Source organism: Parafrankia sp. EUN1f, from assembly GCF_000177675.1.
Lineage (GTDB): Bacteria > Actinomycetota > Actinomycetes > Frankiales > Frankiaceae > Parafrankia.
Map to the genome: position 1 here is coordinate 1 of NZ_ADGX01000003.1, position 114,151 is coordinate 114,151.

General features: G+C 72.1%; 94 protein-coding genes and 2 pseudogenes. 55 read left to right on the top strand and 41 right to left on the bottom strand.

Going from position 1 to position 114,151, the window contains the following annotated elements; all coding sequences use genetic code 11:
- Positions 1 to 1,152, bottom strand: a 1,152-nt coding sequence (locus FREUN1FDRAFT_RS01120; RefSeq protein WP_006538072.1) for a serine/threonine-protein kinase, incomplete at its 3' end; no start/stop codon positions are given.
- Between the two features lie 418 nt (positions 1,153 to 1,570).
- Between FREUN1FDRAFT_RS01120 and lat the strand changes: the two genes are divergently transcribed.
- Both lat and FREUN1FDRAFT_RS01130 read left to right on the top strand, forming a co-directional pair.
- Positions 1,571 to 2,998: an L-lysine 6-transaminase gene (lat, locus tag FREUN1FDRAFT_RS01125; protein ID WP_006538073.1), complete on the top strand. Its 1,428-nt coding sequence runs from the start codon at positions 1,571 to 1,573 to the stop codon at positions 2,996 to 2,998.
- Entirely contained in the window at positions 2,995 to 4,596 is a 1,602-nt protein-coding gene (locus FREUN1FDRAFT_RS01130; protein ID WP_006538074.1) for an aldehyde dehydrogenase family protein, read from the top strand. The genes lat and FREUN1FDRAFT_RS01130 overlap by 4 nt, the downstream gene beginning before the upstream one ends.
- 39 nt (positions 4,597 to 4,635) lie before the next feature.
- On the opposite strand, the gene FREUN1FDRAFT_RS01135 is transcribed toward FREUN1FDRAFT_RS01130, so the two are convergent.
- Positions 4,636 to 6,072 carry a cyclopropane-fatty-acyl-phospholipid synthase family protein gene (locus FREUN1FDRAFT_RS01135; RefSeq protein ID WP_006538075.1) on the bottom strand — a complete coding sequence of 479 codons (1,437 nt, stop codon included), beginning with the start codon at positions 6,070 to 6,072 and terminating at the stop codon, positions 4,636 to 4,638.
- A gap of 683 nt (positions 6,073 to 6,755) precedes the next feature.
- Here FREUN1FDRAFT_RS01135 and FREUN1FDRAFT_RS01140 point away from each other — a divergent pair.
- The 3 genes and pseudogenes from FREUN1FDRAFT_RS01140 (at position 6,756) to FREUN1FDRAFT_RS01150 (ending at position 11,190) form a co-directional block, all read left to right on the top strand.
- Positions 6,756 to 7,454: a PadR family transcriptional regulator gene (locus FREUN1FDRAFT_RS01140; protein ID WP_006538076.1), complete on the top strand. Its 699-nt coding sequence runs from the start codon at positions 6,756 to 6,758 to the stop codon at positions 7,452 to 7,454.
- Positions 7,451 to 8,200, top strand: a pseudogene (locus FREUN1FDRAFT_RS01145) (ABC transporter ATP-binding protein); the annotation flags it as partial. The gene FREUN1FDRAFT_RS01140 and the pseudogene FREUN1FDRAFT_RS01145, both read left to right, overlap by 4 nt.
- A gap of 197 nt (positions 8,201 to 8,397) precedes the next feature.
- Complete coding sequence (locus FREUN1FDRAFT_RS01150; protein WP_006538078.1) at positions 8,398 to 11,190, top strand: ABC transporter permease; 2,793 nt, start codon at positions 8,398 to 8,400, stop codon at positions 11,188 to 11,190.
- A 172-nt stretch (positions 11,191 to 11,362) separates the two neighbouring features.
- Here FREUN1FDRAFT_RS01150 and FREUN1FDRAFT_RS01155 read toward each other — a convergent pair whose 3' ends face one another.
- From FREUN1FDRAFT_RS01155 to FREUN1FDRAFT_RS01180, 6 genes are all read right to left on the bottom strand, one after another.
- The gene (locus FREUN1FDRAFT_RS01155; protein WP_006538079.1) at positions 11,363 to 11,776 is read right to left on the bottom strand and encodes a VOC family protein; all 414 of its coding nucleotides are present in this window, start codon (positions 11,774 to 11,776) and stop codon (positions 11,363 to 11,365) included.
- Between the two features lie 77 nt (positions 11,777 to 11,853).
- A complete protein-coding gene (locus FREUN1FDRAFT_RS01160) occupies positions 11,854 to 12,789 on the bottom strand; it encodes a 2-hydroxyacid dehydrogenase (RefSeq protein ID WP_006538080.1) in 936 nt (311 codons plus the stop codon).
- A 48-nt stretch (positions 12,790 to 12,837) separates the two neighbouring features.
- Positions 12,838 to 13,269 (bottom strand): PPOX class F420-dependent oxidoreductase, encoded by a 432-nt coding sequence (locus FREUN1FDRAFT_RS01165; protein WP_006538081.1) that lies wholly within the window; start codon positions 13,267 to 13,269, stop codon positions 12,838 to 12,840.
- A 60-nt stretch (positions 13,270 to 13,329) separates the two neighbouring features.
- Positions 13,330 to 14,136 (bottom strand): class I SAM-dependent methyltransferase, encoded by an 807-nt coding sequence (locus FREUN1FDRAFT_RS01170; protein WP_006538082.1) that lies wholly within the window; start codon positions 14,134 to 14,136, stop codon positions 13,330 to 13,332.
- Between the two features lie 48 nt (positions 14,137 to 14,184).
- Positions 14,185 to 17,721, bottom strand: coding sequence for a DNA polymerase III subunit alpha (dnaE, locus tag FREUN1FDRAFT_RS01175; protein ID WP_006538083.1), 3,537 nt, complete (start codon positions 17,719 to 17,721; stop codon positions 14,185 to 14,187).
- Positions 17,722 to 18,064: 343 nt separating this feature from the next.
- On the bottom strand, positions 18,065 to 19,483 hold the full coding sequence (locus FREUN1FDRAFT_RS01180; protein ID WP_006538084.1) for a pyridoxal-dependent decarboxylase: 1,419 nt from the start codon (positions 19,481 to 19,483) through the stop codon (positions 18,065 to 18,067).
- A 212-nt stretch (positions 19,484 to 19,695) separates the two neighbouring features.
- Between FREUN1FDRAFT_RS01180 and FREUN1FDRAFT_RS43320 the strand changes: the two genes are divergently transcribed.
- Positions 19,696 to 19,872 (top strand): hypothetical protein, encoded by a 177-nt coding sequence (locus FREUN1FDRAFT_RS43320; protein WP_006538085.1) that lies wholly within the window; start codon positions 19,696 to 19,698, stop codon positions 19,870 to 19,872.
- 127 nt (positions 19,873 to 19,999) lie between these two features.
- Here the strand turns inward: FREUN1FDRAFT_RS43320 and FREUN1FDRAFT_RS01185 are convergent, their stop codons facing one another.
- The 5 genes from FREUN1FDRAFT_RS01185 to FREUN1FDRAFT_RS01205 form a co-directional block, all read right to left on the bottom strand.
- Entirely contained in the window at positions 20,000 to 21,439 is a 1,440-nt protein-coding gene (locus FREUN1FDRAFT_RS01185; protein WP_006538086.1) for a DEAD/DEAH box helicase, read from the bottom strand.
- 665 nt (positions 21,440 to 22,104) lie between these two features.
- Positions 22,105 to 23,634 (bottom strand): glycosyltransferase family 87 protein, encoded by a 1,530-nt coding sequence (locus FREUN1FDRAFT_RS01190; RefSeq protein ID WP_006538087.1) that lies wholly within the window; start codon positions 23,632 to 23,634, stop codon positions 22,105 to 22,107.
- Positions 23,635 to 23,847: 213 nt separating this feature from the next.
- Positions 23,848 to 25,206 carry a DUF445 domain-containing protein gene (locus FREUN1FDRAFT_RS01195; protein ID WP_006538088.1) on the bottom strand — a complete coding sequence of 453 codons (1,359 nt, stop codon included), beginning with the start codon at positions 25,204 to 25,206 and terminating at the stop codon, positions 23,848 to 23,850.
- Positions 25,207 to 25,298: 92 nt separating this feature from the next.
- A complete protein-coding gene (locus FREUN1FDRAFT_RS01200; RefSeq protein WP_006538089.1) occupies positions 25,299 to 25,676 on the bottom strand; it encodes a DUF6343 family protein in 378 nt (125 codons plus the stop codon).
- A 297-nt stretch (positions 25,677 to 25,973) separates the two neighbouring features.
- Positions 25,974 to 27,020: a hypothetical protein gene (locus FREUN1FDRAFT_RS01205; protein WP_035948582.1), complete on the bottom strand. Its 1,047-nt coding sequence runs from the start codon at positions 27,018 to 27,020 to the stop codon at positions 25,974 to 25,976.
- 1,591 nt (positions 27,021 to 28,611) lie between these two features.
- On the opposite strand from FREUN1FDRAFT_RS01205, the gene FREUN1FDRAFT_RS01210 reads away from it, so the two are divergent.
- The 14 genes from FREUN1FDRAFT_RS01210 to FREUN1FDRAFT_RS01275 all read left to right on the top strand — a co-directional run bounded on the left by FREUN1FDRAFT_RS01210 (position 28,612) and on the right by FREUN1FDRAFT_RS01275 (position 41,247).
- Positions 28,612 to 31,932 carry a nitrate- and nitrite sensing domain-containing protein gene (locus tag FREUN1FDRAFT_RS01210; RefSeq protein ID WP_006538092.1) on the top strand — a complete coding sequence of 1,107 codons (3,321 nt, stop codon included), beginning with the start codon at positions 28,612 to 28,614 and terminating at the stop codon, positions 31,930 to 31,932.
- Positions 31,932 to 32,351: a roadblock/LC7 domain-containing protein gene (locus FREUN1FDRAFT_RS01215; protein ID WP_006538093.1), complete on the top strand. Its 420-nt coding sequence runs from the start codon at positions 31,932 to 31,934 to the stop codon at positions 32,349 to 32,351. Before FREUN1FDRAFT_RS01210 ends, FREUN1FDRAFT_RS01215 begins: the two co-directional genes overlap by 1 nt.
- Positions 32,352 to 32,610: 259 nt before the next feature.
- Positions 32,611 to 32,982: a DUF742 domain-containing protein gene (locus FREUN1FDRAFT_RS01220; RefSeq protein WP_006538094.1), complete on the top strand. Its 372-nt coding sequence runs from the start codon at positions 32,611 to 32,613 to the stop codon at positions 32,980 to 32,982.
- Complete coding sequence (locus FREUN1FDRAFT_RS01225) at positions 32,963 to 33,586, top strand: ATP/GTP-binding protein (protein WP_006538095.1); 624 nt, start codon at positions 32,963 to 32,965, stop codon at positions 33,584 to 33,586. Before FREUN1FDRAFT_RS01220 ends, FREUN1FDRAFT_RS01225 begins: the two co-directional genes overlap by 20 nt.
- Before the next feature lie 63 nt (positions 33,587 to 33,649).
- On the top strand, positions 33,650 to 34,648 hold the full coding sequence (locus tag FREUN1FDRAFT_RS01230) for a LuxR family transcriptional regulator (protein ID WP_035948542.1): 999 nt from the start codon (positions 33,650 to 33,652) through the stop codon (positions 34,646 to 34,648).
- A gap of 321 nt (positions 34,649 to 34,969) precedes the next feature.
- The gene (locus FREUN1FDRAFT_RS01235) at positions 34,970 to 35,347 is read left to right on the top strand and encodes a TcmI family type II polyketide cyclase (protein ID WP_006538097.1); all 378 of its coding nucleotides are present in this window, start codon (positions 34,970 to 34,972) and stop codon (positions 35,345 to 35,347) included.
- A gap of 491 nt (positions 35,348 to 35,838) precedes the next feature.
- Positions 35,839 to 36,096 (top strand): acyl carrier protein, encoded by a 258-nt coding sequence (locus FREUN1FDRAFT_RS01240; protein ID WP_006538098.1) that lies wholly within the window; start codon positions 35,839 to 35,841, stop codon positions 36,094 to 36,096.
- Positions 36,097 to 36,139: 43 nt separating this feature from the next.
- Complete coding sequence (locus tag FREUN1FDRAFT_RS01245; RefSeq protein WP_006538099.1) at positions 36,140 to 36,628, top strand: SRPBCC family protein; 489 nt, start codon at positions 36,140 to 36,142, stop codon at positions 36,626 to 36,628.
- Between the two features lie 11 nt (positions 36,629 to 36,639).
- Complete coding sequence (locus FREUN1FDRAFT_RS01250) at positions 36,640 to 37,071, top strand: cupin domain-containing protein (RefSeq protein ID WP_006538100.1); 432 nt, start codon at positions 36,640 to 36,642, stop codon at positions 37,069 to 37,071.
- 77 nt (positions 37,072 to 37,148) lie between these two features.
- Positions 37,149 to 38,414: a beta-ketoacyl synthase gene (locus FREUN1FDRAFT_RS01255; protein ID WP_035948586.1), complete on the top strand. Its 1,266-nt coding sequence runs from the start codon at positions 37,149 to 37,151 to the stop codon at positions 38,412 to 38,414.
- The gene (locus FREUN1FDRAFT_RS01260; RefSeq protein WP_006538102.1) at positions 38,411 to 39,730 is read left to right on the top strand and encodes a beta-ketoacyl synthase N-terminal-like domain-containing protein; all 1,320 of its coding nucleotides are present in this window, start codon (positions 38,411 to 38,413) and stop codon (positions 39,728 to 39,730) included. Before FREUN1FDRAFT_RS01255 ends, FREUN1FDRAFT_RS01260 begins: the two co-directional genes overlap by 4 nt.
- A 106-nt stretch (positions 39,731 to 39,836) precedes the next feature.
- Positions 39,837 to 40,574, top strand: coding sequence for an SDR family NAD(P)-dependent oxidoreductase (locus FREUN1FDRAFT_RS01265; RefSeq protein WP_006538103.1), 738 nt, complete (start codon positions 39,837 to 39,839; stop codon positions 40,572 to 40,574).
- On the top strand, positions 40,574 to 40,897 hold the full coding sequence (locus FREUN1FDRAFT_RS01270) for an antibiotic biosynthesis monooxygenase (protein WP_006538104.1): 324 nt from the start codon (positions 40,574 to 40,576) through the stop codon (positions 40,895 to 40,897). The genes FREUN1FDRAFT_RS01265 and FREUN1FDRAFT_RS01270 overlap by 1 nt, the downstream gene beginning before the upstream one ends.
- On the top strand, positions 40,894 to 41,247 hold the full coding sequence (locus FREUN1FDRAFT_RS01275; protein ID WP_006538105.1) for an antibiotic biosynthesis monooxygenase: 354 nt from the start codon (positions 40,894 to 40,896) through the stop codon (positions 41,245 to 41,247). The genes FREUN1FDRAFT_RS01270 and FREUN1FDRAFT_RS01275 overlap by 4 nt, the downstream gene beginning before the upstream one ends.
- An 86-nt stretch (positions 41,248 to 41,333) precedes the next feature.
- Here FREUN1FDRAFT_RS01275 and ligD read toward each other — a convergent pair whose 3' ends face one another.
- Complete coding sequence (gene ligD, locus FREUN1FDRAFT_RS01280) at positions 41,334 to 42,323, bottom strand: non-homologous end-joining DNA ligase (RefSeq protein ID WP_035948544.1); 990 nt, start codon at positions 42,321 to 42,323, stop codon at positions 41,334 to 41,336.
- Positions 42,324 to 42,402: 79 nt separating this feature from the next.
- Entirely contained in the window at positions 42,403 to 45,861 is a 3,459-nt protein-coding gene (locus FREUN1FDRAFT_RS39335) for a CHAT domain-containing protein (RefSeq protein WP_157474186.1), read from the bottom strand.
- Positions 45,862 to 45,924: 63 nt separating this feature from the next.
- Between FREUN1FDRAFT_RS39335 and FREUN1FDRAFT_RS01290 the strand changes: the two genes are divergently transcribed.
- Positions 45,925 to 46,467 carry a hypothetical protein gene (locus FREUN1FDRAFT_RS01290; RefSeq protein WP_035948546.1) on the top strand — a complete coding sequence of 181 codons (543 nt, stop codon included), beginning with the start codon at positions 45,925 to 45,927 and terminating at the stop codon, positions 46,465 to 46,467.
- Positions 46,468 to 46,529: 62 nt separating this feature from the next.
- Here FREUN1FDRAFT_RS01290 and FREUN1FDRAFT_RS01295 read toward each other — a convergent pair whose 3' ends face one another.
- The 3 genes from FREUN1FDRAFT_RS01295 to FREUN1FDRAFT_RS01305 all read right to left on the bottom strand — a co-directional run bounded on the left by FREUN1FDRAFT_RS01295 (position 46,530) and on the right by FREUN1FDRAFT_RS01305 (position 49,132).
- On the bottom strand, positions 46,530 to 46,712 hold the full coding sequence (locus tag FREUN1FDRAFT_RS01295; protein ID WP_006538109.1) for a hypothetical protein: 183 nt from the start codon (positions 46,710 to 46,712) through the stop codon (positions 46,530 to 46,532).
- Entirely contained in the window at positions 46,681 to 47,382 is a 702-nt protein-coding gene (locus FREUN1FDRAFT_RS01300; protein ID WP_006538110.1) for a DUF6338 family protein, read from the bottom strand. The genes FREUN1FDRAFT_RS01295 and FREUN1FDRAFT_RS01300 overlap by 32 nt, the downstream gene beginning before the upstream one ends.
- A 241-nt stretch (positions 47,383 to 47,623) precedes the next feature.
- On the bottom strand, positions 47,624 to 49,132 hold the full coding sequence (locus FREUN1FDRAFT_RS01305; protein WP_035948549.1) for an amidohydrolase family protein: 1,509 nt from the start codon (positions 49,130 to 49,132) through the stop codon (positions 47,624 to 47,626).
- Between the two features lie 156 nt (positions 49,133 to 49,288).
- Here FREUN1FDRAFT_RS01305 and FREUN1FDRAFT_RS01310 point away from each other — a divergent pair, with 156 nt between their 5' ends.
- Both FREUN1FDRAFT_RS01310 and FREUN1FDRAFT_RS39340 read left to right on the top strand, forming a co-directional pair.
- Entirely contained in the window at positions 49,289 to 50,431 is a 1,143-nt protein-coding gene (locus tag FREUN1FDRAFT_RS01310) for an enoyl-CoA hydratase/isomerase family protein (protein WP_006538112.1), read from the top strand.
- Positions 50,432 to 50,629: 198 nt separating this feature from the next.
- Positions 50,630 to 51,046 carry a hypothetical protein gene (locus tag FREUN1FDRAFT_RS39340; protein ID WP_006538113.1) on the top strand — a complete coding sequence of 139 codons (417 nt, stop codon included), beginning with the start codon at positions 50,630 to 50,632 and terminating at the stop codon, positions 51,044 to 51,046.
- Between the two features lie 187 nt (positions 51,047 to 51,233).
- Here FREUN1FDRAFT_RS39340 and FREUN1FDRAFT_RS01325 read toward each other — a convergent pair whose 3' ends face one another.
- Both FREUN1FDRAFT_RS01325 and FREUN1FDRAFT_RS01330 read right to left on the bottom strand, forming a co-directional pair.
- Entirely contained in the window at positions 51,234 to 55,811 is a 4,578-nt protein-coding gene (locus FREUN1FDRAFT_RS01325) for an AAA domain-containing protein (protein ID WP_006538114.1), read from the bottom strand.
- 204 nt (positions 55,812 to 56,015) lie between these two features.
- Positions 56,016 to 56,441: a DUF6011 domain-containing protein gene (locus FREUN1FDRAFT_RS01330; RefSeq protein WP_006538115.1), complete on the bottom strand. Its 426-nt coding sequence runs from the start codon at positions 56,439 to 56,441 to the stop codon at positions 56,016 to 56,018.
- Between the two features lie 630 nt (positions 56,442 to 57,071).
- Between FREUN1FDRAFT_RS01330 and FREUN1FDRAFT_RS01335 the strand changes: the two genes are divergently transcribed.
- Together FREUN1FDRAFT_RS01335 and FREUN1FDRAFT_RS01340 are read left to right on the top strand one after the other, a co-directional pair.
- On the top strand, positions 57,072 to 58,181 hold the full coding sequence (locus FREUN1FDRAFT_RS01335; RefSeq protein WP_006538116.1) for a phosphotransferase enzyme family protein: 1,110 nt from the start codon (positions 57,072 to 57,074) through the stop codon (positions 58,179 to 58,181).
- A gap of 422 nt (positions 58,182 to 58,603) precedes the next feature.
- Positions 58,604 to 59,941 carry an ATP-dependent 6-phosphofructokinase gene (locus FREUN1FDRAFT_RS01340; RefSeq protein WP_035948554.1) on the top strand — a complete coding sequence of 446 codons (1,338 nt, stop codon included), beginning with the start codon at positions 58,604 to 58,606 and terminating at the stop codon, positions 59,939 to 59,941.
- Here FREUN1FDRAFT_RS01340 and FREUN1FDRAFT_RS01345 read toward each other — a convergent pair.
- Complete coding sequence (locus tag FREUN1FDRAFT_RS01345; RefSeq protein WP_006538118.1) at positions 59,926 to 61,824, bottom strand: alkaline phosphatase D family protein; 1,899 nt, start codon at positions 61,822 to 61,824, stop codon at positions 59,926 to 59,928. The genes FREUN1FDRAFT_RS01340 and FREUN1FDRAFT_RS01345 overlap by 16 nt on opposite strands.
- Before the next feature lie 184 nt (positions 61,825 to 62,008).
- On the opposite strand from FREUN1FDRAFT_RS01345, the gene FREUN1FDRAFT_RS01350 reads away from it, so the two are divergent.
- The 6 genes from FREUN1FDRAFT_RS01350 to FREUN1FDRAFT_RS01375 all read left to right on the top strand — a co-directional run bounded on the left by FREUN1FDRAFT_RS01350 (position 62,009) and on the right by FREUN1FDRAFT_RS01375 (position 67,492).
- Positions 62,009 to 62,803: a hypothetical protein gene (locus FREUN1FDRAFT_RS01350; RefSeq protein ID WP_006538119.1), complete on the top strand. Its 795-nt coding sequence runs from the start codon at positions 62,009 to 62,011 to the stop codon at positions 62,801 to 62,803.
- Positions 62,804 to 62,989: 186 nt separating this feature from the next.
- Positions 62,990 to 63,961 (top strand): TerB family tellurite resistance protein, encoded by a 972-nt coding sequence (locus tag FREUN1FDRAFT_RS01355; RefSeq protein ID WP_006538120.1) that lies wholly within the window; start codon positions 62,990 to 62,992, stop codon positions 63,959 to 63,961.
- A gap of 81 nt (positions 63,962 to 64,042) precedes the next feature.
- Positions 64,043 to 64,480: an NUDIX domain-containing protein gene (locus FREUN1FDRAFT_RS01360; RefSeq protein WP_006538121.1), complete on the top strand. Its 438-nt coding sequence runs from the start codon at positions 64,043 to 64,045 to the stop codon at positions 64,478 to 64,480.
- Between the two features lie 118 nt (positions 64,481 to 64,598).
- Positions 64,599 to 65,309: a bifunctional 2-polyprenyl-6-hydroxyphenol methylase/3-demethylubiquinol 3-O-methyltransferase UbiG gene (locus FREUN1FDRAFT_RS01365; RefSeq protein WP_006538122.1), complete on the top strand. Its 711-nt coding sequence runs from the start codon at positions 64,599 to 64,601 to the stop codon at positions 65,307 to 65,309.
- 64 nt (positions 65,310 to 65,373) lie between these two features.
- Positions 65,374 to 66,063 carry an AIM24 family protein gene (locus FREUN1FDRAFT_RS01370; RefSeq protein ID WP_006538123.1) on the top strand — a complete coding sequence of 230 codons (690 nt, stop codon included), beginning with the start codon at positions 65,374 to 65,376 and terminating at the stop codon, positions 66,061 to 66,063.
- Between the two features lie 28 nt (positions 66,064 to 66,091).
- Positions 66,092 to 67,492 (top strand): CoA transferase, encoded by a 1,401-nt coding sequence (locus tag FREUN1FDRAFT_RS01375; RefSeq protein ID WP_006538124.1) that lies wholly within the window; start codon positions 66,092 to 66,094, stop codon positions 67,490 to 67,492.
- Between the two features lie 297 nt (positions 67,493 to 67,789).
- Here FREUN1FDRAFT_RS01375 and FREUN1FDRAFT_RS01380 read toward each other — a convergent pair whose 3' ends face one another.
- Positions 67,790 to 69,157, bottom strand: a complete 1,368-nt coding sequence (locus FREUN1FDRAFT_RS01380) for a hypothetical protein (RefSeq protein ID WP_006538125.1) — start codon at positions 69,155 to 69,157, stop codon at positions 67,790 to 67,792.
- Between the two features lie 589 nt (positions 69,158 to 69,746).
- Here FREUN1FDRAFT_RS01380 and bfr point away from each other — a divergent pair.
- The 6 genes from bfr to FREUN1FDRAFT_RS01410 all read left to right on the top strand — a co-directional run bounded on the left by bfr (position 69,747) and on the right by FREUN1FDRAFT_RS01410 (position 75,092).
- Positions 69,747 to 70,229, top strand: a complete 483-nt coding sequence (gene bfr, locus FREUN1FDRAFT_RS01385) for a bacterioferritin (RefSeq protein ID WP_006538126.1) — start codon at positions 69,747 to 69,749, stop codon at positions 70,227 to 70,229.
- 334 nt (positions 70,230 to 70,563) lie between these two features.
- The gene (locus FREUN1FDRAFT_RS01390; RefSeq protein WP_006538127.1) at positions 70,564 to 71,178 is read left to right on the top strand and encodes an alpha/beta hydrolase; all 615 of its coding nucleotides are present in this window, start codon (positions 70,564 to 70,566) and stop codon (positions 71,176 to 71,178) included.
- A 133-nt stretch (positions 71,179 to 71,311) separates the two neighbouring features.
- Entirely contained in the window at positions 71,312 to 71,752 is a 441-nt protein-coding gene (locus FREUN1FDRAFT_RS01395) for a helix-turn-helix transcriptional regulator (protein ID WP_006538128.1), read from the top strand.
- A complete protein-coding gene (locus FREUN1FDRAFT_RS01400; RefSeq protein ID WP_006538129.1) occupies positions 71,749 to 72,990 on the top strand; it encodes a cation diffusion facilitator family transporter in 1,242 nt (413 codons plus the stop codon). The genes FREUN1FDRAFT_RS01395 and FREUN1FDRAFT_RS01400 overlap by 4 nt, the downstream gene beginning before the upstream one ends.
- A 101-nt stretch (positions 72,991 to 73,091) precedes the next feature.
- Positions 73,092 to 74,546 carry an AAA family ATPase gene (locus tag FREUN1FDRAFT_RS01405; protein ID WP_006538130.1) on the top strand — a complete coding sequence of 485 codons (1,455 nt, stop codon included), beginning with the start codon at positions 73,092 to 73,094 and terminating at the stop codon, positions 74,544 to 74,546.
- A 114-nt stretch (positions 74,547 to 74,660) separates the two neighbouring features.
- Positions 74,661 to 75,092 carry a CBS domain-containing protein gene (locus tag FREUN1FDRAFT_RS01410; RefSeq protein WP_006538131.1) on the top strand — a complete coding sequence of 144 codons (432 nt, stop codon included), beginning with the start codon at positions 74,661 to 74,663 and terminating at the stop codon, positions 75,090 to 75,092.
- Positions 75,093 to 75,116: 24 nt separating this feature from the next.
- On the opposite strand, the gene FREUN1FDRAFT_RS01415 is transcribed toward FREUN1FDRAFT_RS01410, so the two are convergent.
- The 4 genes from FREUN1FDRAFT_RS01415 to FREUN1FDRAFT_RS01430 form a co-directional block, all read right to left on the bottom strand.
- Positions 75,117 to 75,374 (bottom strand): hypothetical protein, encoded by a 258-nt coding sequence (locus FREUN1FDRAFT_RS01415; RefSeq protein ID WP_035948607.1) that lies wholly within the window; start codon positions 75,372 to 75,374, stop codon positions 75,117 to 75,119.
- 112 nt (positions 75,375 to 75,486) lie between these two features.
- Positions 75,487 to 76,122, bottom strand: coding sequence for a response regulator transcription factor (locus FREUN1FDRAFT_RS01420; RefSeq protein ID WP_006538133.1), 636 nt, complete (start codon positions 76,120 to 76,122; stop codon positions 75,487 to 75,489).
- Positions 76,123 to 76,318: 196 nt separating this feature from the next.
- Positions 76,319 to 77,557 (bottom strand): DUF2889 domain-containing protein, encoded by a 1,239-nt coding sequence (locus tag FREUN1FDRAFT_RS01425; protein ID WP_232294988.1) that lies wholly within the window; start codon positions 77,555 to 77,557, stop codon positions 76,319 to 76,321.
- Between the two features lie 554 nt (positions 77,558 to 78,111).
- Complete coding sequence (locus FREUN1FDRAFT_RS01430) at positions 78,112 to 78,804, bottom strand: hypothetical protein (protein ID WP_232294989.1); 693 nt, start codon at positions 78,802 to 78,804, stop codon at positions 78,112 to 78,114.
- Positions 78,805 to 79,658: 854 nt separating this feature from the next.
- Between FREUN1FDRAFT_RS01430 and FREUN1FDRAFT_RS39345 the strand changes: the two genes are divergently transcribed.
- The 3 genes from FREUN1FDRAFT_RS39345 to FREUN1FDRAFT_RS01445 all read left to right on the top strand — a co-directional run bounded on the left by FREUN1FDRAFT_RS39345 (position 79,659) and on the right by FREUN1FDRAFT_RS01445 (position 83,829).
- Positions 79,659 to 81,839, top strand: coding sequence for a tetratricopeptide repeat protein (locus FREUN1FDRAFT_RS39345; protein ID WP_157474188.1), 2,181 nt, complete (start codon positions 79,659 to 79,661; stop codon positions 81,837 to 81,839).
- Positions 81,840 to 82,108: 269 nt separating this feature from the next.
- The gene (locus FREUN1FDRAFT_RS01440; protein WP_035948556.1) at positions 82,109 to 83,146 is read left to right on the top strand and encodes an MBL fold metallo-hydrolase; all 1,038 of its coding nucleotides are present in this window, start codon (positions 82,109 to 82,111) and stop codon (positions 83,144 to 83,146) included.
- Positions 83,147 to 83,460: 314 nt separating this feature from the next.
- On the top strand, positions 83,461 to 83,829 hold the full coding sequence (locus FREUN1FDRAFT_RS01445) for a hypothetical protein (RefSeq protein WP_232294990.1): 369 nt from the start codon (positions 83,461 to 83,463) through the stop codon (positions 83,827 to 83,829).
- 311 nt (positions 83,830 to 84,140) lie between these two features.
- Here FREUN1FDRAFT_RS01445 and FREUN1FDRAFT_RS01450 read toward each other — a convergent pair whose 3' ends face one another.
- Positions 84,141 to 85,304 carry a hypothetical protein gene (locus FREUN1FDRAFT_RS01450; protein WP_006538139.1) on the bottom strand — a complete coding sequence of 388 codons (1,164 nt, stop codon included), beginning with the start codon at positions 85,302 to 85,304 and terminating at the stop codon, positions 84,141 to 84,143.
- Positions 85,305 to 85,341: 37 nt separating this feature from the next.
- On the opposite strand from FREUN1FDRAFT_RS01450, the gene FREUN1FDRAFT_RS01455 reads away from it, so the two are divergent.
- A complete protein-coding gene (locus FREUN1FDRAFT_RS01455) occupies positions 85,342 to 85,611 on the top strand; it encodes a hypothetical protein (RefSeq protein ID WP_232294991.1) in 270 nt (89 codons plus the stop codon).
- Positions 85,612 to 85,638: 27 nt separating this feature from the next.
- Positions 85,639 to 86,526: an undecaprenyl-diphosphate phosphatase gene (locus FREUN1FDRAFT_RS01460; RefSeq protein ID WP_006538141.1), complete on the top strand. Its 888-nt coding sequence runs from the start codon at positions 85,639 to 85,641 to the stop codon at positions 86,524 to 86,526.
- A gap of 26 nt (positions 86,527 to 86,552) precedes the next feature.
- Here the strand turns inward: FREUN1FDRAFT_RS01460 and FREUN1FDRAFT_RS01465 are convergent, their stop codons facing one another.
- A complete protein-coding gene (locus tag FREUN1FDRAFT_RS01465) occupies positions 86,553 to 86,828 on the bottom strand; it encodes a hypothetical protein (RefSeq protein WP_035948612.1) in 276 nt (91 codons plus the stop codon).
- Between the two features lie 141 nt (positions 86,829 to 86,969).
- On the opposite strand from FREUN1FDRAFT_RS01465, the gene FREUN1FDRAFT_RS01470 reads away from it, so the two are divergent.
- Positions 86,970 to 89,648 carry a cation-translocating P-type ATPase gene (locus FREUN1FDRAFT_RS01470; RefSeq protein ID WP_006538143.1) on the top strand — a complete coding sequence of 893 codons (2,679 nt, stop codon included), beginning with the start codon at positions 86,970 to 86,972 and terminating at the stop codon, positions 89,646 to 89,648.
- 219 nt (positions 89,649 to 89,867) lie between these two features.
- Here FREUN1FDRAFT_RS01470 and FREUN1FDRAFT_RS01475 read toward each other — a convergent pair whose 3' ends face one another.
- The gene (locus FREUN1FDRAFT_RS01475; RefSeq protein WP_369809764.1) at positions 89,868 to 91,436 is read right to left on the bottom strand and encodes an NAD(P)/FAD-dependent oxidoreductase; all 1,569 of its coding nucleotides are present in this window, start codon (positions 91,434 to 91,436) and stop codon (positions 89,868 to 89,870) included.
- Positions 91,437 to 91,467: 31 nt separating this feature from the next.
- On the opposite strand from FREUN1FDRAFT_RS01475, the gene FREUN1FDRAFT_RS01480 reads away from it, so the two are divergent.
- The 8 genes and pseudogenes from FREUN1FDRAFT_RS01480 (at position 91,468) to FREUN1FDRAFT_RS45760 (ending at position 99,577) form a co-directional block, all read left to right on the top strand.
- Complete coding sequence (locus tag FREUN1FDRAFT_RS01480; protein WP_232294992.1) at positions 91,468 to 93,279, top strand: bis-aminopropyl spermidine synthase family protein; 1,812 nt, start codon at positions 91,468 to 91,470, stop codon at positions 93,277 to 93,279.
- Between the two features lie 86 nt (positions 93,280 to 93,365).
- The gene (locus FREUN1FDRAFT_RS01485; protein WP_063745252.1) at positions 93,366 to 93,998 is read left to right on the top strand and encodes a copper resistance CopC family protein; all 633 of its coding nucleotides are present in this window, start codon (positions 93,366 to 93,368) and stop codon (positions 93,996 to 93,998) included.
- A 4-nt stretch (positions 93,999 to 94,002) separates the two neighbouring features.
- Positions 94,003 to 96,204: a cytochrome c oxidase assembly protein gene (locus FREUN1FDRAFT_RS01490; protein WP_006538147.1), complete on the top strand. Its 2,202-nt coding sequence runs from the start codon at positions 94,003 to 94,005 to the stop codon at positions 96,202 to 96,204.
- Between the two features lie 107 nt (positions 96,205 to 96,311).
- Positions 96,312 to 96,727, top strand: a pseudogene (locus tag FREUN1FDRAFT_RS45745) (glycoside hydrolase family 1 protein); the annotation flags it as partial.
- Positions 96,728 to 96,866: 139 nt separating this feature from the next.
- The gene (locus FREUN1FDRAFT_RS01500; protein WP_006538148.1) at positions 96,867 to 97,337 is read left to right on the top strand and encodes a MarR family transcriptional regulator; all 471 of its coding nucleotides are present in this window, start codon (positions 96,867 to 96,869) and stop codon (positions 97,335 to 97,337) included.
- 127 nt (positions 97,338 to 97,464) lie between these two features.
- Positions 97,465 to 97,974 (top strand): galactose-1-phosphate uridyl transferase, encoded by a 510-nt coding sequence (locus FREUN1FDRAFT_RS47840; RefSeq protein ID WP_006538149.1) that lies wholly within the window; start codon positions 97,465 to 97,467, stop codon positions 97,972 to 97,974.
- Positions 97,971 to 99,233 (top strand): galactokinase, encoded by a 1,263-nt coding sequence (galK, locus tag FREUN1FDRAFT_RS01510; RefSeq protein ID WP_006538150.1) that lies wholly within the window; start codon positions 97,971 to 97,973, stop codon positions 99,231 to 99,233. The genes FREUN1FDRAFT_RS47840 and galK overlap by 4 nt, the downstream gene beginning before the upstream one ends.
- A 35-nt stretch (positions 99,234 to 99,268) precedes the next feature.
- A complete protein-coding gene (locus FREUN1FDRAFT_RS45760; protein WP_232294993.1) occupies positions 99,269 to 99,577 on the top strand; it encodes a hypothetical protein in 309 nt (102 codons plus the stop codon).
- A gap of 101 nt (positions 99,578 to 99,678) precedes the next feature.
- Here the strand turns inward: FREUN1FDRAFT_RS45760 and FREUN1FDRAFT_RS01520 are convergent, their stop codons facing one another.
- Together FREUN1FDRAFT_RS01520 and FREUN1FDRAFT_RS01525 are read right to left on the bottom strand one after the other, a co-directional pair.
- Positions 99,679 to 100,617, bottom strand: coding sequence for a ribose-phosphate pyrophosphokinase (locus tag FREUN1FDRAFT_RS01520; protein ID WP_006538152.1), 939 nt, complete (start codon positions 100,615 to 100,617; stop codon positions 99,679 to 99,681).
- 162 nt (positions 100,618 to 100,779) lie between these two features.
- Positions 100,780 to 101,349 carry a response regulator transcription factor gene (locus tag FREUN1FDRAFT_RS01525; RefSeq protein ID WP_006538153.1) on the bottom strand — a complete coding sequence of 190 codons (570 nt, stop codon included), beginning with the start codon at positions 101,347 to 101,349 and terminating at the stop codon, positions 100,780 to 100,782.
- Between the two features lie 94 nt (positions 101,350 to 101,443).
- On the opposite strand from FREUN1FDRAFT_RS01525, the gene FREUN1FDRAFT_RS40875 reads away from it, so the two are divergent.
- The 4 genes from FREUN1FDRAFT_RS40875 to FREUN1FDRAFT_RS01545 all read left to right on the top strand — a co-directional run bounded on the left by FREUN1FDRAFT_RS40875 (position 101,444) and on the right by FREUN1FDRAFT_RS01545 (position 106,476).
- Entirely contained in the window at positions 101,444 to 101,707 is a 264-nt protein-coding gene (locus tag FREUN1FDRAFT_RS40875) for a hypothetical protein (protein ID WP_006538154.1), read from the top strand.
- Entirely contained in the window at positions 101,700 to 102,005 is a 306-nt protein-coding gene (locus tag FREUN1FDRAFT_RS01535) for a hypothetical protein (protein WP_035948564.1), read from the top strand. The genes FREUN1FDRAFT_RS40875 and FREUN1FDRAFT_RS01535 overlap by 8 nt, the downstream gene beginning before the upstream one ends.
- A gap of 205 nt (positions 102,006 to 102,210) precedes the next feature.
- Positions 102,211 to 103,815, top strand: coding sequence for a YhjD/YihY/BrkB family envelope integrity protein (locus tag FREUN1FDRAFT_RS01540; RefSeq protein ID WP_006538156.1), 1,605 nt, complete (start codon positions 102,211 to 102,213; stop codon positions 103,813 to 103,815).
- 138 nt (positions 103,816 to 103,953) lie between these two features.
- On the top strand, positions 103,954 to 106,476 hold the full coding sequence (locus tag FREUN1FDRAFT_RS01545) for a carbamoyltransferase HypF (RefSeq protein ID WP_006538157.1): 2,523 nt from the start codon (positions 103,954 to 103,956) through the stop codon (positions 106,474 to 106,476).
- Here FREUN1FDRAFT_RS01545 and hypB read toward each other — a convergent pair.
- The 10 genes from hypB to FREUN1FDRAFT_RS01590 form a co-directional block, all read right to left on the bottom strand.
- Positions 106,374 to 107,162: a hydrogenase nickel incorporation protein HypB gene (gene hypB / locus FREUN1FDRAFT_RS40880; RefSeq protein ID WP_006538158.1), complete on the bottom strand. Its 789-nt coding sequence runs from the start codon at positions 107,160 to 107,162 to the stop codon at positions 106,374 to 106,376. The genes FREUN1FDRAFT_RS01545 and hypB overlap by 103 nt on opposite strands.
- Positions 107,163 to 107,218: 56 nt before the next feature.
- Positions 107,219 to 107,563 (bottom strand): hydrogenase maturation nickel metallochaperone HypA, encoded by a 345-nt coding sequence (locus FREUN1FDRAFT_RS01550; RefSeq protein ID WP_006538159.1) that lies wholly within the window; start codon positions 107,561 to 107,563, stop codon positions 107,219 to 107,221.
- A 15-nt stretch (positions 107,564 to 107,578) separates the two neighbouring features.
- Entirely contained in the window at positions 107,579 to 108,730 is a 1,152-nt protein-coding gene (gene hypE, locus FREUN1FDRAFT_RS01555) for a hydrogenase expression/formation protein HypE (RefSeq protein WP_006538160.1), read from the bottom strand.
- Complete coding sequence (gene hypD, locus FREUN1FDRAFT_RS01560; RefSeq protein WP_006538161.1) at positions 108,727 to 109,944, bottom strand: hydrogenase formation protein HypD; 1,218 nt, start codon at positions 109,942 to 109,944, stop codon at positions 108,727 to 108,729. Before hypD ends, hypE begins: the two co-directional genes overlap by 4 nt.
- A gap of 54 nt (positions 109,945 to 109,998) precedes the next feature.
- The gene (locus FREUN1FDRAFT_RS01565) at positions 109,999 to 110,271 is read right to left on the bottom strand and encodes a HypC/HybG/HupF family hydrogenase formation chaperone (protein ID WP_006538162.1); all 273 of its coding nucleotides are present in this window, start codon (positions 110,269 to 110,271) and stop codon (positions 109,999 to 110,001) included.
- Positions 110,272 to 110,384: 113 nt separating this feature from the next.
- Entirely contained in the window at positions 110,385 to 110,912 is a 528-nt protein-coding gene (locus tag FREUN1FDRAFT_RS01570; RefSeq protein ID WP_006538164.1) for a hydrogenase maturation protease, read from the bottom strand.
- Positions 110,909 to 112,180, bottom strand: a complete 1,272-nt coding sequence (locus tag FREUN1FDRAFT_RS01575) for a hypothetical protein (protein ID WP_006538165.1) — start codon at positions 112,178 to 112,180, stop codon at positions 110,909 to 110,911. The genes FREUN1FDRAFT_RS01570 and FREUN1FDRAFT_RS01575 overlap by 4 nt, the downstream gene beginning before the upstream one ends.
- Positions 112,177 to 112,794, bottom strand: coding sequence for a DUF6084 family protein (locus FREUN1FDRAFT_RS01580; protein ID WP_035948567.1), 618 nt, complete (start codon positions 112,792 to 112,794; stop codon positions 112,177 to 112,179). Before FREUN1FDRAFT_RS01580 ends, FREUN1FDRAFT_RS01575 begins: the two co-directional genes overlap by 4 nt.
- Complete coding sequence (locus tag FREUN1FDRAFT_RS01585) at positions 112,794 to 113,534, bottom strand: DUF5947 family protein (RefSeq protein WP_006538167.1); 741 nt, start codon at positions 113,532 to 113,534, stop codon at positions 112,794 to 112,796. The genes FREUN1FDRAFT_RS01580 and FREUN1FDRAFT_RS01585 overlap by 1 nt, the downstream gene beginning before the upstream one ends.
- Positions 113,531 to 114,109, bottom strand: a complete 579-nt coding sequence (locus FREUN1FDRAFT_RS01590) for a hypothetical protein (protein WP_006538168.1) — start codon at positions 114,107 to 114,109, stop codon at positions 113,531 to 113,533. Before FREUN1FDRAFT_RS01590 ends, FREUN1FDRAFT_RS01585 begins: the two co-directional genes overlap by 4 nt.
- Positions 114,110 to 114,151 lie beyond the last annotated feature (42 nt).

Consider the following 114,151-nt stretch of genomic DNA (forward strand, 5'->3'; position numbering starts at 1 on the left):
GGGCAGCGCCCGGCGCCGCGCCCGGGGCGCGGGCTGCCCGTCCCGCGGGCGTGCCGGCTGCCCACCACGAGGATGAGGGGGCTGTCTGTTCCCCGGACGTGCCGGCTGCCCGTCGCGCGGGTGTGGGTGCTGTCCGTCCCGGGGATGCGCGGGTGCCCGCATCGGTGGGGGTGCCTGCGGACGCGGCGCCCGTGCGGGCCCCGGCCCCGGCATGGGCGTATGCGTGGGCCGAGGCCGAGGCCGAGGTCGAGGCGGGGGTGGATGCGGGGCCTGCTCGGTCCCGGGTGGCGGACTCCACCAGCTCCGCATCAGCCGGCCGGTCTCGGCCGGGTCGGTCGGGGCGTCCGCCGGCCGACCCAGCAGGTTCGCCAGGATCTCCGCGGCGCCCGGACGGGTCTGCGGGTTCTTGCGTAACGCGGCGTGGACCTGCGGTGCCACCAGCGGCGGCAGGTTCTCCAGGACCGGCGCGCCGTTGAGAATCGCGAGCGCCACAGCCTGCGGCTGCTCGCCGCGGAAGGCAGGCCGCCCCGCCGCCGCGAACGCCACGCAGGCTCCCCAGGCGAAGATGTCCGCGGCCGGGCCGGCGCGTTCGCCGCGCAGCTGCTCGGGCGCCATCCAGGCCATCGTGCCGACGAGGCTGCCGGTCCGGGTGAGCGAGGTGGTGGCGTCGTCCCGGGCGACACCGAAGTCGATGACGCGCGGACCGTCCCAGGCGAGCAGGATGTTCGCCGGCTTCAGGTCACGGTGGACGACCCCGGCCGCGTGGATGGACACCAGCGCGTCGGCCAGCCCGACGGCGACCGCGGTCACGAGGCGCTCGTCGAACGGGCCGCGTGCCAGCACCGCCTCGGAGAGGCTGCGCCCCTCCACGTACTCGGTCGCCAGCCACGGTCGCGGCCCGGTCGCGTCGGAGTCGAGGACGGCGGCGACCGCCCGGCCGCGGACCCGGCTCGCGGCCGCGACCTCCTGGCGGAAGCGGGAGCGGAACTTCGGGTCGTCCACGAGTGTCGTGGCGGGAACCTTGACCGCGGCGGCCCGGCCGTCGTCGGTGAAGCCGAGATAGACGACGCCCATTCCACCCGCGCCGATGCGGTTGGTGAGCTGGTAGGGCCCGATCTGTTGCGGATCGTCCGTGGTCAGGGGGGTCAGCACCGCGTCCTGGGCCTCGTCTCCTGTCTCGTGCCGTTTGGTCCCAGATGTCGATGTTCTCACCCGCGGTGGTCGACAGGCAGCGCGGGCTGCGCAAGGCCGTCCGCGAGGTACCGGAGGTTGATCGGATCGCGGTTCCGCTCGGTAACCGCGACCCTGGGATGGTGGCGCCCGGCGGTCCCGGTGGAGGCGTGGTGGTGACGTTGAGCACCGAAAGCGACGGGCCCGGACGTGCAGGCTCCGAACGGGATACATCGAACAGACCAGGGTGGGAAACGAGACGGCGCGACGAACAGATCACGACGAACAGGGCGTGACGAACAGATCACGACGAACAGATCACGACGAACAGATCACGACGAACAGATCACGACGAACAAAGCGCGACCTACCGAGTCAGACGCGAGCGAGGAGGCGGGCTGTGGCGGTCGGGCACTTCCAGATCGGTACCTCGGCGGGCGGCGGGAACCACCTCGGCCCCGCCGACGTGATCCCCGTGTTGGCCAGGCATGTGCTCGTCGACGGGTACGACATCGTCTGCGATCTGGAGGCCAGCTCCGGCAGCACGATCGTCGACGCCCGCACCGGGACGCGGTATCTGGACCTGTACAGCTTCTTCGCGTCGGCGCCGCTCGGGGTCAGCCCGCCGGCCCTCGTGAACGATCCGGCCTTCCTCGCCGAGCTCGCCCGCGCCGCCGTCAACAAGCCCGCGAATCCGGACATCGCCACCGTCGCGTTCGCCCGCTTCGTCGAGACCTTCACCCGGGTCCTGGGCGATCCTGAACTGCCCCACCTGTTCTTCGTCGAAGGCGGATCGCCCGCGGTCGAGAACGCGCTGAAATGCGCCTTCGACTGGAAGAGCCGCCACAACGAGGCACACGGACGTCCCGCCGAGCTCGGGCGGCGGGTCCTGCACCTGCGCTCGGCCTTCCACGGCCGCGGCGGCTACACGCTCTCGGTCACCAACACCGACCCGGTCAAGACGGAGCGTTTCCCCGTCTTCGACTGGCCGCGCATCGACTGCCCGGCGATGACCTTCCCCTGCACCGGGCCGGCGCTCGACGCGGTCGTCGCCGCCGAGCGGCGCGCCCTCGCGCAGGCCGAGGCCGCGTTCGCCCGCCACCCCCACGACATCGCCTGCTTCCTCGCCGAACCGATCCAGGGGGAGGGCGGCGACAACCATCTGCGCGGCGAGTTCCTGCGCGCGATGGCGGCACTGTGCGAACGCCACGACGCGCTGTTCATCGCCGACGAGGTGCAGACCGGCGTCGGCCTCACCGGCACGGCGTGGGCGCACACCCAGCTCGGGCTACGCCCCGACATCGTCGTCTTCGGCAAGAAGGTGCAGCTCGGCGGCCTGATGGCCGGGCGGCGGGTGGACGAGATCCCCGACAACGTCTTCCGGGTGCCGGGGCGGATCAGCTCCACCTGGGGCGGCGGGCTCGTCGACATGGTCCGCTCCCGGCGCATGTTGGAGATCATGGATGCCGAGCGGCTCTTCGACCGCGCGGCGGCGCTCGGCACCGATCTGCTCGCCGGGCTGCGGGACGTCGTCGAGCGCCACCCCCGGCTGCTCGGCAACGCACGCGGCCGGGGGCTCATGTGCGCCGTGGACGTGGCGGACAGCGCGTTGCGGGACGAGGCCGTCCGCCGGCTGCGCGAGGACGAGCGGGTGCTGCTGCTGCCCGCGGGGGAGCGCGCGGTGCGGTTCCGGCCGGCGCTCACCATCAGCGCCGACGAGCTCGAACGCGGGGTGCGGGCACTGGACCGCGTCGCCACCGCGCTGGGACGTCGCCGGATCAGAAGTGTGGATCTCGGCTCGTCGACACAGGAGAAGGGACAGCGATGACTCTCGTTCATCCCCGCCGGGTGGCCGCGGTGATCGGTGGACGTCAGCACGACCTGTACGCCACAGCCGGCCCGTCCGGCATCGCGCCGGAAGGCACCCAGGTGATCACCTCGACGAACCCGGCCCGCCTCGACGAGGTCGTCGCCGAGGTCGTCCTCGACGGCGCGGAGTCCATCGTCGCCGCCGCGGCGGCCGCCCGGGCCGCCCAGCGGGAATGGGCGCAGGTCCCGGCACCCGTGCGCGGGGAGGTCATCGGCGCCTTCGGGCGGCTCGTCGAGGATAACGCCGAGGCACTGGCACGCCTGGTCACCCGGGAGGTCGGCAAGCCGCTCGCCGAGGCACGCGGCGAGGTCCGCGAGATCGTCGACACCTGCACCCTGTTCCGCGCCGAGGGCCGGCGCCCCCACGGCCAGACGGTGGACTCCGAGATGCCCGACCGGGAGCTGTTCACCTACCGGGAGCCGCTCGGCGTCGCCATGGTGATCACCGCCGGGAACTTCCCGGTGGCGGTCCCGTCCTGGTACCTGGTCCCGGCGCTGCTCACCGGCAACGCCGTCGTCTGGAAACCCGCCGAGTACGCTGCCGCGTGCGCCGCGGCGCTGATGGACCTGATGACCGCCGCCGGCGTGCCCGCCGGAGTCGCCAACCTCGTCCTCGCCGACGGGCCGACCACCTCCGTCGGCCTGGAACGTGCCCTGGAAGCCGGCCTCGTCGACAAGGTCGGCTTCACCGGGTCGACGTCGGTCGGCCGGTTCATCGGCGCGCTGTGCGGGCGGCACCTGCAGGCCCCCTGCCTGGAGCTCGGCGGCAAGAACCCGATGGTGCTCGCCCCGGACGCCGATCTCGACGCCGCCGTCGCCGCCGCGCTGTTCGCCGGCTTCGGCACCGCCGGCCAGCGCTGCACCTCACTGGGCACGGTGATCGCCCACGAGTCGGTGCACGGCGCGTTCCGCCGCCGGATGACCGCCGCGCTGGCCGCCGCGTCCATCGGCGACCCGACCCGCGACGTGCTGTACGGACCGCTGCTCGACGCGCGGTTCGCCGCCGGGTTCGAGGACCACCTGGCGCACATCCGCGACCACCACCAGCCGTTCGGCTCCACCGCACTCGGCCGGATCGGCCCGTCCAGCCCGCGCCAGGGCTTCCTCGGCAACCCCGAGACCGGCCTTTACTACCACCCGGTGATGGTCGACGGCGTGCGCCCCGACGACGACCTGTTCACCGAGGAGACCTTCGGCCCCATCGTCGGCCTGACCACCTACCGCAACCTGGAGGAGGCCATCGAGCTCGCCAACCTGCCCGGCTACGGCCTGTCCTCGTCGATCTTCACCGGTGACCCGGTGACGGTACGGCGCTTCCGCCGCGGCATCCGCGCCGGCATGGTCAGCGTCAACACGTCGACCTCCGGCGCGGAGGCGCACCTGCCGTTCGGCGGCAACGGGCGGTCCGGCAACGGTGCCCGCCAGTCCGGCCAGTGGGTCCTCGACCAGATGACCCGCTGGCAGTCGCTGACCTGGGAGCTGTCCGGTCGCCTCCAGAAAGCCCAGATGGACGTCACCGTCCCCGCGGCCGACCTCAGCTTCCGCCTGCGGGGCTGACGCCGCTCTCAGCCCGGCGCGCCCCGTGCCGCGCCGGGCTCAGTACGAGGGGCGCAGTGGCTGGTGTGCGTCGCCGCCGTCGGGGCGCACACCCAGCACCTGGTGGATCTGCGAGAAGCCACCTTCGAAGCTGAGCGCCGACCCGGCCATGTACAGCCGCCACACCCGGGCCCGGCCGGCGCCGACCATGGCGACGGCCTCGTCCCACCGCTGCTCCAGGTTGGTGACCCATGCCCGCAGGGTCAGGGCATAGTGCTCACGCAGGTTCTCGACGTGGCGCACCTCGAACCCGCCGCCCTGCATCAGGGTGACCAGCGCGCCGATCTCGTGCAGCTCGCCGTCCGGGAAGACGTAGCGGTGCAGGAAGTCGGCGCTCTCGGGCAGCGGAACCGGCCCGATCCGGGGGCGCCGGCGGGCGGCACCGGCCGGGTCGCCGGGGAACGAGATCCCGTGGTTGAGCAGCCGACCGCCCGGGCGCAGCAGGCGGAACAGGTTCTCGAAGTACGTCGGCAGCTTGGCCCGGCCGACATGCTCGACCATGCCCACCGAGCTGATCGCGTCGAACGGGCCGTCTGTGATCTCCCGGTAGTCCTGCAGCCGGATCTCGACCCGGTCGGCCAGCCCGGCCTCGGCCACCCGCCGGCGAGCCAGGGCAGCCTGCTGCTCGGAGATCGTGATGCCCACGCCCTGAACCCCGTGATGGCGGGCCGCGTGCAGCAGCATGCTGCCCCAGCCGCAGCCGACGTCCAGCAGCCGCTCACCCGGCCGCAGCCCGAGCTTGCGGCAGATCAGCTCGTGCTTCGCCGCCTGCGCCCCGGCGAGCCCGGCCGGCAGCGGGCCCTGCGCGGCCGGGGAATCCCACACCGCGCACGAGTAGGTCATCGACTCGCCCAGAACGAGCCGATAGAACTCGTTCGAGACGTCGTAGTGGTGCGAGATCGCCGCCGCGTCCCTGGTGCGGCTGTGTAGACGTCCCCGCAGGCGGGCCTCCTCGGGCGGCGGCTCCGGCGGGCGCAGCCCGAACTGCCTGACCAGTGCAACGGCCGCCCGCAGCACCGCCGCCGACGGGCGCACGCTCGCGATCCGCTCGCGCAGCGCGAGCGCCTCGAAGATGTCGCCCTCAACCTCTAGATCACCGGCCACGAAGGCGCGGGCGAACCCGAGCTCGCCAGGGTGGGACAATGCCCGGCGCAGCGCGTGCGGGTTGCGCACCAGAACCCGCGTCGACGTCCGCGGCCCCAGCGCGAAACCGTCCCACATCTCGACCCGGACCGCGGGATCCGTCCCGAAAAGGTCGACGAGAAGATCGCGGGAAGCCTTTTCGACCTCCGGCGGCCAGTCGCGCCCCGGCGGACGCGGGTCGCCCGGCGCCCATTCACGCGCACCTTCCGCCCTGCTCGGCGCGGCGTCAGCCTGGCGCGTTTCCCGCGGCGTTGACGTGGTTGCTTCCGACCTGACGGGGTGATCGACCGTCACGTTTTCCTCCGGTCCCTGCGGGCGCCGGGGCCTGTGGTCACCACGGAACCGCCAGATCGCCCGCGCGGCGACCACACGACACGGGTAATGCGGCGGGCGGCCGCGGAGGAGCACCGGCCCTGCCTGCTCAGTCTGTGCCAGGGCGGCGTCAGCTGGAGCAGGGCGACGCGGGCCCTTCCTGACCGCATAGTCCCCCAACAAATGGGTGGTGCAAACAACCCGAGTGCCGTGCCGCGGGTGTTTCCTGCCTCACAGCGTCTTGGCGGCCTGTTCTGACCGCGCCGGCCTAGTCCGGCCCAACCGTTTGGGACATTGCCCGTGCACGAGGAGTGTCATTCTTTGCTTCGGTCAGAGATTTCGCCGAGTTCAACGAGGCAGAAGTGATGCCTGATGTCGAGCGCGCCGCAGTAACGTGGCCCCGGGTCGGAGTTGGTGGCGCAGACGCGTGTCGAGGTCTCGCCTTACCCGGAGTCGGCGATGTTGGCGATGCCCGGGTTCGCCGACTTGTTGACCGCAGTGCGGCGAGTCCGGTGAGGAAGACGGGGTCGTCCAGGTCGCCGTGCGGACCCGCGAGCCCGCTCCATGGCGCGGCCCCCGCTCGCGAGCCCACGGAAGCATCCCTCGATTGCATACCGGGTATTGTCCGCCATGCATACTCGGTATGTAGAGGAGGGAGGCCCGGCATGTCGGTCCGGAACGGGCTGCTCGCGCTGCTGGCGGAGCGCCCGATGTACGGCTATCAGCTGCGGGCGGAGTTCGAGGCCAGGACAGGATCGACCTGGCCGCTGAACATCGGGCAGGTCTACACGACGCTGCGCCGCCTGGAGCGGGACGGCCTCGTGACAGGCGAGCGCGCTACCAGCCCAGGGGACGCCGCCGCCCCGGACGCTCCGGCCACGGAAAGGCCGACCACGAGCGCCACAGCCAAGGCCACGTCGGTCACCGGCACTCCGACGGCCAGGGCCGCGGTCGTGAACCCGGAGCACGGCGACGGCGACGGCGGCGACGGCCGAGGGATCGTCTACCGGCTCACCGCCGCCGGCGAGGCGGAAGCGCGGCGCTGGTGGGTGACCCCGGTGAGCCGGCGGATGGCGGGCCGCGACGAGCTCGCCATCAAGCTCGCGCTCGCCGTCACGCTCCCAGAGGTGGACGTCCGATCGCTGCTCCAGCGGCAGCGGGTGGAGACGCTCCGGGCGATGCAGGAATACACCCGGCTGCGTCACCTGGCCGACGACAGCGCCGACCTCGCCTGGCTCCTCGTCCTGGAAAACCTGATCTTCACCGCGGAGGCGGAGATCCGCTGGCTCGACCATGTGGAGTCGCGCCTGATCCGCCGCGGCTCCGGCGTTCCCACCGGAACCGACCGTGAGGACACCCGATGACAACGGCACTGACCAGCCCGGACGCCCAGGTGGTGGTCGGACGGGCACCCGCCCTGGAACTCCGCGGCGTGCACCGGGAGCACGGCCGGGGCGCGAACAGGGTGCAGGCGCTGCGCGGGGTGGATCTCACGGTGTGCGCCGGTGAGCTGGTGGCGGTGATGGGCCCGTCCGGGTCGGGTAAGTCGACCCTGCTCGCCCTCGCCGGTGGTCTGGACACCCCCACCTCGGGTGAGGTCCTCGTCGCGGGCGTGACGCTGAGCGGCCAGTCGCCGAAGGCGCTGGCCGCGCTGCGGCGGCGGGCGCTCGGCTATGTCTTCCAGAACCTCAATCTGATTCCGGCGTTGACCGCGGTCGAGAACGTCATGCTTCCCCGCGAGCTGGACGGAATCTCCGCCCGGGCGGCCCGGCGGGAGGCGCAGGCGGCCCTGGCCGAGGTCGGTGTCGCCGACCTCGCCGACCGGTTCCCCGACGACATGTCCGGCGGCCAGCAGCAGCGGGTGGCCATCGCCCGCGCGCTGGTCGGCCCGCGCGGCCTGGTCCTGGCGGACGAACCGACCGGCGCGCTGGACTCGAACACCGGCGAGGCGGTTCTGCGGGTACTGCGGGCCCGCTGCGACGCCGGCTCCGCGGGGCTGCTCGTCACGCACGAGGCCCGGCACGCGGCCTGGGCCGACCGTGTGATCTTCCTGCGGGACGGCCTGGTCGTGGATTCGACCGGTACGCCCGCGACCCCGGAGTCCCTGCTGGGCGCCCCGGTCCCCTTCCCCGCGGACGGTTCGAGGGCCGGCGCGGCGGCGATCCCGGCGCCGGACGGGCCGAACCCGGCACGGGACGGTACCGGCGGTTCCCACGGTTTTGACGAGTTCGATGAGTTCCGTGAGTCCGACGAGTCCGACGAGTCCGACGAGTCCGGCGAGTTCGACGGGTTTGAGGGGGGCCGGCGGTGACGGCTGGCCGGCTGCGGGCCTGGCGGGCGGCGCTGCGCCTCGCTCGGCGCGACGCTCTGCGTGCCCGCGGGCGCACCGCGCTCGTCCTCGCGATGATCGCGGTGCCGGTGCTGCTCGTGTCGGCGGTCGACGTCATCGCGCGGTCCAGCCAGGACGGCCTGGCCCAGATCGCTCACCGCCATCTGGGCAAGGACCCGTCCGTGCAGGCTGAGGTCTTGTTCTTCGGGCCGGACAGTCCGTTGGCCCAGAGTCCCGATGGCAGCGACATACGGACCGAGGACCTCCCCACGCCTCCGCCAGGCGCCGTCGACGCCGCGCCAGATCCCGCCGACGCGCGGCGGCAGGCGCTGGCGGCCCTGCCCGCCGGGAACACGGCCGTCACCGAGCTGCGCGGCTACCTGAGGTTTCGGATCAGCGACGGGTCGGAACACGACCGGGCCGTGGGCGCGAACGTGCGGGAGACCGACTGGAGCCGTCCTCAGCTCGCGGCGTTGGCAACGGTCCGATCCGGCCGGCTGCCCACCACCGTGGGCGAGGCCGCGGTCAGCCGGGCACTCGCGCGCCACGCCGGCCTCGGGGTCGGCGACACGCTCACGGCGGCAGCGCTCGCCGCGGACGAGGCCTCGGGCCGGGCCCCGGGTTCCGGGCCCGTGCTGACGATCGTCGGGGTCGTCGAGGAAACCCGGGGGCCTCAGGAGAGGACGGTGCTGCTCCCACCCGGCACGCTGGCTCCGGTGGCCTCGGAGGTCACCCAATCGCTGTATGTGGTCGGTCCGCATCCCATCGACTGGTCGCGGGTACGTGCCGCCAACGCGGTGGGTGCGGTGGTGGTGAGCCGGGCGGTGCTCGCGGACCCGCCCCCCGAGGCCCAGATACCGGTGGCCCTCTCGACCGGCCCCGCGGCCGACATGGTCGCCGCGACAGTGCTCGCCGCGGGCCTGGCACTGCTGGTGGTGGCGCTGCTCGCCGGGCCCGCGTTCGCGATCGGCTCCCGGCGCAGCCGCCGCCAGCTCGCGCTGATCGCGGCCGGCGGCGGGGCACCCGCGCACCTGCGCGACATCGTGCTGGCCGGCGGTGTGGTCATCGGCCTGACCGCGTCGCTGCTCGGGGCGGCCGTCGGCACCGGGCTCGGAGTGGCGCTCATCCCGACTCTGGTGGACCACGGCCGGGCCGACATCGTGCGCACCGACGTCCGAATCCTGGATCTGCTGGCGATCGTGGCGGTCGGCACGCTCACCGCGATCGCCGCCGCGGCCGCCCCGGCGATCTCCGCGAGCCGGCTGGACGTGGTCGCCGCGCTGAACGGGCACGGCAGTCCGGCCCGGATGCGGCGCCGCGTCCCGGTCGCCGGGACCGTCCTGGCCGGCACCGGAACGGCCGTGGCGCTCCTCGGCGCCGGCGGCCGCAGCGGGCTGCTGATTCTCGCCGGGACGACGCTGGCGATGCTCGGCCTGATCGCCGTCGGCGGCGTCCTCGTGGGCCTGGTCGCCCGCCTCGCCGGGACCCTGCCCGTCGCCGGTCGGCTGGCCCTGCGCGACGCCTCGCGTCAGCGTGGCCGCACCACCCCGGCGATCGGCGCGGTGATGGCGGCGGTGTCGGCCTCGGTCGCCGTCTCCCTGTTCGTCGCCGCCATGGATGATCACGATCGTCGTGCCTACCAGCCCATGCTGGGCGACGGCGTGGCACTGATCAGCCTCGTCGACGACTCGCGGGACCAGGCCGACGTGGCGCGGGAGCTGGCCGGTGCGGAGCGGGTGCTGCGGGAGCACCTGCCCACCCGGGCGGTGCACGTGGTCGAGACGCCCGTCGACGCCTCCGGCAGGAGCCTGCCGATGACGCTGTCGCCACCCCTGCCAGCAGGCTGTTCATCGCCGGCTGGGGGGCCGCCCGCGGACGACCCGCGGTGTCAGGAGGTCTTCGGTGGCTGGGACAGCACCGGCCCCTACCCCGTCACCCTCGGCGGCAGCGATGTGGTGGTCGACGACGGGACGGGTCTCGAGGTGGCACTCGGCCGCACCGAACCAGCCCTGCGCCGGGTGCTGGCGGGAGGCGGTGCGGCGGTGTTCGACGACCGGCTGCGCTGGCCGGACGGAACAGTGCACATCGTCGTCACCGTCGACGCCGACGACGCGGGCGGGGGCACCCTGCGGGAGATCGTGGTACCCGCCACGCGGGTCCCGACGTCGGCGCCCTCCTCCGACCTCACCTTCGGCGGCCTGCTCCTTTCCCCCGGGGCCGCCCGCGACCTGGGCCTGCGCAGCGGCCCGGCCCAGATCGTCGCCGCCACGGACCGCACGCCGACCCAGACCGAGGTGGAGCGCCTCAGCGCGGCGGCGGAGGACCTCGGGCTCAGCTCCCCGGTAGTGGAACGCGGCTACGTCAGTGAGTTCGGTATCGGCCTGCTGGCACTGGCCGCCGGCGCTGGCCTGATCACCCTGAGCGCCACCGTGATCACGGTCGGGCTGGCGGCCGCGGACGGCCGTGCGGACCTCGCCACCCTGGCCGCGATCGGCGCCAGCCCCGGCCTGCGCCGGCGGCTCGCGGCGAGCCAGGCCGGCGTGGTGGCCGGGCTGGGCACCGTCCTCGGCGGCATCGCCGGCTTCCTCCCCGGCGCAGCCACGGTCCTGATGATGCGGCAGGGCGAAGACGTGGGCGGCCTGCCCTGGCGGCTGGTCATCCCCTGGGAGACGCTGCTGATCGTCATCGTCGCCGTACCGCTGCTCGCGGTCGCCGCCGGCTGGCTGTTCACCCGGTCACGGCTCCCCATGACGGGGCGCGCCATCCCCTAACGCCAACGGTCGCGATGGCGGGCTCCGTGGGGCGTGCCGCGACGATATGGTCACCCGGCGGCGCTGTTTCGGAACCTCCGGCACCCCCGAAAACCCCGGCAATGCGTGGTGGAGCGCGGCGCGGACCTACAAGTGGCACCGACGGCTTGCGGCCTTCCCAGCACCAGCGGCGCTACGACACCGGGTCGGGTGAGATGAACTCGATCCGGTTGCCGACCGGGTCGGGGCTGTAGAAGTGGCGGTGGCCCGGAAGGTCGTGCGACCAGGTCACCGCGATGCCCGCGGTCGCCAGGCGTTCAGCCAGCGCGTCGATGTCGTCGACGAGGATGGCCGGATGCCCCTTGGCGGCCGGAGTGAACGCGGGGTCCACACCGACATGCAGCTCGAATCCGGTTCCGCGGAACCACGCACCGCCCCGAGCCGCCATCGGCGGCGGCTTCGGCACCTCGGTGAGGCCGAGCAGGCCACACCAGAACGCCCGGCAGGCATCTTCGGCGCCGGCCGGGATCGCCAGCTGAAGATGATGAAGCCCGAGAACGCCGGTGAACGGCTCGCTGACGACGTTGTTCGTGCCGACGCTGGTCATTGAGGATGCCTCCCGAACGCCCGGTGTCCCGGGCTCAGGGTAACCGCAGGCGACCCGCGCCCGCGTCCCGCGCGGCCTCAGGCCCGGGCCGGGATGACCACGTTGTGCGGGGGATGGCCCGCGGACAGGGCGGCGATCTGGCGGCGCACCAATGCGACGACCCGCGGCAGCATCGCGGCGCTGTGCCCGCCGACATGGGGGGTGAGCAGGACGCCGTCGAGGCGCCACAGGGGGTGCTCCGGCGGCAGCGGTTCGGGGTCGACGACGTCGAGCGCGGCGCGGACGTGGCCGGCCCGGACCGCCTCGACGAGGTCGGCGGTGACGACGACCTTGCCTCGTGCGACGTTCACGAGCAGGGCGCCCGGCTTCATCAGGGCCAGCAGGTCTCGGTCGACCATGCCCTCCGTGGTGGTGTTCAGCGGGACGGCGAGTGCGACGATGTCCGCGTCGGGCAGCAGCTTGGGCAGCTCGTCGACCGACCGGACGATGCCCTCGGCGTCCTGGCGATGCGTCGCGGCTACCCGGGTGATGTCGACCTCGAACGGCCGCAGGCGGCTGATGATCGCCCGCCCGACGCCGCCCTGCCCGGCCACGATGACTCTGGAGTCCGCCAGCGACAGGGACGCGGTGTGCGCCCAGCGCTGATCGAGCTGGGCCTGGACCAGCGCTGGCAGCCGGCGCTGGCTGGCGATCATCAGACCGATCGCCAGTTCGGCGGTGGACGCCTCGTGCACGCCGGCGGCGTTGCTGAAGGTGAGGCCGGCGGGAAGGGCGGCGGCGACCCGGTCGTAGCCGATGGACTGGCTCTGCACGAGCCGGGGCCGCAGCCCGTCGAGTGCGCCGAGCACGGACGGATCGGACATGTAGGGCACCACGACGATGTCGGGGTCCCGCCGTGGCGGCGCGCCCGACAGGTCCCAGACGATCACCTCGGCTTCGGGTGCGGAGGCGAGCGCCTCGCGGAGCTCCTCGGTGGGCACGGTCACGACCAGTGACCGGTGGTGCTGCGACAACAGGGTTCCCTCCCGATCGATTCCTGGGCGCATGTCAGCGGGGTGCCGTCAGCGGAGCCTGGCGCCGTACACGTGGTCGACCGTCATGGTCATGAGGACCCGGCGGTCCGACACCATCGTCGAGCGGTACTCGTCCCAGTCGGGATGGTCGCCCGCGGCGAGGCGGTAGTAGTCCACCAGTGCCTCGACCTCGGGACCGTGCGGGTCGGTGCCTGGGCCGACGAGGGTCACCGTGCCCTCGGCGGTGGCCCAGGCCCAGCCGTCGGGACTGGTGACCTCCAGGGCGGCGCGCGGGTCCCGGCGCAGGTTCGCCGTCTTGGCGCGGCCCTCGGTCATGGACACGTAGAGGACACCAGCCGGCCGATCGTAGAAGGGCAGGACGGGGGAGAGTTGCGGGAGCCCGTCCGCCTTGATGGTGGCGAGCACCCCGAGTCGGCTTTCCGCGAGCAACGTGTGCGGGTCGAACGGCGTGGTGGTCATGTGTTCGTCCTCCTGTTGCGGGGCTGCGGGGCTGCGGGACTGGGGCTGGCGGTGGGCTGGTCAGTGGTGGGTCGGTGAGAGGCCGGCCGGGGTCGCGGTGACGGCGACGGTGGTGATGCCGATGAGAATCTGGCCGTCCTGCTCGGTCGGGGCGAAGCCGGTGGTCGGGCCCCCGGCCAGTTCGGCCCGCAGGGCGGCGAACACCGCCTCGCGGTCGGCCACCGGGGTCAGGATCCGGTCGATGGGCAGCGTGGATCGTCGGCGGGCCGGGTCGCCGGTCAGGGGGCCCACTGTGGCACGCAGCAGTGCGGTGATCTCGGTGTCGAGGAGGGTGGCCGCGTGCGAGGGGTCGATCCTGCGGTGCAGGTCGTCGAACGGGCCGCGCAGGCGCGGGCTCGGGGCGACCATGTCGGAGACCACCACCCGGCCGCCGGGGCGGCAGACCCGGGCCATCTCGGCGACGTACGGCCGCGGATCCGGGAAGTGGTGCAGAGCCGCCTGGCAGTAGACCAGGTCGAAGGACGCGTCGAGGAACGGCAGCCGGGCGGCGTCGCCCTCCTGGAGGAGCACGTTGGCCACACCGGCGTCCCGCAGACGCGTGGAGGCGATCCGTAACAGCTCGGTGGTGACGTCGAGGCCTACGACCTGGCGGACGCGCGGCGCCGCGAGTTCGGCGATGTGGCCCGCGCCGCAGGCCACATCGAGGATGATCATGTCGGGGTGCAGTGGCTCGAGCCAGGGGACGGCCGGCTCGCGGGCGGCGAAGACCGCGTCACGGTCGGTGAAGAGGCGGGTCTGGCGGCTGAAGGACTGACGTACCGTCCGTGCGTGGTCACTCGCATCCATGATCTGATTTGTAGACGCCATGGGTGGTGGCCGTCTCCGCACGATCGGCCACGATCCAGCCGATCGCGGTCAGGCCACGGCGGAGGCGCCGAGCAGTGCCTTGAGGTCGCCCATCAGCGCGGGTGTCCGCTGGACCTTGAAGGCGTCGTCGAGGCGGAGCAGGGTGACCCGGCTCGACGACTGCAGGCGCAGGTGTACCTCGGTGGTGCCGGGGTGGTCGCCGAGCACCTCACGCAGCCGGTCGACGGTCGGCGGGTTGACCCTTGAGGCCGGCAGCGTGATGACCACGGGCGGGCTGAGCGCATGGTCGCTCAGGTCGGGGACGGTCAGGTCGGAGGCGACGAGTCGGGGGGTGTCCTCCCGCTTGTCGATGCGCCCCTTGACGATGACGACGGCGTCCTCGGCGAGCTGGGTCGAGCACGTCTCGTAGGTCGCCGGGAAGAACATCACCTCCAGGCCGCCGCCCATGTCCTCCACGGTGGCGAGCGCCCAGAGCTTGCCCTGCTTGGTGACCTTCCGCTGCAGGCCGGAGATGATGCCGCCGATCGTGACGACCGAGCCGTCCGGATACTCGCCGCCGTTGAGCGCGGCGATGCTGCAGTCGGCCTTGGCCGCGAGGATGTGCTCGACGCCGAGCAGCGGGTGGTCGGAGACGTACAGGCCGAGCATCTCCCGCTCGAGGGAGAGTAGCAGGGACTTGTCCCACTCCTGGTCGGAGAACTCCTGGACGCCGAAGATCGGGGCGGCGTCCTCCTCGCCGCCCTCGCCGTCGAAGGCGAACAGGTCGAACTGGCCCTCGGCGTTCTTCTTCTTCACGCCCATGACGGCGTCGACGGCCTGCTCGTGCTTCTCGGCGAGGCCGCGCCGGGTGTGCCCGAGCGAGTCGAACGCGCCGGCCTTGATGAGCGATTCCACGGTCCGCTTGTTGCAGACGACGGCGTCGACCTTGTCCAGGAAGTCGGGGAAGGAGGCGAAGCGGGTCTTCGCCTTCCGGTTACGGACGATCGATTCGACGACGTTGACGCCGACGTTGCGGATGGCGGCGAGGCCCACCCTGATCTCGTTGTCGCCGTGCGCGGTGTAGTCGGCGTCGGAGGTGTTCACGTCCGGGGGCAACACCCGGATGCCCATCCGCCGGCACTCGTTCAGGTAGATCGCGCTCTTGTCCTTGTCGTCGCGGACGGAGGTGAGCAGCGCGGCCATGTACTCGGCGGGGAAGTTGGCCTTGAGGTAGGCCGTCCAGTAGGAGACCAGCCCGTAGCCGGCGGTGTGTGCCTTGTTGAAGGCGTAGTCGGAGAAGGGGACCAGGATGTCCCACAGCATCTTGATCGCCTCGGCGGAGAAGCCGTTGGCCTTCATACCGTCGGAGAACGGCACGAACTCCTTGTCGAGGATCTCCTTCTTCTTCTTGCCCATCGCCCGGCGCAGCAGGTCGGCCTGGCCGAGGGTGTAGCCGGCGACCCGCTGCGCGATGGCCATGACCTGCTCCTGGTACACGATCAGGCCGTAGGTGGTGTCCAGGATGTCGGCCAGCGGCTCGGCGAGCTGCGGGTGGATCGGGGTGATCTCCTGCTGGCCGTTCTTGCGCAGCGCGTAGTTGATGTGCGAGTTCGCGCCCATCGGCCCGGGCCGGTAGAGCGCGAGCACGGCGGAGATGTCCTCGAAGTTGTCGGGGCGCATCATGCGCAGCAGAGAGCGCATCGGCCCGCCGTCGAGCTGGAACACGCCCAGGGTGTCGCCGCGGGCGAGCAGCTCGTAGGAGGGCGGGTCGTTGAGCTCCAGGCCCATCAGGTCGACCTTGAGGCCGCGGTTGGACTCGACGTTGCGCACCGCGTCGTCCATGACGGTGAGGTTGCGCAGGCCCAGGAAGTCCATCTTCAGCAGGCCGAGGGTCTCGCAGGTCGGGTAGTCGAACTGCGTGATGATCGCGCCGTCGGCGTCGCGGCGCCACACCGGGATGTGGTCGATGATCGGCTCGGCGGACATGATCACGCCGGCGGCGTGCACGCCGGCCTGGCGGATCAGCCCCTCCAGGCCCTTGGCGGTGTCGATGACCTTGCGGACGTCCGCGTCGGACTCGTAGAGGCTGCGGATCTCACCGGCCTCGCTGTAGCGGGCGTGCTTGGGGTCGAAGATCCCGGACAGCGGGATGTCCTTGCCCATGACGGCCGGGGGCATCGCCTTGGTGATGCGGTCGCCGACCGCGTACGGGTAGCCGAGGACCCGGGAGGAGTCCTTGATGGCGGCCTTCGCCTTGATCGTGCCGTAGGTGACGATCTGGGCGATGCGGTCCTCGCCCCACTTGTCCGTCACGTAGCGGATCACGTCACCGCGCCGACGTTCGTCGAAGTCGATGTCGATGTCCGGCATCGAAACGCGGTCGGGGTTGAGGAACCGCTCGAACAGCAGGCTGTGCGGGATGGGGTCGAGGTCGGTGATGCCGAGCGCGAAGGCGACCATCGAGCCCGCGGCGCTGCCACGGCCCGGGCCGACCGGGATGCCCTGGTTCTTCGCCCACATGATGAAGTCGGCGACGACCAGGAAGTAGGACGGGAAGCCCATCGAGAGGATGACGCCGAGCTCGTACTCGACCCGGGTGCGGTGCTCCTCGTCGAACCCGTCCGGGAACCGCCGGTCCATGCCCGCCCAGGTCTCCTTGCGGAACCAGGACTCCTCGGTCTCGCCGTCGGGGACGGGGAAGCGGGGCATCAGGTTGCGCTTGGTGAACATGCCGGCCGGCTCGACCCGCTCGGCGATCATCAGCGTGGTCTCGCACCCCTGCTGCCAGGCGTCGGAGGTGTCGATCGCGTACATCTGCTCGGCGCTCTTGAGGTAGTAGCCCGAGCCCTCGAACTGGAAGGTGGGGTTCGCGATCGTCGACGCCGTCTGGACGCACAGCAGAGCGGAGTGGGTGGCCCGCTCCGACTCGTAGGTGTAGTGCGAGTCGTTGGTGACCACGAAGCGCATGTCCAGCGCGCGGGCGATGTCGATCAGCCCGTCCCGCACCCTGCGCTCGATCTCGATGCCATGATCCATGATCTCGCAGAAGAAGTTCTCGCGGCCGAAGATCTCCTGGTATTTCGCGGCGGCCTTGAGTGCCTCGTCGTAATGCCCCAGGCGAAGCCGCGTCTGTACTTCCCCGGACGGGCACCCGGTTGTCGCCATCAGCCCTTCGGCATGCTCGGCGATGATTTCGGAGTCCATGCGTGGCCATTTGATGTAGTGGCCTTCGATGGACGCACGGGAATTGAGTCGGAACAGGTTGTGCAGCCCGGTCTCGTTCCGTGCCCACATCGTCATGTGGGTGTAGGAGCCACCACCGGAGACGTCGTCGCTCTTCTGGTTCGGGTCACCCCACCGCACCCGCTGCTTGAGCAGGCGCGACTCCGGTGCGACGTAGGCCTCGCACCCGATGATCGGCTTCACCCCGGCCGCCGTGGCCTGCCTGTAGAAGTCGTACGCGCCGTACATGTAGCCGTGGTCGGTGATCGCGACGGCTGGCATCCCCTGCCGGGAGACCTCCGAGAACATGTCCTTGAGCCGGGCCGCCCCGTCGAGCATCGAGTACTCGGTGTGGACGTGAAGGTGGACGAAGGAGTTCGGCATGTCGTCGGGACCTTCCCGCGCGCGGAGGGCACGCCGGTCGATGCGGGGCGGGGGCAGGGGCGGGGCGATATGGGCCGGGCTACAGGGGTGGCGCGATACGGGTGCGGGCAGACCGGAAAGAAAGCCGGCCGAAAAATCCGCCGACTTACTCGCTTATTGTTCCGGGCTACTTCAGGTTGTTAGTGTGGCTTCACTGTGTCTCTCGGTGAAGGATTGTGGTCTCTCGGTGGTGGTGAAGGCGGTCGACGGCTGACGCGCGGCGGGTCCGGCGGCATTGACGCAGCCTAGCGCTGCCCGCCGACAGGCCCGACGAGAACATGCCGGCCGCGCACCACCGGGCCACTCACGCGTGACAACGGCCACGTGCGTCGGCTATGGCGGCCGCGATCGCCGCGACGGCCCGGTCGACGTCCGCCTCGGTCGTCATCCAGTTGCAGACCGACAGCCGCATCGCCACCGCTCGATGCCACACGGTGCCGGAGACGAGCGCCTCGCCGCCGGTGACGACGAGCTCGATGACCGCCGCCGTGGTCGCGTCGTCGTCGTCGATCCGGACCAGGACCTGGTTGAGCTCGACGTCGTTGAGCACCGCGACCCCGTCGAGCGCGCCCAGCGCGTCGGCCAGCCGCCGGGCGTGCGCGCAGCAGCGGTCCACCAGGTCGGTCAGGCCCGCCCGGCCCAGCGAACGCAGCGCGGCGTAGAGCGCGAAGCCGCGGGCCCGCCGGCTGAACTCGGGTGTCCACTCCAACGGGTCGTGCTCGTCGGCGGCCGGGGGCGGGATGTAGGGGGCGCGGGTCGACATCGCGGCCCGGTGCGCCCGCTCGTCGGCGACGATCGCGATGCCGCAGTCGTAGGCCAGGTTCAGCCACTTGTGCCCGTCCGTGGCCCAGGAGTCGGCCTGGTCGATCCCGGCGACCAGCGCGCGTCGCCGGGCGGAGGCGGACACGGCCGCCCACAGCCCGAACGCGCCGTCGACATGGACCCAGGCGCCGTGCTCGTGGCTGATCGCGCAGATCTGCCCCATCGCGTCGAACGCACCGGTGTTGATCTCGCCGGCCTGCGCGACGACGATCGCCGGGCCGGTGCCGGCCGCGACCGCGGCCCGCAGTGCCTGCGGCCGCATCCGGCCGGCGTCGTCCGTGTCGACCACGGTCAGGCGGCGGGAGCCGAACCCCAGCAGGCGCAGCGCGGCGTCCACGGTCGTGTGGCGGGCGGCTCCGACGAACACCCGTACCGGCGGCGCGCCGTGCAGGCCTTCGGCCTCGACGTCCCACCCGTACCGGGCCAGGGCGCGGTGCCGGGCGGCTCCCAGCGCGGTGACATGGGCCATCTGGGTGCCGGTGGTGATGCCGACCGAGGCGGTGGCGGGCAGGCCCAGCAGCTCCTTGATCCACACACCGGCGACCGCCTCGGCGGCCGCGGCGGCGGGGGAGAGACTGGCGAGGCCGGCGTTCTGGTCCCAGGCGACCGCCATCAGATCGGCGGCCAGGGCGGCCGGGACGGTTCCGCCGATGACGTAGCCGAAGAACCGCGGTGATCCGGTGGCGGCGAGCCCGGGTTCGGCGGCCGCGGCGAGCTCGTCGACGATCTCGAGAGGATCGGTGCTGCCGGCGGGCAGCGGGACGCTCAGCCGGGCATGGATCTTCGCGTAGCCCTCGGCCGCGCTGACCGGCCGCTCCGGCAGGCCGGCCAGGTAGTCCGTGATGTGGGCGAAGGCCCGCTCCGCAGCGGTGCCGGCCTCCCACCGCGGACGTGACGCCATCGTGCTCCTTCCCGGCCGCTCCCCGTCGTTACCCGTCGTCTGTACGCCGTTCGGGTGTGGTTCGGCGGTGGTTCGGGTGCAGTTCGGGTGCGGTTCGATGTGTGGACGTACCTCACTGTGACCGCCGACACCTCCCGTACTGGCCGACGCGCCCACTGGATACCGTTTTGGTATTCAGTGCCGATTCGATAACTCTTCGAAAGGTGTCGCGCATGGATCAGGACGAGTCGGTCGTTCCCCAGGCGGGGTCTGCGCCGCACGGCCAGCGGGAGACGGTCCCTGGCACGGTGGACGGCGGCGAGCTCGCGGAGCAGAGCACCGACGGGCTGTCCTTCGGGTCGCTGGCGAACCCGAAGCGGCTGCGACTGGGCGTATCGCGCTCGTTGTGACCACCGGTGGCCCCGACCACCGGTAAACGGCTCAGTGCCCCGGAACGCCGAAGCGTTCCGGGGCACTGTCGCGTGTGGGCCCGCAGCGTCGCGGTCGCCTACCGCGGTCCTACCCGGCTGGCCGGGCTCAGCTGCCGGAGGCCGGCGCGGCCTCGACCCGCGGGGTGCGGTTCAGTCCACGGCTGGTCCGGGCCGGCCGGTGGCCGTCGAAGCGGGGGCGCGAACCGCCGTCACGGTCGCCGCCCTCACGCCCGGAGCCGCTGGCCCCCGAGCCCGCCTGGCCGGCACCCGGACCGCCACGCCGGTAACCGCCCTCACGCCCGGCACCGTCACGCCGGCCGCCGTCGCGGAAACCGCCCTCGCGGAAACCGCCCTCACGACGCCCGCCCTCCCGGCGCCCCCCGTCCCGCCGACGGCGGGCCTGGATGGTGGCCGGGTCGACCGGCGGCGCCGGCGGGCCGGCGAGCTCGGTGACGATCGGGTCGTCGGGCAGGGTGGGCACCGGCTGGGCCGGCACACCGACGGCCCGCAGCAGCGAGCGGGCCTTCCCGCGCTCGGCCGGCACGGTGACGAGGACGTCGGCGCCGTCGGCGCCGGCCCGCGCGGTGCGGCCACCACGGTGCTGGTAGGTCTTCGGGTCGTCGGGCGGACCGAGGTGCAGCACCAGGCTGATGCCGTCGACGTGGATGCCGCGGGCGGCGACGTCGGTGGCGACCAGCACCCGGTAGAAGCCGTCGGTGAAGCCGGCCAGCGCCCGGGTGCGCGCACCCTGGGGCATCCCGCCGTGCAGCGGCTCGGCCGGCACCCCGGCCTCGGTGAGCGCCTGCGCGACGCGGTCGGCGTCCCGCTGGGTGCGCACGAAGACCAGTGTGCGCCCGGCGCCACCGGCCAGCGCCGTCACCAGACGGAGCTGGGCCGCGCGGTCCACGGACTCCAGCGCGTGCCGCGCCAGCGTCGAGACCTGCGAGACCTCCGGGTCGATCGCGACGAGGACCGGCTCGGGCAGGTAGCTGCGGACCAGGACCTCGACCTCGCGGTCGAGCGTGGCGCTGAACAGCAGCCGCTGGCTGCCCGACGGGGTCATGTCCAGCAGCGCCTTCACCGCCGGCAGGAACCCGAGGTCGCACATGAAGTCGGCCTCGTCCAGCACGGTGATCTCGATCTCGTCCAGCAGGCAGGCGTCCCGCTCGATGAGGTCGGTGAGCCGGCCGGGGGTCGCCACGACCAGGTGCACACCGCGGCGCATCGCCGAGATCTGCCGGCTGATGGACGTACCGCCGTAGACCGGGGTCATCCACAGCCCCAGCGCCCGGGTGAGCGGCGCCAGCACGTCGTTGACCTGCTGGGCGAGCTCCCGGGTCGGGACGAGGATCAGCCCACGGGGCTGGCGCGGCCGGGCGGGGCCGGTCGCGGAGAGCCGGGCGAGCAGCGGAAGGCCGAACGCCAGGGTCTTGCCCGAGCCGGTGCGGGCCCGGCCGAGCACGTTCTCGCCCGCCAGCACGTCAGGCAGTGTGGCGGCCTGCACGGGGAACGGCGCGAGGATCTTGCGGTCGGCCAGGGCCGCCACAAGCTTCGGGGGGAGCCCGGCCGCCGCGAACGACTCGGCGGGCGGACGGGGTGAGCGGGTGGCCAGCGCCGGACGCGCGACCGGCCGCTCGCCAGCTCTGAACGGGGCAGGACGGGCCCCGCCGCGACCGTGTCCGCTGGGGCGGGGACGGCTGCCCCGGGCGGGGCGGGCCGAACGGTGGGCGGGGGTGGGCTGGGTGCTGCGGGGCTGAGTCAGGGGATCCGCCGATCAGGTCAGGGCCGACAGAACACACGCCACATCGGTTCCACGCGCCATGCGGCGTGGTTCACGAACGCGGAAAGTGTCATCCGGCGGCCGGGGGGCGGCCGGTTTCACGCGACCGGACCCAACCGCGGTTTCGGACCGCCATGGCGCTCGCACCGACCTTGGACATCCGACCTGGCTGGTCGGATGTCCCGAGATCTTGTCGCCGCCTCGTGGGCTCGTTGCCCTCGGTGACGCCGACAGGAAGACGTTACCTCCTACCCGGGCGTGATCGGGGGCCGTGCGGTGTGTGCTTAACCATCAGGGGAGGACGTTCTACGTCACATCTGCCCCGGTGAACCGCCGAACAGCGGTTCGCAGTCGTCCGGACGACACTTCCTTCTCGGATGACCATGGCGACGTGGCCACACGCCGGAATGCCCATGCCTGGCATGCATCTGTTACTGGGGGTGCATCCGGCCCGTTCGGGTGCGCGATGCACCCGCGGTCGGCGCGGGAACCGCCGCTGGAACCGGGCCCGAGGCCGCGGCCGGGCCCGGAACAGAAGCGGGAGCCAGGTCGGAGGGCGGGCCGTCCCCGATGGGGAGGCAGGCGCGGACGGCCCAGGCCACCAACACGATCGTTCCCACGAGCGTGCCGTAGGCACCGATCACCCGATGGTCATCGCCGTGCACGCGTGCCACAGCCCACAGCGCCGCTCCCAGGGCACCGACGAGCCCCGCGGCGAGGGCGGCCCGGGCCGCCGTGCGGGGGAGCCCGGCCAGACCCGCCGGATGCCCCGGGCCCCTCGGCCGTCCCTCGCCCGGTGGGTGCGGCGCGCGCAGCGGACGCAGGAACGGGACGGTGACCAGTGGTACGAGGACGACGGACGCGACCAGCAGGTCCATCGGGGTGCTCAGGTGGGGGGTCACAAGCAGCCAGCTACCGGCGGTGAACAGCGCCAGCGGGCGGTTGGGATCACCCGCGCCGGCGCCCGCCCGTGGCCCGGGGACGCCACGGGTGATCGCGAGCAGCGGAGCGACGAGGAGAAGGAGATAGTGGCTCCATACGATGGGCGATGCCACCAGCGCCGCCGCGATCACGCCGGCGAACAGCAGACCGTCCGCCTCCGCGCGGCCGGACCGCCGCGCATACCACACGCATCCGGCGAGCAGGGCTGCGGCGGTGATCCGCGCCACCCAGGTGGCGGTGCCCGTGCCCAGCCCGGTGTTCATCAGCAGGCCGGTCAGGCTCAGGCCGTCCGGGGCCTCCTCGCGGGCCAGCACCCCCAGCATGTCCGCGTAGGTGCGGGCCTCGACCGGGCTGTACACCTCCCCGACGGCGGCCAGCGCGGCCAGCGCGGCCAGCGCGTGCGCCGCCGCGCGCCACCGGCGGGTCAGCACCAGCCACAGCACGACCGGAAAGAGGAAGAGCTTGCTGTACACCAGGAGCGCGGCCAGCACCCCGGCCGCCACGGGGGTGTCCCGCAGCCGCCACAGGGCGACCAGCCCGCAGAACAGCAGCGCGTTGAGGGTGCCCATCTGCAGGCCGGTGATGGTGCAGGAGGCACCGAGCACCAGTGCGGACGTCCACCAGCCAGCCCGGGCGAGCCGGCAGGCCACGAACAGGGCCACAACCGACAGTGCGATGAACAGGTCGTCGGCTCGCGGCAGGCCGGAGAGCGGGACGAATGGCAGGGACATCAGGTACGGGTAGACGAACGAGAACCCGGAGTAGACCTCGGGGGTGCCCGGCACGGGATAGGGATCCCGCCCGTCGCCGACAGCCGCGCCGGCCCGCAGGAAGACGTCCACGTCGAAGTGGGCGATCGGGGCCACGAAGCCGACCCAGACCAGGGCGATGATGCCCACGAGGACGAGTGGGCCCGCCGCGTTCGCGACGGTCGCGCCGACGAGGCCGGCCGGACCGGCCGGCTGGCGTCGCGTGGCCGGGCGGGTGCTCCCGGCCGGTCGGCCCGGGGCCGTCGTCACGACGCCCGCTTCGGTCTGCGCTCCACCCAGTCTCCCGGTTCCTCGGCTCGCGGCCGTTCGGCGCCTGCTACGGCCATGTTCCCACCTCACTGGTGCGCTCGGTGACGCAGCCGGCCGCCTACGTCACACGACGTGGACCGGGCGGGTGCGGTGACGGTGGCACGGGGCCCGGACCGGGCGGTGAGCCGCCCCGGATCAGGGCAGGACCTCGGATCAAAGCAGGACCTCGGTGACAAGACGGATGAGCAGACCGGCGAGCGCACCCACGACGGTGCCGTTGATGCGGATGAACTGCAGGTCGCGCCCGACGTGCAGCTCGATCCGCCGGGAGGTCTCGTCCGGCTCCCAGCGGGCCACGGTGTCGCCGATCACGGCGGCGATCTCCGCCCGGTACCGCCGGACGGCGCGGGTGGCGACGTCGGCGGCGGCCCGGTTCACGGTGGCCGCGAGATCGGGTTCGCTCACCAGCCGGGCCCCGAAGGCGGCCAGGGCCTCGGTGGCCCGGGTGCGGGCGGCGCCGGCCGGGTCGGTGGTGAGGTCCAGCAGCACGCCGCGGGCGGTCACCCAGATCGCTGTCACCGCCCGGTCGGCCTCGGGGTGGGCGACGATCCGGCGCTTGAGCGCCTCGACCTTGTCGCCGAGCTCGGGATCGGTGCGCAGCCGCTCGGCGAAGGTGAGCAGAAAGCTGTCGAGGGCGCGGCGCAGCCGGTGCCCGCGGTCGGTCCGCAGATCCGCGGCGAAGCGCAGCGCCTCGGCGTAGGCCCGCGCGGCGACCGCCTCGTCGAGCCACCTCGGTGTCCAGGCGGGCGCCTGCTCACGCACCAGGCGCAGGACCGTCTCCGGGTTGGCGGCCAGCCAGTCGGCGAGCTGATCGACCAGCAGGTCGATCAGATGATGGTGTGTGCCCTCGGAGACCACCCGGTCGAGGGCGAGCCCCAGGGCGCCGGCCCAGCGTCGCTCCAGCAGCCGGGGCAGGACGGACTTCTCGACGAGCTCGCGGACGAGGTCGTCCTCGATGCCGGAGATCATCGCGGCGGCCCGGGTGGAGATCTCGGTGGTGACCCGTTCGGCGTTCGCCGGCCGCGCCAGCCACCCGCCGGCCCGGGTCGCCACCCCGAGCTGGTCGACCTTCTCGCGGACCACCTCCTCGGAGAGGAAGTGGGTGCCGACGAAGTTCTGCAGCCCGCGGCCCAGCGCGTCCTTGCGGCGCGGGATGATCGCGGTGTGCGGGATCGGCAGCCCCAGCGGGTGCCGGAACAGGGCGGTGACCGCGAACCAGTCCGCGAGCGCGCCGACGGTGCCGGCCTCCGCGGCGGCGGCGACGTAGCTGACCCAGTCGGGTGCGCCGGAGGCGTCCCACCGCCAGGTGAGGACGTAGACGGTGACCATGAAGGCGAGCAGCGTGGTGGCGATCGCGCGCATCCGGCGCAGCCCACCCCGCATCCGGGACTCCGCGTCGGCGTCGCCGCCGGGAAGACCTCCGCCGGACAGCCCTCCGGACATCGCGGCGCCGGGTGGCACACCCACACCCATGCCCGCAGCCGGCTCCGTGCGCGCCGCGTCACGTGCCATCCGTGCCGGCCCACCCTCCCCGTGGTCCCGCCGGCAGGTGCCCGGCGCGATCAGGAGCGAGCGTGCCGCGCCGGCGGGGATCTCCGAACAGCCTACGGGCGTGGGCTCCCGCTCCGTCGTTGCGTGACCATCCGGCGATGGATCACGATCAGATCGATGAGCGCCGTGGCCCCGATCACCATGAGGGCAACCGCTGGCGCGGTGTGATCCGCGACCGCGAAGAGGCCGCTCACGACGCCACAGAAGACCACACCGAACAGCGCCAGCGCGCGCCGGAGACCAAGCGCGCTGGCGGCCGGTGGGGCGCCGGTACGGCGGTCCCCCCAGGTGCCCGGCGAGCGCCACCACGGCTGCTGCCGCGGTGTGCGTCCGGTGCGCTGTCTGGGTACCTGACGGGTCACGTCCTGCGGTGTGCCCTCGTCCGCACCGATGAACCACCTCACGCCGGCGTGGGCGATTGTTCCCCGCAACCGCGGCGCACCTGGACCGGGTTCCGCGTCAGCGCCTCCCGTCAACAGGGAGAAAATGACCTGGCATGAAGTTGTCACGCGGATGTTTGGTGATGGAGGCATGCATTGCGTGTGGTAAAAGCCTCGTCCGGAGTATGGGCATCAAGTAGTGGGAGCGGTGGAACGCTCGGCGCGGGAGTGTCAGGCCATGGCGGAAGAAGCCAATTCGGGAGGTATCCCTGATTTCGTGACGGGTCGGTCGGCCGCCCGGGGGACCGGTGGCGGAACCCCCGGGCTGGCCGCAGAATATTTCGCGAGTCACTGCTGCGACCTGAGTTTTGCCTGATGTTTGCCCGCATCTACGGAATCCTTCGCACTCAGGGCGTCCTCCGTGTCGTCGGTGAGTGCGTCGACGAGCAGCTTTGTGCTGGTGAAATCCACCGGGACCTCGATCACCCGGACGCCGTGCCCCCGCAGCGCCGCTCGCAGCCGCTGCCGATGGTCGGCCGCGCGGCGCAGGCCGCCTCGCTGTCCCCACACCTCCACAACGAGGTCGACGTCCAGCGCGGACGCGAGATGCAGCAGTGTCGCCGCCGGCCCCACGGGCGGGTCCTCGACCACCGCCACGCCGATGTCGCCGTGCAGGCCGGCCAGCAGCGCGCCGGCCAGCGCGACCGGGCCGCCAGCTCGCAGGACTCGTACCCGGCCGTGGGCCGGTCGCATGGCGTGCTCGATCCAGAGCCCGGCCGGGCCGGCCTCCGCCACGACGAACCCGCTGGTGGGCAGCGTCTCGGCCAGATCGGCGGCGGCACGGGCGGGGGTGAGCGGTGCCTCGTCCTGCGCCGCCAGCGTGCCGACGATCTCGGCCAGCCGTCTGGAGATCGGGTTGTCGGCAGCGTTGTCAGCATTGTCAGCGGTGACACCTGGCGTGGCCGTGACGTGGGTGACGGGTGCGGGGAACGTGGTGTCCTGGAGTGGTACGGCGTCCGGGAGGGGCGTGTCCAGGGGGAAGGTGGGGCGCAGCCGGATCTCGTGGGTGCCGGCGGATCGAGCGGCGCTGACCGCGCGAAGGAGCTCCGCCGGCGTCGCCACCTCCTCCACCGGCCCGCCTGGGCCGGGCACCGCGGGGTCCCGTGGCGCGTCGGTGGGAAACAGCAGAGTGAGTACCGCGCCGTCCCAGCAGGCACCCGGTCCCTGGTCGAGCTCCGCGGCCGCCAGGGCGATGAGACGCGCGCAGATCTCGTCCGGGGCCGGGACCAGCCGGGGCGAGGTTGATCCCGCGGCCAGCGTCCGCGCCGCGCGGGAACCGGGCAGGGCGACCAGATGACCGGTTCCGACCGAGATGAGCAACTCTCCGAAAGTCATCGCCACGAACGCTCCTCTTCCTCATCGACCGGGGGAGCGGGCGTCGGATCCGGCGTCGGATCCGGTCCGGCCGTTGGCACGCCCTTGTGTCCTCCTCGTCCACGTTGGCGCGCCAAGCCGGGAGACGAAAGCGTTGTGACGCAGATCCGCCCAGGTCAGCGGCGGCAGGGTCCTCGAACGGGACGTCCGCGATCTCGCGGGACCACCACCGCCGGTCCGGGCCGAGCCCCTGGACGCAGGCGAGCCGGGTGAGTCGCAACGGGTCGACGGTGAACACGACGGGGCCGCGCCCGCCACCCGCGATCGCGAAGGTCGTACCTGGTCCGTCGGTGACAATCCTTGACTGGCCGGTCGTTCCGGTGGCGAGGCGGGCGAGGTCCGTGGCGCCGCCCGGACCAGGTGCGGACCACACGACGGCGGAACGTCGTCCGCGAGGGTGCCGGCCGCGGCCTGTGCCGAGCCGAGGTCGGCGCCCACGAGATGTCCGAGCCCGTCGGCGGTGGCCCAGCCGACCCAGGCCCCGTCGGGCCTGATCGCCACGGCCAGGGCACCCTGCGCGCCGAGGTCGAGGGGCGCCGGGAGCACCGGTGCCGTCGGTGGGGACGGTGCCGTCGGTGGAGACGGTGCCGTCGGTGGAGATGATGCGGTTGGCGACGACGGCACGATCGCGGACGCCGGTGTGCCGCTGTCACGGTCGCCGCTTCACGCACGGAATGCCGTTTTTGACACCTTGCGTTGTTATCGGATGATCCCGGCGAGTTCGTGTCGTGGCACCGACACGTGGTTGTGCTGCCGTGTCGGCACGTGTTGGCTTGTTCCCGCCATGGGCAGGTCGACGCCGGTTGTCCGCGCAAGGAGCCGGGGCTCGGTGAGTGCGGGCCCCGGCGCGAACTGAAGACGAATGCCTCACGTTCGGCGGCCGGCTGCCCGGGCCGGTTCGCTCCGGACCGCGAACTCACACCCGACCTGAACACAACAGGCGCCGGAGTTGCTCACCCGCGGCGCTCCGGAGCCTGTGAAGCCGGCAGATTCGGACCGTGGGTCGCCGCATGTGGCGTAGGTCGCATCGTGTGGTTGGGTGCGGGCGGCCTGTGCCGCGCCGGCGGGCTGCCCGGTGCCGCAGGACTTGTCACGGGCGGCCGCGCTTCTTTGCGTCTGCGCAGGTAGAACGTCTGCGCAGCGGCATCCGGGACAGTGTTCGGACCTACTCAATGTGAGATGCCTCACCGTTACTGCGAGCATTCCGTTATATCAACAGCCCCCAGGTAATAGGGGTGGTCGATGCGGTGAGTGCTTACAGCCTGTGATTATTTGATTCCTGCTGGGAATACGGCTTCCACGGGTAGCGGTTGACAATGCCGGCGGCCGTGGCCCGTGTCATCGGTGTGCGAGCGGGACATGTTGAAGGGCTTGTCAGCTCGGTCGCTAGAGTTGTCCGGCGTCGGAGGCTTTCAGCCGAGCGCGGACCGGGCGGCAATCATGCGCGGGCCGTTCTTGTCGCGCGCCGTCCGTCGCGGATCAGGCATCGAATGAGCGATTCGCTCACCCCGCACACGAGGCGCCCAGGCGGGGCGTCGGACGAGAGGACCGGATGCTTCGAAATTGGCCCATCCGCTCGAAGCTGGTGGTGATTCTCCTCGTCCCACTGGCCGCGCTGGCCGTGTTGAGCGCGATACAGGTGCGCGGGGACGTCAACAACGTCCGGGAAGCGGACCGCATCGAGGCGCTCGCCAACTTCTCGATCAAGGCGAGCGACCTGGTCGACGCGCTGCAGAACGAACGGTACGCGACCAACGCCTTCGCCGGCTCGAACTTCAACGCCCTGGCCGCGCCGCTGGCCAAGGCGGTCGAGACGACTCGCGGGCCCGTGGACGAGGCGCTCGCGGTGTACCGGACGGGCGAGCAGGGGCTACCCGCCTCGGCCCGTGAACAGCTCGCTGTGACGCTGTCCGCAATCAGTGAGCATCTCAACCAGCTGCCCGAGCATCGCAAGCAGTTCGACGCCCGCAAGCTCCAGGTCACCACGAACATCGCCTTCTACGACGCCGCGGTGAAGGACCTGATGCTGCTCAACGCCCGGGTCGCCTCGGGTAGCTCCGACGCCAGCCTGGTCAACGGCGCCACCACCCTCGCGGGGATCTCGCAGGCCAAGGAACAGGCGTCCCAGCAGCGTGGTGCGATCGCGAAGATCCTCTTCCAGAAGGGCGCGGATTGGCCGACAGTTCTCGCGCTGCAGGCGACAGCGGGTTCCGAGGACGCCTGGATCGAGCAGTTCCGCACCACCGCGACCGCCGGCCAGCAGGATTTCTTCAACACCACGGTCGGCCGATCGAAGACCACCGTCGACCAGACGCGTGACCGCATCATCTCCACGCTGACCGGTTCAGGGGCACTCACCATGGCCCCGGCGGAATGGGTCGAGCTCGCCAACGCGAAGATCGCGCAGATGCGGGAGGTCGAGCGCCGGGTCGCCTCCGACCTCGGGTCCACCAGCGCCAGGATCTCGAAGGACGCCTCGCGGGGCGCCCTGCTCGGAAGTATCGGCGTGGCGGCGATTCTGATCGTGTCAATCATCATCTCGCTGCTTGTCGCCAGCCCCATGATCAGCCAGCTGCGGCGGCTGCGAGGCGGTGCCCTCGAGGTCGCGTCCGAGCGGCTGCCGGCCGTCGTCGACCGGCTGCACCGGGGTGAGCCGGTGGACATCGACGCCGAGGCCTTTCCCATCCCCGCGACCAGCAAGGACGAGATCGGGCAGCTCGCGGACGCGTTCGCGACCGTGCACGAGGTGGCGGTGCGCACCGCCGTCGAGCAGGCCGCGATGCGCAAGAGCATCGGGGACACCTTCCTCAACCTGGCGCGCCGCAGCCAGGCCCTGATCCACCGTCAGCTCAAGATCATTGACGCGCTGGAGCGCAAGGAGACCGACCCGGACGAGCTCGAGGAGCTGTTCCGCCTCGACCACCTGGCGACCCGTATGCGACGCCACGCCGAGGACCTCATCGTCCTCTCCGGCTCCAAGCCCGCCCGTGGCTGGCGCCGCCCGGTTCCGATCAAGGACGTCGTGCGAGGTGCCGTCGCCGAGGTCGAGGACTACACCCGGGTCAAGGTCCTGCCCATCACCGGTGGGTCGGTCAGCGGCCACGCCGTCGGTGACGTGATCCACATGTTTGCCGAGCTCATCGAGAACGCCACATCCTTCTCGCCGCCGCACACGCCGGTGCAGGTCTCCGGGCATCCGGTCTCCAACGGTTTCGTCGTCGAGATCGAGGACCGCGGTCTGGGGATGAGCCAGGAGGAGATCGACGCCCTCAACCACCGGCTGGCGAACCCGCCGCCGTTCGACCTGTCCACCAGCGAGCGGCTCGGGCTGTTCGTCGTCGGCCGGCTGGCCGAGCGGCACACCATTCAGGTGCAGCTGCGTTCCTCGCCCTACGGCGGAACGCTCGCGATCGTGCTGCTGCCCGAGGCCCTGCTGCGCGCCTCGGACGACAAGGCGGAGGACAGCGGCCCCCGTGAGTTCGCCGCGGTGGGGGCGGTGAACGCCGGTGCGCTCAACGGCAGCGTCGCGCCTCTCAACGCCGAAACCGAGATTCCCGCGGACCTCTCCGAGCTCGCCGAGCTGGGCCCGGCCGCTTCGACGAGCAACGGCCGGTGGCACGGCGACCTCGGCGGTGACTCCGTCGACGGGGCCGGTGCCCAGGCGAAGATCGCGGGCACGCCGACCGCCGGCCCGACCGCGGACGAGACCCTGATCGACGATCTTCCCGTCTTCGCGACCGCGCGGTCGAGCTGGTTCGTCGCGGACCGGCCCCGTGGCGGACGGCCTCTGGACGAGGACGCGCCGCTGCCACCGAACGGCACCGGTGACTGGACGAGCCCGATGCCGCTGTCGGAGGTCACCGACCCCGACGACGAGGCCGCCGGTGACCCGCAGGCCACGGACGATCCCTCCGACGGCTGGCCGCACGGCGGGTACGGCCGCCAGGAGCAGGAGCCCTCCGACGGGCGTTACCGGCCGCCGTCCTCGCTGTTCAGCCCGCCCGCGACCGACTCGCTGTTCAACGCCCCCCCGGACACCGGCCAGTTCCCCGGCTTCGGACCGGGCGGCTTCGACAACGGTGCCGGTGCCGGTAGTGACGGTGGACGCGGCGCCAACGGGGCGGGTCCCGGTGGGTTCGGCAACACCGACTACCCGACCACGGAGACCGGCCGCGGCGGATTCGGCCTGGGCGCGGGCTTCACGGGCGACAGTTCCGGGTTCCGGCCAGGTGGTGGCGATGGATTCGGTGCGCCCGACGACGCTCTACCACTGCGCCGGCGCGGGACACCCCGCGGCAACGGCAGTGGCAACGGCAGTGGCAATGGCAATGGCTCGGCGTCCGGGTTCCACGGAGGCGCCGACGCCGGAACCGGGCAGCGGGACCCACGCGCCGACCGCGCAGCGGGCTACGGCCGCTCGGCCCGGGAAGGCGGCCGAGGCGACGGCGCGTACCGCGGCGGCGAGTACACGACGCCGGGCTATCCCGGATCCGCGCCCCACGACGGAGGTGCTTCCGGCGACGGCTACCGTACGGGCGGCCGATCGTCACGGGCGCCCGAGGGGAACACCGGCCGACCGCCCTACGGTGCGGATTCCGGGCCGGGCCAGCCTGGCGTCGCGACGGAGGGTGGGGCCGGGGAGCCACCCATCGAGCTGGACGAACTCGGCCTGCCGAAGCGGCGGCGCCGCGCGAGTCTGGCACCTCAGCTGCGGCGGGAGAACACGGACACGAACCGTACGGCGATGGCCGCCGGTCCGCGTTCTCCCGAGGAGATCCGCAGCATGATGTCGTCCTTCCAGGCCAACTTCGGCCGCGGGATTGAGGACGGAACGCTGTCCAACGACGGAGATGATGTGGGGAAGGTAACCTGATGCGTCCGCTGGGGCCGTCCGAGAACATGAACTGGTTGTTGAACAACCTGGTCAAGAAGGTCCCCGAGGTCACCTATGTGATCGTGCTTTCTTCGGACGGTCTGCTGCTCGCGACCTCGCGGGGTATGGACCGGGCCACCGCGGACCAGCTCGCCGCGGTCGCCTCTGGATTCAACAGCCTGGCACGGGGGGCCGGTCGTTTCTTCGGTGGCGGGAACGTGCGGCAGACCATCGTGGAGATGGAAGCGGGATTCCTGTTCGTCACGGCGGTGGGCGACGGGTCCTGTCTCGCGATTCTCAGCAGCCCGGGTGCCGACATCGGGCTGATCGCGTACGAGATGGCACTGCTGGTGACGAGGGTGGGTGAGTTCCTGACACCAGAGCTGCGCGCCGAGATCCAGTCGGCGCTCCCGATCTAGGACCTGTCCGAATGCACGCGCGGCGGTGCGTCACGAATGACCCCTTTTCATTATCGACTCGGATCTGCGGTATCACGATCACGCGTCGTGAGATGAAAAGGGTTCGATGAGCCTTTTCCGTCGTCGACTCGGCCCCGCGGCGTTCCCTGGCCGTGGGCCGTGAGACGGAGAAGGCGCAGTGCCCAGGGCGGCTGGACCGCGCTGGGCACTGCGCCGCGCCGACCGTCGGCACATGACGATCCAAGACAGGAGGACCTCGGTGTCAGGGGATGAGGAATGGTTCGACGACGATGCCGGGCCGGTCGTACGGCCCTACGCCGTCACGGGGGGGCGTACCCGTCCCCGTAACCGGGCCCTTGATCTGGTGGCGTTGGTGACCACCTCGCCACAGGGCCGTGCAATGACGAACACGCTGGAGCCGGAACAGCGCGCCATCGCGGTGCTCTGCGGTCGGCACCAGTCGATTGTGGAGATCTCCGCCCGGCTCAATCTTCCGGTCGGCGTGGCACGTGTTCTTGTCGGCGACATGCTTGATGCCGGGCTGGTGACCGTCTATCGGCCCGAACAACCTGCGGACCGCCCCAGCGTGGCGATTATCGAGAAGGTTCTCAGTGGACTCCAGGCTCTCTAGGCCCCGAGCGCCGGAAACAGCGGCGCCGCATCCGGTCAAAATCATCGTGGCCGGAGGTTTCGGGGTTGGGAAGACGACCTTCGTCGGCGCGGTGAGCGAGATTCCACCGCTCACGACCGAGGCCGCCATGACGGCCGCAAGCATTGGCGTCGACGACACCAGTGCGGTGGCCTCGAAGACGACGACCACGGTGGCCATGGACTTCGGCCGCATCACCCTGGTCGACAGTGTCATCCTTTATCTGTTCGGTACACCTGGCCAGGACCGCTTCTGGTTCATGTGGGACGAGCTCGTTCTCGGCGCCATCGGAGCGGTCGTGCTGGTGGACACCCGCCGCCTCGCCGACTCGTTCCCGGCGATTGACTACTTCGAGGAACGCGACATCCCGTTCCTCATCGCGCTCAACCACTTCGACGGTGCCCGTCAGCACCGCAGCGAGGACATCCGCGCCGCGCTGGACCTCGACCCCCGCCGGCCGATGGTCCACTGCGATGCCCGTCAGCGGGAGTCCGTCCGCCAGTCCCTCATCGCCCTCGTCCGCCACGCGCTGGAGGTGGTGTCGGCGGAGAGCCAGCGACCGGGGCTGCCGACCGGCTCGCGATGAGAGAAGCCGCGAGTGCCACCCCGGCGCCCCGCGGACCCTCCGATCCGACCCGGGAAGGGGACCTTGCTCGAGTTCCTCGGACTTGACGACGTCACGCTCGCGGCCTACCGGCAGTGGCTACGACATCCCGAGATGGATGTCGACGGGGTTGCCACCGCCGTCGGCCAGGCGACCGGGACGGTCCGCCGATCACGCGATCGGCTCGTCGAGCTGTCACTGTTGCTGCCCTCGACCGAGCATCCGGGCCACCTGGTGGCCGTGCATCCGGAAGCCGGTCTCGAACATCTTCTGCAGGCCCAGCACGAGTCACTGATCCGCCGGCACGAACGGCTCGTCCGGGCCCGGGCGCAGGTCAGCACCTTCGTCTCGGAGTACCTGGACAACCGGCCTGGTGGGGACGGCGCGGAGGTCGAGCACATCGACAGCGCCGACCAGGCCCGGGTCGAACTGCTGGCCCTTCTCGGCCGGGCTGAGAAGGAGGTGCTGACCCTGCACACGCGGGACGGCCTGGTGCCCGCGCTCACCACGGAGGTCCTCCCGGTCGAACTGCGCGCGCTGAGGCGTGGCGTGAGCATGCGCAGCGTCCTGCCACGGGCGGTCAGCACCGATGAGACCGGTGTCGGGTACGTCCGGACGGTGGCGTCGCACGGCCTGGAAGCCCGTCTCACCGACGATCCCCGCATCGACGCCACGACGGTGGACGGCCGGATCGGCCTCGTGCAGTTCGCCGCACCCGGCACCGAGTCGCTCGCGCTGATCGTGCGTTCACCGGCGCTGGCGAACCTGGTCACCCAGCTGTTCGAGCAGATCTGGGAGACCGCCGAACCGCTTGCCGTGGAGGCCGACGGCGAGCGCGAGAGCGGATCCGACGACCTCCCCAGCGACTCCGAGCGGCTGCTGCTGCGGCTGCTCAGCCTGGGGGTGAAGGACGAGGCCGCGGCCCGGCACCTCGGGGTCTCCGTCCGCACCGTGCGGCGCATGGTCGCCGACCTGATGCTGCGGCTCGACGCCCGCAGCCGTTTTCAGGCCGGCACCGTCGCGGCTCGGCGCGGATGGTTGTAAACATGTTGTTGTCGGCTGGTGCAAGTGTTGGCAGTAGATGGTCAGGGCAACTTCCTGCCACCCGGTTTGGGGGACAGAAGTGCCGAAGCGCCGCATGATTCCGATGAGCAACCGGAATCGCGTTCACCTGACACGGTCCACCACAGCAGGAACATGTCAGGCGACTCCGCCGATCGGCGGTCACGCGGTCCCGGTCGCGCGCGCGTCCGTGTCGAGGACGGCCGGCTCCGTTGCCCGGAATACTCCGGTCTCCGCAGTGGGTCAGCAGTCCACGAGTGCTCGACGCGGTCTGTTCACCCTGACTCCGAAAGAAGGCATCGAGTGCCGACGGAATCCGGCTCGGTTCCGAACCAGAGCACACCCACGCAACGAACGCTGATCGTCGCCCGGATGAACTCCGCCGACGCCGACGCGGTCGCCGACATCTTCGCGGAGTCGGATGCCGGTGAGCTTCCGCACCTAGTCGGCGTCGGCCGGCGTGACCTTTTTCACTTCCACGGCCTGTACTTCCATCTCATCGAGAGTCGGGCAGACATCAAGGGCACGTTGCCGCCGGTGCGGGAGCATCCCCTGTTCGTGGATGTGAACAGCAAGCTCGAGAAGTACGTCGCTGCGTACGACCCACAGACCTGGCGCGGTCCTCGGGACGCGATGGCGCACAGCTTCTATACCTGGGTGGCCGATCAGAGCGGCCCCTGAGCAGCGCTGCGCAAAGACCCGTCAGAAGGCTCCGACAGCGGATTCCCGCGTCTCCTTCGGCCGCCAGGCCCTCCGGTCACCTGGCGGCCCGAGGAGCCGCTGACGGCGTGTCCCGCTCCCGACGTGCCCACAGTGCCGTGTGGCCACTCACCTGCCTCGTGACTCCCCGCCTCGACCGCGGCTCGTCCGGCAGATCCGCGATGGCGCGGATGTCGTGGCCCGGCCGCCGCGCCGCCGTGAAGAGGGAGCCTGAGCGCCAGACGTCCCGCCCGCGCGCGCCGCGGCACGGGCCGCGGCACGCCCACCGCGTGGTGGAGCCGCCGACGCACACCGCCGCGCAGAGCCGCCGGCACGTGTTGCGTGTCACCGCACTCTCTCGCGTTCCCGTGCCCTCGCCGATCGCTTTTTCGAGGCAAGAGCCGTCGCGACCTCAGGACATTTGTCAATGGGTTTTTTCCGCGTGCGCGGAAAACGATGGGGAGGAAAGTCGAATGTCAATGCAGTGGACCGCTGACGAACTGCTCGGCTTCCTGGTGGAGCAGGCTGGACTTCCGCCGGAAGACCGTCCGGCCGACCTCGACGTGACCTTCACCGACATCGGCCTGGACTCACTCGCCTACCTCCAGCTCCAGGCCGAGGTCCAGTCGCGCTTCGATGTCGAGCTGCCGAGCGAGGCGCCCGAGGGCCTCACGCTCGCCGACATCATGGCGACCGTGAACAACGCGCTTCTGCAGCCCGAGCTCGCCTGAGCCGCAAACCCCACTTCCGCCAGAGAGCAGACCGGAGCAGCACGTGAGCGCACATACCGACAACTCGATCTTCATCGATGCCGACATCGACCTGGTCTGGTCGATGACGAACGACCTGGAATCCTGGCCGACGTTGTTCACCGAGTACGCGTCGGTCGAGATTCTCGAACGTACGGACAACACGTTCAAGTTCCGTCTCACGATGCATCCGGACGAATCGGGCACCGCCTGGAGCTGGGTTTCCGAGAGAATCCTCGACCCGGTGAACCACAAGGTCCGCGCCTATCGGGTCGAGACCGGCCCGTTCGAGTACATGCACATCGAGTGGACCTATGCCCCCGAGGGCACCGGCACCCGGATGCGCTGGGTCCAGGATTTCCAGATGCGCCCGTCCGCCCCGGCGAACGACGAGCAGATGGCGGCCCGGATCAACACCAACACCCCCCGCGAGATGGCATCCATCCGCGACAAGGTCGAACTGGCCGCCCGGTCCGCCGTACCGGTGGGCAGTGCCGTTCCCGAGCAGGTCTGAGGAGCATCCCGGTGACCATCGCAACCCCGACCGCCGCCCTGACGGTCCCCAAGGTCCTCTCGATCCACGACGTTCCCGCGAACCGGCGTCGTGGCGGTGACATCCGGACGCTGCTCTCGCCGGCGACCGTCGGCGCCAAGTCGGGCTTCCTGGGAACTCTGACCCTGCAGCCCGAGGAAGTGGTGACCGAGCACTGGCACCCGTACTCGGAGGAGTTCCTCTACTGCGTCTCCGGGTCGGTGACCGCACGCCTCGACGGCGAGCACACCGCGCTGCCGGCCGAGCACGGCCTGCTCATCCCGATCGGCATGCGCCACCGGATCGTGAACACCGGTGACGAGGTGGCCTTCCTGGTGTTCCACCTCAGCCCGCTCGCCCCGCGGCCGGACCTGGGTCACGTCGACACCGAGCCGCTGCCGCACCCCGAGCAGCCGCAGCCGTGAACGAGCCGACCCAGCGGTCGCGGCCGGACGACGCACGCGGGCCGGCGTCCCGGGGCGGGGGCCCGCGCCGCGTCGCGGTGACCGGGATCGGCGTCGTCGCTCCCGGTGGCTCGAACCGCAAGGAGTTCTGGACCCTGCTCACCGACGGCCGCACCGCCACCCGGCGGCTGTCCTTCTTCGACCCGTCGCCGTTCCGTTCGCAGATCGCCGCCGAATGCGACTTCGACCCGCTGGCCGCCGGCCTCAGCCGCCAGGAGATAGCGCGTAACGACCGGTTCGTCCAGTTCGCGCTGGCCGCCGCGATCGAGGCCGTCGCCGACAGCGGCCTGGAGCTCGACAGCGAAGGTGGCGAGGGCGAGCCGGGCGACGGCCCGATCGTCGGCGTCAGCATGGGCAGCGCCGTCGGGGCGACCACCCGGCTGGAGAACGAGTACGTCGTCGTCAGCGACAGCGGCAAGCTGTGGGAGGTCGACCCGCGTTACGCGAGCTCGTTCCTTTACCACGCCCTGGTGCCGAGCTGCCTGGCGACGGAGATCGCCTGCCGGTTCGGCGCGCACGGCCCGTCGTTCGTCGTCTCGACCGGCTGCACCTCCGGCATCGACGCCGTCGGTTACGGCCACCAGCTCATCGTCGACGGCGAGGCGGACATCGTGATCGCCGGCGCGTCGGACGCGCCGCTGTCACCGATCTCCATCGCCTGCTTCGACGCCATCCGGGCCACCTCGGCGCGCAACGACGACGCCGAGCACGCCTCCCGGCCGTTCGACGCCAGCCGTGACGGCTTCGTCATGGGTGAGGGCAGTGCCGTCCTCGTTCTGGAGGAGCTCGAGTCCGCGCGGGCCCGCGGTGCGCACATCTACTGCGAGGTCGGCGGCTACGCGTCGCGGTCGAACGCCTTCCACATGACCGGCCTGCGCCCCGACGGGGTCGAGATGGCCGAAGCCGTCCGGATCGCGCTCGGCCAGGCGCGCCTGGACCCGACCGCGGTCGACTACATCAACGCGCACGGTTCGGGCACCAAGCAGAACGACCGGCACGAGACGGCCGCCTTCAAGCGCTCGCTGGGCGCGCACGCCTACGAGACCCCGGTGAGCTCGATCAAGTCGATGGTCGGCCACTCGCTGGGCGCCATCGGTTCCATCGAGCTGGCCGCCTGCGCCCTGGCGATCGAGCACAACGTCGTGCCGCCGACGGCGAACTGGACCACCCGCGACCCCGAGTGCGACCTGGACTACGTCCCGAACGTCGCCCGTGACCACAAGGTCGACGTCGCGCTGTCGGTCGGCAGCGGCTTCGGTGGCTTCCAGTCCGCGATCGTGCTGGCGGCGGGGGACCGACCGTGACGATTCTCGACACCGCCGCGGACGCCGTCACGGACGCCGGCGCGGCAACCGGCACGGACACCGGCACCGGATCGGCGTGGCCTGATCCGGTGGTACGCCCGGTCATCACCGGGCTCGGTGTCATCGCGCCGAGCGGGCTGGGGACCGAGGAGCACTGGGCCTCGACGCTGCGCGGCGAGCTACGCGTCGCGCCGATCACCCGGTTCGACGCCAGCCGCTACGACTCCCGGCTCGCCGGTGAGGTGCCCGGGTTCGCCGCCGACGCCTTCATCGACAACCGGTACATCGTCCAGACCGACCGATGGACCTGGCTGGGCATGGCCGCGTCCCGGCTGGCGATGACCGATGCCGGCTACGACCCGGCCGACCACGACCCGTACGAGACGTCGGTCGTGTTCGGCGCCGGCTCGGGCGGTAACGACTTCGGGCAGCGTGAGCTGTCCCGGCTGTGGTCGCGGGGGCGTACCGCCGTCAGTGTGTACCAGTCGATCGCCTGGTTCTACGCGGCGACCACCGGTCAGACCTCCATCCGGCACGGGCTCAAGGGCCCGTCCGGGGTGCTGGTCAGCGACACCGCCGGTGGGCTGGACAGCCTCGCGCAGGCGCGGCGCACCATCCGGCGCGGCACGCCCACCGTGCTCGCCGGCGGGGCCGAGGCCGGGCTGACGCCGTACGCGCTCACCTGCCACCTCAGCAGCGGCCGGGTCAGCACCGCGACCGAGGCGGCGGACGGGTACAAGCCGTTCGACGTCCGCGCGAACGGCTACCTGCCCGGCGAGGGCGGCGCGACGCTGCTCGTCGAGGACCCGGCGACCGCGGCCCGCCGTGGTGCCCGGGTGTACGGCGAGATCGCCGGCTACGCGGCCACCCACGACGGCGCCCACCACGAGCAGGCCCCGGGCGACGCCCGCTGGCTCGCCGCGGCGATGCGCCGGGCGCTCGCCGACGCGAACCTGGCACCGGCCGACGTCGACGTCGTCTTCGCCGACGGCGCGGGCTCCGCGGACCTCGACGCGCTGGAGGCGGAGGCGATCCGCTCGGTGTTCGGCGCCGGTGCGGTGCCCGTCACCGCGCCGCAGGGGCTCATCGGACGGCTGTGCGCCGGCGGGTCGGCGGTGGCGGCGGCGACCGCCCTGCTGGCCATCCGGGACGGCGTGATCCCCGCGGTCGGCAACCTGGACGAACCGAACCCCGCCCACGGCCTGGACCTGGTCCGGACGCCGCGGGAGGGCCGGGTCCGGGTCGCGCTGGTCAACGCGCGCGGCTACGGCGGCTTCAACAGCTCGCTGGTGCTGCGGGCCGTCGACCCGGCCTGACCGAGCCCAGCCTGACCGCGTCCAGCCTGACCGGGCCCAGCCTGACCGGGCCCCGCTTCATCCGAATCATCAGAGTCATCCGCTCCGGCGGTAGAGAGGACCATTGATGTTCCCAGACCTGGCCGGCAAGCGTGCCCTGGTCACCGGCGGTACGCGCGGGATCGGCCGGTCCGTCGTGCTCGGGCTCGCCCAGGCCGGCGCCACCGTCGTCGTCGGTCACCAGCGGGAGACCGAGGAGGCGGAGAGCCTGCGCCGCGAGCTCAAGGCCACCGGCAACGAGCATCTGCTGGTGCAGGCCGACGTCGCCGACCCCGCGCAGATCACCGAGCTCATCGCGGCCACCGGTGCCCACCTCGGCGGTCTCGACATCGTCGTGAACAGCGTCGGCACGATCAGCCACGTCCCGTACGCGCAGCTGCCGCTGGAGGCGTGGACGCAGGTGCTGTCCACCAACCTCACCGCCACCCACCTGGTCACCCAGGGCGCGCTGGAGCTGCTCGGCGACTCCGGGACCGTCATCAACATCGGCTCCGGTGCCGGTGTGGTCGGCGTGCCGCTGCGCGCCCACTACACCGCGGCGAAGACCGGTCTGATCGGCCTCACCCGCTCGCTGTCCAAGGAGCTCGGTTCCAAGGGCATCCGAGTCAACCTGGTCTCGCCGGGAGTCATCGAGACCGACCAGGCCGCCGGCATGCCCGAGGCCGCCCGCACCGCCTACACCAACCGGATCCCGCTCGGCCGGCTCGGCGAGGCGCACGAGGTCGCGGCGGTCGTGCTGTTCCTGGCCAGCGACGTGTCCAGCTACGTCAACGGCGCCACCTTCACGGTCGACGGAGGAATCTGATGGGTCACCCGCAGCCGTTCCGCATCATGCTCACCATGCACATCCACCCCGGCCGTGAGCAGGAGTTCGAGCAGACCTGGCTGCGCATCGGGGACGGCGTGACCAGCCATCCGGCCAACCTCGGCCAGTGGCTGATCCGCTCCGAGGACGAGGCGAGCACCTACTTCATCATCAGCGACTGGGTGGACGAGGCCCAGTTCCGCGCGTTCGAGCAGAGCCCGGGCCACCTGGAGCACCGCAAGATCCTGCACCCGCTGCGCGCCAGCGGGTCGATGGTGACCGGGACGGTGCTCACCCACCTGGTCGGCGCGGCGTCCGCATGACCACCGGCGCGGCCGGCGGCCGGGTCCGGGTGATGCTGTGGGCGGTCGACCCGTCGGACGACCCCGGCGCGGTCGAGCGGGCCTACCACGAGATCAGCTCCAAGCTCGTGGGCACGCCCGGCCTGCTCGGCAACCGGCTGCTGCGCTCGGCGGCGGAGCCGTCCAGTTTCGCCGTGGTCAGCGAGTGGGCCAGCATGGCCGAGTTCGCCGCCTGGGAGAGCGGGGCGGAGCACAAGCCGGCCACCTCACCGCTGCGCCCGCTGCAGGACCCGGCGATGCGGGCGGCCATCTACACCGAGGTCGCCGCCTACGGCCCGGACGGCCCGTTCACCGAGCCCGACGGGATCTGACCGCACCATCCGATCCACCGCACGGGTGATCCGGCGGCACGGCGGGGAACGCCCCCGCACAGTGCCGCCGGACGTCCCCCGCCCGGTTAGTCCTCGCGGGCGGTGTCGTGCGGGCTCAGGTCGTCGCGCAGGCCCTTGAACGACGGGTGGCGCAGGCGCCCGTCCGCCGTCCAGGCGGTGAACTCGACCTCGGCGACGAGGACGGGACGTACCCATACCGCGGTGCGGGCCTGCTCGTGGCCCACGTCGGGGAACGGCGGCCGGTCGGTGCGCAGCGGCGCGAGCAGCTCGGCCAGCCGGGTCAGCGTGGCCTCCGAGAACCCGGTGCCGACCTGGCCGGCGTACCGAGGTCCGCCGGGGGTTGCCACGCCGACCAGCAGCGCGCCGATCCGCTCCGAGCGGCGGCCAGCGCCCGGCTCCCAACCGCCGATCACCACACTCTGACGTCGCACGTTCTTCACCTTCACCCAGTCGGTGCTGCGCCGTCCGGGCTGGTAGAGCGACGCGCGGCGTTTGGCGACCACGCCTTCCAGACCCGCCTCGGCGCTCGCCCGCAGCACCGCCTCGCCGACGTCCACCGCTTTGCCGACGTCCACCGCCTCACCGGCGGTCGCGGGGCCGCCGGTGAAGGAGTCCGGGACCTCGATGCCCGGCAGGGTCGCCAGCAGCTCCCGGCGGGTGTCGTAGGGCAGGCCTGTCGTGTCGCGCCCGGCGAGGACCAGAAGATCGAACACCAGGTACCGGACGGGGACGGCCGCCGCCGCCCGGCGCACCCGGTCGGGGCCGCTGAGGTGGATGCGGTGCGCGAGCAGGCCGAAGTCGGGCACACCGTCCGGGCCGAAAGCGACGATCTCACCGTCGAGGACCGCGTCGGTGGAGCCGAGCGCGTCGGCGACAGCGAACAGCTCCGGGTAGGACGCCGTTATCTCCCGACCGGTCCGGCTGTAGGCGCGCAGCCGCCCGCCGTGGACCTCGGCGAGGACCCGCACCCCGTCCCATTTGATTTCGTAGGCCCAGTCCGCCCCGGTCGGCAGCTCGCCGGGGGTCGCGAGCATCGGAGCTGGACGGGCTGGCATCCCGCGCGACGCTACGTGCCTGTCCGCTGGTCATCCACCCGACGAGGCCGGGCGGACGACCAGCGGCTGCCGCAACCTCTCAGGCTCCGGCGTGGACGTGCGCGGCCCACAGCGTCGGAAGGTTCGGGTAACGGTCACGGAACAGGCGCAGGGCGTCGTGTACGCAGGACCAGGCGTGCCCGGCGTCGGATCCGTGGGCCGCGAGCCGCGTGTAGACCTGCTCCGCGATCTGCGTGGCCACCGCGTCATCGATCTCCCACAGCGTGCCGATGACGTGGGAGTAGCCGGCCAGCTGGAAGGCGGAGACGACGTGGATCGCCTCGTCGGCCAGATCGGGCGAGGTGACGGCGGTACCGCACGCGGAAAGGTACGCCAGCTGCGGGTTCTCCAACCGCAGCCGCGAGATCTGCTGGACGTGCAGCGGCCTGTCGGCATGGTCGTGGACCAGCAGGTGGTTGTTCGAAGGGTCGGTCGGGTCGCTGCCCGCGTGGCAGGCGAAATGGGCCCAGCTGGTGGTCGGGAGGTGGGCCAGCACGGCATCCCGGGTGGCATCCGGGCCGGTCAGGACCTGTGCGTTGGGGAAGAGCCCGGCCAGCTGCTCGCACTCCTGGAGCACACATGGCAGGTCCGTGGCCCCAGGAGTGTGCGGCATCGCGACGGCCAGCACCCGCGGGGTGCGGGCCTCGCCGCCCGACGGCCGCCCGGCGTTCCCGGCGTTCCCGGCGTTCCCGGCGTTCCCGGCGTTCCCGGCGTTCCCGGCGTGGCGCGCGCGGGCGTGGGCCAACGCCCGCACCGTCGGGCTGTAGGAGGACACCACCCGGTCCATCACAGCCTGCCCGTCGCGGCTGCCGCGGCCGGCGCTCTCCCGATGGCGACCGGCGGCGTGCAGCGGGAAGTAGGCGAGCAGCCCACCCGGTATCCACCAGATGCGGTCACGGCCCGCGTCATCCCCCTCGGCGTGCCCGGCCGAGCCGAGGCTGTCGAGAACCGGCCGGGTGATGGTGTCCCAGAGCCACGCCAACGTCTCGTGCATGACGTCTTCGGCCTCCTGGCGCGAGGTCCTGTCGCCCCGCGTGGCGGTGAGGGCGGCACGCATGGTCGACAGCCTGCTGCGCACGGCGGCAACGGACAGGTCGGGCAGCTCGCAGACCTGGACCCCCGCGGCGGTGAGGATCAGGGCGTCGCACCGGTATCGGCTGAGGTTGATCATCACCAGCGGCCCGCTGCGCGCTTCGGCGATGAGGTGCGTGACCTGTGCGGGGAGCAGGAACCGCTGCAGGCCCGGCAGCGTTCGGATCCGGGCCAGCAGCGTTTCCAGCTCCTCGGCCAGCGCTCGTCGCCGGTCCGCGGGGGCGACCGTCGTGGCGAGGCCGGGCCAGGGTGCGGCTGACGGTTCCGGCGTCAGGCCGGCTACCCGGTCGGCTCCTGGCCGCGTTGTCAGGTCGGCTGTCCGGCTGGCCCCGCTGGACGGGTCCGCGTCGAGTTGTTCGCACAGGTGCAGGAAAACCTCCGCCGCCCGCTCGTCCGCGGCCCGAAGGGCCGTGATGTCCGAGCGGGCGTCCATGGCCTGGCCGAGCAGGACCCCGCGGCCGGTCTCGAGCAGCTCGACCGCTCGGTCGGGACGTCCGGAGCTCAGCAGGCAGGCCGCGGCGTCGCTGGCGAGCTGCGCGTAGGTGGCGAGCCAGTGCATCGCGTCGGAGCGGGCCAGGCCGCGGGCCGCGAGACGCGGCAGGAGCTCCACCCCTGTGGCGAACCCGCGTGCGGCGTGTTCGAGCTGGCCGGTGCGCATCGCCAGGCGTCCCCATCCACGCGCGGCCTCCACCCGCACGGCGGTGCGAGCGGCGACCCGTGAGGCGGCTGTCTCCAGCAGGGCGAGTGCCTCGTGCGCGGGCGCCGTCGCGTCGCCGGAGAAACCCAGGGCGCTCAGCGAGGCGGCCAGGTTCACCTCGAACGCAGACCTGTCAGGGTGGTCCTGGGCAGTGGCGGCGACGGCGGCGCGCCCGGCCTCGATCGCTTCGTTGATCGCATCCAGGTCGCCGGTGCGTTCGAACATCGACCGCAGCGCGTTGCACAGGTTGCTCAGGGCGGGCGCGCGGTGACTCGCGTCGGCGGTCGTGCTCACGGCCAGGCGGTGGTGATCGACGGCCTCCTGAAGCAGCCGGACGTCGCCGGTGTGCTCGGCCTTCGCCTGCTGGGCGACGGCGAGGTTGCCGAGGTGGAGCGGGCGGCTGGGATGACGCGGCGGGGTTGCCGCCAGCGCCTCGTGACCCAGTTCGATCGCTTCGTCCAGCGCGGTGAGGTCACCGGTCCGCTGGAAGCGCGTCTGCAGCTGGCCGACGAGGCCGGCCTGGTAGAAGGCCGCGTCGGGGTGATCATGTGGTGTGTCGCGCACGACGGCGCGTGTCGCGTCGATCGCCTCGTCGAGGGCGGCGAGATCCCCGGTCCGCTCGAACTGGGCCTTGAGCAGCGTCGCGAGGTTGTAGCGGCCGGCGAGCAGGAGGGGCGACCGGGGTGGGACGGAGCCGAGCGCCTGGCGGGTGGCGGCGATCGCCTCCGCCAGGAGGGGCTGGTGGCCGGTGCGCAGGAACTTCGCCTGGAGCAGGCTCGCCTGGTTCAACTGCAGGATCGCCGGGACGGTGTGCCCGGCCGGCGCGGCGGCGAGCGCGGCCGTGCCGGCCTCCAGCGCCTCGTCGAGCAGCGTGGCGTCGTGCGTGCGTTCGTACAGTTTTCGCAGCGTGAGGCTGAGCCCGGACAGGGGCAGTGCGCGCTGGTCGTGGTCCTCGGGCATGATCCCCAGCGCGCTGCGGTTGTGTTCGACCGCCTCGTACAGCAGCTCGACCTCGCCGGTGTGTTCGAAGGCGACCCGGGCGGCGTCGGCGAGGGTGTAGAGGCACATCGGCCGGTCAGGGTTGCCGACGGTCGCCTGGTCCACCGCTGCTCGTGCGACCTCGAGGGCCTCTGCCAGGGCGTCGAGGTCGCCGGTCTGCTCGAAGAGGCGCTGTAACGCACCACCGAGGAAGGCGGGAAACATCAGGGGCCCCGAACCGTCACGGCGGGTGCCGGCCACCGCGTTGCGCCCGGCGCTGACCGCGAGCCGCAGCACATGCGGATCCCCGCCGCTCTGCAGAAGTTGCCCGAAGACCGCCACCAGCCGTTCCCAGGCCGCGTCGGTGTTGGCGGCGGCAGCGGCCACGGCCGCCGGGTCGGGAGCGGTGCCGAAGCCGCGAAGGAGCGGTTCGGGTATGGGCAGCCGGGAGCCGGAGAGGTGGACCACGAGCAGGAGCGCCGCGGCGGTGCCGGCCTCCCGCTCGACATGGGGCGCCCCCAGCGCGAGCGCGCGCTCCCAGTGCAGCATCCCGACGAGATGACAGGTGTGCGGTATGTCCTCGGCCCGGGTCGTGGCGGCGACGAGGTCGACGGCCTCGGTCAGCGCCGCCGTGTCGACCATGCCGTAGGGGCCGCGATCGCCTTCAAGCCTGAAACGAAGGGCGGCTGCCGCCCGCGCACGCGTGGGATCTCCGTTTCGTGCCGTTGTCACCATGTATCCGTTTCCCCTGGACCACTGGGCCATAATTCGACTGTGCCGGACATACCTGAAGCATTGGCCGCCATCATTCTCGAAGCCAGTGAGGAGACGATCAGCCAGACCGGCTTCTGCCCGCAGCCGCAGGTCCACATCTTTCTGGAGGACATGGACGCCGCCTACGTCGGCTACGTCGTGTCCCGCCGTTTCTACCGGGGTGACGACGCCGCCTCGGCAATAGCTGCTCTCGGTGTGCTTCCTTCGGTCCTGATGGCAACACGCCTCATCATCGCCTGGGAGGACAGCGACCTGCGTACCGCGCTGGAACTGCCGGGGAACGGCTTCGCCACCGGCATGGTCCTGGTGGACGCGAGCTTCGACAGGCACGTGCTGCGCTGGCACCCGTTCCGGGCCGAGGCCGCGCCTGCCGGCTCGGCCGCTCGAGCCAGGGTCACGTGGGCCACACCGGCCAGATACGAGAACGTGCCGCTGCTGGCGCCGATCGAGGCGCTGCTCGCTGTCTGGCGGGAGTTCCGTGGCGATGATCTCGAGCGGACGGCCCTCGAGCTCCAGCAGGCCGGCTACGAGGTGAACTGGGCCTCGCCCATCGCCGGGAAGTAGCGCCGGTCACGGCCCGGCCCGGCCCTGCGCCGTCTCCTGGTCATCGGCTGGTGCGGCGGCGGTCAGGAGGTGTCGGGAGGCCCCGGTGAGGCACCGGCCGGGCCGGTGGGCGGCGGCGGTGGCTCATCCTCCTGCGCCTCTCCTTTCGGCTGGTAGCCGCGGGATTCGTCCCCGGACCGCGCGAAGAACTCGCGCTCCCAGGGCGTCAGCCCGTCATCCGGGCTGGTCGGGTGGCTGTGGGCCATGGTCGTCCTGCTCTCCCTGCGTATTCCGGGCGGGGGTGACCAGCTCCATGATGTCGACATCCGCCATTCTTATGTAAATGCCGTCGGTGCCCTCCACCGGGGAGCCGAACGAACCGTCCCGGCCCATTCTGTAGGACCGCTGTAGATACAGATCCGCCGGCTGTGGATAACCCGAGGCGTACGATCGGCTCCCGTACCAGCCGCCGACCCAGGTCCCGTCCTTCAGCCGTGCGCGGACGAACCGGGGGCCGCCCTGAGCCGCCGCGCCGAAGAGGTGGTCCCAGGCGGTGGGTGTCGACCGGTAGGCCGAGCCGGCGTGCCGCCGTTGCCACGACGAGACCGCGGCAGCGGCGGCGCCGGGAACACCGAAGACGAGCAGCAGTCCCCAGGCTGCCGTGCTCCGCGGATGGTCGATGAACGGCGCGGACAGGCCGGAGAGCTCGGCCCGCCGCCAGGCCGTGACGAGTGCGGGCCCGGCGACCACGAGGTACACCGCGTTCAGGACGACGCTGGCGGTGACCGCGCGGAGCACCCGTTCCGCCAGCTGCGTCTCACCGGCCACCGGGCCGCGCCACCGCTCGCGCAGGAACTGGTACGTCACTCCGGGCAGGACGAGCAGTACGACCGCGACCGTCTGACCGATGGTCGAGGGCGGTTGCACGGTCCTCATCTCTTCTGCGCTGGTGCCCGACTGTGTGCTGGTGCCCCGGCATCGCTGTGGGAGGCCGGTGCCGTGGTCGAACCGCCGTGGCCGCCGTGGCCGCCGTGACCGCCGCCAGACCTCTGGTGGCACCCACGGAGCCGGGTCTGTCCGCGACCGTATCCGGCGCCCGGCGGGTCACGGAGCGCAGGGTCGTGACGCCCCACGGGAACCGGCTGCCCACCCCCGTCCCGGTGTGGTCGCCGTGGGATCAGGCGGTCAGATGGGCCAGGTCACCGTCGATGATGGTGGCGCGCACGTGCGCCGCGTCCGGGTCGTCGAGTGCGTCCCGCAACGGCAGCCGGAGCAGGCACAGGTCCGCGGGCATACCCCGATGAATTCGGCGGGGACGGGCCGGGGCGCCCGGGGAGCCGAGAAACAGGTCCAGCGCGGCCTGCGCGTCGACCCGTTCGCCAGCCCCGAGCAACCGGCCGGACCCGGTCAGCCGGTCGCGCGCCGCCCGTACCGCCCGCCACGGGTCGGGCTGCCCGAACGGGGCGTCGGTACCGGCCGCGACCTTGATCCCGGCGGCGATGAGTGATCGGCACGGATAAAGCCAGTCGAGGTCGTCCGGGTCGACCTCGGCGAGGTAGATGTCGCCACGTTCGGCGATGAAGTTCGGCTGTGTGACCACTGTCAGGCCGGCCGCCGCGATCAGAGCCGCCAGCTCCGGTGGCACGACCGCGCCATGTTCGATCCTGTCCGCGGGCACTGCGGGAGCTACGGAAGGCGCCACGGCCCGAGCCGGGCCGGCGGCCTCGAACGCGGCGAGCGCAACCACGAGCTGGACCCGTGTGACACAGTGCACGGCCACCGGAACGCCCGCCAGCCGAGCGCCCCGGACGCGCTCGGCCAGATCATCCGGCGGCGGCAGATCGGTGTCGTCCATCATGATCTTCATGGGTCCGAGTGAGACCCGGGAGAGCGGTGGGGGCGGGTCCGGGTCCGTCGCCGCGCTGCGCATCAGAGTGAGACGTTGCGGCAGCGCACCGGAGTTGACCGCCGCGACGAGTGCGGCCGCGTCCGAAGGACGGCGGTCCGGGGTGGCGTCGGTCAGGCCGGTGACGCCCATGGCAACCGCGGCCCGGCCGACCGCCCCGAGATCGGCCGGTACCTGCGGGATTCTGCCAGCCAGCCACCCGTCCAGCCGCCACAGCCGACCGGTCGGGGTTCCCTCGGATGTCCGCTCGACGCCGGCGACGTCCCGGGCGGCTCCCGTGTCCAGCAGCCCGACCTGGAGCAACGCGGCCGAGTTGAGGACCCACAGCGCCCCGCCACGGTGCTGCACCCTGGTGGGGACGTCACCGGTCAGGGCGTCCAGGGCGGCGCGGTCAAGGTCGCCGGCCACCGACTGGTGGTAGCCCACGCCGCGGATCCAACCGCCCGCCGAACCACGGGCCGCCGAACCACGGGCCGCCGAACCACGGGCCGCCGCCGCGGCGGTTCGCAGTCGCGCCACGAACTCACCTCGGCTGGCGATCTCCGGCGGGCCGAGGCTCACCGACGAGGTGGACGCGGCCAGCGACATCAGGTGCAGATGGTGGTCATGCAGGCCGGGTAGCAGCGCCCCGCCGGCCGCGTCGATCTCAGACTCGCCGCCACCGCGGTCCAGACGCTGGCCCGGTCGCCCGATCTCGGCCACGACTCCCCGCACGATGCGAACGTCGACAGGCCCGGACGAGGAATGACGGGCAAGGATCTCCGCTCGCCGCACCAGCAAATCGTCACCCCTGGAACGTCTCGGGAACGTCGACAGGCCCCGTGCCAGGTTACGGCCCGGCACGGGCACGCCACCGTCTGGTCGCCCGACCGCTCTCGCCGGCGCGGGTCAACCGACAGGGCCTAACGTGGCGCAGTGGATGTCCATACGGTTGATGTGGGAGCCGCTGACTCGGGAACGGCCGAGCCGTTCGGCACGGTCCTCGAACCGGATGCCGCGCTTGCGCGGCTGCGCGCCGACCCCGAGAGGTTCGCGGCCTTCCACGGGCAGCCGCTGCTGGCCGTCTGGGCACGCGGGCCGCTGGCGGTGGAGGTCGCGGCCCTGGCCCGGCGGCTGTCCTGTGTGCTCGTCGCCGTGGCCCCCGACCTGGGCGATCTTCCGGCCGGCATCGAGACCGCTGGTTTCGACGTCCTGCTGACGCAGGAGTTTGCTCCGCCCGCCCCCTGGGTCGGGCCGGTCAGACCGGGGAGCACCCTCGCGGACCCGCTGGCGGCGATCGCCGCGACGACCCGGGCGGTCCCGGGCGCGGCGGTCGCCTTCGCCCAGCTGGTGCGGTATTCGGCAGGTATCGACGTCGGTGACGCCGTGGTCGCCGAATCGTTCACCTACTCGACGCTGCAGGGCGGCCCCGAGTTCGCGGCCTGGCTGGCGGCGCATCGCGCCGAGCGGGAACGCCGCGCGGCGCGGCGCGCCGCCGCCGGCCGGCCGGCGCCCGCCCCGGCGACCGAACCGGCGGTCCTCGTCGAACGGGACGGGGACGAGCTGTGGGTCGTCCTCAACCGGCCGCGGGTGCACAACGCGGTCAGCAGGGACATCCGCGACGGGCTTGTGTCGGCGTTCGCGCTGGCTGAGGCCGACCCGTCCATCGTGCGGGTGCGGCTGAGGGGGGCGGGGCGCACCTTCTGCAGCGGCGGGGATCTCGCCGAGTTCGGCACGCTGCCGGATCCGGCGCGGGCCCACGCGGTGCGGACCACGCGCAGCATTCCGCTGGCGCTGCTGCGCTGCGGCCGTCCCGTCACCGCCTACGTGCACGGGACCTGTGTCGGGGCCGGGGTGGAGATCCCGGCGTTCGCCGAGCGGGTCGTCGCCGACCCGGCCACCACGTTCCGCCTGCCCGAGCTGGCGATGGGCCTGGTACCGGGCGCGGGTGGGACGTCGAGCATCGTCCGGCGCGTCGGTCGCGAGCGCACCGCGTTCATGGCCCTGACGGGCTGGGCCCTGGACGCGTCCGTCGCGGCGGACTGGGGCCTGGTCGACGAGGTGCGCCCGGTCGGCGGTGATCAGCACCCCGATCGCTGATCACGTAAGTCTGATCACCGAGGTCCCCTCGACCGACGGAAAGGGTCAGCGCGGGGGCCCACCTTCGGGCCGGGCCCGCACTTTCGGGCGAACGTCGATCGCACCACTCGACGATCACCCGGGGCTGGTTAGCGCGCCCGTGGCGGGGCACGGTCAGGACAGGCCTGACCCCATCGAAGCGGACGAAGGGCTCGGCAGATGACCGGCGAGCGCCACGTGCTGGATGTCGAGAGCGCGACCGAGGAGATCTACTTCCGGTGCCGCCGGTGCCACAGCACCTGGCATCGTTCGTACACGGTCGCTCGATGGTTCGAGGACGATGGTGGTTACATGGAGGTCTACCGGCACAACGGCGTGCCGGTGCCCTCCCCGCGCAGCGGCCCGGTCTGCCTGAGCTGCGGTGGCCTGCGGGTCGACTGGTCGGATTCCCCGCTGCCCCCGCTCCAGGAGCGGCCGCCGACGCCCGGTCCGGTATCGCCACGGCAGGCCCGATCGGTTGCCTGGCCGTCGTGGCGCACCGGGGTTCGTGACGAGTGGCCGCCGCGCCGCTCCGCCTTCCCGTTCATGCTGCCGATCCGGCCGCAGCTGTATCCCCGCACCTTCCACTTTCCGTGATGGAGCGGTGCGGGCGGCGGCTCTGCGGAGCCACCGCCCGCACCGGCCGACGGGATCGGTCCCAGGCCAGGTCTCAGGCCTGCGTGCGTTCGGCGCCGCTCCGACCAGCGCCATCAGCGCGAACATGGCTGCCCACAGCAGCCTGACGCGCAGCGATGACGGGTCGCCTGGCATCAACCGAGGGTAGCTAACCGAGGGCGGCTGCTGCCCCCGGGAACGCCCCCGGCGCCGGTGGATCGGCAGGTGATGCGGCCGGTGGCACGGCGGGTGTGGCCGGTGCCGGGCGGATGCCCAGCTGGTCGAGCTGCTTCCACAGGCCGTCGAGAGTCCGGCCCGGATGGCGGTAGAACTCCGAGCCGCGGATCCGCCAGAACGTCCAGCCGAGCCGTTCCAGGATCCGCTGCCGGCGAAGGTCGGTCTCCCACTGCTCCGGGCCGTGGTAGCGGTCGCCGTCGCATTCGACGGCGAGCCGGGTACCGTCGCCCTCGACCACCAGGTCGATGCGGAAACGCCCCACCGGGTGCTGTGGGCGCACCCGGTAGCCGCGGGTGAGGATCTCGCGCAGCACCGCCCGCTCGAACTCGCTCTCGCAGCGGTCCGCGAGGCGGGTGACCTCCTCGGCGGCGGGCGCGGCGTACATGTACTCGATGAGCTGGCGACGGACGTCGTCGTCGCGCAGCGTCTCCGGTGCGACGGTGTGGAACACCCAGAGCTGGTCGCGGGCCCGGCTCGCCGCGACGTTGACCCGTTGCAGGTCACGGCGCCGGGTCGCCGCCGAGCGGTTGTCGTCGGCGACGACGGACACGAAGATCACATCGCGCTCGTCGCCCTGGAACTGGTAGGGGTCGCCCACCCGGATCCGGCGGCGGACGTACTCCTCCTCCCCGAGTTTCTCGACCAGGCTGTGCTCGATCAGCCGGGGCTGGCCGGACCCGAGCAGGGTCACCACACCGAACGTCATGCCGGCGTAGGCGGGGTCGGCGCAGCAGTCGACGATCTGGTCGACCACCGCGGCGGCCTCCACCTCGTTGGCATCGCCGAACCGGCCCGACGCCCGCCCGCCCCCGGCGACGCGGACCGGGCGCAGCGCCGGGCCGACGGTGATCTCCGGAGTCTCACGCAGCGGCAGGATCTGCTGGTCGTAGAACCGGTTGGAGAAACCGATGATCTCCGGCAGGCAGCGGAAGTGCTCCTTGAGCACGACCGTGCGCGGGAACACCCGCGCCGCGGTGTCGTAGAGGCTGGCCTCGACGTCGAGCAGCGAGCGGTGCGCCACGTCGGGCAGGTGGTTCTCGATCAGCGCGAAGACCCTGTCCCGCGGGACGCCGACGGCGGACGGGCTGGTCTGCTGGTCGTCGCCGACGACGACGGCCTTGCGCCCCAGGCTCAGCACGCCGAGGGAGAGCACGTCGCACTGGCTGGACTCGTCGACGATGACGACGTCGAAGGGCTCGTTGACCCGCGGGTCGAAGCTTTCCATCACCCGGTGGATCGGCATGATCCAGACCGGGACCGCGCCCATGGCCGCGGTCATGTGGGCACGGGCCTCGGCCCGCCACCGACCGGCGAAACGGCCGGTGCCCTTCCCGACCCGGCTCAGGGCCTGCACCCACCCGGTCAGGGCCTGACGCTGCTCGGAGCCGAGGTTGCGCGCCAGCGCCAGCCGCGCCGATCGACCGGCCACCTCCAGCACCAGCCGCTGGCTCTCCTCGGTCGCCGCGCCGAGGCGCCGTTGCAGCGCCGGGATGTCGGCGCCGGCATGCAGGTCGGCGAGCCAGGTCTCGGCCTGCCGCCACCGCCACAGCTCGGTGAGCAGCCCTGGATCGCCGCAGGTGGCCTGGTCGCCGTGCTCGGCAAGCACCCGGGCCGCCCAGCGGGGTGCCACGGCGGCGAGCCGCCCGGCGAGCTCGGCCCGGCGCTCGACCTCGGGCCGCGCCGAACGCAGCCGGGTCGCGGAGTCGAGTGCCTGTGCCCAGCGGAGCGTGTCGCGGTGATCGAGCGCGTCGCCCAGCTCGGCCCACAGGGGGCTCGCCGCCGGCGTCGACGCGCCGGCACGCAGGTGTTCGGTGAGACCGGCGAGCTCCGCCCGCGCAACCTGCTGCGCGATCCGCTTCTCGGCGAGGTCGAGCAGGCCGGCGTGGTGCACCAGATCGGCCGCGGTCGGCCGGGTGGGTGCCTCGCGGAACACCGCCACCAGCCGGTGCGCCAGCTCACGGCCCTGGCCGGCCTCCCAGCCCACCGCGGCCGCCAGCTGCCCGCTCACCGCGTCCAGCGCGGGAACGGGCGCGAACACCGCCGCGGCGGATCCGCCGCGGTCGTCGGTGGGGCCGCTGGGGCCGGTGGGGCCGGTGGGGCCCGTGAAGCCTGGGATGCCCGGCGCGCCGAGCTGTTCGGCGACATCGGCGTAGCGGCCCAGCGCGGTGCCGACCCGAATCCGGCCGGTGATCGCGGCACGCACGATGTCCAGGTCGTCGGCGGTACGGGGCGGGTAGCCGTCGACGAGCAGCTGCTCGGCGTAGTCCCGCAGGCCCCGCCCGCCGAAGCGGGGCAGGCCCTTCCCGGCCGCGAACCGGCCGCGTAGCTCGTCGAGCTGTTCGAGCTGGGTGCGGGGATCCGTGTCGGGCACACCCACCCGGTGCCCGAACAGCTGCCCGCGCAGGTCGTGCAGCTCGGCCACCGCCGCGGCCAGCTCACCCGCCTGGACCTGCCAGAACTCGGCCAGCCGCGGCGAGTACGCACACTGCTCCCGCAGGCGGTCCAGCCACGGCTCCTCCAACGGGCGCAGGACCTCCGCGCCGGCGAGGAGCTCGGTGCGCAGCTCGGCGAGCCCCGCCGCGCCGAGCCGGTCGACCGCGTCGGGCGCGAGACCCAGACGCTCCCCTTCGGACACCTCCTCATCGAGCTCGTCGAGCCGATCGAACAGGGCCGACAGCGGCGCGGCGCCGGGCAGCGCAACCGGGTCGGGCAGGTCGAGGCCGGCAGCCTCCGCCTGAGCCGGCGGGATCCGCCGGGCCAGGGCGAAGAGCTCCTCGAGCTCGTCGAGCCGCAACGGCGGTGCGGTGGCGGGGTCGATCCGGTCCGGGATGAGGCCCAGCTCGACCGCGGTGCTCGCCAGCCATTCGGACACCCCGGCGGCCCGGAGCCGGCCGCCCGGCAGGTCGAACTCGCGCTCCTCACCGCGTAGCAGCTCCACCAGCTCCAGCTCCAGCGCCCTGGTGCGGGAGCGCGCCGTGTCCAGATCGATCGCGAGCCGGTCGACCAGCCGGGCCTCGCGATGCAGGTCGATGTCGCCGACCGCGGCCTGGATCTCGACGACGGACGCGCGCAGCTGCTCGATGTGGGCCTGACTGGCGCCGAGGACGGCGACGGACAGGTGGCGCAGGTCGGCGGGGATCTTCTCCTGGAGCACGGTGAGGGCCTGCTCGTCCTGCGCGGTCACCAGCACGCGCAGCCCGTGGGCGACGAGGTGGCAGACGAGGTTCGCGATGGTATGGCTCTTGCCGGTTCCCGGTGGGCCCTGCACCGTGACGCCCCGCGCGGTGGCGAGCTGGACGGCCACCCGCTCCTGCTCGTCGTTGGTCGGCAGGGGCATGAGCAGGCGCCTTCCGGTCGCGGCCCAGCCGTCGTCGTAGTCGTCGCCTTCGCGGTCGCCCTGGCCAGCCGAGGCGCCACCGTCGGCACCGTCGACCGGGCTGGACGCGTTCGACGAGTTCGACGAGCCGTCGAACGATCCGCCGAACGCCTCACCGAGCGCCTGCGCCACCAGGGACTCGGTGGCGACGACCGCGGCCACCGCCTCGGGCAGGAACTCCCGCTCGGCCATCGCCTCCCGCAGCTCGGCGTAGAAACGCGCGCCCGCCGCCGGTCGGGGTCGCAGGAACAACGCCCAGGTGTCGACGACACAGGCGTTCGTGCCGGGCGACGGCACGTCGGGGCCGGGCAGGATCGCGGCGTCCAGCCCCAGCGGGGCGGCCACCTGGCGGTGCAGACGGTGCAGATCCTCGGGCTCCCACACCTCCGGCGGGCTGGTGCGCACCTGGTCGCGCAGGCGGGGGAGCTCGTGCAGCCCAGGAGCCTCCAGACCGCGCACCGGGTCCGTCTCCAGCGAGGTCGGCCCGTCGGGCAGGACTCTGATGACCCCGTCGTGCTGGTCGACCTCCACCCGAACCGGTGTGATCAGCAACGGGTGCTGGACCACCACCTGCTCGCCGCCGGTGGCCGCGACCCGCCAGCTCAGCAGCGAATGCCCCCAGACGAGCTGTGATCCGGCGGTGTCGTGGCTGTGCCGCAGCCGCAGATCGAACAGCCGCTCATAGAGATCACGGGCGGCGTACGCGGCCCGCGCGCTCGATGCCCAGGGCTGCCAGGAGACACGCATCCAGTGCTCGTGCGCCTGGATGATCTCCTCCGGGTCCTCCTTGCGCGCGGCCGCCCGCTCCCGCAGACCGGCTGGCAGCCTGGGCGGTGCGTCGGGCCGTACGTCGACGCCGCCGAGGTAGGCGTCCAGCAGGCGGGGAACCCGAGGCGGGGCCGGCACCGCGACCTTGCCGACCTCCAGCCAGCTTTCGCGCGACGACCCAGGACCCACCAGGACGGCGCGGTGGCCTGGCACGTCCCCGTGGCCGGGCACGTCGCCGGGCAGCACCGGAAGGGGGTCGTACTCGGCCAGCCGTCGCCGTGGGGCGCCACGCAGATCCGTGGCGAGCGCCGCCAGATAGTCCAGCAGACGCAGTGACCGGCTTTTGACCTGGTCGAGGGCGGGCATCGGGATCCTCCGGCAAGTGGGTCAGGTGGCGCGGAGCCGCCGTCCGCCCGTGGAGACGGACCAGCGGGACACCGCGACGATACGGCGCCGGCCCGACAGAACCCGGCTGCGCGCCGTAGCGCCCCGCGCGTGCCCGGTACGCCCGGCGACCTGCCCACATATGCCGTTTCCGCGCCTGCACCCGTGCACCCGCGCGCCTGCCGTTCAGACGACGACGAGGCGGACCGCTGCCACGTGGTGACACGGCTTCCCGTGGACCCCCGCGGCGCAGGTGCACTGCCCGGTGGGCGCGGTGCGGTAGGTGGCTCCTCGATGGCCGACGGTGAGCCAGACACGGCGGCCCCGCAACGGAACGATGCCGCCGAGCTCGAGAAGCTCCAACGCGTCCTCGAGCTGCTGGCTTGTGAAACCCGTGAGAGTGGGTGCGGTGCGGCGGAAATGCCGGGTGCAGCCGGGGCCGAACCCGGCCGAGACGCTGGGCGGGCTGGTGAGCCGGCGACCACAGCGCAGACAGGAGGTCGAGATCCCGGAAACGCCGGTGGTGGAAACGATGGTTGCGGAAAGGTCGATGCCGTGAACGCTGTTGTCGGGAACCCTGCTTTCGGGAACTCTGCCTTCCGGAACGATCACGTTGTCTCCCCGGATTCTGCGTGTATCCCATGATAACCCGGGTGATGCGGGCCGGGGGGCCTTTTGGCGGGCCCGCGGCGGCCAGTTTCCGGCCGGTTCCGCGGTGGATGCCGGGAGGGTGTGACGGTGCCTGGGTGACTGGCCCATCAGGCGGATGACCTGGGCGGAGCCGAGAAGCTCGCCGGTGGTGGCGACGGCGCGCGTCGTAGCTGGCGTGCGTGGCTCACGGCGTGCGTGGCTCACGGCGTGCGTGGTTAGGCGGCCGGCGCGTTTTCGTGTTTCCCGGGCGTCATCGGGCCGCGGTCGCACATTTCGCCGGCCTCGGCCGGATTTCCTTTCCCGGGCAGCTCCTCCCGCACGCCTTTCCCGGCACCGGAACGTGCGCGGCCGTGGCCTCGCCCACCCCACGGTCGCAGTTCGAGGAGCTGAGGGTGTCCGTCGTCCCCCACCGTGTAGCAAGATCCCGAACTTCGGGCTGCCGCTGCTACCGGGCCAGGACTTGAGGGTTTTGGTTGTTAGAACGACCAAGATCTTCAGATCTTCGGGCTGTGGCCTCGGGTTGCCGCTGGCGTTAGCGTGGTCGGCGGGCAGATTGCCGGGTTGTGAGGTGGGCGAAGGGGGCCGGCGAGGGTGACCGTTGGTGCTTCCGGTGACGGCGTCAACGGTGTGATCACCGCAGAGCTCCTCGAGCTCGCCGGGGTGCTCGACGACGTCCTGGCCGAATATGATCTTGGTCCTGCCCCGACGGCGGTGCTGGTCAACATCTCGGAGAACGTGACCTACCGGGTGGATGACCTGCCCGGGGGGCGCCGGTGGGCGTTGCGCCTGCATCGGCCGGCTTACCACGCGATCGACGAGATCGTCGCCGAGCTCGACTGGGTGGCGTCGCTGCGGGCTGACGGTGTCGTGGCGACGCCCCGAGCGGTGGCGAACCGGTCCGGGTCGGTCGTGACCACCGTCGGGCTGGGTGGGGCGGTGCGCTGTGCCGTGCTGTTCGACTGGGTCGAGGGTGAATCGCCGACGCCCGGGGACGAGGCGGCGCTGGTGCCGTTCTTCGGTGTCCTCGGCGGCCTCGCCGGCCGGCTGCACAACCATGCGCAGCGCTGGCCGCGGCCGGCCGGCTTCAGGCGTTTCTCGTGGTCCTGGCAGACGACGCTGGGCCCGTACGGGCGGTGGGGGAGCTGGCGGGCCGGGGTGGTGGCGGCACTCGCGGAGCGGTCCGAGCCAGTGCTCGCGGTCCTGGGCCCCGCGGTCGCCCAGATGGAGCGCGCGCTCGCCGCCTATGGGCGCGGCCCCGACCGGGCCGGGCTGATCCACGCGGACATGCGACTGGCGAACCTGCTGGTGGCCCGGCCCGCCGACGGGCGGGAACCGGGCCTCACCCACGCCACGCCCGAGGGAGTCCACCTGATCGACTTCGACGACTGCGGCTTCGGCTGGTATCTCTACGACCTCGCGGCCGCGTTGTCCTTCGTCGAGAACAGTTCGGCGCTCCCGGAGCTGGTCGAGGCCTGGCTGGCCGCCTACCAGCTCGACCGTCCACTCGCGGCCCACGACCTCGCGATCGTGCCGACGATGGTTCTGCTGCGCAGGCTGCTGCTGGTCGCCTGGCTCGGCACCCACCCGCATTCCGACGCGGTTCCCGATATCGCCGGCTACGTCCGGGAGAGCGGGGATCTGGCCCGGCGCTACCTCGCTGGGGCGTTGCTCCCGAATCTCGCTCGGCTCGCGCACCGGTAGCGCCGGGAGTCTGGCGTCACCCAGGCGACCGGGGGAAGAACCCGAGGGAGGGACGGCGGGCGCCAGTCCGGTGACCGGCTCGGCCGGGCGCGAACCGGACCGAACCGGACCGGCGAATCGGATGTTTGAACCGGACGTTTGAACTGGGAGGCATGAACCGGACGAAGGCCGTGAACGGGACAGGTGGTGGTCCTCGCCCTGTCCCGGTGATGTCCGCTGGTCGTCGTTTGCGTTTCCTGTCGGTAATCGCCTGGTGTCCGCCAGCCGGATGACCGGGTTGTCTGATCGACGACCGTCATGGGCCAGACGCCCGGACCGGTACGCTCGGTGCGATAAGGCGGGAAGGGAGCTGGGGCGATCGTGGTCCGGTCCAGTCGGGCGCTGGAATGGGAATGCCCTGGCGGTGACGGAATCGGGGGGCCGTGAGCGAGGCGTTGACCGTGGACGGTGCCGAGCTGGAGGTGCGCACCCTCGGTCCCTGCCGGATCGATTCACCGCTCCTGCCGCTGCTCGGCGAGCGTCCGACGACCCAGCACTACATCGACGAGGGCGACAAGGTCCTCTTCGATGACACCCTCACGATGATCTCGTCCCGGAAGGTTCCGCTGGACGAGCTGCCGGGCTTCGAGCCGGCCGGGCCGCGCCGCAAGATCTACTTCGATCCGTCGAAGACCCGGGTTGGCATCGTGACCTGCGGTGGCCTCTGCCCGGGGCTGAACAACGTCATCCGCGGCCTGGTGCTGGAGCTGACCAACCACTACGGCGTGAACCGCATCTTCGGCTTCCGCCACGGCTACCAGGGCTTCGTCGCCAAGTACGGGCACAGCGTCGTCGACCTCACCCCGGAGCGGGTGGCCCACATCGACGAGGACGGCGGCACGATCCTCGGTACCTCCCGCGGCCAGCAGGACCCGGGTGAGATCGTCGACTGCCTGTCCCGGATGAACATCAACATCCTGTTCGTGATCGGTGGGGACGGGACTCTGCGCGGCGCCCGGGCGATCGCCGACGTCGTCACCGAGCGCGGTGAGAAGATCGCGGTTGTCGGCATCCCGAAGACGATCGACAACGACATCCCCTACATCGACCAGAGCTTCGGCTTCCAGACGGCCTTCGCCAAGGCCGCGGAGTCGATCCGGGCCGCGTCCGCCGAGGCGACGTCGGCACCCGGCGGTGTCGGCGTCGTCCGCCTGATGGGCCGCCATTCCGGCTTCATCGCCTGCTACGCGACCCTGGCCAAGAGTGACGCCGACGTGGTGCTGATCCCGGAGCTGCCGTTCACCCTGGAAGGGGAGCGCGGGCTGCTCACCTATCTGCGTCGCCGGGTCGAGAAGCGGGGGAACGCCGTCGTCGTCGTGGCCGAGGGCGCCGGGCAGGACCTCGGCGAGGGCCTGCCGGAGTCGTCGGACGCGTCCGGCAACCGCAAGCTCTTCGACATCGGGCCGGAGCTCTCGCGGCGCATCACCGACCACTTCGCCGAGCACGGCACCGAGCTGAACCTGAAGTACATCGACCCGAGCTACCACATCCGCAGCGTTCCGGCGAATCCGTACGACAACGTCTATACGATTCGGTTGGCGCATGCAGCGGTGCATGCGGCCATGTCCGGGCGCACCCAGATGGTGGTCGGCCGGTGGCGGCGCCGCTTCATCCACATGCCGATCGAGCTGGCGGTCAGCCACCGCAACCAGGTCGACCCGGCCGGTGATCTGTGGATGTCCGTCCTGGAGGCCACCGGCCAGCCCTACCGTTTCGGCTGACCCGCCCCGAACGGCTGGCCGGGCTCAAGCGGCTGGCTCAGCGTCACCCGAAGGATCTCCTCGAGTCCGGCCGGTTCGCCGTCCGGTTCGGTCTTGTCGAGGAGCAGGGTCGCTGTGCGGCCGTCGAGTTCCAGCGTGGCGAGCTGGCTGTCGAACCACGGGCCGTGGGTGACGGCCCACCGCACCGACATGCCCCGCACCCCGAGGAAGCGGGCCAGCCAGCCGGAGACGGTGGCGAACGCCGCGCGGCGTGACAGCGCGTCGATGCGGCGGATCCCTGGCCCGAGCGGGTTGCGCAACGGCGAGCACACCGCCTGCCACACCGGCGACATCGCCCGATCGGAGCAGACCCGGGCGAGATAGGCGTGGTGCACATCCCCGGACAGGACGACGACGCTGGCCGGTGCGGGTCCGTGCTCGCCGCCGGCGACCGCTTCGAGCAGCTGCGACATCTGCGTGAAGGACCGGCTGAACGCCGCCCAGTGCTCCAGGTCGAGCGTTCGCCGCACCCGTTCCACCGGGCGCGTGACAGTCCGCGCGAACCACCGGCAGAACCCGCCGAGCCGCCCACCGAACCGCTCACCGAACCGCGTGGACGCGAGCCGCTCACTCATCGCCTCGACATGATGGATGGTCGGTGTCAGCAGGAACGGCACCGACGTCCCGAGCAGGAGATGGTCGATCTCGCCCTGCTGGAACGTCTGCTCGCGGATCCAGGACCATTCCGTGTCGTTCACCATCGCGCGGGTTCCGTCGGGGGCCACGACCCGGCCCAGCCGGGAGTCGATGACGATCAGCCGGGTGCGCCCGAGATCCCACCGGAAGCTCCAGCGGGGCGGCACCGGTGGGCACGCGCCGGCCGCGATGTCGTCGGCCGGGGCGCCGTCGGCCGCACTGGCGAGGTCGCCCGCGGGAAGGTCGGCCAGGGCGGCGAGGTCCGGCATCCGGTCGACGCGGCGGGCGAAGGCCCGGACGACGTCCTCGCCGTCGGGTACGGCGGCCACCGCGGCGTACGTCGGATCCGCGGCCAGCGTCCGCGGGTCCAGGTTGCCCAGGTGCTGGTAGACCCAGTAGGCCATGATCCCGCTGGTGATCCGGGTGTCCCACCACGGCTGTGCGCGGATCTCGGCGCGCCAGGACGCGGAGATGTTCCAGTCGTCGCGAACGTCGTGGTCATCGCCGATCATGGCGGTGGGGATCGTGGAGAGCAGCCATCGGATCTCCGGCTGTGACCAGGCCTCCTGGTACAGCCAGGCGTATTCGGTGAAGTCGGCGATCTCCGTGCCGGGCGGTACGCCGACGTCGCGGCGGCGCCGGATCCGTTCGGCGGTGTCCGGCGACACGTGGTCGGCATACACCTGGTCGCCGAGCAGGAGCAGGACGTCCGGCCAGCCCTGCGGTGGCGTCGTGGCCAGGCTTAGCGCGAGCGCGTGCAGCGCGTCGGTGCCGAGCCCGCGTGGATCAGCCTCGGGGGACAGGGTGTACGGCCTCGTCTGCGGGGCGGTCACCCGGCAGGAGCCGAAGGCGAGCCGCACCGGCCGTTCGGCGCCGAGCGGCCGCAGCAGGCTCGGTGGCTGGGCGGAGCCGGGTTCCGGCCAGACCAGCACCGCCCGGCCGGGCGGTGTGTCGTCGCGCGCGGCGGCCTCGTCCGGTGGGGTGGCCCGGGTGAGCCAGACCTCGTAGGGGTAGGCCCGGCCCGGTTCCAGCTCGCCCACCGTGACCAGGGCGAAATGGTGGCCCGCGATGGTGAAGGTCGGTGCCGCCGCGCGCGGTCCCTGCTCGGCCCGTACCTCGACGGTGCAGGGCTGGTCGGTCTCCACCCAGACGGTCGCGTGACGGTCGTCGGCGTAGCGGTGCAGCGGGCCGAGGAGGAGCTTGCTCATCGGGTCCGCCGTCCCATCGTGGCGATCATCTGTTGGTCCCTGTTTCTGCCGGCGCCGTCCGAGCGGGGGCGTGCGGGGAGGCGAAGGACCGGCTCCCGCGGCCGGCTGCCGCCGACCCGCCCCGTTGACAGCGAGGTGACTGGTCGGTTGGACACCGCCGAGCCGCTACGTGAGGCTACTTTATGTGTCCAGGCAGTCTCGATCGTCCAACGGCTGCGGCCCGATGGACGCGCTCGCGCGCGCCGCGCTGGCGGCCGACGACCGGATTCTGGCGACCATCGACCGGCTCGGCCCGCCCGCGGCGGACAGCGCTGCCGCCGACGCCGCCACCAGGGCGTATCTGACCCTGCTCGACCTCGCCGATCGCGCGGGCATCGCCGAGGATCTCGACATCTGCCTGCGGCTTCCCGCGATCGGACGGGAGATCCCGCACGACGGCGAGAAGTGGGCCGGTGACAACGCCGCCGAGATCTGTGCCCGGGCCCGGGCCGTCGGCGCGACCGTCACGCTGGCGACCGACGGCGACACCGATGATCCGGCTTCGGTGGACGAGGTTCTGGCGGCCCTGGCGGCCCTGCGCAGTGCGGCGCCGACGACCGGGGTGACGCTGCGCGCCGACCTGCGCCGCACCCCGGCCGACTGCCGGGAGCTGGCCCGGTCGGGCGCCCGGGTGCGGCTGCGGCTGCGGCCCGGCCGGCACCTGGTCCGGCGGTCGGTGGCGACGGCGGATCCGACATTTCACGACCAGCGCCGTGGGTTCGCGGCCTGTCTGGGGATTCTCATGGCCGGACCGGGCTATCCGATGATCGCCACCCAGGACCCGCGGCTGATGGCGCTGACCACCCGGCTCGCCGCGCGGGCCGGGCGCCACCCGGACAGCTTCGAGTTCCAGACGGTGCGTGGCACCCCGCGCCGTGAGCACCGCAGGCTGGCCGCGACGGGATACCGAGCCCGGGTCTACGTCTCCTACGGCAGGTAGGGCGGCGTCCACAGCAGGTGAGGCGGCGCCCTCGGACGGATGTCACCGACCGGACCACATCGGTCCGGGCGCGCGTAGGCGATGCGCTGCCCGGCCCTCCCCCGTCTGGGGGATGATGTAGGACGCGCGTCGTCCGAACGGACACCGCGACTCCTCGTCCTCGCCCCCGTCGGGAGGTACTCCGCGATGTCCCCGCCTGCCCTGATCCGGCTTGAGGCTCGCCTGCTTGTCCGGGTTGGTGACAGCGTCCTGCTGGCCCGCTCACCGGGTGACGACTGGCATGAGCTGCCCGGTGGCCCGGTGCCGCCGGGGGAGAACACCGAACGTGCGTTGGCTCGTGAGCTGGCCGGCCTCGCCGGCGGTGTCGTCCTCCGCGGCCCGGCGCCCGTGGGGCCGTCGGGCGGCTGGCGCTTTCTCGGTGCCGCCGAACACGCCGGCGACGCGCTTGGCAACGCCGCCGCCCCGCAGGTCGCGCACACCCTGACCATCCTGTTCGCCGCCGACTGGTCCGACGGAGCGCCCGTCCCGCCCACCTGGCAGGGGCGCGACCTGGTCCTGGTTGACGCGGGCCTGCTCGTCGCGACCCGGCTCCGTCCGCTTCCGGTGGCCACGGCGGTGCGGCGGTGGGTGCTGGACGAGTGGCCGCTGTGGCGCGGGATGGCGTCCGGCGTCGGGAACGTCGGGCGCCTCGGCCGCCGGCTGAGCGTCGCGTCGCTGAAGGCGCAGCTCGCCGCCAGGCGCGAGGAGCTGCGCGGCAACGCCTTCCGTGACGCGGCCGTGGCGATGTGCGCGCTGGTGACGGCCGCCGACGGCCGGGTGGATCCGGCCGAGCGCGAGGGGCTGCGTGCCTTCGTCGCCAGCGATCCGGTGATGTCGCACTTCGCCTCGGATGAACTGGAGGCGCTGTTCGACGCCCACCTCACCCGGCTCGTCAGTGATCCGACGCAGGGTCGCGCGACCGCGCTGGCCGAGATCGCGAAGGTCCGGAACCGGCCGGCCGAAGCGGCGGCGGTGATCGCGCTGGGTGAGGTCATCGGTCGGGTCGACGGTGAGTTCGTCGTCAGTGAGCAGGCAGTGGTGCTGGACGCGGTGAACGTTCTCGGGCTCGATCCCGCGGAGTTCGCCCCCGCCTCGCTGCCGGCCACCCGTGGCGACTGACCTCCGCCGCCGGCCGCCGGCCGCGGAGGCCCACCCCCCGCTCGGATCCGCACCGATGTGTCTAGCCCTCCTGGAGCGTTCATGATCACCGCTGCCCCTGTCGAGATCAGCGCCCGGGTGCTGTTCCTCAGAGGCGACCGTGTCCTGCTGGCGAACCGCCGCGGGCAGTCCTGGTTCTACCTGCCCGGCGGGAACGTGGACCCCGGCGAGACCGTGGAGGCCGCGCTGCGGCGGGAGACCCGCGAACAGGCCGGATTCGAGGTCGCCGACCTGGAGTTCATCGGCTGCGCCGAGCATGTGTACGTCGAGAAGGGCGTGCGCTACCAGGAGATCAACGTGCTGTTCGCGGCGGACCTGCCGTGGGGCGCGCAGATCGGCAGCTGGGAGTTCGACGTCGACCTGACCGCGGTCACACTCAGCAGCCTGCACGGGCTCGATCTGCGTCCGGCCAGCCTGCGCGCCGTGATCGAGGGCTGGCTCACCGACCGGGTGCCGGCATGGCACGGAGCGGCGCTGTAACACCGGCTTCCCAGCTGCTCCGATAGCCTCGGGCGGTGGTGGTTCAGGGTTTGGCCGGCATGCCCGGCCTGGTGAGCGGGCCCGGCCTCGCCGGCACGGCGGGCGGCCGTGGGGCGCGGTGGTGAGTGACACCGCCGCCGTTGACGGTGTGGGTGGGCTCGGTCCGGGCGGGCGGCCCAGCCGCTGGGCGAGCCTGCACGCAACGGGCGGAACCAGCGGAACCTACGACCGCAGGGGGGCCGCCGCGGCCCCCGGCAGCGTGGGTGAGCGTTATGAGCGGCGGTTCGCCGAACTGGCCGCTGCTGGGATGAATGTGCACGGCGAGGCTGCTCTCTGCGCAGCCCTGGTCCCGCCGGGCGGACGGATCCTCGACGCCGGATGCGGTACCGGGCGGGTGGCGATCCGGCTGGCCGAACTGGGCTATGCCTGCACCGGCGTCGACGTCGACCCGTCGATGCTGGCGCGGGCGCGGGCCGCCTCCGACGCTGTCAGCTGGGTGCTCGCTGACCTCGCCGACCTCGCGGATCTGGGTGGCCAGTTCGACCTGGTCGTCGCGGCGGGAAATGTCATACCGCTCCTGGCCGAGGGCTCCGAGGCGCGTGTGGTGCGGGCCCTCGCGGAGCGGGTGCGGCCTGGTGGTCTGCTTGTGGCCGGGTTCGGTCTGGACTCCGCGCACCTTCCACTGCCCCAGGCGCCCTTCGGGCTCGCCGAGTACGACTCGTGGTGCGCACAGGCGGGGCTGGCCCTGGAACGTCGCCTCGCCACCTGGGAAGGCGCCCCGAGCGCACCGGGTGACGGCTACGCGGTCAGCATCCACGGCCGGCGCTGACCGCGGCTCGCGCTGTATGGCCTGTGGCCACGGCACTCGACAAACGTGAGATGGAAAAGGCTCAATGGTGTCCGTGAATCAACCACTCGGGCAGCATGCGGCGGGAAATGACGGTGGGCAGCCGTTCGGCCTGGAATCGGGCGACCGGATGCTGCGGGTTCGCCTCGACGGTGGCGAGATGTACGCGAAGCAGGGGTCGATGGTCGCCTACCGTGGCCAGATCGATTTCGCCTACAAGGGCCAGGGCGTCGGTGGTTATCTTCGGCGTGCGGTGACCGGTGAGGGCCAGGACCTGATGCGGGTCAAGGGGCGTGGCACGGCCTGGTTCGCCGAGTCCGGAAGCCACATCTCGATCTTTCACCTGGACAGCGACCGCCTGACCGTGAACGGCCGCAGTCTGCTTGCCCTGGAATCCGGCGTCCGCTACAAGATCACAACTACGTCGGGGGGCGTCGGCGCGATGATCGCGGGAGGCGTGTTCAACACCGAGGTGTCGGGCACCGGCGGCGTCGCGGTGCTGTGCCTGGGCAGCCCGCTGGTGCTGTCGACCGACGAGCCCGTGTGTGTCGACCGGGACGCGGCCGTCGCCTGGACCGCAGGCGTGCGTACCCGGGTCGTGTCCTCCTTCAAGATCGGAAACCTGTTCGGCCGCTCGTCCGGGGAGCTCGCGCAGATCGAGTACACCGGGCGGGGTGGTTTCGTGGTGGTCCAGTGTGGTGAGATTCCGGCCCGTGGTGCCGAACCGAGCGGCTGACGGTCGCCTTTCGCGGACGGGGCGTGCGGTGGTGGCGGCGACCCCGTGGGCGCTGGCCGAGCTCGGCGACGCCCTGCGCGCCGCGGGCCTTCCCGTGCCGGAGGAGGCCACGACCGGCGGCGGTGGCGGCCCCCGGAGTCGGCCGATGCCGGTGACGCCGACGCACAGTGCCCTGGACTGGGCGGAGTCCGGGCTGATGGCTCTCACCGGTCAGCCGGGGCGGCCACCGGTCGTCCCGGCCGCCCCGGTGCTCGACCGTGCCCGCGCCGCCGCCCAGCTGCTGACAGCCGTGTCGACCCGGCTGGATTCGCCGGTGTTCGTCGATGTCGCGGAGATCCTCGGCGGCCGGGCCGCCCTGCTCGGCCTGCGCCGTGGCGGCACTGTCTCCGCGAACGGCAGCTGCCGGTTGATACGGGCCGCCGACGGCTGGGTGGCAGTCAACCTCGCTCGCCCGGACGATGTCGAGGCCGTCCCCGCACTGCTCGGTGCCGAGATCACGGATGACGTCTGGGACGCGCTGGCCGCGGCATTGCCGCGGTGGCGCAGCCGTGACCTGGTGGAGCGTGCCTGGCTGCTGGGCCTGCCGGTGGCACCGTTGGCCGCCGCCGCCGCTGGCGGCGCTGGTGCTGGTGCTGGCGGTGCTGCCGCTGGCGGCCTCGATCCCGGCTTCGGTTTCGCGGTGGTCCGAGTGTCCGGTGGAGTGACCGGGCGCCGTCCGGCGCCGTCCGGCTCGCCTGGGTCGACGTCGGCTCCCGCCCCGCTCGTGGTCGACCTGTCGTCGCTGTGGGCCGGTCCGCTGGCCGCACGACTCCTGGGGCAGCTGGGCCTGCGGGTGATCAAAGTCGAGAGCGTGCACCGCCCGGACGGGGCACGCCGCGGTGATCCGGACTTCTACCGGTGGCTGCACACGGGCCACGACGAAACCCGTTTCGACTTCAGGGAGCCGGCCGGGCGCGCGGCCCTGCGTGACCTGGTCGAGCAGGCGGATGTCGTCATCGAGGGGTCCCGGCCACGTGCGCTGGCCCAGCTCGGGCTGGACGCGCAGGCCTGGGTGGCGGCCCGGCCCGGGCGGGTCTGGCTGAGCATCACCGGGTACGGGCGGCGTGTCGCCGCGCAGGCCGACGGCGCGGGCCCGGTCGCCTTCGGCGATGACGCGGCGGTGGGTGGGGGCCTGGTGGCCTGGGACCAGACGGCGCAGGGTGGTCCGGTGCCGGTCTTCTGCGGCGACGCGATCGCGGATCCGCTGGCCGGCCTCTTCGGTGCGTTGGCGGTCGCGCTCTGCCGGGCCGGTGGTCGGGGAGCGCTGGTGGACGTGGCGATGCGTGACGTCGCGGCGTTCGTCGCCAGCCCGCGCAGCGGTGTGCGCGGTGGGGGCGGCGGGAGCCGAGCGGGGGTGCCCGTGAGCAGGGCGAACCGCCGTGGGCGGTAACCGGCTCGGATGAGCTCGGCTGGACGGTGCACCAGGCTGGCCGGGACGCTCCGGTGCGTGCCCCGCGGCCTCCGCAGCTGCGCGGCTGAAGCTGCCGCTGGCGGTGAACCCGGGCTGCCCGGTTCCGGCGACCGTGATCCTCAGACCGTGTCCGACAGCGGCGGCAGCCCGTAGCCACGGCTCGAAGATCTGAGGATTTTGGGTGTTCCGGTGACCACGATCCTCAGGTCTTGCTCAGCAGCAGTCACAGCCCGACGACCCGGGCCTGGCTCGCGTGGCACTCCCGGAGGCGCTGCTTCAGACAGGTCGGTCGTGGTCTCCCTGTGCGCTGACGATCTCGGTGGGCGGGTCGACATCCTTCTCGGGGTCGGCGTTGACCCGCCCAGCCCCAGCCCCAGCTCCTGCTCCCGCTCCTGTACCGGCGTCGGCGTCGGCGTCGTGTCGGTCGGTCTCGGAGGCGGCGGCCGCGCCGCGGTGACCGCCGGTGCCGGGCTGTGGGGCCGGCATCTGCAGCACGACCTCGTCGCCGGCAACTGTGACGGCGTCGGCCGTGAGGTCGTCCGGTGAGGGCCACAGTGGCCGGGGCCCGGTCTGGCCTCGCCGCAGCGCCGCGTCGTAGGCGGCGAACCGGTAGGGAAGCCGCTCGAAGTGGGACGGTCGGTCGCCGGCGTGAGGGCCGGTGGCCTGCGGGGAGCGGCGCAGTGTGATCAGCCGGGGTCTACGCATCCGCACGGCCACGGCGCGCGCAGGCGTGCCGGCGATCCAGATTGCCACACCGACCGCGGCGAGCCACAGGCTCCACACCATCCGCGCGAACAACGGCAGCGGTGCCAGGGGCACCAGCCCCGCCGTGGCCGCCGCACCGCCGACGAGCAGCGCGGCGCAGACGAAACCGCCGCCCACGAGAGCCGGACGCGACCACAGCATGCCGCGCACGCGTAGCGAGTCGACCCAGGCCCGGATGATCGCGATGAGAGGGCCGAAGGGGCCGCTGTGGCGGGTCACGCCACGCCCGATCGGGCGCAGCGTGCCGAATGGCCACCACCCGTCGAAGATCGGGTCGATGAAATGGGTGGCTACGAGTGTCGTCCAGGCCGCGAGCAGGAGGGCCCCGAGTGTCTCGCCGGACACGACGCCGGCCGTGACGCGCAGCAGGTCGAAGGTGATCACCTCGGGGGGGATCCGCCCGGGTACCTCGGTCGGGCGAGCGAGCAGGGGGACCCCGACCAGCCAGATCGACCACTCGAAGATCATCATCGTGCTTGCCGCCAGGCTGACCCACAGGAGCAGCCGGCGGGTGCGCCGCCTGGCGTCCAGGTGGGGAGTGGAGTGCGCGGGGCTCGACGGGCCGGTGTCGAGGGGCCCGGTGTGCCAGCCGCCAACGGCGGTGCCCGTGGTGGCGGGCTGTGTGGGCAGCGGATCCCTCGGCGAGGGCCGGATGAGTCTCGTCGTCATGGGGACAAGAAGGAATGCGGCGGTCGCGGCGAGAGCGGCGAAGGGGATGAGCGTGCTCAGGTGCGCGCCCAGGTCCGCGAGGGTCGCCTCGGCCGGCTCGTTGAGCAGATACGGGTAGCCGAAGGCGCGTACCAGTCCCAGCAGGCCCAGGGCGTTGGCGAGCGCGCAGCAGACGAACATGGCACCACCCATGTTCGTACCGCGCTGCATCGGGACCACTCCACCTGCTCGACGGGGTTCCGGGGAACCTGCTACCCACAGAGCGTCGCATGTCTGTAACTCTTCGCGCTCCCGCAGGGTCCGGTGGCCTGCCTTGAGGTGCGGTTGACGCTCGCGGCCGGGTGCACCCGCTCGTCGCGCGATCCGGATGGACGCCGCAATTGGCGCCCCGTGAAACGGCCCGGCTGGACCGTATCGCGACAGGGCGCTTGCGTACGCTCACGTCCTCATTGCGAGTTCAGATCGGCCCGGTCGGGCCGGCGGCCCGTTTTCGCTCCGAGGGCGTGGTGAATCCCGTTCGGTTCAGGTGCGCCAGGGCCGGTCAGCGAAGCCTTCCCTAACTGAGGAAAGGCTAGCCTAAACGGGTGTCGATGTGACCTTCGCGGCTCTCCCGCCGTTATGTGTTCCGCCCATATGTGTGGTTTCCTGTTTCCTGGGCTATTTCGTGGTGGGCGGTGACGGCGGCCAGCTGGCTTGCCGTGCCGGGCATGCCGAGGTAGTCCGTTCAGGGCGGTCGCGGGCGCGGCCGTCCGGGAGGGCGTCGTCCGTGGTCGGCTGACGCGAGAGGCGAGTGAGGGAGATGGCGACGGTGCGTGGCGACAAGGACATCATCGACCTGTTGAACCGGGTACTGACGAACGAACTGACAGCCATCAACCAGTACTTCCTGCATTCCCGGATGCAGCGGAACTGGGGTTATCGGCGCATGGCGGAGTACTACTACCACGAATCGATCGACGAGATGCGACACGCAGACGCTCTGATTGAGCGCGTGCTCTATCTGGACGGTCTACCCAATCTGCAGCGGCTGCACTCCCTGCGGATTGGTGAGACGGTGCCCGAGCAGCTCGAGACCGACCGCTCGCAGGAGGATGAGGCCGTGGAGCTGCTCCGCGGCGGAATCGCGTTGTGCCGTTCGAAGAACGACGTGGGATCGGCCGTTCTGCTGGAGAAGATCCTGGTCTCCGAAGAAGAGCACATCGACTGGCTGGACGCCCAGCTCACGCTCATCGAGCAGCTCGGCGCGACGAACTACCTGACTCAGCAGATCCACGAGAGCTGAGAGGCGCAGCGCGCCCGGCTCAGGCCGGGAAGCTGCTCCCGGCGCCCGGCTGGCGCTCCTGGGGCGGAGCGCCTTGCCGGGCGCGGTTCGGCGCGGCCACGGTGCGATCGGCGCTGCCCGGGATTTCGGGCAGCGCCGACCGGTGGTGTGGAGGCGGTCCGGGGTGTCGTCCGCCGGACACGGACTACCTCGTGCGCGTGCTGCCGTGGCGCTCGGCCGAGGGGGATAGTGTGCCTGGCCGGAAAGATCCGCGCTCACACGTTGTTGTGAGCGTCATGCCCCGCCGTGGGCCGCGACGGCGCAACGGAGCGCCAGAGAAGGAGAACACGGCTTCATGACGCCCCTGACCGCAACAATCAGCCCCCGGCTGGCCGAACACGACACAGACCCGGCCGGTCGCCTCGCCGGAGAGACCGTCCGGGCGACCGTCGCCATGCTCACGGGCCGGGGGGAGAGCCCGAAGCCCTACGAGTGGCTCGCCGCGCGGCTCGCGCTCGACGGCTACAGCGCCGCGATCGTGCCGGGCGGCGTCAACGTCGCTCGTGCCGTCGGTGAGGTCCGCCGGCCAGGGCTGCCCTTCGTCCTGCTCGGCTCCGACTCGGGGGCACTGGCCGCGCTGGCGATGGCGGGCTCACCGGCCGTGCGCCCCGACGGCCTCGCCCTGCTCGGGCTGCCGCTGCTGCATGTGCCCGTCGCGGGTATCCCGGTCGCGGATCCGCCGCCGCGGGTTCTGCCCGACATCCCCATACTCCTCGTGCACGGCCGAGATGATCAGATCAGTCCGCTTTCGCTGGTGCGGATGACAACCCGGACGGCCACCCGCGCGGATCTCACTGTGGTCCCGGGCGGGCACTCGGTGCTGGCCGGGCCGGGCCGGCGCTGCGTGCCGGCCCGTGTGCTCCTGTTCATCGAGGAGCTCATCGACCGCATCGACCGCATCGACGGCTGAGCGCGGACCCGGGCGGTGCTCCCGGGTGGTGGTACTGGGCGGATGGGCCTGCCGGAGCGTGCCGGGTGGCCCATCCGCATCAGGAGATAGTTCAGGGTCGCCTGATGTCAGCGTCCGCTGTACTGTTCAGTACATGGTGAAGCTTGTGGCGCATGGAGAGGTGCTGGCGAGGTTCGGGCACGCGCTGTCCGATCCGACCAGGGCACGGCTCCTTCTGGTGCTACGCAAGGGTCCCTCCTATCCCACGGAACTCGCCGAGATCCTTTCGGTGAGCAGGACGAACCTGTCGAACCATCTGGCGTGCCTTCGGGGCTGCGGCCTCGTGGTCGCGGTGTCCGAGGGCCGGCGGCTGAGGTACGAACTGGCGGACTCCGCTCTCGCGCACGCGTTGGACGACCTGCTCAGCGTGGTTCTCGCCGTGGATCCCGACCACGCCCATGACGACCATGCCCATGACGATCTGCTCGACGCACCCGCGCCGCTTCACGCGGAGCTGTCGACGGCAGAGCTCTCCCCGGCCGGCGTGGCCGTGGCAGGAGCCGAGTCCGGCCGTGACGATCGGCCGGACCGGTGAGCTCCTCCGACTCCGAGGCCCGCCGGCGGCGTGACGTTCACGACCATGTCCCGCGGCAGCCCCGGGGCATTGGTGTCGCGGCACCGACGGCTCCGGCGGCTCCGGCGGCTCCGGCGGCTCCGGCGGCTCCGACGGCTCCGGCGGCTCCGACGGCTCCGGCGGCTCCGGCGGGCGGCGATGGCGCGGCGCACGGCGGAGCCGACCATGGCCACGGAGGGCGCACGCACGGCTCCCACGGGCACGCCCACGATGCCGGCGGGCACCACGCCGACGAGCACGGTGCCGGCGGGCACTCGTCGCGCAGCTACACCTCCCAGGCCCGCAGGCTGGCGATCGCGACCGCGGCGAACGTCGCGATCGTCATCGGCCAGGGCGCTGCCGGCCTGATCGTCGGTTCGGTCGCACTGTTCGCGGACGCGGCGCACAACCTCGCCGATGCCGCGGGCGTCGCGTTCGCCCTGGTCGCACTGAGACTGGCTCGCCAGGAACCGTCCGCCACCCGCACCTTCGGCGGGTTGCGCTGGCCCGTGCTCGCTGCCCAGGCCAACGCCGCCAGCGTGCTGGTGGCCACCACGCTCGTCTGTGTCGAGGCGGTCAGCCGGCTCGCCCATCCCGGGCGCATCGACGGTTTCGTCGTGCTGGTGGTCGCGCTGGCAGCGGCCGTCGGCAACGGCCTCAGCGCACTGCTCGTCCACGAGCGGCACGGCGACCTCAACACCCGTGCGGCCGTCATCCACCTGGCTGCCGACTGCCTGGTCTCGGTGGCGGTGGCCGGGTCAGGTCTCGTCATCTGGCTGACGGACGGCTGGTACTGGCTCGACCCGGTGCTCTCGCTCGTGGTCGCGGCGCTGATCGGCGTCCAGGGCCTGCGCCTGCTGGCGCAGACGTCCCGGGTGCTGCTCGAGGCGACTCCTGCCGGCCTGGACCTGGCCGCGGTCCACGGGGACGTGCTCGCGGTGGACGGTGTCACCGGGGTGCATGACATGCACGTCTGGAGCCTGTCGGACCGGGTCTTCGCCGCCAGCGCCCACATCGAGGTGGCCGGGCATCCGACGCTGGAGGAAGCCCGTACGGTCGCGGGCCGGGTCAAGGTGATGCTGGCCGACAGGTACGGCGTCGAGCACGCCACGGTGGAGACCGAGTGCGAGCCGTGTGCGCCGACCGGCAGCGACCCCTGTGGTGTCCGCGCGGTGATGACCCGGCACGCGGCCCGGATGGTTCCGGCGCACCGCCACTGACACGCCGGTCGCCGGCGGATGACCGGGCGACCGCTCCACTCGGCTCCCGGGCGGGCACACCCAGGTACGGGGCTTGTCCGTCCGAGCCGAGGGAGAACCAGGTGAACAGCTCGACGACGTCCAGGACGTCCGGCCAGCAGGCCGACGTGGCGCCGCCGCCCGGGGCGACCCGTCGCGGCGGCGGGGGACACCAGACCACCATGTCCACGGTCGAGACCGCGCACTCGACCCTGTTCTTCGTCTCCGACCGTGTCTTCAAGATGCCCAAACACGCGGCCGTCGGCAAGGCGGATCTGCGCCGCCGGGAGGCGCGTGAGGAGGCCTGCCGCGCGGAGATCGTCCGGAACCGGCCGTTCGCGCCCGGGGTCTACCTGGGGGTCGCCGACGTCCGGGACGGCGCGGGCGCGCCGGTCGAGCACATGGTGGTCATGCGCCGGCTGCCCAGCGAACGCCGGCTCTCGGAGCTGCTCGCACGCGGCGAGCCGGTCGAGGAGCCGCTGCGGGAGGTCGCGCGGGCCCTCGTGACCTTCCACGAACAGTGTGAGACGTCCGCCGAGACCGCCGAGCACGGGCGGCTGCGGGATCTGGAAGCCGCCTGGCTGGCGGCGATCGAGGGGCTCACACCCTTCCAGGGGACCATGCTGAACGCGGCGGAGATCGCCGAGATCGACGAGCTGGGCCAGCGCTACCTGCGTGGGCGCCGGCCACTGATCGACGGGCGGGCCGCCCGCGGACGCATCCGTGACGGGCATGGCAACCTGGTGGCCGAGCACGTCTTCTGCCTGGATGACGGGCCGCGGATCCTGGACCGGCTCTCGGCCGACGACGGCCGGCGCATCGCCGATGTTCTGGCGGACGAGTCCGTGCTGGCCGTGGATCTCGAGCTGCGCGGCGCGCCGCAGCTGACCGGCCCGTTCTTCCGGTGGTGCGCGGACTTCGCGGGGGAGACCCACCCGCCCTCGCTCGCCGACTTCTACATGGCGCACCGGGCGATCGTGCTTGCGGGGGAGACCGCGGTACGCGCCCACCTGGGGGATGAGACCGCGACGGGCGAGGCCCGGCGCCTGGTCCGGATAGCGCTGGAGCATCTGCGCCGGGCCCGGGTGCGGCTCGTCCTGGTCGGCGGAGCGCCGGGAAGCGTCAGGGCCGCCTTCGCGGAGCGTCTCATCGGGGACGAGGACGGCTGGGTGCTGCTCGCCTCGGACGCCATTCGCGGTGAGCTCGCGGTGGAACGCGAGCTTGTGCCACCCGACGCCGACGTGCGCGGTCAGAGCCTGGCGGGCTCGGGCTCGGACTTGGGTGCGGGCTCGGCGCGCGAGTTCGGCTCGGATGACGAGGTCTATGCCGAGCTGCTGCGCCGGGCACGTGAGGCGCTGGAGCGCGGTGACAGTGTGATCGTGCAGGCACGCTGGTCGGCGGCCGAGGCGCGGGAGAGGGCGTCCGCCGTCGCCGCGCGGACCTGGTCGGACCTCATCGAGCTCGACAGCTTCGACGCCCGCTTCTCGCTCGACAAGGCAGTGCGCGATGGGCGACTCGCCCTCGGCATCGCATCCTGATCGTGTGTATGTGATTACTTTGGGTATGTCATGGTCGGAAGTCGCGCGGGACGAACGCGCCACGACGCGGCGCAGCGCGAAGGACCGGGCAGCACCGACGGAGGGGGAACTCCCATGACAACGGCTCGAGACATCATGCACGGCGAGGCACGGTGCATCGGGGCGGACGAGCCGCTGACCAACGCCGCCCGCATGATGCGTGACCTCGGTGTCGGGGCGCTGCCGATCTGCGGCGCCGACGACCGGCTGGGCGGGATCATCACCGACCGGGACATCGTCATCCACTGTCTGGCGGAGGGGAAGGACCCCGCGAAGGTCTGTGCCGGCGACCTGGGCCAGGGCAAGCCCTTCTACGTGGGCGCCGACGCCGATCTGGATACCGTGCTCGACCAGATGATCTCGCATCGCGTGATGCGAATGCCGGTCATCGACAACAAGCGTCTCGTCGGCATGATCAGCGAGGCCGACCTCGCCAGGAACCTCCCAGGCGAGAAGATCGGCGCGCTCGTCGAAGCGATCAAGAGCGGGCCGGCTGACCAGCGCTGATCGATACCGCGCCGTGGGCGGGTGTCAGGTCGGATGCGCGCCCACGGCGCTGCGGATCTCGCGGCCGATGCCGCCGCTCTGGCGGGCGCAGTGCGCGCAGCAGAAGAAGCGCCCGGACACCTCGACGCCGTGGCCGATGACCCGGCAGTCGCAGTGCTCACATCGAGGCGCCAGCTTCTGGACGGCGCATTCGAAGCAGTCGAAGTGGTAGGTCTCCCCGGAGACCACACGCACCTCGAAGGCCATCCAGTACTCGTTTCCGCAGGTGTCGCAGGTCCGCAGGGCGGACTCACTGTTCAGCACGCCTCCAGACGCTACGTGCAGCACCCTGCTGATCGCATTCCGTGGCCGAGGTCGAGGGTTCCGAAAGGCCTGAGGTCAGGCCTTTCCGGGCTCAGGCCTTGAGGCGTGCGGCGAACACGGCGGCCTGGGTTCTGCTGGTCAGCCCGAGCTTGCCCAGAATCGCGGACACGTAGTTCTTCACCGTCTTCTCCGACAGATGGACGCACGCGGCGATCTGCCGGTTCGTCATGCCCTCGGCGATCAGCCGGAGAATCTGCCGTTCCCGTGCGCCGAGCGCGGAGAGCTGCTCGTCCTCGACGGGCTCGTCCCGCAGGCGGGCCAGGACCTTCTGGGTGACGGCCGGGTCGAGCAGCGACCGGCCGGCCGCGATCGTTCGGATCGCCCCCACGAGGTCGTTGCCTCTGATCTGTTTCAGCAGGTACCCGGAGGCGCCCGCCATGATCGCCGCGAACAGCGCGTCGTCGTCGTCATAGGAGGTGAGGATGAGGCAGCCGACGGTTGGCTGTGTGGAACGGATCTCGCGGCACACCTCGATGCCGTTGCCATCGGGCAGCCGGGCGTCGAGCACTGCGACATCGGGCCGGGCGGCCGGTATGCGCCGCAGGGCGGAAGCCGCGGTGGAGGCCTCACCGACGACCTCGATGTCCCCGGAGTCCTCCAACATCTCGCGGATGCCCCGGCGGACGATTTCGTGATCGTCCAGGAGGAAGACGCGAACTCCAGTCATGATCAAGAAACTACTCGCACGAAGGCGCCTGTCGGGCGCCCGGCGAGCAGGTCAGCCGGTATGGACCCCCGTGGGCAGGACTTTTGTCCGGGTGTCCTGATATCGAAAGACACAGTGACATGGTGTGCGTTTCGCAGCGCCCCTCCGGCCTGTCCACGAAAATCCGCGCCCGGGCTGGCAGCCATGACATGTCAGCTCAGTCGGTACTGGGCGCTCCGAGAAACCCGATCAGTACGGGAAGGTCGCCGAGCGCGCGCAGAGTGTCATTGAGATGCGTGCATGTCGAGGTTCCGACGAAGGTCCGGCCGATCGTGCGGCGCAGATCGGTGGCGGGCATGCCCACGATGCGCCCGGCGCTGCCGAGAGCTTCGGGGCACTCGGCTCCCGGGAGCACCCCCGCCCGGGCCACCGAACGAGTGAACAGCCCCGCCTCGTCCACATCGGCGGCGACACCGTACTCGTGCACGACGAACTCACGCCCGGGTGCCTCCAGGTAGGAGTCACGCAGCAGCGCGTCGACCCTGACCGCGACCCCGGGCGTGCCCTGGGCCGGGATGACGTCGATGCGGCGCAGCCGCCGCATGGCGTGCGTCGACATCGGCGGCAACGGATGCCACCCGAGGGGATCCTCCGCCACGGCGAGATCGCCGGCCGGGACACTGATCGGGCGGATCGGAGACGTTCGATCGCCGGACTGGTCCCCGCTCCGGACGGCGTCCCGATCGGCTCGGCGGTCGGCGGACAGGCGCGCGAGCAGCCCCTCACGCTGCCACCCGGCGCAGACATCGATCATCGGGTTGCCACCCGACTCCGCTCCCGCGTTCGGGCGGGACTCCGAGCGGTGGATGCCGTTGCGCCCCAGTGCCGCTCCCGACACGAGCACCGTGACCGGGACGTCGTCCAGGAGCTGGCCGAGCAGCAGACGGGCCATGGCCATGCGGGCCGTGCCCTGCGCGCCGTCCTCCGGGTGGTCCGTGCTGTCCGGCCGGGCCGCGAGCACCTGGCGGGCGGCGGCGCGGAAGCCGGCGCGCGACGAGGTACCGACCAGGCTCGCCAGGCCGGGCACCGCCGGCTCGGATTCGATCTCCAGGATCGTCCCGGGTGCCGCCATGTAGTCGATCACCAGGCGCAGCCGAGCCTCGCCGAGCACGGTGGCGCCACCGGTCGAGGTGGTCATCAGATCGCGGCCGGTGCTGGTCAGATGCAGCAGACCGGTGAGGCCCTGCGGGCGCTCCATCATGACTGAGATCGTCCGTCGGACGGAGCCGGGCTGGCGCGCCGGCGTGCCGTGAACCGAGCCGGTGGTGCCGGGCCACAGCCCGGAGTCATCCGGTGCGGCGGTGACCGGGCGACGGCCGGTGGCGGCGTGCCGGACCCCGACGCCGCCAGGCCTGGCGGCGTCCTCGACGGAGCGGGGCCGGCCGGTGGACGGCACGCGCGGAACGGGTCGGCCGGGCGCCGGCCGAAGAGGAGATGCCTGGGCGGCCGAAGGTGCCGTCTGACCGTGCGCCATGCGCATACTCCGATCACTGCTTCCCGCCGCGCGCATCCGACCGGCGCGGCTTCCCGCGGCCCGCGTTCCATGAACCCGTATTCGACGGATGCGACTTCGAGTCCATGGCGGGCGCGGCTATCCGGACCCAAGGGTATGGCGCGCTACCGGCGAATCCGTCCCCTGGCGGTGATGGCGCTTTTCACAGCGACCGCTGTGGGTGTGACCTGCGCCGCGCGATCGTTGGGTCATCCGGCGGCGCAGTGTCACTGAGCCGTTTCCGTCTCACGGCCTGTAGTCAGGGCTGGGTCAGGTCCGAGCCGACGACGGAAAAGGCTCACTCGTGGTTCTTCCGCGGTGAGGAGTCGGCTGTTTGGAATTCAGCGGGAAAAATGTGATTTCGGTGACGCGGGGGTCTGCGGGGCGTCCGGCGGGTTGGGCGAGCACGGCGGGCGAGGTGGCCGGGCGGGCCGAGTGCGCCAGGTGGTCAGAAGTGGTCAGGATGTCGGTGTGGTCCGGGGCTGGAACGCGTCGGTCGGGACCGCTGCGGGCACCGGACTGCCGTATTCCGTGAAGGTGACCTCGAACCTGTCGTTCGCGTCGTTGAAGACCTGCCGCAGCGGTACGGGCTGGCCGACATTCGCGACGAACAACGAGGCGGTCTTCGTGGCGACCCGTACCGCGGGCTGGCGCTGTTCGGTCACCTGCTCCACGGTCGCGTCCTCACCTCCGTCGATGTCGGCCTTCAGGTCCAGGATCGCGTCGGCCGCGCTGTTGATCGACAGGTCATCGTCGGCCGCCCCGACCGGGCCGGTGTTGATCCACTGATCGGTCCTGGCTCCCGGGTACGGCCCGGCGGCGCTCGGGCCGCGGACGTACGCGACCCCGGCGACCCGCAGAATTTCCACCCGTTGCCCGTTTCCGTCGAGTACGCCGGTGACCGTGCCATCCGCGGTCATCCGTAACTCTGCTGACGAGGGTGTGCCGTCCTCGGTGCCGCGGCCGAGATACCGCACGCTGCTGGTCGCTTTCAGCGCCTGGGCCGCGGTCGCGACGATCTCGCTGGCTGGCCTGGACTCGAGACCGTTGCTGGAGCCGGCCGCCAGGCGGTTCGCGGCCGCGGTGGCGGTGGGCTTTTCGGCGTCGTTGCCGCCTCCGCCGCAGGCCGCCAGCGCGAGTGAGAGTCCCACCGCGGCGGTCAGGGTGGCTGCCCGAGACAATTGAGTGCGCGGATTTCTCATCGTCGACCTTTCTGGGCGCCGGACCGGCGACGGCGTGGCAGCCCCACGGGGTGTCGGTGGCCCGGTTGGAAATGGGTGGGTCCCGGTCCCTCGTGCGGAATGCCCACGGGGGACGTCGCGGACGATACGAGCATTTATGAGGACATGCATCAGAACGATTAGTCCACTGCTCGGCGAGTCCCGGCCCGGGTGGCATCGACGCCGGATCGGTGGACTGACCGTGACTCGAATCTCCGCGCCGGGTGACCGTGGCCGCCGACTCGCGCGTTCCGTGAGCTGGCCAAGGAGGGCCCGGGTTCCGGTCCGGATATCGCCGGGCCCAGTCCCTCGCGGCCGGCTGTCCGGTGCGCGGCGGCTGACCTCGGTGGCCCCATCGTGCCCACGTCCGGCGGCGGCCCGCGAATCCCGCTGGCCCGGTACCCGTGTTCTTGACGGGATTTCCGGGACGATCAGCCTTACCATTCGCAGGCCTGTGGGGGAGCCCGGCCAGGAACACCGGCCCGGCTGCTGCCGCCTTTCATCCTGTGCTGGCTGTGCCGGGGAAGGAGGAGTGTCGTTCGAGGCGTCGGGTAATGGGACTCCGCACGCGGTGCCGTCCCCGCGGCCGGGTTCTGCTACCGGTGCCAGGCGCCACGAAACGATCGGAAGTGGGGAGCGGCAACGCGCATGTTGTGGTGGATTGAGCCTTTTCTGGCATCGGTTCGGACCTGCGGCATCCCCGGCTGCGCACCGTGAGACGGAAAAGCCTCATTGTCGGTGTTGAAAGACGGGCGAACATTTTGACGGCGCCAGAGACGATGCGGGTGGCCAGCGATTCCGGCCGGCTGCCGCCGGTGTGGAACGTGCGGCAACGCGATCCGCATTTCGTGGGGCGGGACGACGAGCTCGTGCGCATCCATCGGGCGCTGCGCGGGGCGGCTTCGCCCGGCCCCGCCGTGGGAGCACGCGGCGTCGGCATTGTCTGCGCCGTCGGGGCGGACGAGGCCGGCGGAGTCGGCCGCTCCGAGCTGGCCGTCGAGTACGCCCATCGCCACCACGGTTGCTACGGCCTGGTGTGGTGGGTGGACGCGCAGACCCCGGCGCGGGCCGAGTCGTGTCTGCTGGGCCTGGCCGCGATCCTCGTGCCGGACGTGACGGGGCCGGGTACCACCGTGCTGCGGGGGCTCTGGGCCGAGCTTTCCCGGCGTGCGGACTGGCTGCTGATCTACGACGACGTCGACGCGCCGCTGGACCTGGGGATCGCCGCACCGCCCGACACGGGGCACGTCATCATGATCGGCCGTGCGCCCGAGGTCGGCCGGCTCATGCCGACCCTGGTGGAGCTCGGTGACCTCGATCGGGCCGATTCGATCCGGCTGCTGCGGCGACATGACACCCGGGCCAGTGAAGCGGAGGCGGCCCTGCTCGCGGCAACCGTCGGTGACCTGCCGCTCGCGCTCGCGCAGGCCGGTCACTTCCTGGCCGGGACGGGGCTGTCGATCGCGGCCTACCTGCGCCGGCTCGACGAGCTGCACGCGCCCGGGACGGCCGAGACGCCCGGGATGGCCGAGACGCCCGGGACGGCCGAGGTCGCTGGGACGGCTGAGGCTGGCGGGGCTGCGAACGAGGCCTCCGGCGGCGGTGGTCTGCCCAGGATCGTGGCCACCAGCCGCGCCTGGCTGGAACGTGACAGTCCGGCGACGGCCGAGATCCTGGACGGGCTGGCCCTCCTGGCGACCGCCCCGTTTCCTCGCGTGGTTGCCGACGGCGTCGATGTGATTGGTGGTGAGCTGCTCCGGCTCGGGCTGGTCTGGCGCGACGTGGCCGAGATTCGGGTGCACCCGCTGGTGCGGAAATGGCTCCGGGCAGGGCTCGGGGGCGAGGAACGGAGGCACCGAGCGCTGCGCGGCGCGCTGCGACTGCTCACCCTGGCCGGCCGCGATCTTCATGACGGCGCTGAGGTGGGTCACCGGTCCCACCTCACGCAGCTGGAGCCGCACGTACAGGCCGTCTCGGCCTGGATGGACGCGGCCGGCCCGGCCGGAGCCGAGGCCGAAAGCGCGGAGTTCCGTCGGCTGACGTTGCTCGTTGTGGACTTTCTGCATCGCTCGGGGCGGTACGAGGAGGGCCGCGGGCTGAGCGGGCCCGTGCGATGCCGCTGGGCCCGGGACCTCGGCCCGGATCACCCGGATGTGCTCACCGCCGCTGTGGTCGAAGCCTCGATCCTGCTGGACGGCCTCGGCGCGGACGGCGGCCACGCCACCGAGGCCGGCTTCGGTGGCGCGCCGGCGCCGGCGGCAGGGCCGGCGCCGCCGGCAGGGTCAGCACCAGCGCCAGCTGCGACGGCTGCGGTGGTGACGGCGCGGATGCTTCTGACACAGGCGCACAGCCGCCGGCTGCGGACACTCGGTCCGGAGCATCGCGAGGTGCTCGTCGTGGCGAGCAGCCTCGCCCGCGCACACGGTGAGATCGGTGACCGCGCCGAGGCGGTGCGGCTGTACCGGGACACGCTTGGCCGCCAGCGCGACCGGTTCGGCCCGGACGATCCCGACACGTTGCGGTCGGCGCACGGCCTCGGCGACATCCTGACCCGGCTCGGGGAGTTCGCGGAGGCTGACATCCTGCTTCGGGACACCCATGACCGGCGGGCCCGCCGGTGTGGCACCGACCATCTGGACACCCAGACCACCGCATTCGTCCTGGGGGTGGCTCTGCGTGGTCTCGCTCTGCCGTGCGAGGCCCGTGTCCTCCACGAGCAGGTACTGGCGTGGGCTCGGCGACAGCTCGGCCACGAGCACCCCCGGACGCTGGACGCGGCCCTGCAGCTCGCGCTGGACCTGGTGGCCCTCGGTGAGGTGGGCCGGGGACGTGACCTGTTCACCGAGGTGATCGGCTGGGAGGTGTTCGGCTGGTTCGACGAGCCACCGACGGGCCCGGGCACGTGGGTGCCGCGGTGGGCGGCACGCCATCGGACCGAGATCGCGAAACTTTGGTCGGGCGGATGACCGGCCATCCTGCCTTCTGCACCGGCGGTCTGTTTGGGCTACCGTTCGATTAGTAGTAAAGATATATCGAATAATGTCGTCGCGTCCTGCTGGCGTCGACCGCGTGGGCCCTGGTTGGCCGGGTGATCGTGACAGCGCCGGTGACCGTGAGTGCGCGGTGCGCGGCCCTGGCTCCTGTGGGGCACCGGTCGAGCTGCCCGCGAACGCGCAGCGGAGTGGAGGCGTGACCGGATGAGGGAAGCTGACTGTCGTACCAGCGTGATCAGCGCGTGACCGGGGTGGCGCGTCGGTCGGGCCCGCAACTGCCCCCGGTGGAACGGCTCCGGCCAGGTCTGTGGAGCATCCCGGTCCCGCTGCCGACCGCCGGGCTGACCCACGTCTTCATGTATCTGTTCGAGACCGATCGCGGTGCCTACGTAATCGACTCCGGCTGGGACACCGACGCGGCCTTCGCCGCCGTCGAGGCGGGACTGGCCGTCGCCGGATACTCCGTCACGGATCTGCGCGGCATCATGCCCACCCACATGCATCCCGACCACTACGGGCTCGCCGGGCGGCTGCGGGAGGCGTCCGGGGCCTGGATCGCGTTGCATCCCGCGGACGCCGCGCTGCTGCGCGCGCACCCGCTCGAACCGGCGGATCTGTTCCGGAACCTCAACGCGGAGATGCTGCGCGCGGGCGCACCGCCGAGCGCCATGCGCGCGTTCGCCGCGGAGAAGCTGCCACCCGGTCCGTTCCCGGCGGCTGCCAGCCCTGACATCCTGCTCGACGACGGCGACCGCCCGGACGTCCCCGGCTGGGACCTGCGGGCCGTCTGGACACCGGGGCACTCCCCGGGGCATCTGTGCTTCTGGGAGCCGGCGAACCGACTGCTGCTCTCCGGCGATCACGTGCTGCCCCGCATCACGCCGAACATCCCGTTCGGGGCCGCGGTCGGGGATGATCCGCTGGGGGACTACCTGCGTTCCCTGGACAAGGTCGACGCCCTGCCCGCCGAGGCAACGCTCCCCGCGCACGAATACCGCTTCGACGGCCTGTCGGACCGGGTCGCGCAGCTGCGCAGGCATCACGACCAACGTTTCGGCGAGGTGCTGGCCACGTTGGACGATGGTCCGGCGACCGCCTGGGAGGTCGCGAGCCGGATGGAGTGGTCACGGCCCTGGGATGAGATCGAGGGCTTCATGAAACGCAGCGCCGTGGCCGAGGCGCTGGCGCACCTGCGCGCCCTGGAGTGCCGCGGCGTGGTCGTGGAGCGTGCGGGCGAGCCGCCGACCTGGCGTCGCCGTGCCGCGGTGACCGACAGCTGAGTCGGGGGTCGTGACCGATCTCTGCTCGGTCCGCATCAATCAGTAGTTATGGTCCCGAGCTGGTCCGGATGTCGCCAGCCTGGACCACCGAAAGTGTAGTCAGCACTGATCCTCTTCGCCGATATTTCCTCTTGCCGAGGACGGATCCGGGGTTCGCCACTACGATTTGGACGATGATCGTTGCGAGTGGGCTTCGTCGTTCAGACAACGGTGCGGCATTGTTCCACCGGCTCCGTGAGGGCGTTCTTACGCTCGATCCGGTCGTTGAGGGAATGCTCCGCCACACGGCTGGCACGATTGTGTGGGGTGCGCTGATGGAAATCGGTGCCGAAGAGGGAACGGTAACGGTCGTCTCGTTGGCCGACGGCACTACGAGCCTGTACGCGAGCGCTGGCGGCGGTGCGGTCGGGGGCGGCGTCCACAGCACGGTGGTCGCCGCCACCCGTCGCTTCCTGCAGGTGACGGAAGCACACCTGACCAGCTTCGAGGCGGACGGCGAGCGAGCGCCGGTACCGGCGGCGGGTCACATCGTGTTCAGGGCGCTGACCTACGGTGGGCGCCGATACGCCGAGGCGGCCGAGAAGGACCTCCGTGAACCCGGCCACAGCCTTTCACCGCTTTACCAGGCTGGGTATTCCGTAATCAGCAGGCTACGTTTCGTCGAGGCGGTCGGGGCATTCTAGGTGGCGACGGGTCGTGCTGCTTCCGGTGACCCCCGAGGGATGATCCGGTGGCGCCGCGTGATTTCTGCGTAAAACTTCTCCTGTCGTCGAAGCGGTTGATGGTGGTCGCCGGCTTCGAGGGGGCGGCTCTTCCTCTTTTCGCCGTGATCCGTGGATGGAACGGTTTGTCGCGCCCGTCGTGCGCGGTCCGCGTCCGATCTGGGTGTTGGTGCTCCGGGGTCGTCGCCGGGGGAGTGGGGGTGGGCCGCGTAGCTGTGCGTGCCCGGCGAGACGGTTGCCGCACCATCGCAGGAGTCACGAGTAATATACGCTCAGTGACAATGAGCTGCTCGGGCTCGTTGCTTCATGGCGCACGACGGAGGGAACGGCCCCATGGCGACCAGTTCATCGGAGACCAGCGCGTCCAGTAACGGTGCGGGCGCCGTGGGTGGCCTCGCGCACCGGCCCGGTCCGATGCCGACCTTCACCGCTCCGACCGCCGTGGCTCCGGCCGCACCTGCGACCGGCGGGTACGCGGCGACGTCCGGCGCGGAGACGAAGAAGGCCGCCGAGGCAGCCAAGCCGACCAGCGGCGCCGAGCAGGTTTCCCCGAGCACCTCGAAGCCCGCCAGCGCGTCGAAGTCGACGAGCGCTTCTGAGAGGGTGACGGCGCCCGAGGAGACCTCGGCTGCCAGGGCCACCTCGACCGTGAAGCCCGCGGCTGCCAGGTCGTCGGCCAGCAAGGCGTCGGCCGCCAAGCCCGCGGCTGCCAAGTCGTCCGCCAGCAAGGCGTCGACTGCCAAGCCAGCTGCTACCAAGCCCGCGGCTGCCAAATCGGCGGCGGGTAAGGCGTCGGCAGGCAAGCCCTCCGCCGCCAAGGCCAAGGCGACCAAGGCCAAGGCGACCAAGGCGACCAGCGCTCCCAGGGCGACGACCGGCACCGGGGTGCCCTCGGGCCCGGCGAAGGCGACATCGGGTGGCGCGAAGACGGTGCCCGCGGCGCGCGTCGGTGGGAGCCCGGCACAGCCCATGACGGCGTCGACAGGTAGCTCGACCGCCTCCCCGACAGGGAAAACCGCCGCTACCGAGGCGGTTGCGAAGCGGCGATCCACCTCAGCTCCCGGCGCCTCCGCTTCAGGAAGTTCCGCCTCCCGGGCGACGTCGAGCCGTACTTCGCCGGCGCGGACCGCGACGACTCGCGCCACGACGCCGCGGGCCGGTGTGTCACGCTCCGCGGTGCCGCGTGCCACGACGTCCCGTGCCACGCCCTCCCTCACGACGGCGACGCACACGAACACGAACACGACACGCCCGGTCACGACGCGCGCGGCGTCCCCCCGGAGCGCCGCGACGACCGCGAAGACGCGGACGTCGGCCGGTGCCGCCCGCGCCGCGCGTCCTGTGTCGGCCACGGCCAGCTTCCCGCGGTCGGTCGTGTCCAGGATCGCTTCTGTCGCATCGGTGGGGTCCGGGCCGGCGGGGTCCGCCGCGAACACGATCGGGAGCGCGGTGGGCGGCGCGATCGGATCCGCCGTGCGCAGCCGTCGACCGCACCACGACGAGCGGGTGGTGGTGCTGCATCTTCCCTACGTCACCGCCCGGCTGGAGATGGCACCGCCGCCGAAGGACGACGGGCGCCACCTCGGCCCCGTCCCGATCCCCTCGGCGAAGATGACGGCCTACTACATCGGGCTGGGGACGCTCGCGGCGGTCGAGGCGATCGAATGGCCGATCGCGGCCGCGCTCGCCGTGGGAAGCTACGTGGCCCAGCGCACGCGCGCGACGGCGACGGCGCCCCGATAACGTCGTGACCATGTACGGGACCTCGCGGTGAACTGGGCGGAAGGCACGATCCTCGGGCTGGTCCAGGGACTCACCGAGTTCCTGCCGGTCTCTTCGAGCGCGCATCTGCGGGTCGTGGCGGCGCTGGCCGGCTGGGACGACCCCGGCGCCGCCTTCACGGCCGTGACACAGATCGGCACGGCGGCAGCGGTGATCGTCTACCTGCGTTCGGACCTGGCCCGCCTCGGTCGTGCCTGGTTCGGATCGCTGCAGCTTTCGACGGGCAGCCCCGGGGCGGACGCCAGCGGTGCCGAGGCCCAGGCCTCCGATGCCCGGCTCGCCTGGCTGATCGCGTTCGGCACCGTTCCCATCGGAGCCTGCGGCTATCTCTTCGAGGATGTGGTGAAGGGCCGGCTGCGTGACCTGCGGCTGATGGCCGGCGCCCTGGCCGGCGTCGGCCTGCTGCTCGGCGCCGCGGACCGGTGGGCGGATCGCCGGCCCGGTGCCCGCAAGCCCCTGGCGGAGCTGTCCGCCCGCGACGGTCTGCTGATCGGGCTGGCGCAGGCCACCGCGCTGATTCCCGGAGTGTCGCGGTCCGGCGCGACCATCGGCGGCGGGCTGGTGCTGCGGTACTCGCGCGAGGCCGCGTCGCGTTTCTCCTTCCTGCTCGCCGTCCCCGCGGTCGCGGTGTCGGGGGCGTTCGGGCTGCACCGGCTCTACCGTGAGGCGAGGCAACCGGCGTCCACCGTGGCCTGGGGCCCGCTGGCGGGTGCGAGCGTGGTGGCGTTCCTCGTCGGGTACGCGGCGATCGCCTGGTTCCTGCGGTACGTGGGCGGGAACGACTTCGCGCCCTTCGTCGCCTACCGCGTCGGCCTGGGGCTGCTGCTCCTGGCCCTCGTGCTCGCCGGCCGGACCGAGGCCATCCCAGCAGGGTGATTCGGCTTCGGCTGGGGCCGGTGGGCTCAGTCCAGGGCGGCCAGCGCGAGGCGGGCGGCGGCCTGAAGCCGGTCCGCGTCCGGCGCTGCCCGCGCGACGACACGGACACCCTGCATCACGGCGAGCAGGAAGTCGGCGATCTCATGCGCGTCCTTGTCCGGGGCGAGCACATCCTGGGCCTGGGCTCGTAGCAGGGAGGACAGCAGCGCCGTGTCCACCACGGTCCAGCTGACCGCCACCTGGCGGGCGACCTCGGCTTCAGGAGGTTCATCGCGCTCGAGCACCACCGGCTGGTTGGACATCGACTGGTCGGGCGGCATCGTCGCGATACGGGTTCGTCGTGATGAGTGGGCGAGTGGCGTCGGTAGGGCGTCCAATACGGTGGGGCCGGCGGGGGCACCCGCTTAGCCTGAGCGCCAACCAGTCCCCTTCGGAGGTATCTGATGGACCGCCCAGTGGCCACGACGCCCGACTCCACCGGGCCCACCGCCGCCGGTGGCGGGGCCGAGGAGCCGGACGGGGCGACCGGCGGTGATGTCGACGGCGCTGGTGGCGCCGGTGTCGGCGCGGAGCTCTCCGCGCGGGGGCTGAACGCCGCCGAGGTCGCGGAGCGGGTCGCGGACGGCCGGGTCAACGACGTTCCGGTGCGGTCCAGCCGGTCGGTCGGTGAGATCGTCCGGGCGAACGTCCTCACCCGGATCAACGCGATCATCGGTGTGCTCTTCGTGTTCATCGCGATCGTGGGCCCGATCCAGGACGCGCTGTTCGGTGGTGTGATCATCGCCAACACGCTGATCGGTGTCATCCAGGAGATCCGCGCCAAGCGGACCCTGGACCAGCTCGCTGTCGTCGGGGAGGCGCGGCCGCTCGTGCGCCGCGACGGCGTCGCCGCGGAGCTGGCGGCGGCCGAGATCGTGCTCGACGACGTGATCGAGCTCGGCCCGGGCGACAAGATCGCGGTAGACGGTCTCGTGCTGGAGGCGGGCAGCCTCGAGGTCGACGAGTCGCTGCTCACCGGTGAGGCGGACCCCGTCCACAAGCGGCCCGGTGACCAGGTGATGTCCGGCAGCTTCGTGGTGGCGGGCACGGGTGCTTTCCGCGCGACCCGGGTCGGCCGGGCCGCCTACGCCGCGCGGCTCGCAGAGGAGGCGAGCCGCTTCACCCTGGTCAACTCCCAGCTCCGCAACGGCATCAACACGATCCTGCGGGTCGTCACCTGGATGATCATTCCTACCGGGATCGCGCTGGTCATCAGCCAGATCACGGTGAACGACGACGACCTGGCGGAGGGGATCCGGCGGATGGTCGCCGGGCTCGTCCCGATGGTGCCCGAGGGGCTCGTCCTGCTCACCTCCGTCGCGTTCGCGGTCGGCGTGGTGCGGCTCGGGCGCCGGCAGTGCCTCGTCCAGGAGCTCCCGGCGATCGAGGGGCTGGCCCGGGTCGACGTCGTCTGCCTCGACAAGACCGGCACCCTCACCGAGGCGGCGATGGACGTCGCCGAGCTGCGCCTCGTCGACGCCGGCCCGACGACCTCGGACGCGCCGCTTTCGGACGAGACCGCGCCGGAGGCGCCGACCTCGGATACGCCGACCTCGGAGGCGCCGACCTCGGATACGCCGACCTCGGATACGCCGACCTCGGACACGCCGACCACGGGCGCCGCGATGACGCGTGCGACGGTCGGCGCCGTGCTCGGCGCGCTCGGCGCCGCGGACAAGCGGCCCAACCCGAGCATGCAGGCCATCATCGACTCCTACCCCGCCCAGGATGGCTGGTCCGTCCGCGGCGAGGTGCCGTTCTCCTCGGCGCGCAAGTGGAGCGGCGCGCTGATCGCCGAACCCACCGGCGCGGTGACCGCCTGGCTCATCGGCGCGCCGGACGTCCTGCTCCCCGCCGGCCACCCGGCGCTGGCCGACGTCGACGAGTTCGGCGCGCGGGGCCTGCGGGTGCTGCTGCTGGCCCGGTTCGGCGACGACCTCGCCGTGGCGGCCGAGGATCCGGGCGGCGTTCCTGATCACACCACGCCGGTGGCGCTGGTCGTCATCGCGCAGCGGCTGCGCCCCGAGGCGTCGGACACGCTGCGCTACTTCGCCGAGCAGGGAGTCGCCGCGAAGGTCATCTCGGGGGACAACGCGCTGTCCGTCGGTGCCGTCGCCCGCACGCTCGGCCTGCCCGGCGCGGACGACCCCGTGGACGCCCGGACCCTTCCCGAGGACCGCGACGCCCTGGCGGACGTCCTGGAGACCCATTCGATCTTCGGGCGGGTCAGCCCGAACCAGAAGCGCGAGATGGTCGCGGCCCTGCAGTCCCGGGGGCATGCCGTCGCGATGACCGGTGACGGCGTCAACGACGTGCTGGCGCTCAAGGACGCCGACATCGGCGTGTCGATGGGCTCCGGCAGCCAGGCGACCCGGGCGGTCGCGCAGATCGTCCTGCTGAACAACAGCTTCGCCACCCTGCCCTCGGTCGTGGGGGAGGGGCGGCGGGTCATCGGCAACATCGAGCGGGTCGCGAACCTCTTCCTGACCAAGACGGTCTACTCGGTGCTGCTCGCGATCGTCGTGGTGATCACCCAGGTGCCGTATCCGTTCCTGCCCCGGCATCTGACGCTGCTGGGCTCCCTGACGATCGGCATTCCCGCGTTCTTCCTGGCCCTGGCCCCGAACGCGGAACGGGCCCGCCCGGACTTCGTCGGCCGGGTCCTGTCGTTCGCGCTGCCGGCCGGCATCATCGCCGGGACGGCGACCCTGGTCTCCTACTTCGTCGGCCGTTCGATCTACGACGGCCTGGACGCCGAGACGTCCATGGCGACCCTGACGCTGTTCCTGGTGGCGCTGTGGGCGCTGGCGATCGTGGCTCGTCCGTACACGTGGTGGCGGATCCTGCTGGTCGCCGTGATGGCGCTGGCGTTCGCGCTGGTGCTGGTGGTGCCGTTCGGCCAGGAGTTCTTCCAGCTGTCGCTGGTGGGCACCACCGGGCCGTGGACGGGCGTGGCGATCGCCGCCGGGGCCGGGCTGCTCCTGGAGATTGCCTGGATCTTCATCCGCCGCCGTCTCGACCGCGCCGCCGCCGGCGAGGCCGCCGGCCACAAGCCCGCCGCACACCAGGGCGCGGCGCACTAGCCCGAGGCAACCCGTCGGTGGGACAACGGCCGTCCGGCTGCGTCCGCGGGCTGCCGCCGTGACTGGCGTTGCGCTGTGGCTGTGGCTGCTGCCGGGCAAGAGTTGAGGATCGTGGTCGTTTCGGTGACCGGATACCTCAACTCTTGCGGATCGCCGAGCGACTCTTCGCCCTTTTTGCCGCTCTTGAGATGAATTGCTTGAACGGCGCGACGGAAGTCCTCAACTCTTCGGCGTGCGGTAGATCCCGGTGTGCTCGGCGGTGGCGATCGTCTCCTGCTGCGTGCCGGACGGAACGTAATGGGTGATCTCCTGGCCGAAGGCGGCGTTGAGCAGCCAGTCGGTCGCCACCCGAAGCCGGTTCGCGGTCGCCGGGAGTGACGCGAGATGGTAACCGCGGGTCAGCAGGGCCGCGGGCGGCCCGCTCAGCGTGACACCGAAGGGGTTCGCCACCGCGTCACGGCCGCCGAGATCCACGACGAAGCCCAGGTCACGATGCCGGTAGGGGCGGGGCGTCCCGACGCCGAGCGACGCCGCGACGTTGCGTGCCGCCGCCGCGCCCTGGCGGACGGCGTGCTGGGCGGTCTGACCGGCGGGCGCGCCGCCGCGGGCCGAGTCCGGCACCGCGGCGATGTCACCGAGGGCGAAGACATCCTCGACCGACGGCACCCGGAAGAACTCGTCGGTCACGATCCGGCCGTGCTCGGTCGGCAGGCCGAGCGCCGCGGCGAGCGGGCTGGCGCGCACGCCCGCGCACCAGACGACGGTGTGGGTCGCCACCCGGGTGTGCCGGCGGACGCTCGACCCGCCCTCGGCGAGGGTGACCGAGTCCGGGCCGATCCGCACGGCCGACGTGCCCAGGCGCAGCTCGATCCCGCGCCGGGACAGCACCCGTGCCGCACGCCGACCGAGTGCCGGGGCGAGATCGTGCAGCAGGCGGGGGGAGTGGTCCACCAGCAGCCAGCGGACGTCCGCCGGCCGCAGGCGTCGGTAGGCCGTCGCGGCTCGTCGGGTGAACGCCGCCATCTGCGCGGCCAGCTCCGTGCCGGTGTAGCCGCCGCCGACCACGACGAAGGTGCACAGCGCGCCGCGCCGGCGCGGGTCGTCGGTGGCGTCGGCGAGCTCCAGCCGGGACAACACGTGATCACGCAGCGCCACGGCCTCGTCGAGGTTCTTCAGGCCCAGGGCATGCTCGGCGAGCCCTGGAACGTCCGGTGTCGCCGTCACTGAACCGGCGGCGATGACCAGCCGGTCCCAGGCGATCGCCCGGGTCGACCCGTCGGCGGCACGTACGGTCACCGTCCGCCGGCCGACGTTGGCCGCTGTCGCAGCCGGGGCTGCCACCGCGGCCGGGGCTGCGAGGCCAGCCGGGGCTGCGAGGCCGCCAGCCGGGGTCTGCGCATCCGCCGGCGCTGCCAGGTCGGCCGCGACCGCGTCACCGAGGCACAGCAGGGTCCGCCGCAGCACGGCGGGCAGCGACACGGCCAGATGACGGGGCTCGACCGTGCTGGCACAGACCTGCGGTACCAGCGAGGTGTACAGCAGGTGATCCACCGGCGAGACCACGATCAGCTCGGCCCGGTCGGCGGGCAGCAGCAACTCGAGCCGGCGCAGCAGGCGCAGCCCGGCGAAACCACCGCCGAGCACGACCACCCGCGGCCTGGCCACCTGCTCCCGCCCGCGGGCCACCGGCCAGGTGGGCGTCGGGGCAGTGGACGCCCGAACGGTGGAGGACGCCCGAACGGTGGCGGTCGTCGGGACCTCCCGCGTGCCCGGGACCGACCTGACCACGGTTGCCCCCTCGAATGATATGACTGTCGACATGACCGGCGAAAAGTCCACGGTGGATGCTGTCGCGGCCTTTGTCGGCGGCTTCGGTGTGCGTTCGCGACCGCTCCGCGAAATTCTCTCGCTGTTGACCCGGGGCAGCCAGCCGATCGAGGCGCTCATCGCCCTGACGGCAACCCCGCGAAGGGCCGTGGAGGACCTTCTGCGCAGTATTGGGGGTGACCTCGAAGAAAGTCCCGAAGGGCTGCGCATCCGACCGGATCTCACTGCCCGGTACCGCGAATTCTTCGGGTTGGATGAGCTGACCGCGCCAGCCGACGATCATCGGGTCGGCGCCGCGCGGGCCGCGGGCCTCGGCCCCGCCGAAGGCTTCGACGCCACCGAGAGCGCCGGCCCCGCCGCGGATCCCGAGTCCGCCGCTCGGGTGCGGGCGCTGGCCGCGCTGATCGAGGGAGCGCCCGCTCCCCGCCGTGACCTCGACCATGTCGCCGCCACCGCACCGACACTGGCTCGCCGCGCGAGCTGGCTGTGCTCCACCTACGATCTCGCCGGTCGGCGGGTGCTGTTCGTCGGCGACCATGATCTGACCTCGGTCGCGCTGGCCCGGGCCTGCCCGCTGGCCGACATCACCGTGGTCGACCTCGACGAACGGACCCTCGCGTACATCGACGCGACAGCCCGTTCGGAAGGTCTCCCGATCCGTACCCTTTTTGGTGACCTGCGATTCATGCTCCCGCCCGCGGCACGGGAATGGGCGGATCTCGTCTTCACCGACCCTCCGTACACGCCGGACGGTGTCGGGCTGTTTCTGGGGCGCGGCCTTTCGGGTCTGCGGGACAAGGTGAACGGCGCGGTGGTCGTCGCCTACGGGCACAGCCGCCTCCATCCCATGCTGGGATTTCAGGTCCAGCAGTCCGCGCAGCAGCTCGGCGTTGTTTTCGAGACAATTCTCCCGGCCTTCAACCGCTACCACGGGGCGCAGGCGGTGGGCAGTGCGAGTGACCTGTACGTGTGCGCGCCGACCAGCCGGACCTGGAAGGTCCTCGACCGGGTGTCCGAAGGTTTCGGGACCCGCATCTACACCCACGGCCGCCAGTCGGTGGAAAGCGCCACCGGCGCGGACCGGGCCGCTGAGAACGGCAGTTCCGCGGCGACCCGGCCCTTGGCTCCGTCCGCTCCGTCCGCATCACCTGCTGCACCCGCTTCGCCGCCTGCGACGGTATCCAGGCCGGCCACGGTGATCGGCGAGATGGCCGGGCCGCCGGGAGCCCGCCGGCTGGGGCTACGGGTGCTTTTCACCGGTTCGGACTATCTGCGTGATCTCGACGCCGATGCGGCCTTCGAGGTCGACCTCACCGCGGATCCCGGGCCGTTGCTCCTGCGTGGTCTGCTGGCCGTCACCGGGACGCACGCCCGCTTCCTGGTGTCGGCGGACCATCCGGATGTCTCCACCCCGGCCGCCCGCGCCCAGCTCACGGATCTGCTGGCCTCGAAGTACCGGCTGAGCTTCCCGCCGTCGCCGTCCCCGGGCGGTGCGCGGCACGTGACCGTTGAGGCGGCGTTGATCGGCGCGGAGGGGGCCGCCAGCGCCGATCTCCTCGCCCGGTGGTTGCTGGAACGCGCCCACGGCCGGATCGGGAACGTCCTGCGCGAAGGTGTCATCCGCGTCGCGGCGCGGGAGGGGCGAGCACTGTCGAAGAACGAGGCCCGGGCCGTCGTCCGCGCCCTGGTAGGCGAGGCCGAGCAGGACGTCCTGACGTTGGCCCTGGTGGAGACGCCGCGGGGGCGGCTGGAACGCCTGCTGGGCGCGCTGCGGGCCGCGCCGGCCGGGTTCGGCGTGGCCTGAGGGGCTCGTCGGGCCGCCGGCGGCGCGGGGGCCCGGCAGTCGTGCCGTCCGTCCTTCTACCGCTGGTAGAACGTAGACTCTGCCCGGTGCAACGAGGATCGTTCGCCCCGGCTTCCCGCCCGGCACCCGCGGCACTGACCGCGCTGCTCCTGCTGGTCCTCGCCCTGCTCGCGGCGCCTCGCGCCGCGTGGGCGCACTCGACGGTGCTGCGCACGGAGCCAGGCGACGGCTCCACCGTCAACGCACCACCGGACCGGATCTCCCTGGTCTTCAACGAACCCGTCTGGACGGACTACGCGACGATCGTGGTGACCGGCAGCGACGGCCGGACCCTGCAGACCGGCCCCCCGCAGGTCATCGAGACAACCCTGACGGTGCCGCTGCGCGGCGCCACACCCGGCGAGTACCACGTAACGTGGCGCGTGGTCTCCGCCGACGGTCACCCGATCACCGGCGAGTTCTCCTTCACGGCCACCGCCGCGGGCCCGGCCGCGAGCACGACCGCGACGGCGACCGCAGGGCCGGCCACGAACGCACCGGCCTCCGCGTCCGCACCCGCGTCGACGTCGGTGGCCGCGGGGGCGGCCGCCACGACACCGCCGGCGCAACCGGCTCCCCCGAAGGAGGGCGAGGACTGGTGGATCATCGGCCTCCTCATCGCCGCACTGGTCGCCCTGGGCAGTGCGTACGTGGTGTTCCGGCGACGGAAGCGGGAGTAGCCCGGTGACCGCTCCGCTGCTCGCCCTGGGCGCCCTGCTCGCGCTGATCGCGGTCCTGGTGACGGTCGCCACCAATCCCGCGGTGGCGACCCTGCCCGGTCTGCCGGACGCCGGCTCGCTCACCCACTGGGGCCTGCCGCTCTCCCGGGTCGTGGGGGAGATCGCCTCGGTCGGGGTGGTCGGCTGGCTGCTGGCCGCGGCGGTCCTCATCCCGTCCAGGGACGGGCGGCTCGGCGCCGCCGCCCGCGGGCATGCCCGCGCCGCAGCCCTCGCCGCCGCGGTCTGGCTGGCCGCGACGCTCGCGGAGCTCGTCTTCACCGCCTCCGACATCTCCGCCCGCCCGGCCGGCGACGTCCTCGACCCGTCCGCGCTGCGCTCGTTCGTGAGCGCGACGTCGCAGGGCAAGGCCCTGGTCGGCGTGGCCGCGGGCGCGCTGGTCATCGTGCTGATCGCGCCGACGCTGATGTCGACGGTGGCCGCCGGCTGGCTGCTGGCGCTGGCCGGCGTCGCGCTGCTCCCGCCGGTCTTCACCGGCCACGCCGCCGGGTCGTCGCAGCACGCGCTGGCCGTCGTCGCGCTCGGCGTGCACATCCTGGCGGCGGTCGTCTGGCTGGGCGGCCTGCTCGCGCTGCTGACCATGCGAACTGTGGCGGACGCCCCGTTCACCGCCGCCCTGCGCCGCTACTCCCGGGTCGCAGCCGGCGCCGCCGCGTTCACCGCCGTCGGCGGGATCGCCAGCGCCGCGGTCCGCCTCGGCGGCTTCGGCCCGCTGTTCGACGACCGGTACGGCCTGATGGTCCTCGGCAAGGTTGCCGGCCTGCTGGCCGCGGTGGCCCTCGGCGGCCTGACCCGCCGCCGGATCATCGCTACCGCGGCCATCGCCGACGCCGGCGGCGAGGCCACCGCCGAGGCCGGGAGCGCAGGCGCGGCCGGCAGCGAAACCGAAGCCAAAGCCGGGGCCGCAGCCGAGGCCAGCACCGCAGCCGCGGCCGGGACCGGGGCCAAAGCCGCGGCCGCGGCCGGGGCCGGCGGCGCCCGGCGTCAGCTGTTCCGCCGGCTCGCGCTGATCGAGAGCTGCGTCCTGGCGGCGACGTTCGGCCTGGCCGCCGCACTCTCCCGGACGTCGACCCCGGTCGACGACGCGGCCGTGCCGAAGGACGCCACCGAGGCGCTGCTGGGCTACCCGATGCCGCCGGCGCCGACCCCGTGGCGGCTGCTGGCCGACTGGCGTCCAGACTGGGTGTTCATCGGGCTGTGCGTGCTCGCCGCCGGGCTCTACATCGCCGGCGTGATCCGGCTGACGCGCCGGGGTGACCGGTGGCCGGTCGGGCGAACCGTCGGGTTCCTCGGTGGGCTCCTCCTGGTCGTCGCCGTGACGTCCGGCGGCCTCGGGCGCTACGGGCCGGTGCTGCTCAGCGTGCACATGGCCCAGCACATGATCCTCACCATGCTGGCGCCGATCCCGCTGGTTCTCGGCGCGCCGATCACGCTCGCGCTGCGGGCGCTGCGGACCGCGCCCGCGCCCTACCGCAGCGGGCCGCGGGAATGGCTGGTCGCCGCCCTGCATTCCTGGCCCGCGCGGATCGTGACCCATCCGCTGTTCGTCACGGCGAACTTCGCCGGCAGCCTTTACGTGATCTACCTGAGCTCGTTGCTCAGTGACCTGATGAACAACCACCTCGGCCACCTCTTCATGAACGCCCATTTCCTCATGACGGGCTTCTACTTCTTCGAGGTGCTGATCGGCGTCGACCCGCTGCCGAAACGCCCACCGCATCCCGGTCGGGTGCTCATGCTGGTCGCGGTCATCCCGTTCCACGCCTTTCTTGGGCTGACCATGATGAGCACGACGACGGTGCTGGGCAGCGGCTGGTACGACGTCCTCGTCCGGCCGTGGGGCGACAGCCCGCTGGACGACCAGGGCACGGCCGGTGGCATCGCCTGGTCGTTCGGCGAGGTCCCGACCCTGATCGTGATGCTCGTGCTCGCGGTGCAGTGGGCCCGCACGGACGAACGCCGCGCCCGCAACCGCGAGCGGCGGGTCGACACGCTGGGGGTCGACGAGCAGCTCGACGCCTACAACGCCTACCTCGCACGACTCAACGGGGTGAAATCGGCACCGGTCACCACCGCCACCGTCACCGCCGAGCCGCCGCAGCCACGGCTGGGAGACAGGCCGACGTCCACCGAGGGCACATCGTCGTAGTCAGCGCTCCGCGCCGAAAGTCCCGGAGCGCGATCTTCCCCGGTCCTCTCGGGCGTTCAGCGTGAAATCAACAGTACGGTCCTGACGATTCGCCGTGGCCGGAGCGCTTCTCGGCCCCCCGATGGTTCGCCGCGGCCGGGGGGTGGGCCAATCCCGAGGCCGCGGACCGGTTCGCCCGCTATGCCGGGCGGGTCACCCGCCACATCGGTGATCTGGTGCCGTGGGTGTGCACCATGCGCCGGATGGTGAGTCACGTGCGCAGGCCGTGCGGCAGACATCCGAACTCGACTGGCTCGAGGTATCGCGCGACGACGACTTCGTAGGGGACCAGACCTACACCCGAGAGCGGGTGGGACCGAGCGGGCTGCTCCCGCCGCCGGAGGAAGCGGCCACTACGCAGACCGGCTGGGAGGTCTACCCGCCGGCCCTGGGACACACCGTCCGGCTCGCGGCCGAGCACGCCCGGGTGCCGATCCTGGTCACCGAGAACGGCATGGCGACCGACGACGACGCACGGATCGCCGTCGGCGTGCAGGAGAGCCGAACTCGTCCACGACGCCTGATCGTCATCGGCTCGCGTCGGGCGGGAGCGATGCGCCTGCGACACTGTGCGGGTGCAGCGATCCAGCACGATCGATACATCATCCCCGGTGTAAGGCGGCATGGACGGTTTCGAGCTCTTCCTGTTGGGCCGGCGGCTGATGAAGATCGGGGAGCAGGCGATCCCGGAGATCGGGGTCCTGCGGCTGTCCGGGCCGACGCGCGCGATCGTGTTCGACGTCTTCGAAAACCCCGGGAGTTCGATCTCGGACATCACCGCGCGTGTCCAGTTCCCGCAGAGCCAGGTCTCGGCGTGTGTCGCCCGGCTGCGCCAGGCCGGCGTCGTCGAGACGGACAGCGACCCCCAGGACCGCCGCAGGACGCTCGTGCGTCCTACCGCCGAGGCGAAACGCCGTGCCCACAACCGACCAGCCGCGGTTATCGACGATGCTCTCGCCAAGGCGATGCGCAGCGCCGACTCGGCCGCGATCGAGCGTCTGAAGGAGATGCTGGAAGCCGTCGCCCGGCTGCTCGACCACACGGACGGCGGCCCCACACCCCCGCCCACCGGTGACGAGGAGCCGGCGCCCTGACGGTCCGGCTCGATCTGCCTCGCGGCCGGCCGGTAGGCGCGACCCCGCGGACCGCGGGCCAGCCGCCGCGACGTGGTCCAGCCGACCGCGCACCGGCCATGACCGGACAGAGGAGAACCGCTCTGCCATGAACACACCGAGGGAGGAGCCGGGGGCGCACCGGCGCTACAACCCGCTGACCGGCCGCTGGGTCCTCGTCTCGGCTGGCAGGGATCGGCGGCCGTGGCAGGGCGGCAGGGAGACGCTGCCGCCGCCGGTCATCCCCGAACACGACCCCAGCTGCCACCTCTGCCCGGGCAATGTCCGCGCGAGCGGGCTTCGTAATCCCGACCACCAGGGCACGTACGTCTTCACCAACGACTTCCCGGCGTTGCGGCCGGTGCTCCCCGAGACAGGACTGGCTGCCCCGGCCCCGGTGCCGGCGGGGGCGCCGATGGGCGGCCACCCGCCGCTGCTGCGATCGGCGACCGTGCGTAAGTTCCTGGTCGGCCACGAGATGCGCGCCGGTGTCCAGCGCGACCTCACCCCCGAGTCCGCCGCGTCCCGGCTCCGTGCCTGTCTGCCCGCTGCGGCCGCACCCGCCCGGGGACCCGCGCACGGGCGGTCCGTCCCGGTCCGGCCGGAGGCCGGCCGATGACGGCGGACGGGGTACTGGTTGCGGGAACGCCGTCGGCCGGCGCACGGTCGGCGAGGGAGCGCGCGATCGCCGGTTTCGCCGCGGCCTTCGGCGGGCGCCCCACGGCGTTGGTCCGATCGCCCGGGCGCGTCAACCTGATCGGCGAGCACACCGACTACAACGACGGCTTCTGCCTGCCGGCCGCGGTCGACCTGGAACTGTGGATCGCGCTGCGACCGACGCCGGGCACCGCTGGGCGGCGGGGCGAGATCGAGCTCGTCTCCGAGCGGGAAGATGCCGCTGCGCGCGTCGCCCTGCCGCCGCCACGGATCCAGGAGCCGTCGGCGTCCGCGGTCGGACCGGGGCGGCGGCCGGCGCCGGGCTGGGCGGGTTACGTCGAGGGCGTCGCGGTGCTGCTCGCCGCCGCCCACGGCCCCCTTGCCGGCTGGCAGGGGGCCGTGGCCAGCGACATTCCGACCGGCGCCGGGCTGTCGTCCTCGGCGGCGTTGGAACTCGCCGTGGCCGCCGGCATCGCCTACACCACTGGCCTTCCGTGGGATCCGCTGGCGATGGCCCGGCTCGCGCACCGAGCGGAGAACGAGTGGGTGGGTGCGGCGACCGGGCTGCTGGACCAGCTCGCCTGCGCCGGCGGAGTCGCCGGGCACGCGCTGTTGGTGGACTGCCGGTACGGCACCGCCGAACCGGTGCCGCTGCCGGCTGACGTCGCCGTCGTCGTCCTCGACACCGCCACCCGGCGGCGCATCGTGACCAGCGCCTATGCCGACCGGCGGGCCGAGTGCACAAGAGCCGCGCGGCTGCTGGGGGTGCCGGCACTGCGCGACATCGGCGCGCGGCTGCCGGCCGACGCCGCCGAGCGGCTCGACCCGGTCGCGCTCGCTCGGGCACGTCATGTCGTGTCGGAGAACCGGCGCGTGGCGCAGGCCGCGGCGGGGCTGCGCGCCGGCGATGTGGCCACCGTGGGCCGGATCCTGGTCGAGGGGCACCGCAGCATCCGGGACGACTTCGCCGTGTCCAGCCGCGAGCTCGACGCGATGGTCGAGGCCGCGGTCGCTGCACCAGGCTGCCACGGGGCGCGGATGACCGGCGGCGGGTTCGCCGGCTGTGCGACGGCGCTCGTCGACCGAAGCCGGCTCGACGACTTCGCCGTGGCCGTGCGGGACGGCTACCGCGCGGCGACCGGGCTGGTCGGCTCGGTCCTGCCGGGTTCGGCGGTAGCCGGCACGTCCGTCGAACCGCTGCGGGCGAGCACGCTCGAGTGATGCCGGCGGCGACGGTCAGGGGATCAGACCCTGTTGTGCAGGAAACCGTGTGGAAGCGGCTTGGCAAGGTCGTTGTCCCCCCTGCCCTGTGCATACAGCAGGGCGAAGAACGCGGGACCGGCCAACGGCCGCAGGTCGGGCCAGGTTGGCAGGTCGTCGCGGTGATGACCGCGGTGGCGGCCTCCCACCCCCAGGCAAAGATCACCACCTACCTGGAAGGCGTGGCCCAGGCCATGCGTCACAACTCGCTGGCCTTCTATACCGACATGGGCGGCTATGCTCCCACCGTGAAGATCTACGGCCGCAACACCACCGGCCGCCGAATCCTTCGCCGAACTCGCTGATCTCCTGTTCACCGAACTTCGAGAAACCTCGGTCGCCTGGACCGCGGCAGAACCCGACGCCTGAGTGGCTGAAGTCGACCCGGCTGGCGGTTGCGCTGGGGTCAGTCGAACAGGGCGCTGACGGATTCGCCGTTGTGGATGTGCCGGATGGCCTCGGCGAGTGCCGGGGCGACGGACAGCACGGTGAGTTTGGAGAACTCGTCGGCTCCCGGTACGGGGACCGTGTTGGTGCAGACGATCTCCGTGACGTCGGGCTGGTCGCCGATGCGCTTGAGCGCGCCGTTGGCGAACAGCCCGTGGGTGCAGGCCACCCGGATGGAGCGGACGCCGATCTCGCGCAGGCGCTCCAGCAGTTCGAGCACGGTGCTGCCCTGGGCGATCTCGTCGTCCAGGATGATGACGTCGCGGCCCGCGACGTCACCGATGACGGCGCTGATGGCGACGCGGTCGTCCGCGAAGCGCTGCTTGGCACCGGCCGCGACCGGTACTCCGAGCCGCCGGGCGAACCGCGCCGCCTCCTTGGCGTTGCCGAGGTCGGGGGAGACGACGGTCGTGTTCGACAGGTCGTTGCGCCGGAAGTGCTGGGCGAGTTCCCGCAGCGCGTGCAGGTGGTCGACCGGGACGCTGAAGAAGCCGTGCACCTGGGGTGAGTGCAGGGTCATCGCGAGGATGCGGCTGGCGCCGGCGGCGACCAGCAGGTCGGCGACGAGCCGGCCTCCGATCGAGATCCGCGGTGTGTCCTTCTTGTCGGACCGCGCGTAGGAGTAGTGCGGCATGACGACGGTGATCCGGGCGGCGGAGGCGCCGCGGGCCGCGTCGAGCATGAGCAGCAACTCGACCAGGTTCTCCTGAACGGGCTTGATCAGCGGCTGGATGATGAAGATGTCGCGCTCGCGGCAGTTCGCCTGCAGCTGTACTTCCAGGCAGTCGTTGGCGAAACGGTCGACGCGGACCGGCGAGAGCGGAACATCGAGATGGCCGCAGACTTCCTCCGCGAGCTGGTGATGCGCACTCCCGCTGAACACGGCGATCTCTCGCACGATGCACTCCCGTCGGCTCCGGCTACGGCGGATCTTCGCTGACGGCGTCATCTTATGAGGGCGATCCCGGCGACCCGGCCCGCCGCGGCACTCGTGCCCGCGAGCCGGTAACGCCCGGTTCCACCATCGGCTCACCACAGGTGCAGCCGACCACTGATGGCTTCAGCTGGTGAGGCCGGATTCGTATGCGAAGATCACCAGCTGGGTGCGGTCCCGCGAGCTGGTCTTGGCCAGCAGGTTGGTCATATGGGTCTTGATCGTGCTGGTGGCCAGGACCAGGTCGGCGGCTATCTCGGCGTTGGACATTCCCCTGGCGACCCGGGTGAGGACGTCCCGTTCGCGGTCGGTGAGCCTGCTCAGGAGCTGGCGGGACGGGCTGGGTTCGGGGGCGTCCCCTTCGGCCGGGGGTGTGGCGGTGAACCGGTCGATGAGGCGGCGGGTGGCCGCCGGGCTGAGCAGGGCGTCGCCGGCCGCCACCACGCGGATCGCGGTCAGCAGATCCTCGGGCGGGGCGTCCTTCAGGAGGAAACCGCTGGCCCCCGCACGCAGCCCGGCGAAGACGTACTCGTCCAGGTCGAACGAGGTCAGGATGATGACGCGGGTCGCCGGCCGCGCGGTGATCCTGCGGGTGGCGGTGACGTCGCCGTCGACCAGAGCGGGCTGCTCGTCCGGGGCCTCGATGCCGACCGGGCGGGTGAGCTGCTGCGCGCGGCCGGTGTCCGGGTCACACATCTGGCGGAGCGCCGGTCCTCCCTTGAGGAGGCCTACCTGGCACTCACCGGTGCGTCGACTACCGCGCGCGTCGTGCGCAGGAGGAGGCTCGATCGTGATCAGGTTCGTGCTTCGATCGGAGTGGATCAAGCTGGTGTCGGTGCGGTCGACCTGGTGGTGCCTCGGTACCGCGGCGGTGCTGGTGCCGGTGTTCGGGCTGCTGACGGCGATGGCCACCGACCCGGCTGACGCCGCGGCGCGGCCCAGGGCATGGCAGGTTGCCGAGGGCGGCTTCGATCCGCTCCAGCCGCTGAGCGGTGTGCTGCTGGCCCCTGACGCGGGCGGTCTACCCGGACGGGCTCTCGATCGGGGTGGGTGACGGCGGCGCCTGGCAGGCTCTGCTCGGTATCGTCGCCTACACGACGTTCATCTCGGTGTTCGGCTTCGCGGTCGGTGCATCGGCACGCACGACGGGCGCGGCGATCTCGCTGTTCATGTTCGTGACCTTCGTGGTGATGAGCGCGTTGCCCGCGGTGTTCCCGAGCTCGCTGCGGGAGGATGCCGGCCGTTACACCTTCCTCGGCCTGGCCGACTCGTTGACGACCTGCAGCCGGATCCTCATCCGGGAATGCTCGTCTCCGCCGTGCTCCTCGCCGGCTATGCCGCTGTCGCACTGACCCCGGCCCTGCTCCTGGCGCAGCGCCGGGACGCCTGATCCGGAAGCCGGACCGGCACTTCCCGGCTGGCGCTGTCGTCGCCAGGACAGGCCTAAAGTCAGCGCCCTGGGAGATACTTTCGCGTGGGTCATCCCTACGATCGCGGGTATCGGTCCAGATTCTCCGGAGGGCGTGCGGGTGGCGCGCCGAGACGAGGAGGCGCAGGGTGGCCCTCGGCGCGCGGCTGGATCGTGCGCAGCAGAGCCGGCCGAGTGTCGCGTTCCCGCTCGCGGTCGTCTACAAGTTCACCGAGGACCAGGGCGGGTACCTGGCCGCGCTGATCGCCTTCTACGGGTTCCTCTCCCTGTTCCCGCTGCTCCTGCTGCTCACCACCTGCCTCGGTTTCGTGCTCGCCGGGCATCCGGACCTGCAGGAGCAGGTGGTCAGCTCCGCGCTCAGCCAGTTCCCGATCATCGGTGACCAGCTGCGCAACGACGTCCACGCGCTGCGGGGGAGCGCCGCCGCGGTGGCGATCGGTCTGTTCGGCAGCATCTGGGGCAGCCTCGGGGTGGCCCGCGCGGTCGGCAACGCGCTGGACACGGTGTGGGCGGTCCCGCGCCGGTCCCGGCCGAACCCCTTCTTCGCGCGGGTGCGCAGCTTCGGCCTGATCGGTCTGCTCGGCCTCGGTGTGCTCCTGACGACCGTGCTCTCGGCGATCACGACCCGGGCGAGTGACCTGGGGACCGGCCTCGGGGTCGGTCTGCAGGTGCTGGCCGTGGTGCTCGGTCTCGTCGGGAACACGGGCCTGGTCCTTGTGGCCTTTCAGCTGCTCACCGTCAAGGACGTGTCGTTTCGCCAGGTCCTGCCCGGGGCGGCGGTCGCGGCCGTGGGCTGGCAGCTGCTCCAGTCGGCCGGTACCTATCTGCTGCAGTACCAGCTGCAGGGTCGGACCCAGGTGTATGGGCTGTTCGCCTTGGTGCTCGGCCTGGTGACCTGGCTGTACCTGCTCGCCGTGGTGATCGTGTTCGCGATGGAGATCAACACGGTGCGGGTCGGGCGGCTGTACCCGCGCGCGCTGCTGACGCCGTTCACGGACGACGTCGTCCTGACCGACTCGGACCGGCGCGTCTACACCGCGTACGCGCAGGCCGAGCAGTTCAAGAGCTTCCAGAAGGTGGACGTCTCCTTCGACCAGGATCCGCCCATGGAGCTGACCCACGCGATGCGCACCACGGGGACCTGCCGCCGGTTCCGGCCGGACCCGGTGCCCGACGACGTCCTGGTCGAGGCGTTCGACGCGGCCCGGTTCGGGCCGCAGGGCGGGAACCGGCAGCCGGTGCGGTTCGTCGTCGTGCGCGACCCGGAGCGCCGCGCGGCGCTGGCGGAGCTGTACCGGGCCCGCTGGCAGCTCTACCTGGCGGCATTGCGGGAGCGTGGGCTCGAGCCGCCGCCCGACACGGATCACTTCGTGCAACATCTCGCCGAGGTGCCGGTGCTCATCGTGGTCTGCGTGGAGCTGGCGGCGCTGCATCCGACCGACACCGACCTCGGCCGGCTCAGCATCGTCGGCGGGGCGTCGGTCTACCCGATCGTGCAGAACCTCTGCCTCGCGCTGCGCGGTCAGGGCGTCGCCACCGCCCTGACCACGCTGCTGGTCGCGGACGAGCCCGCGGTGGCCGAGCTGCTCGCGATCCCGCCCGGGTACGTCACCGCGGCGCACCTGGCGGTCGGCTACCCGGAGGCGGACTTCCCGCGCCGGCTGCGCCGCCGCCCCGTCGCCGAGCTGGTCTTCGAGGACACCTTCGGACACCCGATGGGCGACGGGCAGTAGCTCGACGGGCGACCGTCAGTAGTCTGAGCGACACTCGGGCAATGGCGGCACGAGAGCATGTCAGGGTCGACGTGACCGGGATCGTGCAGGGGGTCGGCTTCCGTCCCTTTCGTCCACGGGCTGGCCACCCGGCTGGGGTTGCGCGGCGAGGTCGGTAACGACAGCGAGGGCGTCCACATCGAGCTGGACGGTGACGGCGCCGACGTCGCCGCCTTCCTGACCGCGCTGCGGGACGAAGCCCCGCCGCTCGCGGAGATCGAAACCGTTGACGTCACGGAGTGCACCGACCACACCGACCACCACTTCGGCGGCGCGGCGGGCACGGCCGGCGCGGCCGGCACGGCGAGCGCGCACGGTGCGGACGGCGCGCCCGGCGCCGGTTCCGCGGAACCGGGGGGTGGCTTTCGCATCGTCGCGAGCGATCCGGCGCGCGACGGGGGCGGGCCGCGGACGCAGGTCTGCGCCGACAGCGCCACCTGCGCGGACTGCCTGCGCGAGCTGGCCGACCCGGCCGACCGGCGCTACCAGTACCCGTTCATCAACTGCACGAACTGCGGGCCGCGTTTCACGATCATCCTGGACGTCCCCTACGACCGGCCCGCCACGACGATGGCGCCGTTCCGGATGTGCGACCGCTGCCGGGCCGAGTACGAGGACCCGGCCGACCGGCGTTTCCACGCCCAGCCGGTGTGCTGCCCGGACTGCGGGCCCGCACTGGAGTTCCGGCCGGCGCAGGGGTTCTGGCTGACCCCCGAGTTCCGCCTCGGTCCGGGGTTCCGCCTCGGGGCCGGGTTCCGTCCCACCGCCCGTCCGGGCCAGATGCCGTCCGACCATGCGCTGAACCTGGCCGCGGCGCTGCTGCGGGCCGGCGGGATCCTGGCGGTCAAAGGCCTCGGCGGGTACCACCTGGCCGTGCTCGCCGCCGACGAGACGGCGGTTGCCCAGCTGCGCCGGCGCAAGCGCCGCGACGGCAAGCCGTTCGCCCTGATGGCCCGGGATCTGGCCGAGGTGGAACGGCTCTGCGTCGTCGACGGGACCGCCCGCCGGCTGCTGACCTGCCGGCGCCGCCCGATCGTGCTGCTCGACCGCCGGCCCGCACCGCCCGACGGTACCGGGACATCCCCGTGCATCGCGCCGTCGGTGGCCCCCGGGGTCCGGACGCTCGGGATCATGCTGCCCTACACGCCGCTGCACCATCTGCTGCTCGGGCGCCTGCCCGGTCCGATCGTCCTCACCAGCGGCAACATCTCCGACGAGCCGATCCTGTTCCGCGACGACGAGGCCCTCGCCGGGCTGGGCCGGGTCGCCGACGGGTTCCTTCTGCACGACCGGGCCATCCACACCCGCCTGGACGACTCGGTCACCCGGTCGGTCCGCGGCCGCGAGGCGGTGGTGCGCAGGTCCCGCGGCTACGCGCCGGAGCCGGTGCCGCTGGCCTGGGACGTCGCCCGGCCCGTGCTCGCATGCGGAGCGGAGCTGAAGAACACGGTCTGCCTGGCGGCGGGGCGGCGCGCGCACCTGTCCGGGCACCTCGGCGACCTGGAGAACCCGGCGACCCTGCGCTCGTTCGCCGGTGCCATCGAGCATCTGGGCAGGCTGTTCGACATCCGGCCGGAGCTGGTGGCGCACGACCTGCATCCGGAGTACCTGTCCACCAAGTGGGCGCTGGAGCAGGAGCTGCCCGTCATCGGCGTCCAGCACCACCATGCGCACATCGCCTCCTGCCTGGCGGACAACGGGCGGCGGGGGCCCGTTCTGGGGGTGGCGTTCGACGGTCTGGGCTTCGGCCTCGACGGCACCCTGTGGGGTGGGGAGTTCCTGTGGGCCGACCTCACCGGCTTCACCCGGGTGGCCTACTTCGAGCCGGTGGCACTGCCCGGCGGGGCGGCGGCGATCCGCGCACCATGGCGGATGGCCGCCTCCTACCTGCAGGCCGCCGGGGTGGACGACCGCGAGCGGCTCGGGGTGGCGCGGCGCAACGAGGCGTGGTGGGGCGCGGTGACCAGCCTGGCCCGCGTGCCCGTGGCCACCTCGCTGACGCCGCCGGCCCCGCTGGCGCCGCGGACCAGCAGCGTGGGGCGGCTGTTCGACGCGGTCGCCGCGCTGGTCGGAGTCCGCGACACGATCCGCTACGAGGGGCAGGCCGCCATCGAGCTGGAGCAGCTGGCCGCACCCGGTGACCACGGCGCCTACCCGTCCGGGGCAGGCGGGGGAGCATCGGCGCGGGGAGCACGAGTCGGGGGAGCGCAGGGCACCGACGCCCTGGTCCTGTCGGGTGCAGGGCTGGTCCGGGACGTCGTGGCGGACCTGCGTGCCGGGACCACGCCGGCGGTCATCGCGGCGCGTTTCCACACCACCCTGGCCAGGCTCACCGTCGACACCTGTGTGGCGCTGAGGGAGCGGCTGTTCGGAACGGAGCCCGGCACCGTGGCCCTGTCGGGCGGTGTGTTCGGCAACGTGCGGCTCGCCGGGGAGATCGAGGACGGCCTGGCCCGATCGGGCTTCACCGTGCTGACCCATGCGCGGGTGCCCTGCAACGACGGCGGGATCAGCCTCGGTCAGGCGGCGGTCGCCAGCGCGCGCAGCCAGGAGAACCAGTCGGACAGCCCGGCCCCGTCGTTCGCGGACACCGCCAGCACCCGGACGGACGGGTTGACCTGACGCACCGCGTCGGTGAACTGATCACCGTCGAAGGCCAGCCAGGGCAGCAGATCGACCTTGGTCAGCAGGATCAGATCCGCGGCCCGGTACATGTGCGGGTACTTGGTCGGTTTGTCCTCGCCCTCGGTGACCGAGGTGAGCACGACGCGGGCCGTCTCCCCGAGATCGAACAGCCCGGGGCAGACGAGGTTCCCCACGTTCTCGATGAGCACGACGGAGCCCCGGTGCGGGTCGACGGAGCCCCGGTGCGGGTCGACGGCGCCGCGGTGCGGATCGAGGCGGCCGGGGCCGGGCGGCGGGTCGAGCTCGCGCAGCGCCCGGCCGACGGAGGCAGCGTCCAGATGACAGCCGGTGCCCGTGTTCACCTGGACTGCCGGCGCGCCGCTCGCGCGGATGCGCTCGGCGTCCAGCCGTGTCTCCTGGTCGCCTTCGATCACCGCGCACTCGACGGCCCCGGTGAGACCGGGGATCGTGTGCTCCAGCAGCGTCGTCTTCCCCGAGCCCGGAGAGCTCATCAGGTTGACGGCGGCCGTCCGCCGCGCCGCCAGCCAGGCCCGGTTCTCCCGGGCGGCCTCGTCGTTGCGGGCCAGAACGTCCAGCTCCAGGCGCAGCATCCGCGTCGCGGCACCGGCGCCGGTCTCGAGTGCCGACTCGTCGGTGCGGTCACATCCGCAGGTGCCACACATCAGCCCACATCCTCGACATCAGCCCGCCTCCTCGATATCAACCCGCCTCCTCGACATCAACCCGCCTCCTCGGTGACCTCGACCGCGGTGATCCGGACCTGCTCACCGCCGGTCAGGTCGATCTCGTGGCTGCCGCACCGGCACGGCGTGAGCAGGTCGGGCAGGTCGACGTCGCGCCCGCACCGTCGGCAGTGGCCCCGCCCGACCGGCTCGGTGAGCTCCAGCCGCGCGCCGGCCAGCGGTGTGCCGGCGGCGACCAGGTCGAAGCAGAACCGCACCGGCTCGGTCATCACTCCGGACAACCGGCCGATCTCCAGCACCACCCGGGTGACCCGTACGTCCGCGGGCAGCCGGTCGACGATCATGTCGACCAGGCCGACGGTGACCGAGAGTTCGTGCACCGCGCGACCGCCCGGTCAGCAGATCCGCGGCAGCGGATCGCCCACCAGCAGGTCGACGATGCGGGTGCCGCCGAACGCCGTGTTGAGCAGCACCGTTCCCGGCGGGTCGTCGACGATCCGGCCGATCACCGTGCTCTGCGCTCCGAGCGGGTCCGCACGCAGGGCCGCGAGCGCGGTGTCGACCGCCTCCGGGGCGACGATCACCACCATCCTGCCCTCGCACGCGACGTACAGCGGGTCGAGCCCGAGCAGCTCACAGGCGCCGCGCACCTCGGTGCGGACGGGCACCGCGGCTTCGTCGACGACGACCCCGACACCGGACGCCTTCGCGACCTCGTTGAGGATCGTCGCGACACCACCGCGGGTCGCGTCCCGCATCGCCCGCACGCCGCCACCGCCCGGTGCGCCGCCACTGCCCGGTGCGCCGCCACCGTCCCGCGTGCCGTCACCGCCCGGTGTGTTCACGGCTGCCAGCAGGCGTGCGGTGAGGGCTGACAGCGGGGCGGTGTCGGAGCGGAGGTCGGCGCTGAGGTCCAGCTCCCCGCGGGCCAGCAGCACCGTGATCCCGTGGTCGCCGATCGGCCCCGTGACCACGACGACATCCCCCGGCCGAGCCAGCGACGCCCCGAGCCGCAGCCCCGGATCGACCAGCCCGACGCCCGTCGTGGTGATGTAGCAGCCGTCGGCCCGGCCACGCTGGACGACCTTCGTGTCCCCGGTGACGATCGACACGCCCGCGCGCGTCGCCGCCTCGGCCATCGACGCCACGATCCGCCGCAGGTCCGCGATGTCCATGCCCTCCTCGAGGATGACCGCGCTGGCCAGGTGCAACGGGCGGGCCCCGGCCACCGCCAGGTCGTTGACCGTGCCGTTCACCGCGAGATCCCCGATGTTGCCACCGGGGAAGAACAGCGGCGTGACGACGAACGAGTCCGTCGTGAGGGCGAGGCGCTCGGTGCCGGCGTCGAACACCGCCGCGTCCTCCAGCGGTTCCAGCAGCGGGTTGCGCAGCGCCTCGAGGAAGACCGCGTCGACCAGGGTCGCCGTGGCCTTGCCGCCGGCGCCGTGCGCCGAGGTGATGTGGGTGTCGCGCAGCTTGGGACGCCGGCGCCGGGCGGCCTCGACGCGGTCGAGGACTCCGGACGCACCCCGGCCTGCCGCCGTCATGCGCGGATCACCGCCTTCCTCGGGTCAGCCTGTCTGGTGTCAGCCTTTCTGGGGTCAGCCTTTCTGGGGTCGACGGAGCCGACGTCATCCCCGCGCTGGGTGCTGGTGGAGCCGCGATGGCGCAGGCGCCCGAAGTTGTAGTAGGCCGCGCAGGCCCCTTCGGGGGAGACCATGCATGCCCCGATCGGGGTCTCCGGGGTGCAGCCGGTGCCGAAGACCCTGCACTCCCACGGCTTGATCACACCGGTGAGGACCTCGCCGCACTGGCAGGCCTTCGGGTCGGCGACCCGGGCACCCGGTGGCGCGAAGATCCGCTCGGCGTCGAAGGCCGCGAACCGTTCCCGCACCTGCATGGCCGACCACGGAATGCGTCCCAGCCCGCGCCACTCGAAGTCCGGCCGCGGTTCGAGGACCTCGTCGATGGCGGCGAGCGCCACCGGGTTGCCCTCGGCCGCGACCACCCGGGTGTACTGGTTCTCGACCTCGCACCGTCCGTCCCGGAGCTGACGGAGCAGCTGGTAGATGGACTGCAGGATGTCCAGCGGCTCGAAGCCGGAGACGACCAGCGGCTTGCCGTAGTCGCGTGGGATGAACTCGTACGGCCGGCAGCCGATGACCGTCGAGACGTGCCCGGGGCCCACGAATCCGTCCAGGCGCACGTCGGGGGAGTCGAGGATCGCCCGCAGCGCCGGCACAATCGTGATGTGGTTGCAGAAGATGGAGAAGTTCTCCAGTCCTTCCGCGGCCGCCCGCAGCACCGTCAGCGCGGTGGACGGTGTCGTCGTCTCGAAGCCGATCGCCATGAACACGACCCGCCGGTCCGGATTCGCCCGCGCGATCTTCAGCGAGTCGAGCGGGGAGTAGACCATCCGGATGTCGGTTCCCTCGGCGTTCGCGTCGAAGAACGAGCCGTGACTGCCCGGAACCCGCATCATGTCGCCGAACGAGGTCATGATGACGCCGTCCTGACGGGCGATGTGCATGGCATCGTCGACCCGGCCCATCGGAATGACACACACCGGGCAGCCCGGGCCATGCACCAGGCTGACCTCCGGCGGGAGATGGTCCTCCAGTCCGTGTTTGTAGATCGTGTGGGTGTGCCCGCCGCACACCTCCATGAACGCGTAGGCGCGCCCGGGTTCGCACAGGTCGGCCATCCGGGCCGACAGCGCCCGCGCGGTGTCGGCGTCTCGGTACTCGTCGACGAAGCGCATCAGCTCCCCCTCCTTCCTCGCTGGTCGGCCGACGTTCAGTGAGCCTGAAGAGGCTCAGTCGATGGCCGATGCGCGCAGAGCCGCCAGCTCGTCGTCGTAGGCCCGCCCGATGCCGGTGAGGAACTCCAGCGCCGCCCGGGCCTCGGCCTCGTCGATCAGGGACAACGCGAAGCCGACATGGATGAGGACCCAGTCACCCGGCCGGGGCGGGGTGGCGTCGAGCAGGCCGATGTTGATCGCACGCCGCACTCCGCTGACGTCCACCGTCGCGATGTCCGGGCGGTCCGGGCGGATCTCCACGACCTCGCCTGGGATGCCAAGGCACATGCCGGATCACGACCTGCTGAACTCGAGGTAGCGCCGCACGTCAGGGGTCACGGTGACGGCCACGGCGCCGAGGCCGGCCGTCGCGGCGGCGAGCAGTATCCAGTGCGACATGATCAGCTCCTTCGCGAGTTCGAATGCGAGTGCGAGTACGAATGCGCGGGTGTTGCCGGGGCCTCCTCCGAGGCCCCCACCTCCTCGACCACGGAGCGGACGAGCCGGGTCGCGGGCTCCACGGCGGCTGCCACCCGCGCGGACAGCCCGATCTGGGGATGCACGATGGCCGGTTCGCAGCCGACCAGCAGGGCGCGGTCGAGGCGACCGCCGAGCGTGGCGACCAGGTCGAGGACGGCGTCCGGCCGCATCCCGTGCGCGTCGAAGCCGACCGGTTCCCGCGCGCCGCCCAGATCCAGCAGCGAGACCGTTCCCGGCGGGTGCCCGCGCCCGAGCGCGTCGACGAGCACCACAGCCCTGTACCCGGAACACAGGTCGAGGGCCAGCTGCATGCCGCTGATCCCGTAGTCGGCGACCGTGACGCCCGGCGGTGGGCCGGCGTCGAGCAGGCGGCGCACCACCTCGACGCCGAAACCGTCATCGGCGAGCAGGACGTTGCCCACTCCGGCGACCAGTGTGGGCGGGTTCATCTCGGTTCCAGTTCGTCCGGGCGGAAATACAGGAAGCGGCCGAACTCTCGGCGCAGGTCGGCGCCCGGGTCCTCGTCCAGGGTGACCGCGATGTGGGTTCGTCCGTCGAGGTCGTGCAGCACCGCGGCGACGGTGGCGGCGGCACCGTCGACGAACATGTCCTGCGCGTCGGTCCGCCCGCGGTGGGGCCGGACCCACACCTTGGCGCCCTCCACCAGCTGCGGGGACGGGGTCAGCTGCGTGGCCGGGGTGGCCGGGGTGGCACGACCCGGGTCGGAGCCGCCGATCCGGGTGCGGCCGTGGAGTTTCTCGACCATCGCCGGCGCGAGCTCCGCGACGGCGTCCAGGAGCTCGGCCGCCCGCGGGTCACCCGCCCGGGCGTCGCGCCGTTCGGTCTCGGTCAGGGTCGCCGTGCGCAGGGCCAGCACCTCGTCGATCTCGGTGGCGTCGCAGAAGGAGGTCGGGCTCTCCGCGGCGAGATGAGGGTCGTCCGGGAGGATGATCGGTGCCGCCAGCAGCGTGCCGCTGCGGCCGGGCCGGCCCAGCAGAGCGGGCCACAGCCGCTCGTTGGCACAGTCAGCCGCGGCGTGGGCCGCCCATTCGGGCGGGTCCGCCGGCGACAGGAACTCCCCCGGGGCGACGTGGGCCACCAGCTGCAGCCCGATGAACGCGGCCCCCAACGCCGCGTCCCGCGACCCGGCGGCGGCGTGCGGCGGCTCACCGGCGGAGATGTTGCGGACGGTCGCGCGAATCCGGAATCCCCCGTAGGGGCCAGGAAGCCGCTGGGCGTCGAGCAGCAGCTCGCCGCGCGCCGCGGGCGTCGACGGCGTCGGCTGCGGTGGCGTGTAGGTGAGTTCTCGGCGTGCCGGCTCATCGAGCACGTCGGCGATGCGCACGCGCAGGGCGGTGGCCGCCTCGCCGCGCGCTCCGTCGTGCTCCCACAGCCAGCGGAGCGCGACTGTCAGCCGGGCGTCCGGGCCGCCGTCGAGGAGGAACTCGGTGTGCGCGTTGCTGTGCTCGCCGCTGCCGGCGCCGGCGAACGACGGGGGCATCAGTACCCCGAACTGCCAGTGCTGCTGGTTCTTCAGCGCGTCGGACCGGTAGGGGTAGAGCAGGTAGCCCTCGTACAGGACGGTGTCCGACAGCGCCCGCGCCGCGGCGGACAGGAAGCCGAGCGCGTCCTCGACGCCGGGCACGGGTGAGGCCGTCCGACCTCCGGCATGGTCACTGATGGCCGCATCGGTGCTGGTCCGGTCCGGCGATCTCATCGGTCCTCCCCGGCCAGCAGCGAGACGATCGCGGCGTCGGCAGTCGCGATGGCATGGTCACGGCGGTAGCGCGTGAGCGCGTCGACGGTGCTGCGATCCAGGCGCAGCCAGCCCGAGCCGGGGAAGTAGGCGTCGATCAGCTCGCGCCAGGTGGCCACCGGCAGGCGGCAGGTGGTCTCCAGGCGCCAGGGCACCTGCTCGACGCGCAGCCCGTGCGGGCCCACCCCGAAGACGGTTCCGCTGAACATCAGACGTAGCGGGATCACCCCGCCTCGCAGCGACTGGAAGTAGTTGCCGGAGGCGACCTCAAGATCGTAGCTGCAGGGCACGGCGAGCTCGACGTCCGCGCTCCCGGTGAAGCCGGGAACCATCGTGGACACCATCGCGAACTGGATCGGATGCGGCGGGCCGGCTCCGAACAGCCCGGTCAGCGCCTGCGCCTCCGCGTCGTCGTAGCGGCGCGCGCCGGGCTCGATGCGGATCTGGCAGCGAAGCGCCAGCACGTGCAGCCGCTCACCGCTGTGCTCCTCGACCCGCAGGACGAACCGAAGCGTCGGCGCCGCGGCGTGCCGCAGCGGCGTGACCTCGACACAGGTGAAGGTCAGGTCGGCCATCATGCGCCCCCCACAGGCGAAGTCACAGGGGAAGTCACGGGAGCAGGTGCGGCCCTGGCCGCAGCCGCGGGCGTGGCCCCGGCCCGGTGCCGGGCGTCGGCGAGGAAGGCCGCGAGGTGGGCGCGGGCGTCGGCACCGCCATCGAATCCCCGCCAGTGCAGCCGCAGGTCCCCGACGAGCCGGTAGCAGGCGTCGATCGGCAGCAGGTACCCCGCCTGGCCGTCGCGGGTGACATGGACGAGCACCGCCTCGACCTCGGGCTCCGGCCGCCACGCCGGCCCGCCCGTTGCACGGTCGGTGCCGGTGCCGGTGCCGGTGTCCGTGCTTTCGGTGTTGTCGGTGTCGTCGATGTCGAGGTCCTGCGGCGTCAGGGTGGCGGGCAGCTCGCAGTGCGTCGCCCCGGCGGGGCTCGGGTAGAAGGCGTTGACCGCCCCGTCGTGGATCACGAAGAACGCCAGCCCCACCGGAATCCCCGCCGCGGCCAGCAGCCGCGGGCCGGCAGCGAAACCGGGGGCGAAGCGGTATCGGGTCGGTATCGCGCGGTAGCGCCCGCCGCCGGCTCCGGTGGGGGTGAACAGCAGCCGGCAGCCGGGGCAGGCGCACAGGATGGACCTGGTGGCCAGGTCCGCGACGTGACCGTGACCGTGCTCGTCGGCGACCGCCTCACCGCAGAACTCGCACCGGGTCATGGCACGGCCCGGGTTTGCGACGAGGAAGCGGCGCAGGGTGGGGGCCGTCATGGCGTGCTCGCCCGGTCAGCCGTGCCCGCCGCGCTCACGCCGACGACGGGCAGCAGGGGACGTCCGGCGGCGAGGTCGCCGGCGAGGTGCTGCCCCTCGACGGTGACGCCGACCTCGGGTGCGAGCGCCGCGACGGCGCGTTCGACGGCGGCGATCACCGCGGGGCTGGTCGGCTGCCCGTCGGCCTGGACCGTGACCACCCGGTCGTCGGCCGGGCCGGTGACCGCCAGCACGGGGGTCCGGTCGCCCAGCTGCGCCCGGATCTGGTCGAACGCCTGCTCGACCCGGTCGCGGGTGCTGACGGGATGCAGTCCGTGCATTGCCAGCATGGGGCCCAGGTGCGGGTCCGCCGCGAGCCGTCGGACGGTGTCCGCGTCGGCGATCCGGGTGACGCGGGCGAGGCCGGCACCGTAGAACTCCATCAGTGCTCTGACGATCTCTTCCGCGAGCACCCGCGTCCGGCTGTCGCCAAGCTGCTCCATCCTGGCGAGCAGACCGTCGACGCGGGCCGCGGTGTCACGCGGGTCCGTGCTGTCGCGCGGGTCCGCGGTGGTCACTGTCGCTGTCGCTGTCATCGCGCGCTCATCCGGCCGGGGTGAAGGCGTGCGGGGTGTGCA

Coding starts and splice junctions, on each gene's coding strand:
- FREUN1FDRAFT_RS01130 (WP_006538074.1), top strand. CDS start 2,995: ATGACTCTCGTTCATCCCCGCCGGGTGGCCGCGGTGATCGGTGGACGT.
- FREUN1FDRAFT_RS01140 (WP_006538076.1), top strand. CDS start 6,756: ATGTCGGTCCGGAACGGGCTGCTCGCGCTGCTGGCGGAGCGCCCGATG.
- FREUN1FDRAFT_RS01155 (WP_006538079.1), bottom strand. CDS start 11,776: ATGACCAGCGTCGGCACGAACAACGTCGTCAGCGAGCCGTTCACCGGC.
- FREUN1FDRAFT_RS01165 (WP_006538081.1), bottom strand. CDS start 13,269: ATGACCACCACGCCGTTCGACCCGCACACGTTGCTCGCGGAAAGCCGA.
- FREUN1FDRAFT_RS01170 (WP_006538082.1), bottom strand. CDS start 14,136: ATGGCGTCTACAAATCAGATCATGGATGCGAGTGACCACGCACGGACG.
- dnaE (WP_006538083.1), bottom strand. CDS start 17,721: ATGCCGAACTCCTTCGTCCACCTTCACGTCCACACCGAGTACTCGATG.
- FREUN1FDRAFT_RS01180 (WP_006538084.1), bottom strand. CDS start 19,483: ATGGCGTCACGTCCGCGGTGGGAGGCCGGCACCGCTGCGGAGCGGGCC.
- FREUN1FDRAFT_RS43320 (WP_006538085.1), top strand. CDS start 19,696: ATGGATCAGGACGAGTCGGTCGTTCCCCAGGCGGGGTCTGCGCCGCAC.
- FREUN1FDRAFT_RS01195 (WP_006538088.1), bottom strand. CDS start 25,206: ATGGCACGTGACGCGGCGCGCACGGAGCCGGCTGCGGGCATGGGTGTG.
- FREUN1FDRAFT_RS01205 (WP_035948582.1), bottom strand. CDS start 27,020: ATGACTTTCGGAGAGTTGCTCATCTCGGTCGGAACCGGTCATCTGGTC.
- FREUN1FDRAFT_RS01210 (WP_006538092.1), top strand. CDS start 28,612: ATGCTTCGAAATTGGCCCATCCGCTCGAAGCTGGTGGTGATTCTCCTC.
- FREUN1FDRAFT_RS01215 (WP_006538093.1), top strand. CDS start 31,932: ATGCGTCCGCTGGGGCCGTCCGAGAACATGAACTGGTTGTTGAACAAC.
- FREUN1FDRAFT_RS01240 (WP_006538098.1), top strand. CDS start 35,839: ATGTCAATGCAGTGGACCGCTGACGAACTGCTCGGCTTCCTGGTGGAG.
- FREUN1FDRAFT_RS01265 (WP_006538103.1), top strand. CDS start 39,837: ATGTTCCCAGACCTGGCCGGCAAGCGTGCCCTGGTCACCGGCGGTACG.
- FREUN1FDRAFT_RS01270 (WP_006538104.1), top strand. CDS start 40,574: ATGGGTCACCCGCAGCCGTTCCGCATCATGCTCACCATGCACATCCAC.
- FREUN1FDRAFT_RS01275 (WP_006538105.1), top strand. CDS start 40,894: ATGACCACCGGCGCGGCCGGCGGCCGGGTCCGGGTGATGCTGTGGGCG.
- ligD (WP_035948544.1), bottom strand. CDS start 42,323: ATGCCAGCCCGTCCAGCTCCGATGCTCGCGACCCCCGGCGAGCTGCCG.
- FREUN1FDRAFT_RS01295 (WP_006538109.1), bottom strand. CDS start 46,712: ATGGCCCACAGCCACCCGACCAGCCCGGATGACGGGCTGACGCCCTGG.
- FREUN1FDRAFT_RS01300 (WP_006538110.1), bottom strand. CDS start 47,382: ATGAGGACCGTGCAACCGCCCTCGACCATCGGTCAGACGGTCGCGGTC.
- FREUN1FDRAFT_RS39340 (WP_006538113.1), top strand. CDS start 50,630: ATGACCGGCGAGCGCCACGTGCTGGATGTCGAGAGCGCGACCGAGGAG.
- FREUN1FDRAFT_RS01325 (WP_006538114.1), bottom strand. CDS start 55,811: ATGCCCGCCCTCGACCAGGTCAAAAGCCGGTCACTGCGTCTGCTGGAC.
- FREUN1FDRAFT_RS01345 (WP_006538118.1), bottom strand. CDS start 61,824: ATGAGCAAGCTCCTCCTCGGCCCGCTGCACCGCTACGCCGACGACCGT.
- FREUN1FDRAFT_RS01355 (WP_006538120.1), top strand. CDS start 62,990: ATGTCCCCGCCTGCCCTGATCCGGCTTGAGGCTCGCCTGCTTGTCCGG.
- FREUN1FDRAFT_RS01360 (WP_006538121.1), top strand. CDS start 64,043: ATGATCACCGCTGCCCCTGTCGAGATCAGCGCCCGGGTGCTGTTCCTC.
- FREUN1FDRAFT_RS01370 (WP_006538123.1), top strand. CDS start 65,374: ATGGTGTCCGTGAATCAACCACTCGGGCAGCATGCGGCGGGAAATGAC.
- FREUN1FDRAFT_RS01380 (WP_006538125.1), bottom strand. CDS start 69,157: ATGCAGCGCGGTACGAACATGGGTGGTGCCATGTTCGTCTGCTGCGCG.
- bfr (WP_006538126.1), top strand. CDS start 69,747: ATGGCGACGGTGCGTGGCGACAAGGACATCATCGACCTGTTGAACCGG.
- FREUN1FDRAFT_RS01390 (WP_006538127.1), top strand. CDS start 70,564: ATGACGCCCCTGACCGCAACAATCAGCCCCCGGCTGGCCGAACACGAC.
- FREUN1FDRAFT_RS01395 (WP_006538128.1), top strand. CDS start 71,312: ATGGTGAAGCTTGTGGCGCATGGAGAGGTGCTGGCGAGGTTCGGGCAC.
- FREUN1FDRAFT_RS01410 (WP_006538131.1), top strand. CDS start 74,661: ATGACAACGGCTCGAGACATCATGCACGGCGAGGCACGGTGCATCGGG.
- FREUN1FDRAFT_RS01420 (WP_006538133.1), bottom strand. CDS start 76,122: ATGACTGGAGTTCGCGTCTTCCTCCTGGACGATCACGAAATCGTCCGC.
- FREUN1FDRAFT_RS01445 (WP_232294990.1), top strand. CDS start 83,461: ATGGAAATCGGTGCCGAAGAGGGAACGGTAACGGTCGTCTCGTTGGCC.
- FREUN1FDRAFT_RS01465 (WP_035948612.1), bottom strand. CDS start 86,828: ATGTCCAACCAGCCGGTGGTGCTCGAGCGCGATGAACCTCCTGAAGCC.
- FREUN1FDRAFT_RS01470 (WP_006538143.1), top strand. CDS start 86,970: ATGGACCGCCCAGTGGCCACGACGCCCGACTCCACCGGGCCCACCGCC.
- FREUN1FDRAFT_RS01480 (WP_232294992.1), top strand. CDS start 91,468: ATGACCGGCGAAAAGTCCACGGTGGATGCTGTCGCGGCCTTTGTCGGC.
- FREUN1FDRAFT_RS01500 (WP_006538148.1), top strand. CDS start 96,867: ATGGACGGTTTCGAGCTCTTCCTGTTGGGCCGGCGGCTGATGAAGATC.
- FREUN1FDRAFT_RS47840 (WP_006538149.1), top strand. CDS start 97,465: ATGAACACACCGAGGGAGGAGCCGGGGGCGCACCGGCGCTACAACCCG.
- galK (WP_006538150.1), top strand. CDS start 97,971: ATGACGGCGGACGGGGTACTGGTTGCGGGAACGCCGTCGGCCGGCGCA.
- FREUN1FDRAFT_RS01525 (WP_006538153.1), bottom strand. CDS start 101,349: ATGTGTGACCCGGACACCGGCCGCGCGCAGCAGCTCACCCGCCCGGTC.
- hypB (WP_006538158.1), bottom strand. CDS start 107,162: ATGTGTGGCACCTGCGGATGTGACCGCACCGACGAGTCGGCACTCGAG.
- hypE (WP_006538160.1), bottom strand. CDS start 108,730: ATGACGGCGGCAGGCCGGGGTGCGTCCGGAGTCCTCGACCGCGTCGAG.
- hypD (WP_006538161.1), bottom strand. CDS start 109,944: ATGCGCTTCGTCGACGAGTACCGAGACGCCGACACCGCGCGGGCGCTG.
- FREUN1FDRAFT_RS01565 (WP_006538162.1), bottom strand. CDS start 110,271: ATGTGCCTTGGCATCCCAGGCGAGGTCGTGGAGATCCGCCCGGACCGC.
- FREUN1FDRAFT_RS01570 (WP_006538164.1), bottom strand. CDS start 110,912: ATGAACCCGCCCACACTGGTCGCCGGAGTGGGCAACGTCCTGCTCGCC.
- FREUN1FDRAFT_RS01575 (WP_006538165.1), bottom strand. CDS start 112,180: ATGAGATCGCCGGACCGGACCAGCACCGATGCGGCCATCAGTGACCAT.
- FREUN1FDRAFT_RS01580 (WP_035948567.1), bottom strand. CDS start 112,794: ATGGCCGACCTGACCTTCACCTGTGTCGAGGTCACGCCGCTGCGGCAC.
- FREUN1FDRAFT_RS01585 (WP_006538167.1), bottom strand. CDS start 113,534: ATGACGGCCCCCACCCTGCGCCGCTTCCTCGTCGCAAACCCGGGCCGT.
- FREUN1FDRAFT_RS01590 (WP_006538168.1), bottom strand. CDS start 114,109: ATGACAGCGACAGCGACAGTGACCACCGCGGACCCGCGCGACAGCACG.